General features: G+C 66.7%; 83 protein-coding genes, 1 pseudogene and 1 riboswitch. Of the genes and pseudogenes, 35 read left to right on the top strand and 49 right to left on the bottom strand.

Translation table 11 applies throughout. The annotated features are described in order from the left end of the window. A partial coding sequence (locus A9Z05_RS37865) for a FadR/GntR family transcriptional regulator (protein ID WP_256122039.1) occupies nucleotides 1-283 on the bottom strand: 283 nt, incomplete at its 3' end. 145 nt (nucleotides 284-428) lie between these two features. Between A9Z05_RS37865 and dgoD the strand changes: the two genes are divergently transcribed. Beyond that, nucleotides 429-1577: a galactonate dehydratase gene (gene dgoD / locus A9Z05_RS20135; protein WP_069619627.1), complete on the top strand. Its 1149-nt coding sequence runs from the start codon at nucleotides 429-431 to the stop codon at nucleotides 1575-1577. Nucleotides 1578-1710: 133 nt separating this feature from the next. Here the strand turns inward: dgoD and A9Z05_RS20130 are convergent, their stop codons facing one another. After that, complete coding sequence (locus A9Z05_RS20130; RefSeq protein WP_069619626.1) at nucleotides 1711-2643, bottom strand: CopD family protein; 933 nt, start codon at nucleotides 2641-2643, stop codon at nucleotides 1711-1713. A gap of 390 nt (nucleotides 2644-3033) precedes the next feature. Here A9Z05_RS20130 and A9Z05_RS20125 point away from each other — a divergent pair, with 390 nt between their 5' ends. The 3 genes from A9Z05_RS20125 to A9Z05_RS20115 all read left to right on the top strand — a co-directional run bounded on the left by A9Z05_RS20125 (nucleotide 3034) and on the right by A9Z05_RS20115 (nucleotide 6693). Beyond that, nucleotides 3034-3798 (top strand): c-type cytochrome, encoded by a 765-nt coding sequence (locus A9Z05_RS20125; RefSeq protein WP_050014600.1) that lies wholly within the window; start codon nucleotides 3034-3036, stop codon nucleotides 3796-3798. 19 nt (nucleotides 3799-3817) lie between these two features. Then, nucleotides 3818-5116, top strand: a complete 1299-nt coding sequence (locus tag A9Z05_RS20120; RefSeq protein WP_006477897.1) for a cytochrome c — start codon at nucleotides 3818-3820, stop codon at nucleotides 5114-5116. A gap of 137 nt (nucleotides 5117-5253) precedes the next feature. Continuing rightward, a complete protein-coding gene (locus tag A9Z05_RS20115; RefSeq protein WP_069619625.1) occupies nucleotides 5254-6693 on the top strand; it encodes a DEAD/DEAH box helicase in 1440 nt (479 codons plus the stop codon). Here the strand turns inward: A9Z05_RS20115 and A9Z05_RS20110 are convergent. The 3 genes from A9Z05_RS20110 to A9Z05_RS20100 form a co-directional block, all read right to left on the bottom strand. After that, a complete protein-coding gene (locus A9Z05_RS20110) occupies nucleotides 6687-7193 on the bottom strand; it encodes a hypothetical protein (RefSeq protein ID WP_069619624.1) in 507 nt (168 codons plus the stop codon). The genes A9Z05_RS20115 and A9Z05_RS20110 overlap by 7 nt on opposite strands. A gap of 70 nt (nucleotides 7194-7263) precedes the next feature. Next, nucleotides 7264-8091: a ferritin-like domain-containing protein gene (locus A9Z05_RS20105; protein ID WP_011546143.1), complete on the bottom strand. Its 828-nt coding sequence runs from the start codon at nucleotides 8089-8091 to the stop codon at nucleotides 7264-7266. Nucleotides 8092-8417: 326 nt separating this feature from the next. Continuing rightward, nucleotides 8418-10058, bottom strand: a complete 1641-nt coding sequence (locus tag A9Z05_RS20100) for a gamma-glutamyltransferase family protein (protein WP_069619623.1) — start codon at nucleotides 10056-10058, stop codon at nucleotides 8418-8420. A gap of 211 nt (nucleotides 10059-10269) precedes the next feature. On the opposite strand from A9Z05_RS20100, the gene A9Z05_RS20095 reads away from it, so the two are divergent. Then, nucleotides 10270-11049 (top strand): DeoR/GlpR family DNA-binding transcription regulator, encoded by a 780-nt coding sequence (locus A9Z05_RS20095; protein WP_069619622.1) that lies wholly within the window; start codon nucleotides 10270-10272, stop codon nucleotides 11047-11049. A 300-nt stretch (nucleotides 11050-11349) separates the two neighbouring features. Beyond that, complete coding sequence (locus A9Z05_RS20090) at nucleotides 11350-11547, top strand: hypothetical protein (protein ID WP_050014609.1); 198 nt, start codon at nucleotides 11350-11352, stop codon at nucleotides 11545-11547. A gap of 94 nt (nucleotides 11548-11641) precedes the next feature. Here the strand turns inward: A9Z05_RS20090 and A9Z05_RS20085 are convergent, their stop codons facing one another. Continuing rightward, entirely contained in the window at nucleotides 11642-12010 is a 369-nt protein-coding gene (locus tag A9Z05_RS20085; protein ID WP_069619621.1) for a hypothetical protein, read from the bottom strand. Nucleotides 12011-12172: 162 nt separating this feature from the next. Here A9Z05_RS20085 and glpD point away from each other — a divergent pair, with 162 nt between their 5' ends. From glpD to A9Z05_RS20060, 4 genes are all read left to right on the top strand, one after another. Beyond that, the gene (gene glpD / locus A9Z05_RS20080; protein WP_069619620.1) at nucleotides 12173-13696 is read left to right on the top strand and encodes a glycerol-3-phosphate dehydrogenase; all 1524 of its coding nucleotides are present in this window, start codon (nucleotides 12173-12175) and stop codon (nucleotides 13694-13696) included. A 111-nt stretch (nucleotides 13697-13807) separates the two neighbouring features. Beyond that, nucleotides 13808-15310 carry a glycerol kinase GlpK gene (gene glpK / locus A9Z05_RS20075; RefSeq protein ID WP_011546147.1) on the top strand — a complete coding sequence of 501 codons (1503 nt, stop codon included), beginning with the start codon at nucleotides 13808-13810 and terminating at the stop codon, nucleotides 15308-15310. Nucleotides 15311-15390: 80 nt separating this feature from the next. Next, a complete protein-coding gene (locus A9Z05_RS20070; protein ID WP_050014615.1) occupies nucleotides 15391-16107 on the top strand; it encodes an MIP/aquaporin family protein in 717 nt (238 codons plus the stop codon). 283 nt (nucleotides 16108-16390) lie between these two features. Further along, nucleotides 16391-17077 (top strand): HAD family phosphatase, encoded by a 687-nt coding sequence (locus tag A9Z05_RS20060; protein ID WP_069619618.1) that lies wholly within the window; start codon nucleotides 16391-16393, stop codon nucleotides 17075-17077. A 71-nt stretch (nucleotides 17078-17148) separates the two neighbouring features. Here A9Z05_RS20060 and ribB read toward each other — a convergent pair whose 3' ends face one another. The 3 genes from ribB to A9Z05_RS20045 all read right to left on the bottom strand — a co-directional run bounded on the left by ribB (nucleotide 17149) and on the right by A9Z05_RS20045 (nucleotide 20386). Then, the gene (gene ribB / locus A9Z05_RS20055; protein ID WP_006489272.1) at nucleotides 17149-17859 is read right to left on the bottom strand and encodes a 3,4-dihydroxy-2-butanone-4-phosphate synthase; all 711 of its coding nucleotides are present in this window, start codon (nucleotides 17857-17859) and stop codon (nucleotides 17149-17151) included. A gap of 118 nt (nucleotides 17860-17977) precedes the next feature. Beyond that, nucleotides 17978-18126, bottom strand: a riboswitch (FMN riboswitch). A gap of 178 nt (nucleotides 18127-18304) precedes the next feature. After that, nucleotides 18305-18991 carry a helix-turn-helix domain-containing protein gene (locus tag A9Z05_RS20050; protein ID WP_069619617.1) on the bottom strand — a complete coding sequence of 229 codons (687 nt, stop codon included), beginning with the start codon at nucleotides 18989-18991 and terminating at the stop codon, nucleotides 18305-18307. Between the two features lie 219 nt (nucleotides 18992-19210). Further along, entirely contained in the window at nucleotides 19211-20386 is a 1176-nt protein-coding gene (locus A9Z05_RS20045; protein WP_069619616.1) for an MFS transporter, read from the bottom strand. 147 nt (nucleotides 20387-20533) lie between these two features. On the opposite strand from A9Z05_RS20045, the gene A9Z05_RS20040 reads away from it, so the two are divergent. From A9Z05_RS20040 to lnt, 8 genes are all read left to right on the top strand, one after another. Beyond that, the gene (locus A9Z05_RS20040; protein ID WP_069619615.1) at nucleotides 20534-21466 is read left to right on the top strand and encodes a LysR family transcriptional regulator; all 933 of its coding nucleotides are present in this window, start codon (nucleotides 20534-20536) and stop codon (nucleotides 21464-21466) included. Nucleotides 21467-21679: 213 nt separating this feature from the next. Continuing rightward, entirely contained in the window at nucleotides 21680-23053 is a 1374-nt protein-coding gene (gene miaB / locus A9Z05_RS20035; protein ID WP_069619614.1) for a tRNA (N6-isopentenyl adenosine(37)-C2)-methylthiotransferase MiaB, read from the top strand. 33 nt (nucleotides 23054-23086) lie between these two features. Further along, nucleotides 23087-24133: a PhoH family protein gene (locus tag A9Z05_RS20030; protein ID WP_050014641.1), complete on the top strand. Its 1047-nt coding sequence runs from the start codon at nucleotides 23087-23089 to the stop codon at nucleotides 24131-24133. A gap of 152 nt (nucleotides 24134-24285) precedes the next feature. Beyond that, nucleotides 24286-25062, top strand: a complete 777-nt coding sequence (ybeY, locus tag A9Z05_RS20025) for an rRNA maturation RNase YbeY (RefSeq protein ID WP_069619613.1) — start codon at nucleotides 24286-24288, stop codon at nucleotides 25060-25062. A gap of 12 nt (nucleotides 25063-25074) precedes the next feature. Next, nucleotides 25075-25707, top strand: a complete 633-nt coding sequence (locus A9Z05_RS20020) for a gamma-glutamylcyclotransferase (RefSeq protein WP_069619612.1) — start codon at nucleotides 25075-25077, stop codon at nucleotides 25705-25707. A gap of 70 nt (nucleotides 25708-25777) precedes the next feature. Then, entirely contained in the window at nucleotides 25778-25927 is a 150-nt protein-coding gene (locus A9Z05_RS36990) for a hypothetical protein (RefSeq protein WP_176730229.1), read from the top strand. A gap of 293 nt (nucleotides 25928-26220) precedes the next feature. After that, nucleotides 26221-27108: an HlyC/CorC family transporter gene (locus tag A9Z05_RS20015; RefSeq protein ID WP_021160150.1), complete on the top strand. Its 888-nt coding sequence runs from the start codon at nucleotides 26221-26223 to the stop codon at nucleotides 27106-27108. Between the two features lie 52 nt (nucleotides 27109-27160). After that, complete coding sequence (gene lnt, locus A9Z05_RS20010; protein ID WP_069619611.1) at nucleotides 27161-28864, top strand: apolipoprotein N-acyltransferase; 1704 nt, start codon at nucleotides 27161-27163, stop codon at nucleotides 28862-28864. Between the two features lie 57 nt (nucleotides 28865-28921). Here lnt and A9Z05_RS20005 read toward each other — a convergent pair whose 3' ends face one another. Further along, a complete protein-coding gene (locus A9Z05_RS20005) occupies nucleotides 28922-30586 on the bottom strand; it encodes a tetratricopeptide repeat protein (protein WP_069619630.1) in 1665 nt (554 codons plus the stop codon). Nucleotides 30587-30905: 319 nt separating this feature from the next. Here A9Z05_RS20005 and glyQ point away from each other — a divergent pair, with 319 nt between their 5' ends. The 5 genes from glyQ to A9Z05_RS19980 are packed head-to-tail and all read left to right on the top strand — an operon-like array spanning nucleotide 30906 to nucleotide 36347. Beyond that, entirely contained in the window at nucleotides 30906-31910 is a 1005-nt protein-coding gene (gene glyQ / locus A9Z05_RS20000; RefSeq protein WP_006488593.1) for a glycine--tRNA ligase subunit alpha, read from the top strand. Between the two features lie 22 nt (nucleotides 31911-31932). Beyond that, nucleotides 31933-34032, top strand: a complete 2100-nt coding sequence (glyS, locus tag A9Z05_RS19995; protein WP_069619610.1) for a glycine--tRNA ligase subunit beta — start codon at nucleotides 31933-31935, stop codon at nucleotides 34030-34032. A 10-nt stretch (nucleotides 34033-34042) separates the two neighbouring features. Then, nucleotides 34043-34606 (top strand): D-glycero-beta-D-manno-heptose 1,7-bisphosphate 7-phosphatase, encoded by a 564-nt coding sequence (gmhB, locus tag A9Z05_RS19990; protein ID WP_069619609.1) that lies wholly within the window; start codon nucleotides 34043-34045, stop codon nucleotides 34604-34606. Between the two features lie 43 nt (nucleotides 34607-34649). Continuing rightward, nucleotides 34650-35414, top strand: a complete 765-nt coding sequence (locus tag A9Z05_RS19985; RefSeq protein WP_069619608.1) for a 1-acyl-sn-glycerol-3-phosphate acyltransferase — start codon at nucleotides 34650-34652, stop codon at nucleotides 35412-35414. Between the two features lie 45 nt (nucleotides 35415-35459). Continuing rightward, nucleotides 35460-36347 carry a M48 family metallopeptidase gene (locus A9Z05_RS19980; RefSeq protein WP_069619607.1) on the top strand — a complete coding sequence of 296 codons (888 nt, stop codon included), beginning with the start codon at nucleotides 35460-35462 and terminating at the stop codon, nucleotides 36345-36347. 108 nt (nucleotides 36348-36455) lie between these two features. Here the strand turns inward: A9Z05_RS19980 and gloA are convergent, their stop codons facing one another. Further along, nucleotides 36456-36839, bottom strand: a complete 384-nt coding sequence (gene gloA, locus A9Z05_RS19975) for a lactoylglutathione lyase (protein WP_069619606.1) — start codon at nucleotides 36837-36839, stop codon at nucleotides 36456-36458. A gap of 541 nt (nucleotides 36840-37380) precedes the next feature. On the opposite strand from gloA, the gene A9Z05_RS35005 reads away from it, so the two are divergent. Next, entirely contained in the window at nucleotides 37381-37701 is a 321-nt protein-coding gene (locus A9Z05_RS35005) for a DUF1493 family protein (RefSeq protein WP_084044346.1), read from the top strand. Here A9Z05_RS35005 and rsmA read toward each other — a convergent pair. The 4 genes from rsmA to A9Z05_RS19955 are packed head-to-tail and all read right to left on the bottom strand — an operon-like array spanning nucleotide 37698 to nucleotide 43337. Beyond that, the gene (gene rsmA, locus A9Z05_RS19970) at nucleotides 37698-38519 is read right to left on the bottom strand and encodes a 16S rRNA (adenine(1518)-N(6)/adenine(1519)-N(6))-dimethyltransferase RsmA (RefSeq protein ID WP_069619605.1); all 822 of its coding nucleotides are present in this window, start codon (nucleotides 38517-38519) and stop codon (nucleotides 37698-37700) included. The two genes, A9Z05_RS35005 and rsmA, sit on opposite strands and share 4 nt — an antisense overlap. Nucleotides 38520-38565: 46 nt before the next feature. Next, nucleotides 38566-39555: a 4-hydroxythreonine-4-phosphate dehydrogenase PdxA gene (gene pdxA / locus A9Z05_RS19965; protein WP_069619604.1), complete on the bottom strand. Its 990-nt coding sequence runs from the start codon at nucleotides 39553-39555 to the stop codon at nucleotides 38566-38568. Nucleotides 39556-39566: 11 nt separating this feature from the next. Continuing rightward, a complete protein-coding gene (locus A9Z05_RS19960; RefSeq protein WP_050014667.1) occupies nucleotides 39567-40925 on the bottom strand; it encodes a peptidylprolyl isomerase in 1359 nt (452 codons plus the stop codon). 51 nt (nucleotides 40926-40976) lie between these two features. After that, nucleotides 40977-43337: an LPS-assembly protein LptD gene (locus A9Z05_RS19955; protein ID WP_069619603.1), complete on the bottom strand. Its 2361-nt coding sequence runs from the start codon at nucleotides 43335-43337 to the stop codon at nucleotides 40977-40979. A gap of 223 nt (nucleotides 43338-43560) precedes the next feature. Here A9Z05_RS19955 and A9Z05_RS19950 point away from each other — a divergent pair, with 223 nt between their 5' ends. Both A9Z05_RS19950 and murU read left to right on the top strand, forming a co-directional pair. Then, on the top strand, nucleotides 43561-44610 hold the full coding sequence (locus tag A9Z05_RS19950; protein ID WP_069619602.1) for an aminoglycoside phosphotransferase family protein: 1050 nt from the start codon (nucleotides 43561-43563) through the stop codon (nucleotides 44608-44610). Between the two features lie 22 nt (nucleotides 44611-44632). Continuing rightward, nucleotides 44633-45355, top strand: a complete 723-nt coding sequence (murU, locus tag A9Z05_RS19945) for an N-acetylmuramate alpha-1-phosphate uridylyltransferase MurU (protein WP_069619601.1) — start codon at nucleotides 44633-44635, stop codon at nucleotides 45353-45355. 217 nt (nucleotides 45356-45572) lie between these two features. On the opposite strand, the gene A9Z05_RS19940 is transcribed toward murU, so the two are convergent. Next, nucleotides 45573-47444 carry an ABC transporter ATP-binding protein/permease gene (locus tag A9Z05_RS19940; protein ID WP_069619600.1) on the bottom strand — a complete coding sequence of 624 codons (1872 nt, stop codon included), beginning with the start codon at nucleotides 47442-47444 and terminating at the stop codon, nucleotides 45573-45575. Between the two features lie 173 nt (nucleotides 47445-47617). Between A9Z05_RS19940 and A9Z05_RS19935 the strand changes: the two genes are divergently transcribed. Further along, nucleotides 47618-48013: an acyl-CoA thioesterase gene (locus A9Z05_RS19935; protein WP_006485741.1), complete on the top strand. Its 396-nt coding sequence runs from the start codon at nucleotides 47618-47620 to the stop codon at nucleotides 48011-48013. Between the two features lie 39 nt (nucleotides 48014-48052). On the opposite strand, the gene A9Z05_RS19930 is transcribed toward A9Z05_RS19935, so the two are convergent. Beyond that, nucleotides 48053-48535 carry a nitrate reductase associated protein gene (locus A9Z05_RS19930; RefSeq protein ID WP_069619599.1) on the bottom strand — a complete coding sequence of 161 codons (483 nt, stop codon included), beginning with the start codon at nucleotides 48533-48535 and terminating at the stop codon, nucleotides 48053-48055. Nucleotides 48536-48654: 119 nt separating this feature from the next. Here A9Z05_RS19930 and fdhD point away from each other — a divergent pair, with 119 nt between their 5' ends. Then, nucleotides 48655-49479 (top strand): formate dehydrogenase accessory sulfurtransferase FdhD, encoded by an 825-nt coding sequence (fdhD, locus tag A9Z05_RS19925; RefSeq protein ID WP_069619629.1) that lies wholly within the window; start codon nucleotides 48655-48657, stop codon nucleotides 49477-49479. A gap of 51 nt (nucleotides 49480-49530) precedes the next feature. On the opposite strand, the gene A9Z05_RS19920 is transcribed toward fdhD, so the two are convergent. The 27 genes from A9Z05_RS19920 to A9Z05_RS19790 all read right to left on the bottom strand — a co-directional run bounded on the left by A9Z05_RS19920 (nucleotide 49531) and on the right by A9Z05_RS19790 (nucleotide 83847). Continuing rightward, nucleotides 49531-50298 carry an enoyl-CoA hydratase gene (locus tag A9Z05_RS19920; RefSeq protein WP_069619598.1) on the bottom strand — a complete coding sequence of 256 codons (768 nt, stop codon included), beginning with the start codon at nucleotides 50296-50298 and terminating at the stop codon, nucleotides 49531-49533. A gap of 91 nt (nucleotides 50299-50389) precedes the next feature. Then, entirely contained in the window at nucleotides 50390-51589 is a 1200-nt protein-coding gene (locus A9Z05_RS19915) for an acetyl-CoA C-acyltransferase (protein ID WP_006477849.1), read from the bottom strand. A 22-nt stretch (nucleotides 51590-51611) separates the two neighbouring features. Next, nucleotides 51612-54047, bottom strand: coding sequence for a 3-hydroxyacyl-CoA dehydrogenase/enoyl-CoA hydratase family protein (locus tag A9Z05_RS19910; RefSeq protein ID WP_069619597.1), 2436 nt, complete (start codon nucleotides 54045-54047; stop codon nucleotides 51612-51614). 118 nt (nucleotides 54048-54165) lie between these two features. Then, the gene (locus A9Z05_RS19905; RefSeq protein WP_069619596.1) at nucleotides 54166-55953 is read right to left on the bottom strand and encodes an acyl-CoA dehydrogenase C-terminal domain-containing protein; all 1788 of its coding nucleotides are present in this window, start codon (nucleotides 55951-55953) and stop codon (nucleotides 54166-54168) included. A 56-nt stretch (nucleotides 55954-56009) separates the two neighbouring features. After that, nucleotides 56010-56609 (bottom strand): TetR/AcrR family transcriptional regulator, encoded by a 600-nt coding sequence (locus tag A9Z05_RS19900; RefSeq protein WP_006477846.1) that lies wholly within the window; start codon nucleotides 56607-56609, stop codon nucleotides 56010-56012. Nucleotides 56610-56809: 200 nt separating this feature from the next. Then, nucleotides 56810-58084 (bottom strand): cardiolipin synthase ClsB, encoded by a 1275-nt coding sequence (clsB, locus tag A9Z05_RS19895; protein WP_069619595.1) that lies wholly within the window; start codon nucleotides 58082-58084, stop codon nucleotides 56810-56812. Then, complete coding sequence (gene nudB / locus A9Z05_RS19890) at nucleotides 58081-58575, bottom strand: dihydroneopterin triphosphate diphosphatase (RefSeq protein WP_069619594.1); 495 nt, start codon at nucleotides 58573-58575, stop codon at nucleotides 58081-58083. The genes clsB and nudB overlap by 4 nt, the downstream gene beginning before the upstream one ends. Before the next feature lie 159 nt (nucleotides 58576-58734). After that, nucleotides 58735-60537 carry an aspartate--tRNA ligase gene (gene aspS, locus A9Z05_RS19885; RefSeq protein WP_006477843.1) on the bottom strand — a complete coding sequence of 601 codons (1803 nt, stop codon included), beginning with the start codon at nucleotides 60535-60537 and terminating at the stop codon, nucleotides 58735-58737. Nucleotides 60538-60604: 67 nt separating this feature from the next. Beyond that, on the bottom strand, nucleotides 60605-61255 hold the full coding sequence (locus A9Z05_RS19880) for a DUF502 domain-containing protein (protein WP_006477842.1): 651 nt from the start codon (nucleotides 61253-61255) through the stop codon (nucleotides 60605-60607). A 61-nt stretch (nucleotides 61256-61316) separates the two neighbouring features. Further along, entirely contained in the window at nucleotides 61317-61670 is a 354-nt protein-coding gene (locus tag A9Z05_RS19875; RefSeq protein WP_069619593.1) for an FmdB family zinc ribbon protein, read from the bottom strand. Between the two features lie 96 nt (nucleotides 61671-61766). Further along, entirely contained in the window at nucleotides 61767-62393 is a 627-nt protein-coding gene (locus A9Z05_RS19870) for a methyltransferase domain-containing protein (RefSeq protein WP_069619592.1), read from the bottom strand. Between the two features lie 17 nt (nucleotides 62394-62410). Next, on the bottom strand, nucleotides 62411-63988 hold the full coding sequence (gene ubiB, locus A9Z05_RS19865) for a ubiquinone biosynthesis regulatory protein kinase UbiB (protein ID WP_050014696.1): 1578 nt from the start codon (nucleotides 63986-63988) through the stop codon (nucleotides 62411-62413). Between the two features lie 12 nt (nucleotides 63989-64000). Next, on the bottom strand, nucleotides 64001-64627 hold the full coding sequence (locus tag A9Z05_RS19860) for an SCP2 domain-containing protein (RefSeq protein WP_006487883.1): 627 nt from the start codon (nucleotides 64625-64627) through the stop codon (nucleotides 64001-64003). Nucleotides 64628-64790: 163 nt separating this feature from the next. Beyond that, the gene (locus A9Z05_RS19855; RefSeq protein ID WP_069619591.1) at nucleotides 64791-65825 is read right to left on the bottom strand and encodes a Tim44 domain-containing protein; all 1035 of its coding nucleotides are present in this window, start codon (nucleotides 65823-65825) and stop codon (nucleotides 64791-64793) included. Nucleotides 65826-65866: 41 nt separating this feature from the next. Next, the gene (gene ubiE / locus A9Z05_RS19850) at nucleotides 65867-66598 is read right to left on the bottom strand and encodes a bifunctional demethylmenaquinone methyltransferase/2-methoxy-6-polyprenyl-1,4-benzoquinol methylase UbiE (RefSeq protein WP_006477837.1); all 732 of its coding nucleotides are present in this window, start codon (nucleotides 66596-66598) and stop codon (nucleotides 65867-65869) included. A gap of 52 nt (nucleotides 66599-66650) precedes the next feature. Beyond that, complete coding sequence (locus tag A9Z05_RS19845; protein ID WP_069619590.1) at nucleotides 66651-67064, bottom strand: gamma-butyrobetaine hydroxylase-like domain-containing protein; 414 nt, start codon at nucleotides 67062-67064, stop codon at nucleotides 66651-66653. Beyond that, the gene (locus A9Z05_RS19840; protein ID WP_011546191.1) at nucleotides 67061-67504 is read right to left on the bottom strand and encodes an HIT family protein; all 444 of its coding nucleotides are present in this window, start codon (nucleotides 67502-67504) and stop codon (nucleotides 67061-67063) included. Before A9Z05_RS19840 ends, A9Z05_RS19845 begins: the two co-directional genes overlap by 4 nt. An 85-nt stretch (nucleotides 67505-67589) precedes the next feature. Further along, entirely contained in the window at nucleotides 67590-71615 is a 4026-nt protein-coding gene (locus tag A9Z05_RS19835) for a DUF3683 domain-containing protein (protein WP_069619589.1), read from the bottom strand. 81 nt (nucleotides 71616-71696) lie between these two features. Continuing rightward, nucleotides 71697-71945, bottom strand: coding sequence for a hypothetical protein (locus A9Z05_RS19830; RefSeq protein ID WP_069619588.1), 249 nt, complete (start codon nucleotides 71943-71945; stop codon nucleotides 71697-71699). 12 nt (nucleotides 71946-71957) lie between these two features. Next, the gene (locus A9Z05_RS19825) at nucleotides 71958-72734 is read right to left on the bottom strand and encodes a LuxR C-terminal-related transcriptional regulator (protein WP_256122037.1); all 777 of its coding nucleotides are present in this window, start codon (nucleotides 72732-72734) and stop codon (nucleotides 71958-71960) included. Nucleotides 72735-73761: 1027 nt separating this feature from the next. Continuing rightward, nucleotides 73762-75093 (bottom strand): MATE family efflux transporter, encoded by a 1332-nt coding sequence (locus tag A9Z05_RS19820; protein WP_256122036.1) that lies wholly within the window; start codon nucleotides 75091-75093, stop codon nucleotides 73762-73764. Between the two features lie 41 nt (nucleotides 75094-75134). Then, complete coding sequence (locus A9Z05_RS19815) at nucleotides 75135-76223, bottom strand: cysteine synthase family protein (protein ID WP_256122035.1); 1089 nt, start codon at nucleotides 76221-76223, stop codon at nucleotides 75135-75137. Further along, entirely contained in the window at nucleotides 76175-77560 is a 1386-nt protein-coding gene (locus tag A9Z05_RS19810) for an alanine racemase (RefSeq protein WP_069619585.1), read from the bottom strand. Before A9Z05_RS19810 ends, A9Z05_RS19815 begins: the two co-directional genes overlap by 49 nt. Then, on the bottom strand, nucleotides 77554-78708 hold the full coding sequence (locus A9Z05_RS19805; protein ID WP_256122034.1) for an ornithine cyclodeaminase family protein: 1155 nt from the start codon (nucleotides 78706-78708) through the stop codon (nucleotides 77554-77556). Before A9Z05_RS19805 ends, A9Z05_RS19810 begins: the two co-directional genes overlap by 7 nt. Before the next feature lie 1073 nt (nucleotides 78709-79781). Next, nucleotides 79782-80324 (bottom strand): hypothetical protein, encoded by a 543-nt coding sequence (locus A9Z05_RS19800; protein ID WP_069619583.1) that lies wholly within the window; start codon nucleotides 80322-80324, stop codon nucleotides 79782-79784. A gap of 372 nt (nucleotides 80325-80696) precedes the next feature. Then, entirely contained in the window at nucleotides 80697-82682 is a 1986-nt protein-coding gene (locus A9Z05_RS19795) for a gamma-glutamyltransferase family protein (protein ID WP_069619582.1), read from the bottom strand. A 208-nt stretch (nucleotides 82683-82890) separates the two neighbouring features. Further along, on the bottom strand, nucleotides 82891-83847 hold the full coding sequence (locus A9Z05_RS19790) for a LysR family transcriptional regulator (RefSeq protein WP_069619581.1): 957 nt from the start codon (nucleotides 83845-83847) through the stop codon (nucleotides 82891-82893). A 101-nt stretch (nucleotides 83848-83948) separates the two neighbouring features. On the opposite strand from A9Z05_RS19790, the gene A9Z05_RS19785 reads away from it, so the two are divergent. From A9Z05_RS19785 to A9Z05_RS19770, 4 genes and pseudogenes are all read left to right on the top strand, one after another. After that, nucleotides 83949-85073, top strand: a complete 1125-nt coding sequence (locus A9Z05_RS19785; RefSeq protein ID WP_069619580.1) for an aryl-sulfate sulfotransferase — start codon at nucleotides 83949-83951, stop codon at nucleotides 85071-85073. A gap of 58 nt (nucleotides 85074-85131) precedes the next feature. Then, nucleotides 85132-86487: a uracil-xanthine permease family protein gene (locus A9Z05_RS19780; protein ID WP_069619579.1), complete on the top strand. Its 1356-nt coding sequence runs from the start codon at nucleotides 85132-85134 to the stop codon at nucleotides 86485-86487. Nucleotides 86488-86538: 51 nt separating this feature from the next. Beyond that, nucleotides 86539-86720, top strand: a pseudogene (locus tag A9Z05_RS19775) (DUF2165 family protein); the annotation flags it as partial. Nucleotides 86721-86805: 85 nt separating this feature from the next. Further along, the gene (locus A9Z05_RS19770; protein ID WP_069619578.1) at nucleotides 86806-87741 is read left to right on the top strand and encodes a tyrosine-type recombinase/integrase; all 936 of its coding nucleotides are present in this window, start codon (nucleotides 86806-86808) and stop codon (nucleotides 87739-87741) included. Between the two features lie 38 nt (nucleotides 87742-87779). Here A9Z05_RS19770 and A9Z05_RS19765 read toward each other — a convergent pair whose 3' ends face one another. From A9Z05_RS19765 to A9Z05_RS19755, 3 genes are all read right to left on the bottom strand, one after another. After that, nucleotides 87780-88259 (bottom strand): RES family NAD+ phosphorylase, encoded by a 480-nt coding sequence (locus A9Z05_RS19765; protein ID WP_069619577.1) that lies wholly within the window; start codon nucleotides 88257-88259, stop codon nucleotides 87780-87782. Continuing rightward, entirely contained in the window at nucleotides 88256-88711 is a 456-nt protein-coding gene (locus A9Z05_RS19760) for an antitoxin Xre/MbcA/ParS toxin-binding domain-containing protein (RefSeq protein WP_050018210.1), read from the bottom strand. The genes A9Z05_RS19765 and A9Z05_RS19760 overlap by 4 nt, the downstream gene beginning before the upstream one ends. Nucleotides 88712-89010: 299 nt before the next feature. Continuing rightward, on the bottom strand, nucleotides 89011-89652 hold the full coding sequence (locus A9Z05_RS19755) for an HD domain-containing protein (RefSeq protein ID WP_069619576.1): 642 nt from the start codon (nucleotides 89650-89652) through the stop codon (nucleotides 89011-89013). Between the two features lie 173 nt (nucleotides 89653-89825). Between A9Z05_RS19755 and A9Z05_RS19750 the strand changes: the two genes are divergently transcribed. After that, entirely contained in the window at nucleotides 89826-90791 is a 966-nt protein-coding gene (locus A9Z05_RS19750) for a GlxA family transcriptional regulator (RefSeq protein ID WP_069619575.1), read from the top strand. A 126-nt stretch (nucleotides 90792-90917) separates the two neighbouring features. Here A9Z05_RS19750 and A9Z05_RS36295 read toward each other — a convergent pair whose 3' ends face one another. Continuing rightward, nucleotides 90918-91097, bottom strand: a complete 180-nt coding sequence (locus tag A9Z05_RS36295; protein WP_124505065.1) for a hypothetical protein — start codon at nucleotides 91095-91097, stop codon at nucleotides 90918-90920. Between A9Z05_RS36295 and A9Z05_RS19745 the strand changes: the two genes are divergently transcribed. Together A9Z05_RS19745 and A9Z05_RS19740 are read left to right on the top strand one after the other, a co-directional pair. After that, nucleotides 91084-91395 carry a DUF4148 domain-containing protein gene (locus A9Z05_RS19745; protein ID WP_069619574.1) on the top strand — a complete coding sequence of 104 codons (312 nt, stop codon included), beginning with the start codon at nucleotides 91084-91086 and terminating at the stop codon, nucleotides 91393-91395. The genes A9Z05_RS36295 and A9Z05_RS19745 overlap by 14 nt on opposite strands. Before the next feature lie 276 nt (nucleotides 91396-91671). Next, complete coding sequence (locus A9Z05_RS19740; RefSeq protein ID WP_069619573.1) at nucleotides 91672-92385, top strand: dienelactone hydrolase family protein; 714 nt, start codon at nucleotides 91672-91674, stop codon at nucleotides 92383-92385. A gap of 136 nt (nucleotides 92386-92521) precedes the next feature. On the opposite strand, the gene A9Z05_RS19735 is transcribed toward A9Z05_RS19740, so the two are convergent. Further along, nucleotides 92522-93187 (bottom strand): efflux transporter outer membrane subunit (locus A9Z05_RS19735; protein WP_141723445.1); only part of this gene is annotated, 666 nt, incomplete at its 5' end.

The following is a 93187-nucleotide window of genomic DNA, read 5'->3' as shown; positions in this document are numbered from 1 at the left end:
ACGCGAGCGGCGGCGCGACCCGCGCATACCAGTCGAGCAGGTCGGCATCGAGCAGGTTCCACGCACGGCGCGGCCGCACGCGCGTGCCGACCTTCGGCCGCGATTCGACCAGCCCCTTCGACGTCAGCGTGCGCAGCGCCTCGCGCATCACCGTGCGGCTCACGCCGTACATCTCCATCAGGTCGGGTTCCCTCGGCAGCAGCGATTCGGGCGGATAGTCGCCGCGCAGGATCGCCGTCGCGAGCCGGAAGGCCGTCTGTCCATGCAGGTCGCGTTGAATGATCGTTCTCCGTCGGGCGGCTGCCCACTATCTGCACATTAATGCTATTAATACTATTTTTTGTTCGACTACGCTAGGATAACCGCGAAAGCACGGATCGTGCGCCGCGCCCGCGCGGGCGCGCCGGTCAATCATGGAGACACGCGTCATGAAAATCACCCGCCTCGAAACGTTCGTCGTCCCGCCCCGGTGGCTGTTCCTCAAGATCGAAACCGACGAGGGCATCATCGGCTGGGGCGAGCCGGTCGTCGAAGGCCGCGCGCACACGGTCGAGGCCGCCGTGCACGAACTGGCCGACTATCTCGTCGGCCGCGACCCGCTCTTGATCGAGGATCACTGGCAGGTGATGTACCGCGCCGGCTTCTACCGCGGCGGCCCGATCATGATGAGCGCGATCGCGGGCGTCGACCAGGCGCTGTGGGACATCAAGGGCAAGCATCACGGCGTGCCCGTGCATGCGCTGCTCGGCGGCCAGGTGCGCGATCGCATCAAGGTGTATTCGTGGATCGGCGGCGATCGGCCGAGCGACGTCGCGAACAACGCACGCGCGGTGGTCGAACGCGGCTTCAAGGCCGTGAAGATGAACGGCTCCGAGGAGCTGCAGATCGTCGACACCTACGACAAGGTCGAGCAGGTGATCGCGAACGTCGCGGCGGTGCGCGATGCGGTCGGCCCGCACGTCGGGATCGGCGTCGACTTCCACGGCCGCGTGCACAAGCCGATGGCGAAGGTGCTCGCGAAGGAACTCGATCCGTACAAGCTGATGTTCATCGAGGAACCGGTGCTGTCGGAGAATGCCGAGGCGCTGCGCGACATCGTCAACCAGACCAACGCACCGATCGCGCTCGGCGAGCGGCTCTACTCCCGCTGGGACTTCAAGCACATCCTCGCGGGCGGCTACGTCGACATCATCCAGCCGGACGCATCGCACGCCGGCGGCATCACCGAGTGCCGCAAGATCGCGACGCTCGCGGAAAGCTACGACGTCGCGCTCGCGCTGCATTGCCCGCTCGGGCCGATCGCGCTCGCCGCGTGCCTGCAGCTCGACGCGGTCAGCTACAACGCGTTCATCCAGGAACAGAGCCTCGGCATCCATTACAACCAGGGCAACGACCTGCTCGACTATCTGCGCAATCCCGAGGTGTTCCGCTACGAGGACGGCTTCGTCGCGATCCCGCAAGGCCCGGGGCTCGGCATCGACGTGAACGAGGAGAAGGTGCGCGAGATGGCGAAGACCGGCCATCGCTGGCGCAACCCGGTGTGGCGCCACGCGGACGGCAGCGTCGCCGAGTGGTGATGAACGCTTGAGATAAGAAAGATGTGTGGCGCGGCGCGCGCCGCGCAGTGCGTTCGACACGGCCGCCCCGACACGGCGGCCGTTCTTGCATCCGTACCACGCATGCGGCGCCCCGCCCTGCGCCGTTCGGCCGTCAGCCGAGCGCCGCGAACCCCGGCACGCTGAACGACAGCACGGCCGCCGCGACGAACACGCCAATCATCGTCATCCCTTCGAGATGCAGGATGTTGCGGAACGTGTACGCGTCCTCGGTCGACGCGGTGCGGCGCAGGCGCGGCAGCGCCGAGAAGCGGTTGAGCCCGCCGAGCACGAGCGCGAGCGCGACGAGCAGCAGCTTCAGCAGCAACACGCGCCCCCACGTGCTGCCGTCGAGCGGCGCGAGCGAGCCGCCGAGCCCGCGGATCGCGTTGAGCACGCCGGTGCCGAGCACGAAGACGACCGCGACGATCGACGTGCGCGACAGGTGCTGGCCGATGCGGATCAATGCGCCGCGCGCGACCGACGTCCCGAGCGCCGGCAGCACCGCGAGCCCGCCCGCGAGCACGAGGCCGCCCCACACGGCGGTGGCCAGCAGGTGCAGCGTCTGCACGCCGACCGCCGCGGACAGCACGCCGCTATCGGCCGCATGGCCGAGCGACGCCTTGCCGGCCGCGACCACGATCACGGCGAGCCACAGCACCGCATGCGCGACCGGGCCGTCCGGCTTCGCGAGCGCGACGATCGCGAGCAGCACCGCGCCGGCGAACGCGACGCTCCACGCGAATCCCGTATGCGTCTGCATCAGCATGACGGGAATCGCGGCGAACGCGCCGCCGAGCCCCGCGCCGCTCATCGCCGCGGCTTCGTAGACGAGCCAGCCGAGATCGGCGAGCACGAGCGCCAGCGCCGCCGCGACGAGCGAATGTTGCGCGCGCAGCCATGCGGGGTGCGACGGCGCGATGACCGGCCGCGCGCCGTCCTTGCCGAGCCACGCCTTGAACAGCGCCGAGCCGACCGCCATCGCGAACGCCGCATCCATCAGCGCCGCGAGCGCGACCTGACCGATCCACAAGCTGTCGAACTTCATCGCGCACGCCCTCCCGCAAGCGGCAGGCCGGCAGTGCGGCGGCAACGGGGCGGACGGCGGGACGGACAGCGGGAGGCAGGCAACGGCACGGTAGAAAACGTCATCGATGAATCCGGAAACGGGAGAAACGACTGGACCTGCGGCGGAGGCGGCGCCGCGCGACCCGCGAGTGTACGGTCTTCGATGGGGAAAACGCACGCCGGTTCACATGACGCCGGCGCAATGCGCGTCAAATTGTCGCAAGTCGCAAACGGACAGGAACCGATGTCCTTTTGCCAAATAGCCGTCATTACCCATCGATGATAGAATGCCGCGTCGCAGCAGCCCGGCTGTCCTGCCGTCCATGCGCCGAGCCGATCGTAGCCCGGACAAGGTCCCCGACGAATAAACATGGAGTCTCGTGTGTCTTCAAGACGCCTCTTCCGTCCGCTGCTCGCCGTTCTGATGATCGGCGGCGCGGGCCTTATGAGCGCTGCCCAAGCGCAGACCAAGCCCACGGAGCAAGCGCACGCCCAGCAGGCGCCGCTCAAGGCACCCGATACCATGGCCGAGCGCGTGCGCGGCTGTACCGCATGCCACGGCGTCCACGGCCAGGGCACGGACAACGACTACTTCCCGCGTCTTGCCGGCAAGCCGGCCGAGTACCTGTACAACCAGCTCGTCAACTTCCGCGACGGCCGGCGCAAGTACCCGCCGATGAACTATCTGCTGACGTACCTGAACGACGATTACCTGAAGGAAATCGCCGAGCACTTCTCGGCCGAACGTCCGCCGTACCCGACGCCGGCGAAGCCGACGCTGCCGGCCGCGACGCTCGCACGCGGCAAGCAGCTCGTCACGCAAGGCGACCCGTCGCGCAAGCTGCCGGCCTGCGTGGCCTGCCACGGCGCAGGGCTGACCGGCATGCAGCCGGCGATCCCGGGCCTCGTCGGCCTGCACGCCGATTACCTGAGCGCGCAGCTCGGCGCATGGCGCTCGGGCAACCGCCACGCGAAGGCGCCCGATTGCATGCACGACATCGCCGCGAAGCTTTCCGACGAAGACGTGACGGCCGTGACCGCGTGGCTCGCCGCGCAACCGGCGCCCGCCAACCCCGTGCCGGCCCCGGCGCGTTCGATGAAGACTCCGCTCGCCTGCGGCAGCGAACCGCAATAAGGCAAGGGAGACAGACACAATGAAACGCAAGTCCCTGTTTGCACTCTCGGCCGTCGCGATCGTCGCGGCTGCCGCCCTCGTGCCGGTCCTGTGGCCGGGCAACGACACGCTGCACGGCGCTGCCGCCGTCGCGGCCACGCCGGCCGACCAGGCCGCGCTGATCAAGAAGGGCGAATACCTCGCGCGCGTCGGCGACTGTATCGCGTGCCACACCGTGCGCGGCGGCAAGTCGTTCGCGGGCGGCCTGCCGATGGCGACGCCGTTCGGCACGATGTACACGCCGAACATCACGCCCGACGACCAGAACGGTATCGGCAAGTGGACGTCGGACGACTTCTACCGTGCAATGCACACGGGTCGCTCGAAGGACGGCAGCCTGCTGTACCCGGGTTTCCCGTTCGCGAGCTACACGAAGGTCACGCGCGCCGATTCGGACGCGATCTACGCGTACCTGCGTTCGGTCCCGCCGGTGTCGGTGCCGAGCCGTCCGCACGAACTGAAGTTCCCGTTCAACAACCGCAACCTGCTGATCGGCTGGCGCACGCTGTTCTTCAAGGAAGGCGAATACAAGCCGGATCCGACGAAGTCGGTCGAATGGAACCGCGGCGCGTATCTCGTCGAAGGCCTCGGCCACTGCTCGATGTGCCACACGTCGATCAACATGATGGGCGGCCCGGTGAGCTCGTCGGCGTTCGCCGGCGGCCTGATCCCGCTGCAGAACTGGTATGCGCCGTCGCTGACGAACGACAAGGAACTCGGCCTCGGCGACTGGCACGTGCAGGAGCTGTCCGACCTGCTGCAAGCCGGCGTGTCGCAGAAGGGTGCGGTATTCGGCCCGATGGCGGACGTGGTCCACAACAGCCTGCAGTACATGACCGACGAAGATACGCGCGCGATGTCGACGTACCTGAAGTCGATCCCGCAGAAGGCTGAAGCGCCGAAGAACATGCAGTACGAGCCGTCGAAGCAGTTCGGCAACGCGCTGTTCGACCAGGGCAAGAAGATCTACGCGGACAACTGCGCGACCTGCCACGCCGAGACCGGCGCGGGCAAGCCGCCGGCCTATCCGCCGCTCGCGGGCAACCACTCGATCATGATGGAATCGGCCGTCAACCCGATCCGCATGGTGCTGAATGGCGGCTATCCGCCGAGCACGTTCAAGAATCCGCGTCCGTACGGGATGCCGCCGTTCGCGCAGTCGCTGTCGAACCAGGAAGTCGCGGCGGTCGTCACGTATATCCGGATGTCTTGGGGTAACAACGGTACGCCGATCTCGCCGCAACAGGTGAGCGATCTGCGTTCCGCGCCGCTCGACTAAGAAGCGGCTCACACAAACGGGGCGCGGCTGCGGGAAACCGCGGCCGCGCCCTTTTGCTTTTTGGCTGTTTTGCGATGCAGGTTTGACGCGCGGGCCGCGCGACGCATCGCCGATCATAAAACTCAAGAGTGGTATCTATGTCTTTCGAATCTCTCGGCCTGGCCGAACCGCTGGTCAAGGCGGTCAACGAGCTCGGCTACACGTCGCCGACCCCGATCCAGCAGCAGGCGATCCCGGCCGTCCTCGGCGGCGGCGACCTGCTCGCCGGCGCGCAAACCGGCACCGGCAAGACCGCCGGCTTCACGCTGCCGATCCTGCAACGCCTGCACACGTTCTACGCGGAGCACCGTGGCGCGAAGCGCGCGGTCCGCGCGCTGATCCTCACGCCGACGCGCGAACTCGCCGCCCAGGTCGAGGAAAGCGTGCGCGCGTACAGCAAGTACCTGAAGCTGCGTTCGACCGTGATGTTCGGCGGCGTCAGCATCAATCCGCAGATTGATGCGCTCAAGCGCGGCGTCGACATCGTCGTCGCGACGCCGGGGCGCCTGCTCGACCACATGCAGCAGAAGACCATCGACCTGTCGGATCTCGACATCCTCGTGCTCGACGAAGCCGACCGGATGCTCGACATGGGGTTCATCCACGACATCAAGCGCGTGCTCGCGAAGCTGCCGCCGCAGCGCCAGAACCTGCTGTTCTCGGCCACTTTCTCCGATGAAATCAAGGCGCTCGCCGACAGCCTGCTCGACTCGCCCGCGCTGATCGAGGTCGCCCGCCGCAACACGACCGCCGAGAGCGTCGCGCAGAAGATCCACCCGGTCGACCGCGACCGCAAGCGCGAGCTGCTCACGCACCTGATCCGCGAACACAACTGGTTCCAGGTGCTGGTGTTCACGCGCACCAAGCACGGCGCGAACCGGCTCGCCGAGCAGTTGACGAAGGACGGCATCAGCGCGATGGCGATCCACGGCAACAAGAGCCAGTCGGCGCGTACGCGCGCGCTGGCCGAGTTCAAGAACAGCACGCTGCAGGTGCTCGTCGCGACCGATATCGCCGCGCGCGGGATCGACATCGACCAGTTGCCGCACGTCGTCAACTTCGACCTGCCGAACGTGCCCGAGGATTACGTGCACCGGATCGGCCGCACGGGCCGCGCCGGCGCGACCGGCGAAGCCGTGTCGCTCGTGTGCGTCGACGAGAAGCAGTTGCTGCGCGACATCGAGCGGCTGATCAAGCGCGAGATCCCGCAGGAAGTGATCGCGGGCTTCGAACCCGATCCGAACGCGAAACCGGAGCCGATCCAGCAGCGCCGCGGCCAGCAGCAACCGCGCGGCGGCGGCAATCGCCAGCCGCGTGCCGGCGGCTCAGGCCAGCCTGCCGCGAAACGCGACGGCAACGCACAACCGAAGGCGACGCAGCAGAAGGCCGCGAAGCCGCGCACGCAAGGCGGCGCCGGTGCCGGTGGCAATGGCGGCGGACGTCCGGCAGGCGGCGGCAACGGCGCCCGCCCGGCAAGCGGCAACGCCGCGCATCCGAACCGCAACCGTTCGTCGCGCAGCGGCCAGCGCGGTCACTGAAGCCGCGCGGCCGCGCGCCGCAGGTGCTCGATCTGGCGTTGCCAGCGTGCGAGCACCGCGGCGCGCTCCCCTTCCAGCGTGAACGTGACGCCTGTCGCGAGACGCGCATAGCCGACCCGCTGCGCATCGCCGTGCGCGATCGTCGCAGCGAATCCGGCCAGTCCGCCGACATCCCCTTCGAGCGGCATCATCTCCAGTTGCGCCTGAAAGAACGCACCGTCCGCGACGAGCGTCAACGCGGCCATACGCCGTTGCGCGATCGCGCGCGCCGCCCGCGACTGCGGCCAGAGCGCGATCAGCAGCGTGCGCGCATCGTGCGCATAGATCTCGCCGACGCCGAGCAGCGTCGTGCGCAGCTGGCCATCGTCGGTCGCGACGATCAGCGACGCGGCGATGTCCGCGTGACGCTCGAGCGCGGTGCCGTCGAACAGCGACACGACGGCGGACGGCCACGCGTCGAACGTCCATTGTTCGAGTGCGTGGCGATGGGTATCGGTCATGATGGCGTGGCCCGGCTGCGGATCGGATGAGGAAGTGCCAGCATACGCGCGACGGGCCGCGCCGCGGCGATCAGCGCAGGAAAACGTGCCGCGTGATCTTCGTGAGCGGATAGTGGACGCCCGGCTGGATCTTCGCGGGCAGGTCGAGCGGCTTGAGCAGCATCTTCACGCACATGTCGGCCGACAGGTTACGGCGGACCAGCGAATTGATGCGCGCGGCGCGCTCGCGGTTGTACTGGCTGTCGCCGACGCGGTCCGGATAGCGGATCGCGAACACGTGGCGCAGCGCGATCTCGGAATCCTCGTTCTTGATTTCCATCACGCGGCGCGCGAGCGCACCGAGCACCGCGAGCCGGCCGTTGCCTTCGACCTGGTTGTACTTCTTGAAGAACTTGAAGAAGTGCTTGTAGTGACGCACTTCGTCCGTGCGGATGTTGTCGGTGATTTCCTTCAGCACCGGCTCGTCCGAGCATTCGTTGATCGCGCGATAGAGCGTGGCCGTGCCCGTCTCGACGACGCAGCGCGCGACCATTTCGAGCGCGCGGGTTTTTTCGAACGCCTCGACCGAACAGGTCTTCGAATACTCGGCGAAGAAATTCGCGAAGGCCGTATCCCAGTCGAACTCGGGCCACACGTGCGCGATGTACGCCTTCAGTGCGCGGCCGTGCTGCAATTCTTCGGGCTCCCATGCATTGTTGAGCCATGCGGAGACTTCCGGATCGTCATTGAAGAATTCGCTCAGATTGCTCGTATAGAGATCCGAGCCGCTCTCGATGAACGACGACGCGCACAGCAGCAGCAGCAGATCCTCGTTCGCGGCGGCACGCTGGCGATCGATCCGGTTCAGGTCGATGTCCTCGATACGCCACGGCATCACATGCGTCGTTTTGGTGTCCATGGTAGTGCGCTCCCAGTCGTCGCGCGGAGGCCGGCCCATGCTTGGGGCACAGGCGCCAGCCGATCCGCAGGCGGCGTTTTACTTGCGTTTATAGTGAGTCGGTCCGGCCGAACCATCCTGGCATCTTAGCCGGACTTTGAAGTTCGTGCTCCAGAGCACTGACCATACCCGACGAGCGCAGTTCCACGGCGTCTGTTGCCGTTCGTTAGACGAGTCCTTCAAACCGCTTGCGCGCGTTCGATGGTATGCGGCGCGCCAAACGAAACGGGCGGCCGCCGGGCCGCCCGTGATGGGGAAAAACTGCAGCGCGAGCTGGAAGCGATCCGTCAGAAACCGGCCGCGAGCCCGTCGCGCCGGCTGTCGCTCGCGGCCACGTAGCCGCGCTCCGGATCGTCGGGATCGAGGCGCCACACGAACTGCCCCGAACCGAAATCCATGTAAGGATCGTCGATCGACTGGATCGTATGGCCGCGGGCGGCCAGCGCGTCGACCGTCGCGCGGTTCATCGTCGCCTCGACGTCGAGCGTGAAGTCGCGGTTGACCTTCCAGCGCGGCGCGCAACACGCGGCCTGCGGCTGCTGGCCATAGCCGAGCATCCGCACGATGGTCTGCAGGTGGCCCTGCGGCTGCATGTCGCCGCCCATCACGCCGAAGCTCATCACGGCCTCGGTGCGGCCGTCGGCCTCCTCGGTGACGAACGCCGGGATGATCGTGTGGAACGGCCGCTTGCCGCCCGCGACGACGTTCGGCGAAGCCGGGTCCATCGAGAAGCCGTGCCCGCGGTTCTGCAGCGCAATGCCGGTGCCGGGCACGACGAGCCCCGAGCCGAAGCCCATGTAGTTCGACTGGATGAAGCTCACCATCATCCCGCGCTCGTCGGCCGCCGACAGGTAGATCGTGCCGCCCGAACGCGGACGGCCGGCGGCGAAGTGCGTCGCACGCGCGCGATCGATCAGCTTCGCGCGTTCGGCGAGATACGCATCGTCGAGCATCTGTTCGGGCGTGACGTCCATCGCGCGCGGATCGGCGACGTAGCGATAGACGTCCGCGAACGCGAGTTTCATCGCCTCGATCTGCAGATGCTGCGAATCGACCGAGTCGACCGGCCACTCGGTCACGCCCGCATGCTCGGCGATGCCGAGCGCGATCAGCGCGGCAATGCCCTGCCCGTTCGGCGGGATCTCGTGAATCGTGTGACGGCCGAAACGCTTGCCGATCGGCTCGACCCATTCCGGCCGGTACGCGCGCAGGTCGGCTTCGGTCAGCGCGCCGCCGCCTTCGCGCGCGAACGCGGCGATACGCTCGGCGAGCGCGCCTTCGTAGAACGCCCGCGCGCCGTCCTTCGCGAGCGTGCGCAGCGTCTGCGCATGACCGGGCAGGCACACGCGTTCGCCGACGAGCGGCGCGCGGCCAAGCGGCATGAAGGTGTCCGCGAAACCGGGCAGCCCCTGCAGTTCGGGGACGGCCGCCGCCCACTTGTGCGCGACGATCGGCGGCACCGAATAGCCGCGCTCCGCGATCTCGATCGCCGGCTCGAGCAGGTCCGCGAACGGCAGCGAACCGAACTTCGCGTGCAGCGCTTCCCAGCCCGCGATCACGCCCGGCACGGTAACGGTGTCCCAGCCGCGCGTCGGCTTGTTCGCGATGCCGCGCGCATCCTCGCCGTGGCGCTTGCGGAAGTAGTCGACGTTCCATGCGGCCGGCGCGACGCCCGATGCGTTGAGCCCCGACAGTCGCTCGCCATCCCAGACGAGCGCGAACGCATCGCCGCCGAGCCCGCACGACACGGGCTCGACGACCGTGATCGCGGCGGCCGCGGCCAGCGCCGCGTCGACCGCGTTGCCGCCCTTCCACAGCATCCGCAGCCCGGCCTGCGCGGCAAGCGGGTGCGACGTCGACACGACATTGCGCGCGAACACCGGAATACGGGTCGACGGATACGGGTTGTGCCAGTTGAAGCCACTCATCGAGACCACCTCGTCGAAAGCTGAATGAACGGGCCCGCGCGAGCGGGCAATCCGCCATTCCAGCGCGATCGGCGCGATCGCACAAATTCATTTGTCACATGAATCCATGTAGTTTCCGCATGAATCGTGCGCGCCGATGTCCGGCAGGCCGGCCGAACGCCGTTGCCGCCCTTACAATACCCGCTCCGTCTCACGACACGACCATCGAGCCATGACCCGAGATCCCCGCCTCACCCTCAACGCGCGCCAGCAGGAATTGCTCGAATGGGTGCAGCGCGACGGCTTCGTGACCGTCGACGATCTCGCCGCGCACTTCGCGGTCACGCCGCAGACGATCCGCCGCGACGTGAACTGGCTCGCCGACCTGAACCTGCTGCGCCGCTACCATGGTGGCGCGAGCTTGCCGACCAGCTCGGAGAACGTGTCGTACACCGCGCGCCAGCGGATGTTCCACGACGAGAAGCGGCGCATCGCGGCGCTCGCGGCGTCGCACATCCCCGACCAGGCGTCGCTGTTCATCAACCTCGGCACGACGACCGAGGAAGTCGCGCGCGCGCTGAACCGCCATCACGGGCTGCACGTGATCACGAACAACCTGAACGTCGCGTCGATGATGAGCGGCTATCCCGACTGCGAGGTGCTGATCACGGGCGGCATCGTGCGGCCGTGGGACAAGGGCATCGTCGGCGAGCTCGCGATCGACTTCATCCGGCAGTTCAAGGTCGACTACGCGATCATCGGCACGTCGGCGATCGAGGCCGACGGCACGCTGCGCGATTTCGACACGCGCGAGGTGCGCGTCGCCGAGGCGATCATGCAGCATGCGCGCACGGTCTACCTCGTCACCGATCATTCGAAGGTCGGCCGCCCGGCGCTCGTGCGCCAGGGCCATCTGAGCCAGGTGCACGCGCTCTTCACCGACAAGCCGCTGCCGCCCGAGATGGACGACACGGTGGCCGCCGCCGGCACCCAGGTGTACGTCGCGGAATGACGGTCGCGATGCTGCACCGCACCTGAAACTTCAAGTGAAATCAAGAAGTTGGCGCCGCGCACGAACCGCTTGTGGCATGCGCTTCTGTCAAACGGAAAATTAACGGGGCACGATTTGTCGTTGCGTGCGGGCTCGACTAGACTCCAGTTCCCCGGCCCGTTCGCCGATCCGCCTGTGCCAGGGCGGTGCGAATTGCAGGGCCGGCGAATACAGCTTTCCCCCCAAGCCATACCCCCGCGGGTATCGCGCGTCGGCGTATGCGCCGGCCGCGCGGGCAGTCCGATTGCCATGGAGAGAACGATGCTGAGTCCGCATGAATTCGCCACGCTCTTGCTTGTGAAGGACGCGCCTGATCAGCGCGACATGGATCGGGATGAACTGGACATCCTGCTCGAACAACAGCTCGTCCGCCTGGAAGGGCTCGGCTCGGGGCGCAGATACTGCGTGACCGAGACCGGCGACGCCACGCTGCGATCCGTCAAGTACCGCTATTCGTAAGCCCCGCTGTTCCCGACCTTGACCTGATCGCGCGGCCGGCATCCGGCCGCGCGATCGTTCCCGCCTCCCGCCTGCCCGTTCGCCGCCGCCGGCTTCAACCGCCGCGCAGCGTCGGATCGACCGCCGCCCGCCAGCTGATGGCCTGTGCGCGTGCGTCGTTGAAATACGCGATCCAGCCCGCGCGTGCCGCCGCGTCAGGCGCCACATAGTGGGTCGAAAGTTCGTTTACGAACGCACAATAGTTTGCTTCGGTCAGCCCGCGATAGCGTTTCGCGACGTACGCGTCGTACAGCGTCGAATAGACCGGCTGCGCGTCCGCGCCCCAGTCGCGCGCGGCGCCGCCGCACGACGTCTGCAGGTCGACGAACGACGGCGCGCGCCAATTGCCGGCGAGCGGCGGCGTACCCGCGCCGCACCCCGCCAGAAGGATGGCGCACACGCCGGCCCACATCCCAATACGCATGATTCACCTCGCGAAACGGTCGATTTCGCCAGTATCGTCCGGGATCGTGTCGCGCGCTACTGGCCCCGCTTTTTCGAACTTTACTTTTTCGATTTCGTTCGTTAAATTTCGAATTCGAACATTTCATGTTCGCCTCATTTCAACAGACGATAAGGACAGCAGGTGACCCAACCGAATCGCTACGATCTGCTCGTCGTCGGCGGCGGCATCAACGGCGCGGGGATCGCGCGCGACGCGGCCGGCCGCGGCCTGTCGGTCATGCTCTGCGAGCAGGACGACCTCGCGTCGCACACGTCGTCGTCCAGCACGAAGCTGATTCACGGCGGCCTGCGTTATCTCGAGTACAACGAGTTCGGACTGGTGCGCAAGGCGCTGCAGGAGCGCGAGACGCTGCTGCGCGCGGCGCCGCACATCATGTGGCCGCTGCGCTTCGTGATGCCGCACATGCCGAACCTGCGCCCGGCCTGGCTGATCCGCATCGGCCTGTTCCTCTACGATCACCTCGCGAAACGCGAACTGCTGCCCGGCTCGCGCGGCATCGACATGCGCCGCCATGCGGCCGGCGCGCCGCTGATCGACTCGATCAAGCGCGGCTTCGTGTATTCCGACGGCTGGGTCGACGATGCCCGCCTCGTCGTGCTGAACGCGATGGATGCGAAGGAGCGCGGCGCCGAGATCCTCACCCGCACGAAACTCGTTTCCGCCGAACGCCGCGGCGACGAATGGGAGGCGCGGCTGCAGCACGCCGACGGTTCGATCCGCGTCGTGCATGCGCGCGCGATCGCGAACGCGGCCGGCCCATGGGTCGGCGACGTGCTGCACGGCGCGCTCGGCCGCGGCGCGCATCACAGCGTGCGGCTCGTGAAGGGCAGCCACATCATCACGCGCCGGCTGTTCGATCACGATCACGCGTACATCTTCCAGAACCCGGACAAGCGGATCATCTTCGCGATTCCGTACGAGCACGACTTCACGCTGATCGGCACAACCGACGTCGAATACACGAACGATCCCGCGAAGGTCGCGATCGATCGCGACGAGACGCAATATCTGTGCGATTCGATCAACCGCTACTTCAAGCGCAAGATCTCGGCTGCCGACGTGCACTGGACCTATTCGGGCGTGCGCCCGCTGCTGGAAGACGAGAACGCGGCGAATGCGTCGGCCGTCACGCGCGACTATCGCCTCGAACTCGACGACGGCGTGGGCGCCCCGCTGCTGTCGGTGTTCGGCGGCAAGATCACGACGTTCCGCAAGCTCGCGGAAGAAGCCGGCGACATGCTGTGCCGCGCGCTCGGCCGCGAAGCGAAGACCTGGACGGCCGGCGTCGCGCTGCCGGGAGGCGATATCGCCGATGCGAAGTTCGACGTGTTCGCCGGCGCGTTCGCGAAACGCCATCCGTGGTTGCCCGCCGCACTCGCACGCCGCTATGCGCGCGCGTACGGCACGCGTGCGGAGCGCGTGGTCGACGGCGCGAAGTCGCTCGCCGACCTCGGCGCCGAAATCGCACCGGGCATCCACGACGCCGAACTGCGCTACCTGCGCGACGCCGAATGGGCGACCTGCGCGCAGGACGTGCTGTGGCGCCGCTCGAAGCTCGGCCTGCACGTCGCGCCCGGTACGCTCGACGCCGTGACCGCCGCGGTCGACGCGTGGTTCGCCGCCGCGCATGCACCGCACGCCTGACCCGAATGCACATTGCAGTTGCCGTTGCCTGACCGACGTTGATTCACCGACGCGCCGCCCACATGCGGCGCGCATCACAACTAAGCCAATCCACGGATGGAGATGAGAGACATGCAGGACCAGTACATCCTCGCGCTTGACCAGGGCACCACGAGTTCCCGCGCGATGCTGTTCGATCGCCAGGGCAATATCGTATCGATCGCCCAGAAGGAATTCGAACAGATCTACCCGCAACCCGGCTGGGTCGAGCACGACCCGCAGGAAATCTGGTCGACGCAAGCCGGCGTCGCCGCGGAAGCCGTCACGCGCACGGGACTGAACGGCACGTCGATCGCCGCGATCGGCATCACGAACCAGCGCGAGACGACGATCGTCTGGGATCGCGAGACGGGCCAGCCCGTCTACAACGCGATCGTCTGGCAGGACCGCCGCACGGCCGACTTCTGCGACTCGCTGAAGAAGCAAGGGCTCGAAGCGAAGGTGCGCGCGAAGACCGGCCTGCCCATCGACTCGTACTTCTCCGCGACGAAGATCCGCTGGATCCTCGACAACGTGCCGGGCGCGCGCGACAAGGCGCGCCAGGGCAAGCTCGCGTTCGGCACCGTCGACAGCTGGCTCGTATGGAACTTCACGAAGCACGAACTGCACGTGACCGACGTGACGAACGCGTCGCGCACGATGCTGTTCAACATCCATACGCGCGAGTGGGACAGCGAGCTGCTCGAACTGCTCGACATCCCGCGCAGCATGTTGCCGGAAGTGAAGGCGTCGTCGGAGATCTACGGCCACACGAAGACCACCGTGTTCGCGTCGAAGATTCCGCTCGCGGGTATCGCCGGCGACCAGCACGCGGCGCTGTTCGGCCAGATGTGCACGACGTCGGGCATGGTGAAGAACACCTACGGCACCGGCTGCTTCCTGATGATGAACACCGGCGACAAGCCGATCGAGTCGAAGAACAACCTCGTCACGACGATCGCGTGGCAGATCGGCGACGACGTGCAGTACGCGCTGGAAGGCAGCATCTTCATCGCGGGTGCGGTCGTGCAGTGGCTGCGCGACGGCGTCGGCCTCATCAAGACGGCCGCCGAGATCGAAGCGCTCGCCGCGAGCGTGCCGCATACCGACGGCGTCTACCTCGTGCCCGCGTTCGCCGGCCTCGGCGCGCCGCACTGGAACGCGCGGGCGCGCGGCTCGGTGTTCGGCGTCACCCGCGGCACGAGCGCCGCGCACCTCGCGCGCGCGGCGCTCGATGCGATCGCGTACCAGTCGCTCGACGTGCTGGCCGCGATGGAAGCCGATTCGGGCATCAGCATCGGCGAGCTGCGGGTGGACGGCGGCGCGAGCGCGAACGACCTGCTGATGCAGTTCCAGGCCGACCTGCTCGGCGTCGACGCGGTGCGTCCGCAGATCACCGAGACGACCGCGCTCGGCGCGGCCTATCTCGCGGGCCTCGCGATCGGCTACTGGAAGAATCTCGACGAAGTGCGCGACCAGTGGCAGCTCGATCGCCGCTTCGCACCGTCGATGCCGAAGGAGCAGGTCGAGCAGCGCATGGCCGGCTGGCAGCGTGCGGTGCGCGCCGCGAAGGCATGGGCCGACGACACCCAGTAATCCAAATAAAGCCAAACGAAATACAACAACACCGGCGGACCGCGCAGCGCGCGAGTCCGCCGTGACTTCGAGAGACAATCATGTCACCTTATATTGCAGAATTCATCGGCACCGCGATCCTCGTGCTGCTCGGCAACGGCGCGGTCGCAAACGTGCTGCTTGCAAAGACCAAGGGCAAAGGCGCGGACCTGATCGTGATCGTGATGGGCTGGGCGATGGCGGTATTCGTCGCGGTCTACGTGACCGCGTCGTTCAGCGGCGCGCACCTGAATCCGATCGTCACGATCAGTCTCGCGCTCGCGGGCAAGTTCGCGTGGTCGAAAGTCGGCGGCTACGTGCTCGCGCAGATGCTCGGCGGGATGGCGGGCGCGTTGCTCGTATGGCTCGCGTATCGCCAGCACTTCGCGAAGGAAGCCGATGCGGACCTGAAGCTCGCGGTGTTCTGCACGGCGCCGGCGATCCGCAGCACCACGCACAACGTGCTGACCGAAGCGATCTGCACGTTCGTGCTGATTCTCGGCGTGCTGTACCTCGCGTCGCCGCAGGTCGGCCTCGGCGCACTCGACGCGCTGCCCGTCGGCCTGCTGGTGCTCGGCATCGGCATCTCGCTCGGCGGCCCGACCGGCTATGCGATGAGCCCCGCGCGCGACCTGTCGCCGCGCATCATGCATGCGCTGCTGCCGATTCCGGGCAAGCGCGACAGCGACTGGCGCTATGCGTGGGTGCCGGTGATCGGCCCGCTGCTCGGCGGCGCCGCGGCAGCCGGCCTGTATCTGCGCCTGCACGCGATGGCCTGATCGCGGTGCGAACGAAGCGCGCGGCGTTCGCTGTCGCGCGCTTCACTCCCCTCTTTTTTCTGTCGGCCGTCACGAGCCGCGGCCCGGGCGCGCCGCCGGCCGACTACATTCGCCATGCGGGCGGCATCGCGACGGACGTGCCGGAGCCGTTCTTGCCCGAACGCTCCCGGCACGCGTATGCGCCGCATCGGGCACATTTACCGCCGCGTCGCGGGGCCTGCGCGTGAAAGCACGTATGATGGCGAATCGATCGGCGTCGCCGATATCCCGCGTTTTCCTCACCATGCTCGATCACCTTATCTGCGACTGCGACGGCGTGCTCGTCGACAGCGAAGTCATCGCCGACCGCGTGCTGCTCGACACGCTGTCCGCCACGTTCCCGAACCTCGATTTCGAAGCCGCCGCGAAGTCGGCATTCGGCCAGCAGACGTCGCGTTTCCTCACCGGCATCGAAGCCCGCTTCGGGATCGAAATGCCCGCCAACTTCATCGAGACCATCGAGCACAACATCGAAGTCGCGCTCGCGCAATCGCTCGCGCCGATCAGCGGCGTGCGCGACGCGCTGCTGAAGGTCACGCTGCCGGCCGCCGTCGTGTCGAACAGCCGGCTCGTGCGCGTGCGCAGCTCGCTGAAGCGGGCGTCGCTCACCGAGATCTTCGGCGAGCGGGTGTTCAGTTCCGAACAGGTCGCGCGGCCGAAGCCCTACCCCGACGTCTATCTGCACGCGGCGCAAACACTCGGTGTCGCGCCGGCGCGCTGCGTCGTCGTCGAGGACAGCATCTCGGGGTTGAATGCCGCGCGGGCGGCCGGGATGAAGACAATCGCGTTCGTCGGCGCGAGCCACATCCCCGACAACTACGCGGACGCGCTGCGCGCGATGGGCATCACGCGGATCATGCGCAGGATGGACGAACTGCCGGCGCTCGTCGAAGCCGGCATGCGCGGCGAATTCGGCGACGTGCAGTCCTGATCGTCATGCGAGCCGGATCGGGTCGATCCGGCCGCGCCACGGACGCGCGAACGCGCCCGCCTTTCCTTCGCTCAGGCCGGCTCGCAGCAGCGCTCACGCGCCGCCGCCAGCGCCTCGCGAAACTCGACGAGTTCCGCGATCGTCAGCATCGGCAGCCCGTGCCGTTGCGCGAAGCGCTCGACATCGTCGCCGCGCGTCATCGTGCCGTCCGGATTCATCAGCTCGCACAGCACGCCGGCCGGCTTCAGGCCCGCGAGGATCGACAGGTCGACCGTGCCTTCGGTGTGACCGCGGCGCGCGAGCACGCCGCCCGGTTGCGCACGCAACGGAAACACGTGGCCCGGGCGCACGATGTCGTGCGGCTTCGCGCCGTCGGCGATCGCCGCGCGGATCGTCGTCACGCGATCGGCCGCCGACACGCCGGTATGCACGCCTTCGCGCGCCTCGATCGACACGGTGAACGCGGTGCCGTTGCGGCTTTCGTTGGTCTGCACCATCGGCGGCAGTTCGAGCGCGCGCACCGTGTCGTCGGTGAGGCACAGGCACACGATGCCGCTGCACTCGCGAATCAGCAGCGCCATCGTCTCGGGCGTGATGCGCTCGGCGGCAACGATCAGGTCGGCTTCGTTCTCGCGGTCGTGGTCGTCCTGCAGCACGACCGCGCGGCCCGCGCGCATCGCGTCGAGCGCGGCGGCGATGCGCGGCGGCACCGGTTCGGAATCCAGCAACGGGAGATCGGCAAAGGCGTCGGCAGGCGCCGACGAAACGGACATCAAGGACATGTGAAACGCTCCTCGCAAATACGATTTGGGCGAAAAACGTTTCAGGGCATTGCAAACAGACAGAACGACAACCCGCTTCGCATGCAGCGCGAAGCGGCCCTGACGGACATGACTATCTGCACATCTTCTCTCATCCGGACTATGACCGTCGGCTCTGGCATTTGACCAGATCTGCTGACCCCGCGCGGATGCGCGGGCGCTCGCGGGCTCGCCGGCTTACGCCAGCCTACCGCCGGTGGGGAATTTCGCCCCGCCCTGAAGACGCACTGATTGCCGGGCGGGAACACCCCGTGACCGGCGGGCCAAGCATACATCAGCCGCACACGACGCGCAGCGTAAAACCTTACTGACGACCCCGTCTAACGGCATCGTCCGAACGGCCGGCGGACGAACCCACGATCCCGCGAAAAGCGCGGATCGCAGCCGCGCCGCGCAGCCTGCGCGATCAGTTGACGGCCGCGTGCGTCGCGTCGGGCACGAGCCAGCGCGGCGGCACTTCGGGGCTCACCGTCACGCGGAACGCACGCGCTTCGCTGTCGCCCGGGTTGCGCAGGCTGTACGGCTGGTCGGCGTCGAACACGATCGCGTCGCCGGTCGCGAGCAACTGGCGGCGGTCGTGCACGCTCACTTCGAGCGTGCCTTCGCTGACGACGAGGTTGACCGTCGTGCCGGGCGCGCGGCGCGCGCCGGGCTCGGTATGCAGCGGCGCGATCCGCAGCTCGTGGAATTCGGCCGCGGCCGGCTCGCCTTCCGGATACAGCGCACGCGCCGAGAAGCGGCCGTTCGAGCTGACGACGCGCGACGCGCGCTCGGCCGCCAGATGCTCGAAACCGTTCACCGCATGGCGCCGCAGGAACGCGGCGACCGATACCTTCAGCGCCGCGGCGATCTTGCAGAGCACCTTGATCGACGGCACGCTGCGCGCGGATTCGATCTGCGCGAGCATCGCGCGCGACACGCCGGACAGCCGCGCGAGCGCGTCGAGCGACAGTTGCCGCTCGGCGCGCAAGCGCGCGAGGTTCACGCCGACGACCTGCTCGAGGACGTCGAGCGACGCGGCGCCGCGTCCGTCGGCGGCATTGCCGGACTCGAAGGAAGACACGTCGCGCACGAGCGCCAGGGATGAAGACATAGCATTGCCTCCGGGCCGCTGCGCGGCCCTGCGTAGGGGGTAAGCCGGAATCGGAATCGGGTTGCGCCGGTCATTGGCGCGTATCGAGACGCTATCACCCGGCCTGATACGGGCAAACGAAGTTATCTTCACACCGTTATCAGCATCGCGGAGGAATACGTTTCTCGCGAACCTTTTCCCGCCGCTATGGCGTCGCCGCGCAGGGCGCCGTGGGGACGCTCACTGCGCCGCCGGCGCCGCGCCGCGCGCCGGGCCGCGCGCATCGAGCCGCATGGCGAGCCACGTGACGACCAGCGCCGCGAACGTCACCGCGACCGCGACCCACGGCAGCGCATCGAGCGCGAAGCCGTGTTCCAGCGCGACGCCACCGAGCCACGCACCGCCCGCATTGCCGACGTTGAACGCGCCGATGTTCAGCGTCGACGCGAGATGCGGCGCGCTCGCGGCTTTCTCGACCACGCGCGCCTGCAGCGGCGGCACCGTCGCGAATGCGGCGATCCCCCAGACGAACACGGTGACCGCGACCGCGACCGGCAGGTGGCTCGTCTTCGCGAACACGGCCATCACGGCCATCAGCGCGACGAGGATCGCGATCAGCGACGGCATCAGCGCGCGGTCGGCCAGCTTGCCGCCGATCGTATTGCCGATCGTCAGGCCCGCGCCGAACAGCACGAGGATCAGCGCGACCGCGCGCGGCGAGTAGCCCGACACGGTCTCGAGAATCGGCGCGATGTACGTGAACACGACGAACACGCCGCCGAAGCCGAGCACGGTCATCAGCAACGCGAGCCACACCTGCGGCTCCTTCAGCACGCGCACTTCGTGGCCGAGGCCGACCGGCCCGCTGTCGTGGCGGTTCGGCACCAGCGCGGCCACGCCGCCGAGCGCGAGCACGCCGAGCGCGGCGACGATCCAGAACGATGCGCGCCAGCCGAGCAGTTGGCCGACGAACGTGCCGAACGGCACGCCGAGCACGTTCGACAGCGTGAGCCCCGTGAACATCAGCGCGATCGCGCTCGCGCGCTTGTCGGCCGGCACGAGCGACGCGGCGACCACCGCGCCGATGCCGAAGAACGAGCCGTGCGCGAACGACGTGACGACGCGCGCGACCATCAGCATCGCGTAGCCGGACGCCGTCGCGCACAGCACGTTGCCGACGATGAAGATCGCCATCAGCAACTGCAGCGCGGCCTTGCGCGGCATGCGGCTCGTCAGCACCGCGAGCAGCGGCGCGCCGACCGCGACGCCGAGCGCGTAGCCGGTGACGAGCAGGCCGGCCGACGGCAGCGACACGGCGAGGTCGTGCGCGACTTCGGGCAGCAGGCCCATGATGATGAATTCGGTGGTACCGATGGCGAAGGCGCTGATCGCGAGCGCCAGTAACGGAATGGGCATGACGTTCTCCGGAAGGCGGCGGCTGCGGCGCCCGGTCGGTGCCGCACCGCACAAGAAAGCGGGATGTGCGCGCATTGTCCCGAAGACGCCTATATTTGATAATTGGCGTGGCATTTGAACCATTTTCAAATATTTCTGGAAAATCGCATGGACCGACTGGGCGACATCCGGCTGTTCGTCGAGGCGGCCGAGCTGGGCAGCCTGTCCGCCGCCGGGCGCAAGCTGAACCTCACGCCGGCCGCCGCGAGCGCGCGGCTCGCGAAGCTCGAGGCGAAGATCGCGACGCGGCTGTTCGAGCGCTCGACGCGGCAGTTGCGGCTCACCGACGAAGGCAAGCTGTACCTGAACTGCTGCCGCCAGGCGCTGCAGGCGCTCGACGACGCGGATGCGATGCTGCAGGAAGGCCGCAACGTCGTGAGCGGCAAGGTGCGGCTGTCGTCGACGTCCGATTTCGGCCGCCACCAGTTGCTCGACTGGCTCCACGAATTCACGACGCTGCATCCGGGCGTCACGTTCTCGCTGACGGCGTCGGATTCATCGTCGAACCTGTGGCAGGACGAGATCGACCTCGCGATCCGCTTCGCCGCGCCGCCCGACGGCGCGCTGATCGCCCGCCGGCTCGCGACCAACCGGCGCGTGCTGTGCGCGGCGCCGTCGTTCATCGAACGCCATGGCGTGCCGGCCGACCCGCATGATCTGGCCCGCTTTCCTTGCAACGTGATCACGATCGCGTCCGGTCCGATGAACACCTGGCATTTCACGCGCGGCGACGAAGTGCAGATCCATACGGTGCCGGTGTCGACCGCGTTCGAGACCAACGACGGCGGCCTCACGCGCGAATGGACGCTGCGCGGCCACGGCATTGCGCTGAAGTCGCTGTGGGACATCGCCGACGACGTCCGCGCGGGCCGGCTGCGCGTGCTGCTGCCCGACTGGCGGCACCAGGACGCGCCGCTGCACGCGATCTATCACAGCAAGCGCTACATGGCGCCGCGCGTACGCGTGCTGCTCGACTTTCTCGCCGAACGCTTCGCGCGCGAGGAAGCCGCGCTCGACGACCTGCTGAACGCATGCCGCTGACGGCCGGCCCGCCACGCTACCGGGGTCGGAACGCGAAAACCGGCGTCGCGCGCCCGCAACCGGCCGCCCGTCCGTCGTGGCGTGAAAAGCTATAATGGAAGGCTTTCCCGACGGCCTTTCCTGTCCGATGCGCGCGTTCGCGTGCCGCGCACGGCCGTCCCGATTCACCCTTGACGACGCCCCCAGGTCAACCACTGCGAACGGCGAATCCCCATGACCAAGAAAGTTTACGTAAAGACCTTCGGCTGCCAGATGAACGAGTACGACTCGGACAAGATGGTAGACGTGCTCAATGCGGCCGAAGGCCTCGAAAAGACCGACACGCCGGAAGACGCGGACATCATCCTGTTCAACACGTGCTCCGTGCGCGAGAAGGCGCAGGAGAAGGTGTTCTCCGATCTCGGCCGCGTGCGCGAGCTGAAGGACGCGAAGCCCGGCCTGCTGATCGGCGTCGGCGGCTGCGTCGCGAGCCAGGAAGGCGCGTCGATCGTGTCGCGCGCGCCGTACGTCGACCTCGTGTTCGGCCCGCAAACGCTGCACCGCCTGCCGCAGATGATCGACGCGCGCCGCGCGAGCGGCCGCGCGCAGGTCGACATCACGTTCCCCGAAATCGAGAAGTTCGACCACCTGCCGCCCGCGCGCGTCGAGGGGCCGAGCGCGTTCGTGTCGATCATGGAAGGCTGCTCGAAATACTGCAGCTACTGCGTCGTGCCGTACACGCGCGGCGATGAAGTATCGCGCCCGCTCGACGACGTGCTGACCGAAGTGGCCGGCCTCGCCGACCAGGGCGTGCGCGAAGTCACGCTGCTCGGCCAGAACGTGAACGCCTACCGAGGCGCGCTCGCGGCCGGTTCGACCGACATCGCCGATTTCGCGACGCTGATCGAATACGTCGCCGACATCCCCGGCATCGAGCGGATCCGCTACACGACGTCGCACCCGAAGGAATTCACGCAGCGCCTGATCGACACGTACGCGAAGGTGCCGAAGCTCGTGAGCCACCTGCACCTGCCGGTCCAGCACGGCTCCGACCGCATCCTGATGGCGATGAAGCGCGGCTACACGGTGCTCGAATACAAGTCGGTGATCCGCAAGCTGCGCGCGATCCGCCCGGACCTGTCGCTGTCGACCGACATGATCGTCGGCTTCCCCGGCGAGACCGACGAGGATTTCGACAAGATGATGGCGCTCGTGCACGAGATGAGCTACGACACCAGCTTCTCGTTCATCTACAGCCCGCGCCCCGGCACGCCGGCCGCGAACCTCGCCGACGACACGCCGCGCGAAGTGAAGCTCAAACGCCTGCAACATCTGCAGGCGACGATCGAGGAGAACGTCGCGCGCATCAGCCAGTCGATGGTCGGGAAGGTCGAGCGGATCCTCGTCGAGGGCCCGTCGCGCAAGGACCCGAACGAGCTCGCGGGCCGCACCGAGAACAACCGTGTGGTGAATTTCCCGGCGCCGCTCGCGTCGCACCCGCGCCTGATCGGCCAGATGATCGACGTGAAGATCAACCATGCGTACCCGCACTCGCTGCGCGGCGAGCTCGTGCTCGTCAGCGACGACGCGAGCGCGGCCACCCACTGACCGACCGCCGCCCGACAGGAGCCCGACGCTACTTTGAAGACCGTCCAAGCACTGGAATTCACCGCCCCGCGCGACGACAACGCGCGCCTCGCCAACCTCTGCGGTCCGCTCGACGAAAACCTGCGGCAGATCGAACAGGCGCTCGACGTCACGCTCGCGCGGCGCGGCCACCGGATCACGATCCGCGGGCGCGGCGCCAAGCTCGCGCTCGCCGCGCTCGAAAACTTCTACAACCGCGCGCGCGATCCGCTGTCGGTCGACGACATCCAGCTCGCGCTGGTCGAAGTGCGCCACACGGCCGGCAACGGCCGCCAGGACACGCTCGACGTGCGTTTTCGCGGCGACCCCGACCATCCGTTCGACGAGCCCGTCGCGCAGCTCGACGCCAGCGAACCGGAGGAAGAGCCGGGGCCGAAGCTCTACACGCGGCGCGCCGACCTGCGCGGCCGCACGCCCGCGCAGCGCGAATACCTGAAGCAGATCCTGCAGCACGACGTGACGTTCGGCATCGGGCCGGCCGGCACCGGCAAGACCTACCTCGCGGTCGCGTGCGCGGTCGACGCGCTCGAACGCGACCAGGTCAAGCGGATCGTTCTGACGCGCCCGGCCGTCGAGGCCGGCGAGCGGCTTGGCTTCCTGCCGGGCGATCTCGCGCAGAAGGTCGACCCGTACCTGCGCCCGCTGTACGACGCGCTGTACGACCTGCTCGGCTTCGACAAGACGGCCAAGATGTTCGAGCGCCAGATGATCGAGATCGCACCGCTCGCGTACATGCGCGGCCGCACGCTGAACCACGCGTTCATCATCCTCGACGAGGCGCAGAACACGACGCCCGAGCAGATGAAGATGTTCCTCACGCGGATCGGCTTCGGCTCGAAGGCCGTCGTGACCGGCGACACGAGTCAGGTCGACCTGCCGCGCGGCCACAAGAGCGGCCTCGTCGAGGCGCAGCAGGTGCTCGGCGGCGTACGCGGCATCGCGCTCACGCGCTTCACGAGCGCGGACGTCGTGCGCCATCCGCTCGTCGCGCGCATCGTCGAGGCGTACGACGAGTTCCACGCGCAGCATCAGGACGGCTGAGCGGCGCGGCCGCCCGCGCGCTCCCCCGGCCTGCCGGCCCGGCCCGCCAGACGGCGCGCCGGGCTTTTTTTCGCCCGCGCACGGCCGGTCCGAATTCGGGCGCGATCGGCCGTTTGGTGTATCCTCAACGCGTCCCAATCGCCGCACGCGTCATGAAATCCTCCCGTTCCCGCAAGTCCGGCCGCGCCCCGTCCGCCGCGTCCGAATCCCCCCGCCTTTCGCTGTTCGACGCGAAGGGCAAAGCCCGGACCGTCAACGCGCAAGGGCTGCGGATCGACTTCCCGGACGGCCGCAGCCTGATGTTCGACCTGTCGGGCAGCTCGGGCGACGCGGCCGTCGCGATCGTCGCGCAGCACAACGATCCGGCGATGCGCGCGAAGCTCGCGCTGCAGCCCGAGCACTACGACAGCGTGACGCTGCACGTCGGCGCCGAGTTCGCGCCGCGCGAGGACGATCCCGAAGACGAGCCGCGCGCGCTGGAATTCGACCTGTCCGTGCAGTACGGCGACGAGATCACGAGCGACGTGCGCAAGACGCTGCCGAAGCGCAAGCTGATCGCCGAATGGATCGAGCCGGCGCTGTTCGCGAGCGCGCAGCTCACCGTGCGCTTCGTCGGCGAGAACGAAGGCCGTACGCTGAACGCCGGCTACCGCCACAAGGACTATCCGACCAACGTGCTGACCTTCGCGTACGACCCGGCGCCCGACGGCACCGTGATCGGCGACCTCGTGCTGTGCTGCCCGGTGGTCGAGAAGGAAGCGCACGAGCAGGGCAAGCCGCTCGCGGCCCATTACGCGCACCTGCTGGTGCACGGCGCGCTGCACGCGCAGGGCTACGACCACGAGACGAGCGACGAGGACGCGGCCGAAATGGAAGCGCTCGAGGTCGACATTCTCGCGAAACTGGGTTTCCCGAACCCGTACCAGTAAGCCGTCCGCCCGATGCGCAACGCCGCGATGCTGCCGCCCGCCTACCCGCCGTCGATCGGCGAAGGACGCCTGCTGACGGAAGACGAGCTCGCGGCGTCGCTCGCGCAGACGATGCGCGACTGGGACGGCCGGCAGGATCTCTGGCTGTTCGGCTATGGCTCGCTGATCTGGAACCCCGGGCTGCCGACCGTCGCCGCCGTGCGCGGCAAGGTGCACGGCTACCATCGCGGGCTCTACCTGTGGTCGCGCGTGAATCGCGGCACCCCCGAACGGCCGGGCCTCGTGCTCGCGCTCGATCGCGGCGGCTCGTGCTCGGGCATCGCATTCCGGCTCTCCGGCCCGACCGCGCAGCCGCATCTCGAGACGTTGTGGAAGCGCGAAATGCCGATGGGCTCGTACCGGCCCGCGTGGCTGCCGTGCTCGCTCGAGACCGGCGAACGCGTGAACGCGCTCGCGTTCGTGATGCGCCGCGACGCACCGACCTATACGGGCAAGCTGACCGACCCCGTCGTCAAGGAAGTGTTCCGCTGCGCGGCCGGCCGCTACGGCACGACGCTCGACTACGTGAGCCGCACGGTCGATGCGCTGCGCGCGAGCGGCATCCCCGACCGCGCGCTCGAAGGGTTGCTCGCGCGATGCCGGTGATCCGGCACGACGCGCGGGCTGCCGCCATGCGACTCCGCGCCACCCGCGCATCCGCACGAGGACACACCCGATGAAACCGTCACGCCGGTCGCGTTGCAGGATCGCCGCACTGCTCGTCGTCGCGAGCGTCGCGCTGTCCGGCTGCGGAATACTCGGCTGCGGCGGCGCCGCGACCAACGGCGCGGCCGCCGGCGGCTGCTCGGCCGGCATGCGGTTCTGAGCGGCGCGCGACGCGTGCGCCCGCCTGCGGCGGAATGCCGCCGTCGCCGGCCGTTTCCCGTGTCCGGCCGCGGCGCCCTGCCCGCCGCCATTTTTTTGCCGCCGCGCCCCGCCGGCGCTTTCTGCGATAGGATGGACCCGACGACGACGCGCCCGGCGCGGCCGTCCGCGAGCGGGGCCCGCGCGAGCCGCCCACCCTGGCCGTACGGCCGGGTGACACGGTCGCGTCGTGCCCTTGGTGTATCCTTGCCTACTCCGTGACCGCGCGCCCCGGCATGACCCGGGCGCACCACCATGAACGATTCGTATCCCAGTCGTAAGCCAACCGACAAACCGCAAGAAAAGCGCTCGCTGCTCGAGCGCCTGACCGACTTCATCTCGCCCGAGCCCGAATCCCGCGGCGAGCTGCTGGAAATCCTCCAGGACGCCCACGAACGCAACCTGATCGACGCCGATTCGCTGTCGATGATCGAAGGCGTGTTCCAGGTCTCCGATCTGTGCGCGCGCGACATCATGGTGCCGCGCGCGCAGATGGACGCGATCAACATCGCCGACAAGCCCGAGGATTTCATCCCGTTCGTCCTCGAAAAGGCGCACTCGCGCTACCCCGTATACGAGGAGAACCGCGACAACGTGATCGGCGTGCTGCTCGCGAAGGATCTGCTGCGCTTCTATGCCGAGGAGGAGTTCGACGTGCGCGGGATGCTGCGCCCGGCCGTGTTCATTCCGGAATCGAAGCGCCTGAACGTGCTGCTGCACGACTTCCGCGTGAACCGCAACCACCTGGCGATCGTCGTCGACGAATACGGCGGCGTCGCGGGCCTGATCACGATCGAGGACGTGCTCGAACAGATCGTCGGCGACATCGAGGACGAATACGACTTCGACGAGGAAGCCGGCAACATCATCTCGGGGCCGGACGGCCGCTACCGCGTACGCGCGCTCACCGAGATCGAGCAGTTCAACGAGACGTTCGGCACCGATTTCCCCGACGACGAAGTCGACACGATCGGCGGCCTGATCACCCATCATTTCGGACGCGTGCCGCACCGCGGCGAGAAGCTGCAACTCGGCAACCTCGTGTTCGAAATCCAGCGCGGCGATGCGCGCCAGGTTCATGTGCTGCTGGTGCGCCGCAACCCGCTCGCCAGCCGTCGCGCCGAAACCTCGCACGAAGACTGACCGTTCCGCGCCAGCCGCGCCTCCTTCAACCGCTCGCCCTCTTCCGCTTCACATGGACGATCCGATTCCGTCCCGCCCGGCTGGCGGCCTTCTCGCGCCGGCGCCCGGCCGCGCGCTGCCGCGCTGGCACTATCCGGCCGCGCTGCTCGCCGGCGCGGCCAATACGCTCAGCTTCGCGCCCACGCCGCATGGCGGCTGGCTGCAGCTCGTCGTATTCGTCTGGTTTTTCGCGCAGCTGACGCGCACGTCGAGCTGGCGCGGCGCCGCGCTCACCGGCGGCGCGTTCGGCTTCGGCAACTTCATCAGCGGCGTCTGGTGGCTCTACATCAGCATGCACGTGTACGGCGAGATGGCCGCGCCGCTCGCGGGCGGCGCGCTCGTGCTGTTCGCGCTGTACCTGTCGCTGTACCCGGCGTTCTCGGCCGGGCTGTGGTCGTTCTGCGCCGGTCATGCGTGGCACCGCCGCGAGCCCGACCCGCGGCCGTTCTCGCCGACCTGGCACGGCGCGTTCGCGTTCGCGAGCGCATGGGCGCTCGGCGAATGGCTGCGCGGCACCGTGTTCACCGGCTTTCCGTGGCTCGGCAGCGGCTACCCGCAGGTCGATGGCCCGTTCGCGGGCTTTGCGCCGGTGGTCGGCGTGTACGGGATCGCGTGGGTGCTCGCGCTGTTCGCCGCACTCGTCGTGCAGGCGCTCGCCGCCGCGCGGCCGTCGCCGGTGCGTGACGGCGACGCCGGCGCATCGAGCGGCGACGCTCGCGTGCGCATCGCCGCGCCGGCCGGCATCGCCGTCGCGCTCGTCGCGGCCGGCGTCGGGCTGTCGCAGGTCACGTGGACCGTGCCCGCGAACGCGCCGCTCACCGTGCGACTGCTGCAGGGCAACGTGAAGCAGGACATCAAGTTCGAGCAGGAAGGCATCGACGCGGCGATCAAGATGTACCAGCAGATGATCGTCGAGAAGCCGGCCGACCTGATCGTCACGCCCGAGACCGCGATCGCGGTGATGATCCAGGAATTGCCCGAGCCGTTCGCCGTCGCGATCCGCAAGTTCAGCGACACGACCGGCTCGGCCGTGCTGTTCGGCGCGGTCGGCGCGTCGGTGACCGAGGACGGCCGCTACGTCGACTACACGAACAGCCTGTACGGCGTGACGCCGAATTCGCGCGACATCTATCACTACGACAAGCATCACCTCGTGCCCTTCGGCGAATTCATTCCGTGGGGCTTCCGGTGGTTCGTCAACCTGATGAAGATGCCGCTCGGCGACTTCGCGCGCGGCGCGCCGGTGCAGAAGCCGTTCCTCGTGCACAACCAGCCGGTGATGGCCGATATCTGCTACGAGGATTTGTTCGGCGAGGAAATCGCCGCGACGATCCGCGACAATCCGCAGCCGCCCGGCGTGCTCGTCAACGTGACGAACCTCGCGTGGTTCGGTGACACGATCGCGCTCGACCAGCACCTGCAGATCGCGCGGATGCGCTCGCTCGAAACGGGCCGGCCGATGCTGCGTTCGACCAATACGGGGATGACGGCCGCGATCGACGCACGCGGCCGCGTGCTCGGTCAGTTGAAGCCGTTCACGATCGGCTCGCTCGACGTGCGGATCGAAGGCACGAGCGGCTTCACGCCGTACGTGACGAGCGGCAACAACATCGTGCTCGCGGTGTCGTTCGTGCTGCTCGCGTTCGGCTTCACGTTCGGGCCCGGGCTGCGTCGGCGCAACGGCCGGAAGCAGCCCGGCGGCGGCGAAGCGGAATGATGCAGCGGACCGCCGCCGCCGCGCGCGGCGGCCAGTGACCGCGAACCGGCCGGCCGCTCAGGCCTGCCGGGCCGGCCGCTCCGATCGAGCCGATGGTTCCGGCTGCGCGGCGAGGGCCCGCAGGTCGCGGCCCACTTCCTCCATCACCGGCGCCCATGCGCCGAACGTCGGCTGCCGGTACAACGTCGCGGTCGGATACCACGGGCTGTCCCGGCGATCGAGCAGCCATGGCCAGTGCGGATTCACGTCGAGCAGCACCCAGGTGCGCGCGCCGAGCGCGCCGGCCAGATGCGCGACCGACGTGCACACGGTGATCACGAGATCAAGCGCGCCGATGAATGCGGCCGTATCGTCGAAGCGCTTCAATTCGTCCGTGTAGTCTTCGATCGCGAAACCAGCCGCACGCGCGGCGGCGACATCCGCGTCCGCCCCCGGCTGCAGCGAATAAAACGTGACGCCGTCGATCCCGCGAAACGCGTTCGCGTAGCGCTCGAGCCCGACGCGCCGGAACGGGTTGCGCTGGTGGCCCGCGCTGCCCGTCCACACGAGCCCCACCTTCAGCCGGCCGTCGCCCGCCAGCCGTGCGCGCCATGCGTCGCATGCGGCCGGCTCGGCCCGCAGGTACGGCACCGACGCGGCGAGCGTCGACGCCTCCATGCCGAGCATCAGCGGCAGGCCGATCAGCGGCACTTCGTAATCGAATGCCGGCAGCGCATCGACGCCGCCGCCCGCGCCGAACACGTCCGCGTGCGCGCCGAGGCTGCGCTGCATCAGCGTGCCGAGCGCCGGAAACGTATTCCACGCGAGCCGGCCGCCCTCGCGATGCACGCGTTCGGCGAGCGGCGCGACGAAGCGGCAGAACTGCAGCACGTCGCCGAGCCCCTGCTCGCCCCATACCAGCAGCGTCTTGCCGGCGAGCGGCTCGCCCTGCCAGCGCGGACCCGGCAGCGCCGGCCGGCGGCCGCGCAGCTCGCCCGCGCCGTCCCAGCGCGCCTCATGGCCGCGCCAGCCCGCCGCGTAGTTGCCGCGCACGAGCTGGATGATCGCGAGATTGAAGCGGAACGACGCGTCGTCGGGCGCCAGCTCGCATGCACGCGCCGCATGGCGTTCGGCGTCGTCCCAGCGCTGCGCCTCCTTCATCGCCATTGCGACGTTGTTCATCGCGAGCGCGTTGTCGGGCGCGAGGTCCGCGAGCCGCGCGGCGCACGCGAGCGCGCCGTCGAGGTCGTGCGTCGCGATCCGCGCGACGACGAGGTTGATCCATGCCTGCACGTCCCGCGGATCGTGCTTCACGGCCGCGTCGAGCAGCGCGATTTCCTCCGCGCGACTCGCGCCCGACAAGCGCAGCGCGATCGCGAGGTTGTTGCGCAGCGACGGCCAGCCTGCATCGATCGCGAGCGCCGCGCGGTACGGCGCAACCGCCTCCGCGTGACGGCCGGCCATCTGCAGCGCGTAGCCGTGGTTGAAGTGGGTGGCCGCGCCCGGCTGCGCGCGCGCCGCGCATTCGGCGAGCGCAATCGCGTCGTCCGTGCGCTGCCGCGCGACGAGCGTGGCCGTGAGCTGCGCGATTGCCGGCGCATCGACCGCATGCAGATGGGCGGCGGCGGCAAGCCACAGTTGGTGTGCGGCGTGCTCGCCGCGCGTCCGCGCGTCGGCGGCCTGCCCGAGCAGCCCGAGGAACGGCGGAAGCAGCGGAATCAGGATGTCGGTCGGTTCGTCCATGCAGTAAGCGTCGGCAAGCGGTGACGCGGCACGCATCGCGCGCCGCAATACGCGCATCTTACCGCCCGCGCGAAGCGCCGCGGCATGCGCGTCGCGGCGGCCCCGCACGCGGCTGCGCGGCGCATGCGGGCCATGGGTGCGCGGGCCGCCGGAAACGGGCCGGCGGTGCCCGCATCCGCCTTCCGGCCGCATCCGGTCGCCGATCCGGTAAAATTACGCGTTTCAGCACACTAACAAGCCGCGCCGCCGCGCGAGCCGACCCTCCGGGCCCGCCCGGAGCGCCGTCCGCAACGGAGCGCCAGCGCCACGAAGGCTCTTCATGCTTACGTTTCAGCAAATCATCCTGACGCTGCAGTCCTACTGGGACAAGCAGGGTTGCGCCCTGCTCCAGCCCATCGACATGGAAGTCGGCGCGGGCACGTCGCACGTCCACACGTTCCTGCGCGCGGTCGGCCCCGAGCCGTGGCGCGCCGCGTACGTGCAGCCGTCGCGCCGCCCGAAGGACGGCCGCTACGGCGAAAACCCGAACCGCCTGCAGCATTACTACCAGTACCAGGTCGTGCTCAAGCCGGCGCCGGAAAACATCCTCGACCTGTACCTCGGCTCGCTCGAGGCGCTCGGCTTCGACCTGAAGCAGAACGACGTGCGCTTCGTCGAGGACGACTGGGAAAACCCGACGCTCGGCGCGTGGGGTCTCGGCTGGGAAGTGTGGCTGAACGGGATGGAAGTCACGCAGTTCACGTATTTCCAGGAAGTCGGCGGCCTCGAATGCAAGCCGGTGCTCGGCGAGATCACGTACGGCCTCGAGCGCCTCGCGATGTACCTGCAGAAGGTCGAGAACGTGTACGACCTCGTGTGGACCGAGTGGGAAGAGCAAGGCCCGAACGGCCCCGAGCTGCGCCGCCTGTCGTATGGCGACGTGTACCACCAGAACGAGGTCGAGCAGTCGACCTACAACTTCGAGCACGCGAACGTCGACCTGCTGTTCACGTTCTTCAACAGCTACGAAGCGGAAGCGAAGAAGATGATCGACGCGCAGCTCGCGCTGCCCGCGTACGAGCTCGTGCTGAAGGCCGGCCACACGTTCAACCTGCTCGACGCGCGCGGCGCGATCTCGGTCACCGAGCGGGCGGCGTACATCGGCCGCATCCGCGCGCTGTCGCGTCTCGTCGCGCAGGCTTACTACGACTCGCGCGAGAAGCTCGGCTTCCCGATGCTCGGCAACCCGCCGGGCGTGCCGGGCCTCACCACCGACGCCCAGGACGCCGCGCAGCCGGCATGGGCGCCGCCGCTCAAGGTCGAACGCAAGATCGATCAGGTCTGACGAGACGAGATTCAATCCAACCATGACGCACAATCATCCCGCCCCCCTGCTCGTCGAACTGCTGACCGAAGAGCTGCCGCCGAAGGCCCTCGCGCGCCTCGGCGACGCATTCGCCGAAGGTGTCGCACAACGCCTCGCCGCGCGCGACCTCGTCGAAGGCGAACTCGTGTTCGAGCGCTACGCGACGCCGCGCCGCCTCGCGGTCGTCGTGCAGAACGTGCGCGCCGTCGCACCCGACAAACAGGTCCGCGAAAAGGTCCTGCCCGTGTCGGTCGCGCTCGACGCCGAAGGCAAGCCGACGGCGCCGCTCGCGAAGAAGCTCGCGGCGCTCGGCCACCCGAACGCGTCGATCGCGGATCTCGAGCGCGCGCAGGACGGCAAGGCCGAAGCATTCTTCATCAACTACTCGGCGGCCGGCGCCACGCTCGCCGACGGCCTGCAGGCCGCGCTCGACGAAGCGCTCGCGAAGCTGCCGATCCCGAAATTCATGACGTATCAGCGCCCGGACGGCTCGGACGTGAAGTTCGTGCGCCCGGTGCATCGCCTGACGGTGTTGCACGACGACCGCGTCGTGCCCGTCACCGCGTTCGGCGTCGATGCCGGCGATACGACGCTCGGCCACCGCTTCCTGTCCGACGGCCTCGTCGCGATCCAGCATGCGCATGCATACGCGGACACGCTGCGCGACAAGGGACGCGTGATCGCCCACTTCGCCGATCGCCGCGAAACGATCCGCACGCAACTGAACGAACATGCGAACGGCGACACGGTCGTGATGCCCGAATCGCTGCTCGACGAAGTCACGTCGCTGGTCGAATGGCCGGTCGTCTACCCGTGCCGCTTCGAGGACGAATTCCTGCAGGTGCCGCAGGAATGCCTGATCCTCACGATGCAGACGAACCAGAAGTATTTCGCGCTGACCGACGTCGCCGGCAAGCTGCGCTCGCGCTTCCTGATCGTGTCGAACATCGAGACGAAGACGCCGGGCGAGATCATCGAAGGCAACGAGCGCGTCGTGCGCCCGCGCCTCGCCGATGCGAAGTTCTTCTTCGAGCAGGACAAGAAGAAGCCGCTCGCCGAGCGCGTGCCGCAACTCGCGAACGTCGTCTATCACAACAAGCTCGGCTCGGCGCTCGCGCGCGTCGAGCGCCTCGAGGCGCTGGCCGGCGAGATCGCCCCGGCGATCGGCGCCGATACCGCGCACGCGAAGCGCGCCGCGCGTCTCGCGAAGGCCGACCTGCTGACCGACATGGTCGGCGAGTTCCCGGAGCTGCAGGGCACGATGGGCACGTACTACGCGCGCCACGACGGCGAAGCCGACGACGTCGCGCTCGCGTGCGCCGAGCACTACCAGCCGCGCTTCTCCGGCGACGCGCTGCCGACCACGCCGGTGTCGACCGCCGTCGCGCTCGCCGACAAGCTCGAAACGATCGTCGGCATCTGGGGCATCGGCCTCGCGCCGACCGGCGAGAAGGATCCGTTCGCGCTGCGCCGTCACGCGCTCGGCGTGCTGCGCCTGCTGCTCGAGAAGCAACTGCCGCTCGATCTCGTATCGCTGCTGCGCACGGCCCACGCACGCTTTGACGGCGTGCCGGGCGTCGCCGAATCCACCGACGCGATCTTCGCGTTCTTCATGGATCGCCTGCGCGGGCTGCTGCGTGAGCGCGGCTATTCGGCCGGCGAAATCGACGCGGTGCTGAGCCTGAACCCGACGCGCATCGACGATCTCGTCGCGCGCCTGGACGCGGTGCGCGAATTCACGCGCCTCGCGGAAGCGGAAGCGCTCGCGGCCGCGAACAAGCGGATCTCGAACATCCTGAAGAAATCGGAAGGCGGCGCGAACGGCGCGGTGCAGCCGACGCTGCTCGTCGAGGCGGCCGAGAAGGCGCTGCACGAACAGCTCGCGGCCGTCACGCCGCACGTGCAGTCGCAGCTCGAGGCGCGTGCGTACACGGGCGCGCTGTCGGCGCTCGCCGCGCTGCGCGCGCCGGTCGACACGTTCTTCAACGACGTGATGGTCAACGCGGAAGATCCGGCGCTGCGCGCGAACCGTCTCGCGCTGCTGTTCGCGCTGCACCAGCAGATGAACTGCGTCGCCGACATCTCGAAGCTCGCCGCATAAGGGCCGCACGATGCCGACCAGCCCCAACCGAAAGCTCGTCGTCCTCGACCGGGACGGCGTGATCAACGTCGATTCGGATGCGTTCATCAAGACGCCCGACGAATGGATCGCGCTGCCCGGCAGCTTCGAGGCGATCGCCCGGCTCAACCACGCGGGCTATCGCGTGGTCGTCTCGACCAACCAGTCCGGCATCGGTCGCGGGCTGTTCGACATGGCCGCGCTCAACGAGATGCACCTGAAAATGCATCGCGCGGCGGCCGCGGTCGGCGCGCGCATCGACGCGGTGTTCTTCTGCCCGCACACGGCGGAGGATCACTGCGACTGCCGCAAGCCGAAACCCGGCATGATGCAGATGATCGCCGAGCGCTTCGAGATCGATCCCGATCACACGCCGGTCGTCGGCGATTCGCTGCGCGACCTGCAGGCCGGTGTCGCGGTCGGCTTCCAGCCGCACCTCGTGCTGACCGGCAAGGGCAAGAAAACGCTCGCCGCGGGCAATCTGCCGGATGGCACGAAGGTCCATGACGACCTGCGCGCGTTCGCGCTCGACTTTCTTTCACACGAACACGAGTGATGCGGCTGCCGCGCGCATCCTCCCCAACACCAGACTCACGCCGATGCGCTTCGTCCGCTCCCTGCTGCTGCTGATCTACTTCATCGTGTACACGGTGCCGTACGCCACCGCGTGCTTCATCGCGTTCCCGTTCATGCGCCCCGACGCGCGCTACTGGATGGCGGCCGGCTGGTGCAAGTCGACGCTGTGGGTCGTGCGCTGGCTGAACGGCATCCGTTACCGGATCGAAGGGATGGAGAACCTGCCCGACGGCCCGGCCGTGCTGCTGTCGAAGCACCAGTCCGCGTGGGAGACGCTCGCGTTTCCGGCGCTGATGCCGAAGCCGCTGTGCTACGTGTTCAAGCGCGAGCTGCTGTACGTGCCGTTCTTCGGCTGGGCGCTCGGGCTGCTGCACATGGTCAACATCAACCGCAAGGAAGGCAAGAACGCGTTCAATTCGGTGATCCGCCAGGGCAAGAAGCGCCTGTCGGAAGGCGCATGGATGATCATGTTCCCCGAAGGCACGCGCACGCCGGTCGGCAAGCAGGGCAAGTACAAGACGGGTGGCGCGCGCTTCGCGATCGAAACCGGCACGCCGGTCGTGCCGATCGCGCACAATGCAGGTCGTGTGTGGCCGCGCAACTCGTTCACGAAATTCCCGGGCGTCGTCACGGTGTCGATCGGCAAGCCGATCGCGAGCGAAGGGCTGACGCCCGATGCATTGAACTCGCAGGTCGAAGCATGGATCGAAGCGGAAATGCGCCGCATCGATCCCGATGCGTATCGTCAGACGGGCAACGCCGGCACCCGCGATGCCGCACGCGCCTGACGCCCCGGATTGCAGCCGTTGCGTACGACAAAAAGAAGCGAACTGATGAAACAGCGTCCGCGGCCACGGCCTGCCGTCGTGGCCCTCGATCATCGCCAGATGGATCTGCCGCTCTTCGACGGGCCGGCCGCCACGCCGTCGGCGCCTGCCGCCCCGCCGGCGCCGCCCGACGCCCTCCCCGCCGCGCCGCTCGACCCGGGCCCGGCGCCCGATCGCTCCCGCGTGCGCACGTTCGCGCTCGACAGCCGCGTGCTCGAATACCGGCTGAAGCGCTCGGCGCGCCGCACGATCGGCTTCACGATCGACGGCAGCGGGCTGTCCATCACCGCACCGCGCTGGGTCACGCTCGCCGACATCGAAGCGGCGATCGCCGAGAAACAACGCTGGATCTTCGCGAAGCTCGCGGAGTGGAAGACGCGCACCGAGCAGCGCGCGCTGCCGCAGATCGACTGGCGCGACGGCGCGCAGCTGCCGTATCTCGGCAAGACGGTGACGATCGCACTCGGCGCGGGCGCCGTCGCCTTCGACGCCGATGCGCTGCGGTTGTCGCTGCCGCTGCCCGTGCAGGCCGACATGCAGCAGATCAAGGATCGCGTGCAGGGCTGGCTGCAGGGCGAAGCGAAACGCATCTTCGGCGAACGCCTCGTCGTCTATGCGGAAAAGCTCGGCGTCACGTATTCGATGTATGCGCTGTCGTCGGCCGCGACGCGCTGGGGCAGTTGTTCGAGCGACGGCAAGATCCGCCTGAACTGGCGGCTGATCCATTTCCCGATGTCGATCATCGACTACGTCGTCGCGCACGAGCTGTCGCACCTGCGCGAGATGAACCACAGCCCGGCCTTCTGGCAGACCGTCGAATCGATCTTCCCCGAGTTCCGCGAAGCGCGGCACACGCTCAAGCATCACCCGCCCGAGTTGCTGCCGTCGCTTTGACGCGCACGGCTCCGCCATCAACGAAAAAGGGCGATGCGAGGTCACTCGCACCGCCCTTTTTCGCTGCCGCGGCGCACGCCGCACGCCGCAGCCCGGTTCATCCGGCGCTTACTTCTTCTGGATGAACTCGATCTTGTAGCCGTCCGGATCCTCGACGAACGCGATCACGGTCGTGCCGTGCTTCATCGGGCCTGCCTCGCGCGTGACCTTGCCGCCTTGCGCCTTGATCTTCTCGCAGGCCTCGTACGCATCGTCGACCGCCACGGCCAGATGGCCGAAGCCGTTGCCGAGATCGTAGGACGGCGTCTCCCAGTTGTGGGTCAGCTCGATCACGGTGCCCGTGCTCTCGTCTTCGTAGCCGACGAACGCGAGCGTGAACTTGCCTTCCGGATAATCCTCGCGACGCAGCAGCTTCATGCCGAGCAATTCGGTGTAGAACTTGATCGAGCGGTCGAGATCGCCGACTCGCAGCATCGTATGCAGCAAACGCATGTGTTGTACTCCTGTGGGGGACTTTCCAGAACCGGAAATTCTACCGGAGTCGCGGAAAATCCGCTGGCCGCGAGCCTCCGCGAGACGCGATAGCCTTTTTGCCGCATGGATGACGCGACAACTATCGGCTCACGTGGGAAATAAGGAAAATACGAGGATTAACGGGAAATATGCGGCACCGACGCAGACAAAAACGTATCGCATCAGCGATGCCATTCAGATAAATTCGTTAATACCGAGATATTTAAATATTTCAAAATAAATCAGATTTCCATCCTCAAAAGCAATACGCCACTCTTGCAATCTCATTTCATTTCCATGCCACCATGCAAAGCACATATACATATGGGATACACAACAACCTCACACCTTCAGAGCTGCTCTTTTGATCGCGATCGATAAAAACGACGGATGAGTTGAAAGTTAGCAATGCCATCGACATGGCAATGATCGAATCCAAAACGGTTATAGAATACAACGGACGAGTAAAACGTGAGGATGGACTGTAATGGACGATGCGTGACCCCAACTTCAGCAATTCATACGGGAAGTACGCGCCGCCGGAGTATTCGCGCTGGACGAGGAATTAACTCGCGATATGGGCCTGCATCATGATCTCGATTGGGAACCACCCAGAATCGTGAGCGTCATGCAGACGTGGGCTGAACGATTTCACGTCGACCTCAGCGACTTCAATATCGCCTACTACGTTCCATCCGCGAGTGTGCGAAAGCGTGACGTAGTGCTGGCTGCGTTGAAGTCGCCGTTCAGCGCAAAGGCGCGAGAATCGCTAGGAGGGCGATCGCTCACACTGGGGATGTTGGAAGAAGCAATGAAGCGGGGGCGATGGGAACGGCGTTAACGACGCACCGCCGCCAGCGCCTGCGCCACACCGACATATTCGGCCACGCTCACATCCTCCGCACGGCGCGCGAGATCGAAGCCGAGCGCGTCGAAATCGATCGTCTCGCGGTAGTCGCCGAGCGTATTGCGCAGCATCTTGCGGCGCTGCGAGAACGCGGCGGTGACGATTTCGCCGAGCAGCGCCGGATCGACGTCCGGCAGTTCGTGCGGCTCGTACGGAATCATCCGGACGATCGCCGAATCGACCTTCGGCGGCGGCTGGAACGATTCCGGCGGCACGTCGAGCATCTTTTCCATCACGTAGCGGTATTGCAGCATCACCGACAGCCGCGAAAACGCCTTCGTGCCCGGCTCCGCGACCATCCGCTCGACGACCTCGTTCTGCAGCATGAAATGCTGGTCGATCACCGCATCGGCGAACGTCATCAGGTGAAACAGCAGCGGGCTGGAGATGTTGTACGGCAGGTTGCCGACGATCCGCAGCGACGGCTTGTCGCCGGGCATCGCGAGCGAACCGAAGTCGAACGCGAGCGCGTCGCCCGCGTGCAGCTTCAGCAGCGCGCCGAAGCGTTGCTGCAAGCGCCCGATCAGATCGCGGTCGAGCTCGACCGCGTGCAGCGGCGACTCCGGCGTCGCGAGCCGCTCGATCAGCGGCCCGGTCAGCGCGCCGAGCCCGGGGCCGATCTCGACCATCCGCTGGCCGCGCGCGGGGCCGATCGTCGCGACGATCGAGTCGATCACGCCGTGATCGACGAGGAAGTTCTGCCCGAAGCGCTTGCGCGCGAAATGGCCTTGGTGCTGTCTGCTGTTCGACATCGACTGAGTAAAACGAAAAATACGACGAATGGGGTAACCGGCAGCGTCAGGCTGCGCGGCGATGGCGCGCCATCGTGACGGCCGTATCGAGCGCGGCGATCATGCTGCCCGGATCCGCGCGGCCCGTGCCGGCCAGATCGAGCGCGGTGCCATGATCGACCGACGTGCGGATGATCGGCAGCCCGAGCGTCACGTTGATGCCCTCGCCGAACGTCGCGTACTTCAGCACGGGCAGACCCTGGTCATGGAACATCGCGAGCACGCAATCGGCATCGGCCAGATGGCGCGGCTGGAACAGCGTGTCGGCCGGATAGGGCCCGCGCGCGTCGATGTGTTGCGCGTTCGCGCGGGCCAGCGCCGGCGAGATCACGTCGATCTCCTCGCGACCGAGATAACCGTTCTCGCCCGCGTGCGGGTTCAGGCCCGTCACGAGGATGCGCGGCGCGGCGAGACCGAAATCGCGCCGCAGGTCGCGGTCGATGATCGCGAGCGTCTCGACGAGCCCGTCGATCGTCAGCGCGGCCGATACGTCCTTCAGCGGCAGGTGCGTGGTCGCGAGCGCGACGCGCAGCGGCCGGTGGCCGGTGCCGGCCAGCATCATCACGACGCGCGGCGTACGCGTGCGTTCTGCCAGGTATTCGGTATGACCGGTGAACGGCACGCCCGCATCGTTGATCGTGCTCTTCTGCAGCGGCGCGGTGACGATCGCGTCGTACCGGCCGGCCAGCGCGCCGTCGATCGCCGCGTCGAGCAGCCCGAGCACGTAGCGGCCGTTCGCCGCGTCCAGCTTGCCCGCCTGCGCGGGCGCCGCCAGCGCGTGATGCGCGACCGACACCTGCGCGCCGCCGGCCAGCGTGTCCGCATCGACGCCGACCGCCGCCGCTCGCGCGTCGAGCAACGCGGCATCGCCGAGCACGGTGAAATGCGCGTCGGGCCAGCGCTGCGCGGCGTCACGCAGCGCCTGCACGGTCAGCTCCGGGCCGACCCCCGCGGGTTCGCCGGTCGTGATCGCGATCTGCAGCGCGCGCGTGCTCATCCGAGGCTCGCTCAGTTCGCCGGGCCGACGCCGCCGATCTTGTACTGCACGTACGACGAATCGCGCAGCTCGCGCAGCCAGTCGGCATACGCCTGCTCGGCCTTGCGCTGGCCGATCGCCTGACGGGCGATGTCCATCTGCTGCTGCACCGACCCTTCCGCCTCGCGGCGGTTCAGCACCTGGATCAGGTGATAGCCGTATTCGGTACGAATCGGCTGGCTGATCTGGCCGTCCTGCAGGTTGTTCATCGCGCGCTCGAATTCCGGCACGGTCTCGCCCGGGCTGATCCAGCCGAGATCGCCGCCCTGCGACGCGGAACCGTCCTGCGAGTAGGTGCGCGCGAACTTCGCGAAATCGCCGCCGGCCTCGACCTGCTTGCGGATGTCGGCCAGTTGCTGGCGCGCCTGGCCTTCCGACTTGCCTTCGCCGACGCGCAGCAGGATGTGGCGCACGTGCGTCTGGACGATCTTCGGCGCCGCGGCGCTCGCGCCCTGGCTCTGGCGGCGATCGACGAGGCGCACGATCTCGAAGCCGTCCGGCACGCGGATCAGCGTCGGGTTGACCTCGCCCGGGCGCAGCTTCGACGCGGCGTCGACGACGTCGGGCGGCAGCGCGCTCGGCGCCTTGAAGCCGAGATCGCCGCCCTTCTTCGCGTCGTTCGCTTCGGAGTTGTTCTTCGCGAGGCGCTCGAAATCGGCGCCGGACTTCGCCTGCTGCAGCAGCGCTTCGGCCTTCTTCTGCGCGGCTTCGATGTCGGCCTGCGGCGCGTTGGTGGGCGCCTTGATGAAGATGTGCTGGAAGCGCAGGTCCTGCTGCTGCGAGGCGTTCGGCCCGCGCTGGCTCGCGATGTAGTTCGCGACCTCGGCGTCCGACACCGTGATCTTGCCGTCGACCTCGCGCTCGCGCAGCTTCGACAGCATCAGCTCGGTGCGCGCGTCGCTCGTGAAGATGCTCCAGGGCACGCCCTGCGCCTCGAGGCGCGCGCGGTACTGGTCGAGCGTCATCCCGTTCGCCTGCGCGAGACGCTGCAGCGTGGCCTGCACGGTCGCGTCGTCGATGCGGATCCCGTCGTCCTTGGCCTTCTGCACCTGGATACGTTCGAGCACCATCTGGTTCAGCACCTGCGCGCGCAACTGGTCGGCCGGCGGCACCGGTGCGTTCTGCTGCTGCAGGCGGCGTGCGATCAGGCCGGCGCGCTGGTCGAGTTCGCGGCCCGTGATCACGTCGTTGTTGACCACGGCGACGACTTCGTCGGCGAGCTGCGCACCTTGCGAACCGAGTGCCTGCGCCGCGGCCGGCGCGGCGGCGAGCAGCGCGGCGGACGCGGCGAGGCTGGACACGACTGCCGCGAAACGAAGGGTTTTCTTCATTGCCACTGAAACTCCATTGAAATCGTGCTGACCGGTGCAGACATGCCGGCGTTACTCGTAGTTGCTGAAGCGGGACATCGGCGGCGGCGGCGGCGGCAACGGCGTGTAGCCCGGCACCCCGGCGCGGAATGCGGACACGAGGCCGTTGTCGATGGTCGACAAGCCCTTGAGCGTCAGCTGCATCATGAAGCGCGTCGACGAGTTCTGCTGTCCCGACGAATTGATGCCGTTCGCGGCCCGCTGCACCCCGACCCCGAGCGCCCAGCAATCCGCGTCGTATTGTAAGCCGACCAGACCGTCGACCACGCGGTCCCCGGCGAAGTCGTAGTTGAACCGACCGATCGCATACAGACGGCGCGTGAGCGGCCACTGCGCGGACACCAGGAACTGGTTGATCGGCTGGTTGTCGAGCGTGGTGTTCACGCGCGTATAGCGGTAGCCGACGTTGATCACGCGGCGCTCGCCCGGGCTGTAGCCGAAACCGATGCTCGACTTCACGAGCTGGTTGTTGTTCTGGTTGTACTGGAACGCCGTTTCCGACATGAAGCCCGAGCCGAGCTTCAGCGCGGCGCCGACGATCAGGTCCGAGTGGCGCGCCAGCACGGCGCTCTGCCCGGGGTTCAGCGTGACGCGCTGATCGGCGAAGTAGTACTGCTGCGCGATCACGAAGCGCGCGCGCTCGTCGCCGGTGCGCGGATCGATGAAGCGCGAGGTCAGCCCGGCCGTGATCCGGTTCGCATCGGCGATCCGGTCGTTACCGACGAACGTGTTCGGCTGGTAGATCTCCGCGAGGCCGAAGTCCGATTCCGCGGTGTCGAACAGCGGTGCGTTCGACTGATCGCGATACGGCGTGTACACGTAGTACAGGCGCGGCTCGAGGGTCTGGATGAAGTCCTGGCCGAACAGGCGCACCGAACGGTCGAAGATCAGGCCCGAATCGAAGCTCACGGTCGGGATCGACTCGGTGAAGCGCTTCGGGCTGTTCGGCGTGGCGGACGATAGGTAGTTCAGGTCGTACGACGCCAGGTGGTACTGGACCTTCGGCACCGCGAAGTAGCCGGGGCCGTACACGCCGTACGAGATGTACGGGTTGAAGACGATCCGGTCGCCCTGGGTCGCATCGGCGGTCGTGATGCGGAACCGCGAATAATCGGCTTCCGCGCCGAAGTCGAAGCCGCCGACGTTGTACTTCGTGTACTTCACGTTCAACTGCGGCTCGCGGCTGTACGGCGCGATCGACGGCGGCAGCGTCTGCCAGTGCTGGTAGCGCGCGAGCACCGACCACGGACCGTTGTTGTACGTGAGGCCGGCCTCCTGCTGGTACAGCGTCTGCGTGCCGTTGATGAACTGGTTCGCCGACCCGAGGTCTTCCGGATACGTGTTGTCCGAGACCTTGTTGAAGTAGACGTAGCCGCCGAAGCCGCCGCCGAAGTTCTGCTGGTGCTGCCAGTAGATCGCGTAGCGGTTGCGATGCGCGAGCCGGTCATCCGGCAGGTAATTGGCCGTAAACGTGCCCGAATACGACGGCGATAGATAGCGGAACGTCGCTTCGGTCATCACGCCGCGCCGCGAGATGATGCGCGGCGTGAGCGTCAGGTCGCGGTTCGGCGCGATGTTGAAGTAGTACGGCAGCGACAGCTCGAAGCCGTTGTTCGAGTTCACCGAGAACGTCGGCGGCAGCAGGCCGCTGCGCCGCTCGCCCGACAGCGGGAACGTCATCCACGGGCTCGCGAAGATCGGCACGCCCTGGAAGAACAGCACGCCGTTGCGCGCGGTGCCCTCGTCGGCGCCCGTATCGAAGTCGAAGCGGCTGCCCTTGATGTACCACGCGGGGTTCGTCGAGCACTGGCACGCGGTGTACGTGCCGTTGACGAACACCGAGCGCTCGTTGTCGACCATGTCGACGCGCTCCGCGCTGCCCGACCCGCCCGTCACGTTGAAGTGATACTTCGGCGCGGTCATGAAGCCCTGGTTCGCCTCGATCTTCAGGTGCGCCTCGGGGCCGGCGAACGACGTGCCGCCATTGACCACCTTGACCTGGCCGTACGCATCGGCCATGTCGGTATCCTGATCGTAGTGGATCGCGTCGGCCTTCACGACGGCGTCGCCGCGCCGCAGCTCGGCCGAACCCTTCGCGGCGAGATCCTGCTCGGCGGTGCCGCTCGTATGGTCGGCGATCACGAAGGCGGCCGGCTTCGCACCGTCCTTCAGCGGATGATCCTCGAGCTGGGGCGCGAGACGCAGATCCCACGGAGAGTCGAGCGGCTGCGGCTGCGCAGCCGCGCCCGACAGCTGCGCGTACGACACGGCCGGCACGAGGCCGGGCACGGCCAGGAGCGCGAGCGCGAGCCGCCGTTTGCGCGGCGCCCCGTCACCGGGGAAAACATTCGGGAATAGCGGTTTGGGCGGCATCTATCGTTTGGCGAATCGCCCCTTGTCAACCGCGCCTGCACGGCACCTTCGCGCGCGGCGAGCCGCGCCGTCGAGCCGCGACTGCGGCTCTTCGCAAACCGGGGAGGCGATCGGGCGGACGGCGCGACAGGCGGCGGGCCTGCACGGCGGAAGCTGACGCGGGGCGCGTCAAAAAAGTCGTGGGGTATTATATGGCAAGACGTTCCCCCCTCCGCCGAGTTTCATGACGCCCCCATCCGCCGCATCCCAGCCCGACGCCCGCCTCGACGCGCTCACCGCGTGGCTGAACCCGCTCGCCGAGCGCTACGCCCTCGATCTGTCGACCCTCGCGCCCGCGTCGTCGGACGCCAGTTTCCGCCGCTATTTCCGGGTCGCGTCGGCCACGAGCCCCGGCGGCACGCTGATCGCGGTCGATGCGCCGCCGCCCGAGAAGTGCCGCGAGTTCGTCCAGGTCGCGCAGCTGCTCGCCGCGGCCGGCGACCACGTGCCGGACGTGCTGGCCCACGATTTCGACGCGGGCTTCATGCTCGTGACCGACCTCGGCCGCACGTCCTACATCTCGGTGCTCGATCCGGCCGATCCGGTCGCGGCCCGCCCGCTGATGCGCGCGGCGCTCGACGCGCTGATCCGCTTCCAGCTCACGTCGAAGCCCGACGTGCTGCCGCCGTTCGACGAGGCGTTCCTGCGCCGCGAAATGGAGCTGCTGCCCGAATGGTTCGTCGGCCGCCATCTCGGCAAGCCCGTCACCGACGCGATGCGCGGCACGCTCGACCGCACGTTCGCGCTGCTGGTCGCGAGCGCGCACGCGCAGCCGCAAGGCTTCATGCTGCGCGATTTCATGCCGCGCAACCTGATGGTCTGCGAGCCGAACCCGGGCGTGCTCGACTTCCAGGACGCCGTCTACGGGCCGCTGACGTACGACGTCGTGTCGCTGCTGCGCGACGCATTCATCAGCTGGGACGAAGAGTTCGAGCTCGACTGCTTCGCGTACTACTGGGAAAAGGCGAAGAAGGCCGGCCTGCCGGTCGACCCGGATTTCGGCGAGTTCTACCGCCAGCTCGAATGGATGGGACTGCAGCGCCACATCAAGATCCTCGGCCTGTTCGCGCGCATCAACTACCGCGACGGCAAGCCTCACTACCTGAACGACCTGCCGCGCTTCCTCGCGTATGCACGCAAGGTCGCGCTGCGCTATCGCCCGCTCGTACCGTTCGCGAAGCTGCTCGACGAGCTCGAGGGCAACGCGCCGGCCGACGTCGGCTATACGTTCTGACCGTCCTCGCACCCAGTCGACCATGAGCACACCCCTGACCACGGCGATGATCTTCGCCGCCGGACGCGGCGAACGGATGCGTCCGCTGACCGACACCTGCCCGAAGCCGCTGCTCGAAGCCGGCGGCAAGCCGCTGATCGTGTGGCAGATCGAGGCGCTCGCGCGCGCGGGCATCGACACGATCGTGATCAACCACGCGTGGCTCGGCGAGCAGATCGAGGCCGCGCTCGGCGACGGTTCGCGCTGGGGCGTGCGACTCGCGTATTCGGCCGAGGGCGACGCGCTGGAAACCGCCGGCGGCATCGCGCAGGCGCTGCCGCTCATCGAGCGCGACGGGCAGCCGACGGTGTTCGCGGCGGTCAGCGGCGACGTGTACTGCGCGTTCGACTACCGGACGCTCGCGCCGCGCGCCGCCCGGATGGCCGGGCTCGACACGCCGGCGATGCACCTCGTGATGGTGCCGAACCCGCCGTTCCATCCGGCCGGCGACTTCGCGCTCGGCGACGACGGCCGTCTCGCGCTCGACGGCGCCGCGCGCTTCACGTTCGGCAACATCGGCCTGTACGACACGCGGATGTTCCGCGACCTCGCGCCCGGCACGCGGCGCGCGCTGACGCCGTACTATCGCGCGGCGATCGAAGCCGGCCGCGCGAGCGGCGAACTGTACGAAGGGATCTGGGAGAACGTCGGTACGCCCGCGCAGCTCGGCGAACTCGACGCACGGCTGCGCGCCGCCGCGGGCTGATCGTTGCGCGGCCGAGCGCCGGTTCGTCGGGTGGCCGGCGCGGTGCGCCGATGGCCTGCCGGCCGATGAATGCCCGGCCGAGCCGGGATCACGTGCCGCGAACGTCCGCCGGTTCACCCGACGGTGACGCCGCCACGCCGCCCGTCGCCGAGCGGGCAGCCGAACGGACGGGCAACCATCCGCTCCCGCCGCGCGCCGCGTTGCGCGACACCCGTGCTCACGCGGCCTCGGCCTCTTCGCCGCCCGCCGCCGCGCGCTGCTGCTGCAGCGCCCACATCTGCGCATACAGCCCGTCCGCGCGCACGAGTTCGTCGTGCGTGCCGCGCTCGACGATCCGCCCGTGGTCCATCACGAGGATCTGCTGCGCATGCACGACCGTCGACAGCCGGTGCGCGATCACGAGCGTCGTGCGATGCCGCGCGATCTGATCCAGCTCGTGCTGGATCGCGCGTTCCGAGCGGGAATCGAGCGCCGACGTCGCTTCGTCGAACAGCAGCACCGGCGGATCCTTCAGCAGCGTGCGCGCGATCGCGACGCGCTGCTTCTCGCCGCCCGACAGCTTCAGCCCGCGCTCGCCCACCGGCGTGTCATAGCCCTTCGGCAACCCTTCGATGAAATCGTGGATGTGCGCGGCGCGCGCGGCCGCGACCACCTCGTCGCGGGTCGCCGTCGGCCGGCCGTACGCGATGTTGTAGTAGATCGAGTCGTTGAACAGCACGGTGTCCTGCGGCACGATCCCGATCGACGCGCGCAGCGATTCCTGCGTGACGTCGCGAATGTCCTGCCCGTCGATCCGGATCGCGCCGCCCGCCTGCCGGTCGAGATCGTAGAAGCGGAACAGCAGCCGCGACAGCGTCGATTTCCCCGAACCGCTGTGACCGACCACCGCGGTCGTCGTGCCGGCATCGATCGTAAACGTCACGTCGTGCAGGATCTGCCGCGACGGCTCGTACGCGAAGTTCACGTGCTCGAAGCGCACCTGCGCGCCGGCCACCGCGAGCGGCGGCGCATCGGGCCGGTCGGCCACTTCCTTCGGCGCCGACAGCAGCCCGAACATCCGGTCCATGTCGGTCAGGCTCTGCTTCAGCTCGCGATAGACGACGCCGAGGAAGTTCAGCGGAATGTAGAGCTGCAGCATGAACGTATTGATCAACACGAGATCGCCGAGCGTCAGCTTGCCCGCGAGCACGCCCTGCGTCGCGCGCCACAGGATGAACACGAGCCCCGTGCCGATGATCGCCTGCTGGCCGAAGTTCAGCACCGACAGCGAGTTCTGCGAGCGGATCGCGGCCTTCCGGTAGCGCTTCAGGTTCTCGTCGTAGCGCTGCGCCTCCCACGCCTCGTTGCCGAAGTACTTCACCGTCTCGTAGTTGATCAGCGAGTCGATCGCGCGCGAATTCGCGCGCGAATCGAGCTCGTTCATCGTGCGGCGGAAGTGCGTGCGCCAGTTGGTGACCTTCACGGTGAACACGATGTACGTGACCAGCGCCGCGAACGTCACGTACGCGTAGTAGGCCTCGTACTTGACCACGAAGAAGCCGAGCACGAGCCCGACCTCGACGAGCGTCGGCAGGATGCTGTACAGCGAGTACGAAATCAGTTGCTGGATGCCGCGCGTGCCGCGCTCGATGTCGCGCGACATGCCGCCCGTCTGCCGCTCGAGATGGAAGCGCAGCGACAGCCCGTGCAGATGCCGGAACACCTGCAGCGCGAGCTGGCGCACCGCGCTCTCGGTGACCTTCGAGAACAGGATTTCGCGCAATTCGGTAAAGAGCGACGTCGACAGCCGCACGAGCGCATACGCGACGACCAGCAGCCCGACGCCGCCCGCGAGCACGATCCCGGCCGACTGCTCGGCGCGGCCGAGCGCGGTAAGCTGCTGCACGGCGGACAGGTGATCGACGATGCGCTTCATCACGACCGGCACGCCGAGGTTCGCGACCTTCGCGCCGATCAGGCAGCCGAGCGCGAGCGCGACGCGCCATTTGTAGGTGGTCAGGTACGGCAGCAGCGACCGGATGGTCTGCCAGTCGTTGCGAGGCCCGGTCGAAGCCGGCGCGGGCTCGCCGGAAGCGGGAAATCGGCGCATGGGGAAAGGTCCTGCGGCGATGCCGGGCGCGCGTATCGGCGGCCGGCTCGCGCGCTTTCTCGTACAATTTGCGAACGTTGTATTGTCGCAGAAGCCGCTTCGCGCCGCTGCCGGCGGACTCGCCGGCCAGCGTGCGCGCGGCGGCTCGTTTATTACAGGATGAAAGCCCCGCCATGACCGATTCGACCCTCGAACTCCCGCAGAAGCAGCCCGCGCTGCGCGTCGTCCCGCAACCGCACGACGCGAACGTTCACGGCGACGTGTTCGGCGGCTGGATCATGTCGCAGGTCGACATCGCCGGCTCGATTCCCGCGAGCCAGCGCGCGAACGGCCGCGTCGCGACGGTCGCGGTCAATTCGTTCGTGTTCAAGCAGCCGGTATTCGTCGGCGATCTGCTGAGCTTCTACGCCACCATCATGCGCACCGGCAACACGTCGATCACGGTCGACGTCGAGGTGTACGCGCAGCGCATGCGCCTGATGGGCGAAGTCGTGAAAGTCACCGAAGCGACGCTCACCTACGTCGCGACCGGCCCGGACCGCAAGCCGCGGCAACTGCCGCCGCTCTGACGGCGGGCAAGCGCCGGGCCGCCGCGCGGCATGCGGCCGTCAGTGCGTGGCCGTCAGCCCGAATTCCCGCATCGCGGGCACGAAATCGTGATTCAGCGTCGGTTTGCGCGACAGCTTGACCAGCACGTAGCGCTGGAACGGCGCGAGCCGCTGCCACTGCGCGAGCGCGGGCGCCGGCAGCCCGGCCAGCGCGCTCTGCCGCACCAGCGACTCCGGCACCGTGTCGACGGCGCGCCAGGCCGGCTGCTCGTCGGGCTGGAACCATGAAGGCTCCAGATCGGCGTGCGTGCGCAGCATTTCGAACAGCGCGTGATCGAAGTTGGGCTCGATCGCGGTGTCGTCGTCGGCCGGAAAGCGCGCGAGCAGCTTGCGGTCCTCGAGCGGCAGCAGTTGCCACTGTTCGAGCGAAATCCGCAGGCCGAAGCGATCGAGATTGAAACGCACGATCATCGGGATGTACGTGAAGTTTTCCGACGAATCGTGTTCGAAGTTGAAGAGCAACGGAGCGTCGCTGAGTCCCATGGTCGTTACCTGACGTGGCGGATGCCGGCGCGGCCGGCTTGCCTGGGGTATTTTAGAACCTCTGCGCGCGGGCGGCGGCACGATCGTCGCCGGCCGTACCTCGAATCAACGGAGTGCTCGTGAATCCGACCCAATCAGATGAACCGCGCGGCGCGATCGAGCTGCCCGTGAGCCGCACGCGCGGCGGCGCGGTCGAAACCGCGCACGACTTCGTCGGCCAGGAATGGCCGGTCGCACTCGTCTTCAACGGCATCTCGCATGCGGTGATGATGTGCACGCCATGCGACCTCGAAGCGTTCGCGGTCGGCTTCGCGATCTCGGAAGGGATCGTCGCGCGCGGCAGCGACATCAAGGACATCGAGGTGATCCTGCACGCCGACGCGCCGCTGCCGCATGCGGAAGTCCATCTGGAAGTCGTCCAGCAGGCGTTCGCCGCGCTGAAGGACCGGCGCCGCGCGCTCGCGGGGCGCACGGGCTGCGGCGTCTGCGGCATCGAAAGCATCGACCTGCTCGACCTCGCGCCCGAACGCGTGCCCGACACCGGTTTTCTCGCGCGCCTCGCACCCGACGCGCTGGCGCGCGCCGCGCATGCGCTGCCGGCGCATCAGGCGCTCACGAAACTGACCGGCGGGCTGCATGCGGCCGCGTGGTGCGATGCAACAGGCGCGATCCGCACGGCATTCGAGGACGTCGGGCGCCACAACGCGCTCGACAAGCTGATCGGCTCGCTCGTGCTGGCGCGCGCCGATACCACCGACGGCTTCGTGTTCCTGTCGAGCCGCGCGAGCTACGAGCTCGTGCGCAAGGCCGCGCGGGTCGGCATCCCGCTGGTCGCGACCATTTCCGCGCCGTCGTCGCTCGCGATCGAAATCGCGAAGGCGGCCGGCTTGCGGCTCGTCAGCTTCTGCCGCGAAACCGGCCACGTCGACTACGGCACGGCCTGATCGCGATCGGGCCCGCGCACCGGCAATCCACCGCCGGCGCGGCCTGCGCCGTCAGTCGAACTGACGGAAATCCGGCTTGCGCTTCTCGAAGAACGCCGTCATCGCCTCGCGCGCTTCCGGCGCGCGCAGCATCGCCGAGAAGTGGCGCGCTTCCTCGGCCATCCGCGCGGGCGTCGCCACGCCGCCCGTATCCTTGAGCAGCGCCTTCGTCACACGCAGCGATGCCGCCGGCAGCGCCGCCAGCTTCGCCGCCTGCTTCGCCGCGAACGCGTCGAGCTCGGCCGCCGGCAGCACGCGGTTGACGATGCCGATCCGGTGCGCTTCCAGCGCGTCGAACGCCTCGCCCAGCAGCAGCTTCTCGGCGGCGACCTGATGACCTGCCAGCTGCGGCAGCAGTGCGCTCGACGCGGCTTCCGGGCACAGCCCGAGCTGCACGAACGGCAGCGAGAACGTCGCGGTGTCGGCCGCATAGACCAGATCGCAGTGCAGCAGCATCGTCACGCCGACGCCCACCGCAATGCCGGGCACCGCCGCCACGACCGGCTTGCTCGCGCTGCTGATCCGCGCCAGAAACTGGAAGACCGATGCGGTGTCGTCCTGCGGCGGCGACTTCAGGAAATCCTCGAGATCGTTGCCCGAGCTGAAATTGCCGTCGCTGCCGCGCAGCAGGATCACGCGCGTCGCCTTGTCTTCCTGCGCGTCGGCGAGCGCATCGGCCATCGTCTGGTACATCGCCGCCGTCAGCGCATTCTTCTTCGCCGGGCGCGCGATCGTGATCGTCATCACGCCGTCGGCGCGTTCCACTTGAATGTCGGCCACAACCGTCTCCTTTGACTGTCTCTACCGGAATGAAAAAACGGTGCGCGAGCTCGTGGCCCGCGCACCGTCGTCGCTTTTCGTCGCGTCCCGCTTACAGGCGTTCGATGATGCCCGCGGCGCCCATGCCGGTGCCGACGCACATCGTGACCATCCCGTACTTCAGGTTGCGGCGGCGCAGGCCGTGCACGACGGTCGCCGCGCGGATCGCGCCGGTCGCGCCGAGCGGGTGGCCCAGTGCGATCGCGCCGCCCATCGGGTTGACCTTGGACGGATCGAGGCCGAGATCGCGCATCACCGCCAGCGATTGTGCGGCGAACGCTTCGTTCAGCTCGATCCAGTCGAGATCGTCCTGCTTCAGGCCGGCGGCCTTCAGCGCGGCCGGAATCGCTTCCTTCGGGCCGATCCCCATGATTTCCGGCGGCACGCCGCGCACCGCGAAGCTCACGAAGCGCGCGAGCGGCGTCAGGTTGAATTCCTTCAGCACCTTCTCCGACACGACGAGCAGCGCGCCCGCGCCGTCGGACGTCTGCGAGCTGTTGCCGGCCGTGACCGAGCCCTTGTTCGCGAACACCGTGCGCAGCTTCGCGAGGCCTTCGAGCGACGTATCCGCGCGCGGACCTTCGTCGAGCTTGATCTCGCGCGTCTTCACGTCGACTTCGCCGGTCGCGAGGTTCGGGAAACGCTCGGTGATCGTGTACGCAGCGATTTCGTCGCCGAATTCGCCGGCCTGCTGCGCGGCGAGCGCCTTGCGGTGCGATTCGACCGAGAACGCGTCCTGGTCGTCGCGGCTCACCTTCCACTGCTCGGCGACGCGCTCGGCCGTCAGCCCCATCCCGTACGCAATGCCGAAGTCTTCGCTGCGATCGAAGATGTGCGGCGACATCGACGGCTTGTTGCCCATCATCGGCACCATGCTCATCGATTCGCAGCCGCCCGCGAAGATCGCGTCCGATTCGCCGACGCGGATGCGGTCGGCCGCCATCGCGAGCGCGGTGATGCCCGACGCGCAGAAACGGTTGACCGTCACGCCGCCGACCGTCTGCGGCAGGCCCGCGAGCAGCGCGCCCATGCGCGCGACGTTCAGGCCCTGCTCGGCTTCCGGAATCGCGCAGCCGATGATCGCGTCCTCGATCACCTTCGTGTCGAGACCCGGCACCTGCGCGACCGCCGACTTGATCGCGTGAACCAGCAGCTCGTCGGGGCGCGTGTTCTTGAAGACACCGCGCGGGGCCTTGCCGATCGGGGTGCGGCTGGCGGCGACGATGTATGCGTCTTGCAATTGTTTGCTCATTTCAGACTCCTTGTCTGCTCGCTCAGTTACGCACCGGCTTGCCGGTCTGCAACATGCCCATGATCCGTTCCTGCGTCTTCTGCGTGCCGAGCAGCTCGACGAACGCGCGGCGCTCCAGCGCCAGCAGCCATTCTTCGTCGACGAGGCTGCCGGCTTCGACGTCGCCGCCGCACACGGCTTCGGCGATGCGGCTTGCGATCAGGTAGTCGTGGTCGCTGATGAAGCGGCCGTCACGCATGTTGACGAGCGATGCCTTGATCGTCGCGATCGCCGAGCGGCCCGCGACCGGCACGTCCTTCGCGCGCAGCGGCGCGCGGTAGCCGGTATCGGCCAGCGCACGCGCTTCCTTCTTCGCGGTGTCGAGCAGTTCGAACACGTTGAAGACGATCGTGTCGGACGGCTTCACGTAGCCCATCGCACGTGCGTCGTGCGCGGACGCCGACACCTTCGCCATCGCCGCGTTCTCGAACGACTTCGTGACGAACTTCAGGATGTCGGTGGTCGCGTTCGCGGCCGTCGCGGCGTCCGCCGCACGCAGCGCCGCTTCCTTCAGGCCGCCGCCGGCCGGCACGAGGCCGACGCCCACTTCGACGAGACCGATGTAGCTCTCGACGTGCACGACACGCTTCGCGCTGTGCAGCATCAGCTCGCACCCGCCGCCGAGCGCGATGCCCGACACGGCCGCGACGACCGGCACGTTCGCGTACTTCACGCGCAGCATGCCTTCCTGGAACTTCTTCACGAACGGCTCGATGCCCTTCGCGCCGCCCATCATGAACGCGGGCATCGCCTCTTCGAGGTTCGCGCCGGCCGAGAACGGGCCGCCCGGCGTGCCGAGCTTCAGCGACGTCGGCTGCCAGATCACCACGCCCTTGTAGTCCTTCTCCGCGAGTTCGATCGCCTGCACGAGGCCGTCGATCACGCTCGGTCCGATCGTGTTCATCTTCGACTTGAACGACACGATCACGACGTCGTCTTCACCGGCACGATCGTCGACCCACGCACGCACCGCGTCGGTCTCGAACAGCGTCTTGCCGTACGTCTTCGGATCGGCGCCGGTTTCGCCGATGAGCGGCGCGCGGAACACCTGCTTGCCGTACACGGCCAGGTCCGAACGCGGCACGAAGCGCTTCGATGCCGGCGCCCACGAGCCTTCGGCCGTGTGCACGCCGCCCTTCTCGGCGACCGGGCCTTCGAGCACCCACGACGGCAGCGGCACGTTCGCGAGCGCCTTGCCGGCCGCGATGTCTTCCTGCACCCACTCGGCGACCTGCTTCCAGCCGGCGGCCTGCCAGCCTTCGAACGGGCCTTCGTTCCAGCCGAAACCCCAGCGGATCGCGAGGTCCACGTCGCGCGCGTTGTCGGCGATCGACTCCAGATGCACGCCGATGTAGTGGAACACGTCGCGGAAAATCGACCACAGGAACTGCGCGTGCGGATGATCCGTCTCGCGCAGCAGCTTCAGGCGTTCTGCCGGCGGGCGCTTCAGGATGCGACCGACCGTTTCGTCCGCCTTCGCACCGGAATCGACGTAGGCGCCCGTCTTCGCGTCGAGCACCTTGATCGCCTTGCCTTCCTTCTTGTAGAACCCGCCGCCCGTCTTCTGGCCGAGCGCGCCCTGCTTCACCAGTTCGGCCAGCACGGCGGGCGTCTGGTAGACCGGGAAGAACGGATCGTCGGCGAGGTTGTCCTGCATCGTCTTGATCACGTGCGCCATCGTGTCGAGGCCGACCACGTCCGCGGTGCGGAACGTCGCCGACTTCGCGCGGCCGAGGCGGCTGCCCGTCAGGTCGTCGACTTCGTCGAAGCGCAGGCCGAACTTCGCGGCCTCGGTGATCACCGCGAGGATCGAGAAGATGCCGACGCGGTTCGCGATGAAGTTCGGCGTGTCCTTCGCGCGCACGACGCCCTTGCCGACGACGCTCGTCAAGAAGGTTTCAAGCTGGTCGAGGATTTCGGCACGCGTATGCGCGGTCGGGATCAGCTCGACGAGGTGCATGTAGCGCGGCGGGTTGAAGAAGTGCACGCCGCAGAAGCGCGACTTCAGCTCGTCCGAGAATCCTTCGGACAGCTTCGTGATCGACAGCCCCGACGTGTTGGTCGCGAAGATCGCGTGCGAAGCGATGTGCGGTGCGACCTTCTTGTACAGGTCGTGCTTCCAGTCCATCCGCTCGGCGATCGCCTCGATCACGACGTCGCATTCGGCGAGCTTCGCGATGTCGTCTTCGTAGTTCGCCGCTTCGAGGTACTTCGCATCGTCCTTCACGCCGAACGGCGCGGGCGACAGCTTCTTCAGGTTCTCGATCGCCTTCAGCGCGATCGCGTTTTTCGGGCCTTCCTTGGCCGGCAGGTCGAACAGCAGCACCGGCACGCGCGCGTTGACGAGGTGCGCGGCGATCTGCGCGCCCATCACGCCGGCGCCCAGCACGGCGACCTTGCGAATCAGGAAATTGCTCACGGGATGTCTCCGGATAGTGTCGTGCAGCGCGGAATGTGAGGGCTGCACGGCGAAGTGAGTACCAGGAACCGTTGCGTTCGGGCGGCGCGGCGCGCGGCGCGCACCGCCCGGTCTCGCGTCAGAACAGCGATTCGTCGACTTCCATCAGCGTCTTCGAACCGGCGCGCGCGGCGCGGATCGTCGATGCCGTTTCGGGCAGCAGACGCGCGAAGTAGAAGCGGGCGGTGGCGAGCTTCGACTTGTAGAAAGGATCGCCCGACGCTTCCTTGTCGAGTGCGAGGCGCGCCATGCGCGCCCAGAAGTACGAGAACACCAGATGGCCGACGGTGCGCAGGTACGGCACGGCGGCAGCGCCGACTTCGTCCGGGTTCTGCATTGCCTTCATGCCGATTTCCATCGTCAGCTTCTGCACCTTTTCACCGATGTCGGCGAGCGGGTTGATGAACTCGGCCATTTCGGGCTTCACGCCTTCGGCTTCCGCGAATTCGGTCACGAGCTTGCCGAACTTCTTCAGCTTCGCGCCCATGTCGCCGAGCACCTTGCGGCCCAGCAGGTCCAGCGACTGGATCGAGTTCGTGCCTTCGTAGATCATGTTGATCCGTGCGTCGCGCACGTACTGCTCCATGCCCCACTCGGAGATGAAGCCGTGGCCGCCGTAGATCTGCATCGCGTGGTTCGTGCACTCGAACGCGTTGTCGGTCAGGAACGCCTTGATGATCGGCGTGAGCAGCGCGACGAGGTCGGCCGCTTCCTTGCGCACGGCTTCGTCGGCGTGCGACAGTTCCTTGTCGATCTGCAGCGCGGACCAGTACGTGAATGCACGCGCGCCTTCCGCGTAAGCCTTCTGCGTGAGCAGCATGCGGCGCACGTCCGGGTGCACGATGATCGGGTCGGCCGGCTTGTCCGGTGCCTTCGGGCCCGTCAGCGAGCGCATCTGCAGGCGCTCCTTCGCGTACGTCAGCGAGTTCTGGTACGCGACTTCCGTGAGGCCGAGGCCCTGCATGCCGACGCCGAGGCGCGCGGCATTCATCATCACGAACATCGCGTTCAAGCCCTTGTTCGGCTCGCCGACCATCCAGCCCTTCGCGCCGTCGAGGTTCATCACGCACGTCGAGTTGCCGTGGATGCCCATCTTGTGCTCGATCGAGCCGCACTTGATGCCGTTGCGCTCGCCCGGCTCGCCCGACGCGTCCGGAATGAACTTCGGCACGATGAACAGCGAGATCCCCTTCGTGCCCTGCGGCGCGTCCGGCAGGCGCGCGAGCACGAGGTGGACGATGTTCTTCGACATGTCGTGCTCACCGCTCGAGATGAAGATCTTCGTGCCGCTGATCGAGTACGAGCCGTCGCCGTTCGGTTCGGCCTTGGTGCGCAGGATGCCGAGGTCGGTGCCGCAGTGCGGCTCGGTCAGGCACATCGTGCCCGTCCATTCGCCCGACACGAGCTTCGGCAGGTATTGCTGCTGCAGTTCCGGCGCGCCGTGCGCGTGCAGGCATTCATACGCGCCGTGCGACAGGCCCGGATACATCGTCCATGCCTGGTTCGCCGAGTTCAGCATTTCGTAGAGCGCGTTGTTCACGAACGCGGGCAGGCCCTGGCCGCCGTAGTCCGGATCGCAGCCGAGCGCCGGCCAGCCGGCCTCGACGTACTGCTGGTAGGCTTCCTTGAAGCCGGTCGGTGTCTTCACGACGCCGTCGCCTTCATACGTGCAGCCTTCGCGGTCACCGACCTGGTTCAGCGGGAACAGTACCTCGGAGCAGAACTTGCCCGCTTCCTCGAGGACCTGGTTGATCGTGTCGGCGTCGAGGTCCGCATGCTTGGGCATTTGCTTGACTTCGGCTTCGACGTTCAGAAGCTCGTGCAACACGAATTGCATGTCGCGCAGCGGCGCGGCGTACTGTCCCATGACTCTCTCCAAAGGTGGGCAACGGCTCGAGCTCGTGGCGGGCGGGTCACGCGCCGCTAACGGCTCTCGCTCTGATACGAAACAATCGTCTTTTCCAGCGCGGCCCACGTGAGGCGCACGGCGTCCGGAGAATGCAGGAAGCGTGCGTCGTGATGCAGGCCGAGCGTGAAGCTGTACAACTCGAAGAGCATCAGTTCCGGATCCGTATCCGCGCGCAGATGCCCTTCTTCCATCGCCTGCGAAATGGCGCGCAGCAACGCGGCACGCCAGGCGGTCACGCTCGCGATCAACTGCTCGCGCACGGGGCTGTCCGGCCGGTCGTCGTACTCCACTGCGCCGCTGATGTAGATGCACCCGGTCGTCACCTCCTGGATGCGCTTCTCGATCCAGCGCGCCAGCATCGCCCGAAGACGCGGCAGACCGCGCGACTCGCGCAGGCTCGGAAAGAACACCTCGTTTTCGAAACGATGGTGGTACTCGCGGACGACCTCGACCTGCAGGTCTTCGCGCGATCCGAAGTGCGCGAACACGCCGCTCTTGCTCATCTGCATGCGCTCGGCCAGCAGGCCGATCGTCAGCCCCTCCAGCCCGTCACGGCTGGCGAGGTCCAAAGCAGCTTCGAGTATCGCGGCACGCGTCTGTTCGCCTTTTCGCATAGCTATTTCTGTAACCGTTCGGGGGTTCGAATAAAATCGAACGGCCGTACTATTATTGAGTGCAGCCGCTCGCGAAACAAGGAAATTATTAGAAACCGGTGTCTAACCGAGCCGCTATTTTGCGCGATTCCGGCGGGACCGGAGCGGCTTTTCCGCACGAACGTGCGGACAGATTTTTTGAAGCGAATACTTAGTCTGCGTCAGTCGTAACCGCCGACCGTCAGCGCCTTCATCACGAGGCGGTACGTGTTGTACGCAAGCCAGTTCAGCAGCCGCTCGACGCGCGGGCGCGCCGCGTAGTGCGCGGCGTCGATCTCCCGGCCTTCGGCGAACGCGGTGGCGATCGCGTCGCGCAACTGGTTCGTCACTGCATCGTAGCGCACCAGCACGACGTTCGCTTCATTGTTCAGCATCAGGCTCAGCGCGTCCAGATTCGACGAACCGACCGTCGCCCAGTTGTCGTCGATCACGGCGACCTTGCCGTGCAGGATCGTCTTGTCATATTCGGCGACGCGCACGCCCGCGCGCAACAGCGAGTGATACAGGAACGGTACGGCCGTATCGAGCGCCGTGAACTCCTTGCGGCCGATCAGCACCTGCACGTCCACGCCGCGCCGTGCCGCCCCCGTCAGCGCGCGGCGGAGCTTGCGGCCCGGCATGAAATACGGATTCGCGAGCAGGATCCGCTGGCGCGCCTGGCCGATCGCCGCGAGATAGGCCTTCTCGATCGCGCGGCGGTTCACGACGTTGTCGCGCGCGACGAATGCAACGCTCGGCTCGGTCACGACCCGCAGCGCGCCGGCCTTGATCCATCGGTGGCTGCGCATCCAGCGCCGGAACATCTCCGGGAACGCTTCGCCGCCATGCAGCCCGGCCGCGTACTGCGCATACGGCTTGTGGCCGAACCGGATCCGGTGCCACTGCAGCTCGAACGCGGCGCGCACGTCGGACACCGCCGGCCCCGCCATCTCGACCGCGAAATCCCAGCGCGGGAACGGCAGCGTCGCGCTGCCCTGCGTGTAGTCGTCGACGATGTTGATGCCGCCGCAGAACGCGACCGCGTGATCGATCACCGCGAGCTTGCGGTGCGTGCGCGAGAAGCCGAAGCGGCCGAACAGGAAGCGGTTGTAGATGCAGTGCTCGACGCCGGCCCCTGCCCATGTGTCGAACAGCGGCAGGCGGGCGGTGCCGATGCCGTCGGTGATCACGCGCACGCGCACGCCGCGCTGCGTCGCGCGGATCAGCGCGTCCGACACCGGGCGGCCGGCCGCATCGTCGCAGAAGATGTAGGTTTCGAGCATCACCTGCTCGCGCGCCGCATCGATCCGTTCGATCAGCGCCTGGAAGAATTCCGCGCCGGTTTCGCACAGCCGCACGGTATTGCCGGCCGTAAACGCGAGCCGCGACGCGGAGCCGCGCTCCTGCAGGAACATCTGCCGCAATTGCGCGAAGCGCTTGCGGGTCTCCGCATTCATGCGGACGAGCCGTGCGGCGCACGCGCGAGGGCCACGCGCGCGGGCAATTGCAGGATCGCCTCGGCGTTCGATGGCGAGAAGCAGCGCGCGGCCGCCTCGCGGAACGGCAGCCAAGCATGGTCGACGTGCTCGCGCGGCGACAGCGTCACGTCGACGCGATGCGGCACGCACAGGCCGAACCAGTGCTCGACGTTGCGCGTGACGCCCGGCGCATAGCGGTGCAGGTATTGCGGATAGATCGTGTATTCGATCCGGTGATGCCAGTCGACGAGCGCGGTGGCCGGCACGGCCGGCGTGCCGACCGCGATGCCGGTTTCCTCGGCCACCTCGCGCGCGGCGGTGAGCGCGAGCGGCTCGTCGAGCGCGTCCTTCGAGCCGGTGACCGATTGCCAGAAATCGGGCTGGTCGGCACGCTTGATCACGAGCACATCGAGATCGGGCGTGTAGATCACGACGAGAACGGATTCGGGGATTTTCGGCGGCTTCGTCATCTTTGTTTCATGCGGCGCAGGGCCGTGCGCGGGGCCTGTGCCCGAACGTGCGGCAAGTGCTGCGACTGTACCGCAAAAAATGAAAAAGGCGCATCGCTGCGCCTTTTTCATGGGCGTCGTGTGGGCGTGACCGCGCGCACACGACCTGCGAGAAGCGCGTTACGCCTTCGGCTGCTCCGGCTGACGCAGACGGATGTGCAGCTCGCGCAGCTGACGTTCGTCGACCGGGCTCGGCGCCTGCGTGAGCAGATCCTGCGCGCGCTGCGTCTTCGGGAACGCGATCACGTCGCGGATCGAATCGGCGCCGGCCATCATCGTGACGATGCGGTCGAGACCGAATGCGATACCGCCGTGCGGCGGCGCGCCGTACTGCAGCGCGTCCAGCAGGAAGCCGAACTTCAGTTGCGCCTCTTCCGCGCCGATCTTCAGCGCGCGGAACACCTTGCTCTGCACTTCCTCGCGGTGGATACGCACCGAGCCGCCGCCGATTTCCCAGCCGTTCAGCACCATGTCGTACGCCTTCGCGAGGCAGCGGCCCGGGTCGGTCTCGAGGTACTCGAGGTGCTCGTCCTTCGGGCTCGTGAACGGATGGTGCGCGGCGACGTAGCGCGCGTCTTCGTCGTCGTATTCGAACATCGGGAAGTCGACGACCCACAGCGGCTTCCAGCCGGCCTGGACGAGGCCGTTCGCCTTGCCGAATTCCGAATGGCCGATCTTCAGGCGCAGCGCGCCGAGGCTGTCGTTGACGACCTTCGCGCGATCGGCCGCGAAGAAGATGATGTCGCCGTCTTCAGCGCCGGTGCGCTCGAGGATCGCCGCGATCGATGCGTCGTGCAGGTTCTTCACGATCGGGCTTTGCAGGCCGTCGCGGCCCTTCGCCTTCTCGTTGACCTTGATCCAGGCGAGGCCCTTCGCGCCGTAGATGCGCACGAATTCCGTGTAGCCGTCGATGTCGCCGCGCGACAGCTCGCCGCCCTTCGGCACGCGCAGCGCCGCGACCCGGCCGTCCTTCGCGTTGGCCGGCGTGCTGAACACCTTGAAATCGACGTCCTTCATCGCGTCGGTCAGCTCGGTGAATTCGAGCTGCACGCGCAGGTCCGGCTTGTCCGAACCGAAACGCGCCATCGCTTCCGAGTACGGCATCACCGGGAATTTCGCGTCGAGTTCGACGTCGATCGTCGTCTTGAAGATGTGACGGATCATGTCTTCGAACAGGTCGCGGATTTCCTGCTCGCCGAGGAACGACGTTTCGCAGTCGATCTGCGTGAATTCCGGCTGACGGTCGGCGCGCAGATCCTCGTCGCGGAAGCACTTGGTGATCTGGTAGTAACGGTCGAAGTTCGCGACCATCAGCAGCTGCTTGAACAGCTGCGGCGACTGCGGCAGCGCGAAGAACTGGCCCGCGTTCACGCGCGACGGCACGAGGTAGTCGCGCGCGCCTTCCGGCGTGCTCTTCGTCAGCATCGGCGTTTCGATGTCGATGAAGCCCTGCTCGTCGAGATACTTGCGCGCCTCGATCGCGACGCGGTAGCGCAGGCGCAGGTTGTGCTGCATCTGCGGGCGGCGCAGGTCGAGCACGCGGTGCGTGAGGCGCGTCGTTTCCGACAGGTTGTCGTCGTCGAGCTGGAACGGCGGCGTGACCGACGCGTTCAGCACGTTCAGTTCGTGGCACAGCACTTCGATCTTGCCGCTCTTCAGGCCGGCGTTGACCGTGCCTTCCGGACGGTTGCGCACGAGGCCCTTGATCTGCACGCAGAACTCGTTGCGCACGCCTTCGGCGGTCGCGAACATTTCCGCGCGATCCGGGTCGCACACCACCTGCACGAGGCCTTCACGATCGCGCAGGTCGATGAAGATCACACCGCCGTGATCGCGGCGGCGCTGCACCCAGCCGCACAGCGACACGGTTTGGCCCAGCAGGTGTTCGGTCACGAGACCGCAGTATTCAGTACGCATCGACATGATGTTTGCTTTCGTTCGGTTTGATCAACGGGCGCCGCAACGCGCGGCCCGGGCGATGATTCTTTACTTACAGCGGCGGCTCGACGGGACGGCGGGCGGGCGCCGGAGCCGGCGCCGAAGGCGCCACGACGCCCATCGAGACGATGTACTTGAGCGCGGCATCGACCGACATGTCGAGTTCGATGACTTCACTCTTCGGCAGCATCAGGAAGAAGCCCGACGTCGGGTTCGGCGTCGTGGGCACGTACACGCTCACGTACTCTTCCGTCAGATGGTTGACCACGTCGCCGCCGGGCGTGCCGGTCAGAAACGCGATCGTATACGAGCCGCGGCGCGGGTATTCGATCAGCAGCGCCTTGCGGAACGCATTGCCGCTGCTCGACAGCAGCGTGTCCGACACCTGCTTGACGCTCGTGTAGATCGGCCCGACGACCGGGATGTGACGCACGACCGCGTTCCACCACGTGACGAGCTTCTGGCCGATGAAGTTCTGCGTGGCCAGCCCGACGACGAAGATGAACGCGAGCGTCAGCACCGCGCCGATCCCCGGCAGATGGAAGCCGAGCATCCGCTCGGGCTGCCACGATTCGGGCAGCAGGAGCAGCGTCTGGTCCATCGTGCCGATGATGAGGCCGAGCACCCACAGCGTGATCGCGAGCGGGACGAGAACCAGCAAGCCGGTCAGGAACACCGTTTTCAGGGTCGTCTTTTTCATCATCTGCCGTCAATGAACCGCGCCGGAAGCGCGGGTTGGTCGCGACCCGGCCGGGCCGCGACGGTCAACTGCCGGCGGCGGGCGTCGCGGCCGGAGCCGGCGCGGCGCTCGTCGCCGTGGTGCTGCCCGAACTGCTCGCCGCAGCCGGCGCGGCCGCGGTGGTTGCGGCTTCCGTCGCGGGCGCCGCCGGCGCCGCGTCGCCCGACGCCGTCGCCGGTGCGCTGGCGCCGCCCGAGCCGCCGCGGAAATCGGTGACATACCACCCCGAGCCCTTCAGCTGGAAACCGGCGGCGGTCACCTGTTTGCGAAAAGCATCCTTCCCGCATTCAGGGCATTGCGACAGCGGCGCGTCGCTCATCTTCTGGAGCACGTCCTTCGCGAAACCGCACGCTTCGCATCGATAGGCGTAGATCGGCATGATATTTTTTCCCGCAGAAACTGGAAACGGCTTGCAAAACCTTGAATTATAGCCGAAACCCCGGCGCGCTCCGGCAACGGCCGCGACGCCCGCGCATCAGCGGCGACGCCACGTGAGCCAGCGCTCGTGCCCGTCGAACACGGCCAGCGAATCGGTCACGGGCAAATCCTCGACCAGCTCGAAGTGCGGCGCGAGCAGCGCGTCGAGTTCCGCCCGCTCGATTCCGAACGGCGGCCCCTTCGGCTTCGCCACCACGAAGAAATAGCCGGCCAGCAATCCGCCCGGGGGCAGCAGCTCGGCCATCCGCGCCACATAGCCCGCACGCAGGCTCGGCGGCAACGCGCACAGGAACGCACGCTCGTACACCCACTGCACGTCGAACGGCGGCCGGTACGTGAAGAAATCGGCCTGCTCGACGACGTCCGCGTGCGCGCCGAGCTGCGCCTTCGCCGCGGCGACCGCCTGCGCGGCGAAATCGATCGCACGCACCGGCCAGCCGGCCTGCGCGAGCCAGCCGGCCTCCTGCGCACTGCCGCAGCCGGGAATCAGCACCGCACACGAATCGCGCCGCTGCGCGAATGCGCGAAACCCGTCCGGCACGCCGCCGAATTCCCACGGCGTCACGCCGCGTGCGAAACGCTCGTCCCAGAACGATGCGCTGCCGGGGTCGCGCGTCGCGAAATCGGCGGCGCCCGGCACGGACGGTTGTTTCGGTTCGGACATCGTGCGGCTCCTTTCGATCAAGCGCCGTACGCGAGCGCGAGCAGCACGCGCGCGACGAGCGCCCCGACGCCGACGGCCAGGCCGAAGATCAGCAACGCCTGCAGCAGCCGGTTCGTCCGTTTCTGCTCGACGAGGACCTGACGCATCAGCTCCTCGCTCGCGGCACGCGGCGCGTCGTGGCGCGCGGCCATCGCATGGTGGATGAGGCGCGGTAGTTGCGGCAGCGTCTTGCTCCACTGCGGCGCCTCGACCTTGAACCGCTCGTACCAGCCGCGCAGGCCGATCTGCTCGGTCATCCAGCGCTCGAGATACGGCTTCGCGGTCTTCCACAGGTCGAGTTCGGGGTCGAGCGAACGGCCGAGCCCCTCGACGTTCAGCATCGTCTTCTGCAGCAGCACGAGCTGCGGCTGGATCTCGACATTGAAGCGGCGCGACGTCGAGAACAGACGCATCAGCACCTGGCCGAGCGAAATGTCCTTCAGCGCGCGATCGAAATACGGCTCGCACACCGCGCGGATCGCGCTTTCGAGTTCCTCGACGCGCGTCTCCGGCGGCACCCAGCCCGATTCGAGGTGCAGCGTCGCGACGCGGTGGTAGTCGCGCTTGAAGAACGCGAGGAAGTTCTGCGCGAGGTAGTTCTTGTCGAAATCGGACAGCGCGCCGACGATCCCGAAATCGAGCGCGATATATCGGCCGAACGTGTTCGGGTCGAGGCTCACCTGGATGTTGCCGGGGTGCATGTCCGCATGGAAGAAACCGTCGCGGAACACCTGCGTGAAGAAGATCTCGACGCCTTCGCGCGCGAGCTTCTTGATGTCGACGCCGGCCGAGCGCAGCGTCTCGACCTGGCTGATCGGCACGCCGGTCATGCGCTCCATCACGAGCACCTGCGACGTCGAGAAATCCCAGAACATCTCGGGCACGAGCAGCAGGTCGAGGCCCGCGAAGTTGCGGCGCAGCTGGCTGCCGTTCGCGGCCTCGCGCATCAGGTCGAGCTCGTCGTGCAGGTACTTGTCGAATTCGGCGACGACCTCGCGCGGCTTCAGGCGCCGGCCGTCGGCCCACATGCGCTCGGTCCACGTCGCGATGTCGCGCATCAGCGCGAGGTCGGAATCGATCACCGGCAGCATGTTCGGCCGCAGCACCTTGACGGCGACCGCCTTGCCCGCGTGCACGCCCTGCTTCAGCTTCGCGAAATGCACCTGCGCGATCGATGCGCTCGCGATCGGCTCGCGCTCGAATTCGTCGAACAGTTCGTCGACCGGCGCGCCGAGCGACTTCTCGATGATCGCGATCGCGACGGCCGAATCGAACGGCGGCACCTGGTCCTGCAGCTTCGCGAGTTCGTTCGCGAAATCGACCGACAGCAGGTCGCGGCGCGTCGACAGCACCTGGCCGAACTTCACGAAGATCGGGCCGAGGCTTTCGAGCGCGTGGCGCAGCCGCACGGCGGGCGGATCGGAGTAGCGGCGGCCGATCGTCGTGATCCGCAGCAGCAGCTTCACGCGCCGGTCGTCGATCCGGGACAGCATCACTTCGTCGAGACCAAAGCGGATGACGGTGTAGACAATCTTGATGAAACGGAAAATGCGCATGCCCTGCGGCCCTCAGTGCGCGCCGCGCGGGCCGGAACCCGTGCGCGCGCCGATTTTTTGTTCGAGTCGCTCGACCCGCTTTTCGACCCGCGCGAGCGCATCGCGTGCGCGCGCCAGTTCGGCGTCGAAGCCGCCGAGCGACGCGCGCCGGACGACTTGCGGGTTCTCGTCGAGCCAGTATTCGGCGACGGAGTCGAGCACGTTGCGGCCGGTGCGGCGCGCGCGCGCGCCGGCGTCGCGCACGACCGTCGCGATCCGGTACGCCGCCGCGTCGCCGACCAGCTTCGCGAGATCTTCTTCCGGTTCCCAGCGCAGATGCTCGGCCAGCTTAGCGATCTGCGTCGCGAATTCCGCGTCGCCCTCGATCTTCACGTGCTTCATCACGGCCGCCTGGCCGCCCTGCAGGAACGCGGCGACCGTATCGCCGGCAAGCGCGATCGACACGTCGACCTGTTGCGCATCGTGCGCGTCGACAGCCGACAGATAGCCGTCGGGCTGCACCAGCAGCGTGAGCGTGACGGGAGGCACGTCGATCCGGGCAGTCTTGCCCGCGTAGGGAATCAGGCGGTCGCGCGCCCACGATTCGCGCGCGAGCAGGTGATTGACGGCAGCAGCAAAAGGCTTGGCGGCAAAGGTCATCGGGCTGGGAAAGAAAAACCCGCGCAGGCCGGGCGCCCACGCGGGTTTCTATTGTAACGTCGGATCGATGGCGGACCGTGCCTGACCGTACACGCGGGCGGCAAGCGGTCGCAGGGCGGCGGCCGTCGCCCGGGTGACCGGCGGCACGGGCCGCCGGCCACGCTCAATGCGTGTTGATCTGCTGGATACCCGCGAGCAGCCAGCCCTGACTGCCCGACTTCGACAGGTTCCAGACCTCGTCGAACGGCGCAGCCGACGTATTCGCCGCTTCGCGGATCAGGCCGTGGAAGCGCACGCTCGCCGACTGCTCGATGCCGCGATCCTCGATCGCGACCAGTTCCGCGTCGAGCTGCACGACGTCGGTCTGGTTCGCGTCGTTGCCTCGGGAATCGAGGTCGATCTTGATCTCGGCGAACATTTCGGGCGTCGTGAACTCGCGGATGTCGGCCAGGTTGCCCTGATCCCACGCCGCCTGCAGGCGCACGAAGTAGACCTTCGCGCTGCGCAGGAACGCTTCGGTGTCGAAGCCGGCCGGCACCTGGAGCGGCGCAGCCGCCATCGCGCCTGCCGCGCCGGCGGCCGCCGCGCCGCCGCCGAACACGCCCTGCGCTTCGTTCGCATAGCTGCTGCCGCTGCCCGCGTAGTTACCGCCGGTGTTGCCCTGCTGGAACGACGGGCTTTGCGAATAGCCGCCCGAGGACGACGACGCGCCGCCGACCGAATACGCCGGCTCCTGCGGGCGACGGCGGTTCATGAACTTGCGGACCAGCCAGATGCCGACCATCGCGAGCAACGCGATCACGATGACGTTCGCCATCATGCTCGCGAAGGCGCCGCCGAGACCGAAGTGCGACAGCAGCGCCGCGATGCCGAGACCGGCCGCGAGACCGGCGATCGGCCCGAGCCAGCGCGAGCGGTTGGGCTGCGCGGCCGGCGTGGGCGCGGCCGGGTTCGTACGCTGCGCCTGCGACGGTGCGGCCTGCTGCATCGGCTGCTGCGCGGGCGGCGTGGCCTGGCGCTGCGTGACGGTGGAGCTCTGGCGGCCGATGCTGCGCCCGCCACCCATGCGCTTCGCTTCGGCGTCGAGCGATGCGAACGTGCCGGCCGTGAGCAGGCCGACCATCAGCAGCGTGCCGACCCGTCGAGCCCACGGCTTCGACGGCTTGCTACGGTTGAACAACGAACGCGATTCAGACATCAGCTTCTCCGAATGTAAGACGAATGTAGGGAAAGAACCCCTTAGTACTTGGTCCCTAGGTGTAAAGCTACCACGCCACCTGACAAATTGTAATATTTGACGGCATCGAGGCCCGCTTGTTCCATCATCGTCTTCAGCGTGTCCTGATCGGGGTGCATCCGAATAGATTCAGCAAGATACCGATAACTTTCAGCATCTTTCGCGAACTTGTCGCCAAGCCACGGTAATACTTTGAAAGAATACAGGTCGTACGCTTTTTTCAGCGGATCCCAGACTTTCGAGAATTCCAGCACCATCACGCGGCCGCCGGGCTTCGTCACGCGACGCATTTCGGCGAGCGCGGCATCCTTGTGCGTCATGTTGCGCAACCCGAATGCGACCGTGACCACGTCGAAGTAGTTGTCCGGAAACGGGATTTTCTCGGCATCGCACAGCAGCGACGGCGTCACGACGCCCTTGTCGAGCAGGCGGTCACGGCCGACGCGCAGCATCGATTCGTTGATGTCGGTATGCCAGACCTCGCCCGTCGGCCCGGCCGCCTTCGCGAACGACTTGGTGAGGTCGCCGGTGCCGGCCGCGATGTCGAGCACCTTGAAGCCGGGACGCACGTTCGCCTGCGCGATCGTGAACGCCTTCCACGCGCGGTGCATGCCCGCCGACATCAGGTCGTTCATCAGATCGTAGTTGCTCGCGACCGAATGAAACACGCCCGCCACTTTCTTCGCTTTTTCGTTTTCCTCGACGCTTTCGAAGCCGAAGTGGGTTTTGCTCATCGCGTTGATCCTCAGTAAATGGCAAGACGGCGCCGAGCGGGCGCCGTCGATTTCAGTGGCAGTGGCCGTGCGGCGCTGGGGCCGCCTGCATCGGGGCGTCGCGCTCGATGCCCGCCGCCTTCAGTTTGTCGAAATAATCGCGCCACAGCGCGTCCTGCTGCGTCGCCAGCTCGTACAGCAGGTCCCACGAGTAGATGCCGGTCGAATGGCCGTCGGAGAACGTCGGCTGCAGCGCGTAGTTGCCGACGCCTTCGAGCGCGGTGATCGTCACTTCGCGCTTGCCGGTCTGCAACGTCTCCTGGCCGGGCCCGTGGCCGCGCACCTCGGCCGACGGCGAATAGACGCGCATCAGCTCGAACGGAATCCGGAAGTTCTCGCCGTTCGGGTACTGCAATTCGAGCACGCGCGACACCGCGTGCACGACGACGCCGGACGGAATCGGCGTCGTGGAAGTCAAACCGCTCATGCTTGCCTCGAATCGGTCATGCGTTGAATTTCCTCGCGCACCGCATTGTGCAGCAGCGAGGCCTGCGCCGCGCGCGAGCGCAGCAGCGCCTCGGACACGCTGCGCTGGCGCGGCGCCCACACGGGCTGCGGGAAATGGGCATCGTTGGAAAAGCGCGGAATCACGTGCCAGTGCACGTGCGGCACCATGTTGCCGAGGCTCGCGAGATTCACCTTGTTCGGTTGCATCACGCGGCGCACGGCCCGCTCGACCGCGTAGACCACGCGCATCAAATGTGCCCGCTCGGGCTCGCCGAGATCGGAGAACTCGGCCACGTGCGCACCCCAGATCACCCGGCAGAAACCCGGGTAGTCGTGCTCGCCCGTGGCCAGCACGACGCGCAGCGCATCGTCCTGCCAGAGCACCTCGCCGCCGTCTTCACGGCAAAACACGCATTCCATCGTCGCTCCCATGTGGACGGACGCCGGCACGGCTGCGCCGGCGCCCGCTCAGTCCCGGCCCGGTCGGGCGGTCGTCATGCCCGCATTAGACCAGCACGCGCTCGATCCCGCCATGGTTGGCCCGTGCGACATAATCGGCCATCCAGTTCTCGCCGAGCACCTGACGCGCGATCTCGACCACGATGTAGTCGGCCTCCAGGTTCGCGTCCTCGTTGTAGCGCGACAGCCCCTGCAGGCACGACGGGCAGCTCGTCAGGATCTTCACGTCCGGGCCGTTCGCTCCCGCGGCCGCCGGCGCCGCCGCATCGCCCGCCACCACCGGAATCGCACGCAGCTTCGCCGCCCCCTTGCGGATCTCCTCCTCCTTGCGGAAGCGCACCTGCGTCGACACGTCCGGCCGCGTGACCGCCAGCGTGCCCGACTCGCCGCAGCAGCGATCGTTCTTCTCGATCCTGTAGCCGTCTTTCTCCGCGCCCATCAGCTCGTTGACCAGCTTCACCGGGTCGATCGTCTTGATCGGCGTATGGCACGGGTCGTGATACATGTAGCGCGTGCCCGTCACCCCGTCGAGCTTCATCCCCTTCTCGAGCAGGAACTCGTGGATGTCGATGATCCGGCAGCCCGGGAAGATCTTGTCGAATTCGTACCCCGCGAGCTGGTCGTAGCAGGTGCCGCACGACACCACCACCGTCTTGATGTCCAGGTAGTTCAGCGTGTTCGCGACCCGGTGGAACAGCACGCGGTTGTCCGTCACGATCTTCTCGGCCTTGTCGTACTGCCCCGAGCCGCGCTGCGGATAGCCGCAGCACAGGTAGCCCGGCGGCAGCACCGTCTGCACGCCCGCCTCCCACAGCATCGCCTGCGTCGCCAGCCCCACCTGCGAGAACAGCCGCTCCGAGCCGCAGCCCGGGAAGTAGAACACCGCTTCCGAATCGACCGTCGTCGACTTCGGGTTGCGGATGATCGGCACGATCTTGTTGTCCTCGATGTCCAGCAGCGCCCGCGCCGTCTTCTTCGGCAGGTTGCCCGGCATCTTCTTGTTCACGAAGTGGATCACCTGCTCGACCGCCGGCGGCTTGCCCGTCGTCGCCGGCGGGTGCTGCGTCTGCTTCGTCACGACCTTCTTCAGCATGTCGTTCGCGAAGCGCTGCACCTTGTAGCCCACGCCCATCATCACGCCGCGCGCGAGGTTGATCGTCTGCGGATTGGTCGCGTTCAGGAAGAACATCCCCGCCGCATTGCCGGCGTTGAACTTCTTCTTGCCCATCTTGCGCAACAGGTTGCGCATGTTCATCGTCACGTCGCCGAAGTCGATCTTCACCGGGCACGGCGTCGCGCACTTGTGGCACACCGTGCAGTGGTCGGCCACGTCGTTGAACTCGTCCCAGTGCTTGATCGACACGCCGCGGCGCGTCTGCTCCTCGTACAGGAACGCCTCGACCAGCAGCGACGTCGCCAGGATCTTGTTGCGCGGGCTGTACAGCAGGTTCGCGCGCGGCACGTGCGTCGCGCACACCGGCTTGCACTTGCCGCAGCGCAGGCAGTCCTTCACCGAATCGGCGATCGCGCCGATGTCGGACTGCTGCATGATCAGCGATTCGTAGCCCATCAGCCCGAAGCTCGGCGTGTACGCGTTGCGCAGATCGGCGCCGTCGAGCAGCTTGCCCTTGTTGAAGCGGCCGTTCGGGTCCACGCGCTGCTTGTACGCACGGAATTCGGCGATCTCGTCCTCGGTCAGGAATTCGAGCTTCGTGATGCCGATCCCGTGTTCGCCGGAAATCACGCCGTCGAGCGAGCGCGCCAGCGTCATGATGCGGGCCACCGACGCGTGCGCGTCCTGCAGCATCTCGTAGTTGTCGGAGTTGACCGGGATGTTCGTATGGACGTTCCCGTCGCCCGCGTGCATATGCAGCGCGACGAACACGCGCCCGCGCAGCACGCGCTTGTGGATCGCCTGCGCTTCGTCGAGGATCGGCTTGAACGCGCCGCCGTTGAAGATCGCGCGCAGCTCCGCGCGGATCTCCTGCTTCCACGAAATCCGCACCGTGCGGTCCTGCGTGATGTGGAACACGGTCGCGCCCGGCTGCTCGTCCGCGCGATCGGCGAACTTCTCCGCAAGCGCCTCGTAGCCGAGCTGCACCAGGTAGTGCTGCGCCTCGCGCAGCGGCTGGTCGAGCCGGTCGCGCACGAATTCCCAGCGTGCCCGCACGCGCTTGAGCAGCTCCAGCGCCTGCTGCACGCGGTCTTCCAGCAGTTCGGCGCTCGGGATCTCGTTCGCGTCGTCGGTCTTGCCGAGCGGCAGGTTGCCGCCCTTGAAGAACGCCTCGAGCGCGTCGACCAGCTGCAGCTTGTTCTTCAGCGACAGCTCGATGTTGATCCGCTCGATGCCGTCGGTGTACTCGCCCATCCGGTTCAGCGGGATCACCACGTCCTCGTTGATCTTGAACGCGTTCGTGTGCTTCGCGATCGCCGCCGTGCGGCTGCGGTCGAGCCAGAAGCGCTTGCGCGCCTCCGCGCTGACCGCGACGAAGCCTTCGCCGCTCTTGCCGTTCGCCATCCGGATCACCTCGGACGTCGCATGCGCGACCGCATCCGCATCGTCGCCGACGATGTCGCCGATCAGCACCATCTTCGGGAAGGCATTGCGCTTGCTCTTGGTCGCGTAGCCGACCGCGCGCAGGTAGCGCTCGTCGAGATGCTCGAGGCCCGCGAGGATCGCGCCGCCCTGCTTCGACGTCTCGAACAGGTAGTCCTTGATCTCGACGATGCTCGGGATCGCCTCGCGCGCCTGGCCGAAGAATTCGAGGCACACGGTGCGCGTGTGCGCGGGCATCTTGTGCAGCACCCAGCGCGCGGACGTGATAAGCCCGTCGCAGCCTTCCTTCTGCACGCCCGGCAGGCCGGCGAGGAACTTGTCGGTCACGTCCTTGCCGAGCCCTTCCTTGCGGAACCGGCGGCCCTCGATCTCGAGCATCTCCGTCTTGAGCAGCTTCTCGCCGGGCGCGTACGCGCCGTCGAACCACTTCAGCTCGAAGCGCGCGACCGCGATGTCGTGGATCTTGCCCTGGTTGTGCTCGTGGCGCGTGACTTCGAGCCAGTTGCCGTCCGGGTCGACCATTCGCCACCATGCGAGGTTGTCCAGCGCGGTGCCCCACAGCACGGCCTTCTTGCCACCGGCGTTCATCGCGACGTTGCCGCCGATGCACGACGCGTCGAGCGAAGTCGGATCGACCGCGAACACATAGCCGGCCGCTTCGGCCGCCTCGGTGACGCGGCGCGTGACGACGCCCGCGCCGGAGAAGATCGTCGGCACCTTGTGCGCGACGCCCGGCAGCTCGGTCAGCTCGACCGCGCCGAGCTGTTCGAGCTTCTCGGTGTTGATCACCGCGGAGAACGGCGTGAGCGGCACCGCGCCGCCCGTGTAGCCGGTGCCGCCGCCGCGCGGGATCACGGTCAGGCCGAGCTCGAAGCACGCCTTGATCAGCGCGGCGATCTCGGCTTCGGTGTCCGGCGTCAGCACGACGAACGGATATTCGACGCGCCAGTCGGTCGCATCCGTCACGTGCGACACGCGCGACAGCCCGTCGAAGCGGATGTTGTCCTTCTGCGTGCAGCGGCCGAGCGCCTTGGTCGCGCGGCGGCGCAGCTCGGCCATCTTGTCGAATTCGTCGGCGAATTCGTTGACCGCGCGCTGCGCGGCGCTCTCGAGCATCTCGACGCGCGATGCGCGTTCGCGGCCGGCGTCGTCGTACCATCCGCTCACACTCACCCGACGGCGTCTTGCAATTTCGGACAGCCGATCATGCATCGTGGCGATCAGGAACCGGCGACGCCTTCGGTTATCAAGCAGGTCGTCCTGCAGGTATGGGTTGCGGCGCACGATCCAGATGTCGCCGAGCACTTCGCAGAGCATCCGCGCCGAGCGGCCTGTGCGGCGCTCGGCGCGCAGTTCGTCGAGCACCGCCCACGCCGCCTCGCCGAGCAGGCGGATCACGATCTCTCGATCGGAAAACGACGTGTAGTTATACGGAATATTGCGCGACGGCTCATGTAATCCTGCTATTGCCCGAACACACTCTAACAATTGTACGGTTGGTAGTCGGGCATTCATTGGCGTTTATGGAATGAATGATGAAGCGATCGAGAACCACGCTCGGGAAAGCGGAATCGTATTCGGCAACCGGCAGGGAAACTAAACGGAAACGACTGTCCGGATCAAATCGAATGCGCCTTTCAGCATCATCGCCGTGGCGATACCGACCAACGGAGGCGCAAGCACGCCGGTCACGCACAGCAAGACACGGCCCGGGACCGGCAAACCCGGTCGCTTCCATGCGATATAAAGTGCTGCCGGCGGCAGAAAGAGAATCGACAAAATATAGGCTTTGTACGTAAACCCATGACGTGCGACAAATGCCTTGACCTTTTCCTTGAAAGACATTCCCGAACTCTCCTAGATCAATCCCAGACGGCTAACCTTCGCCACCGCTTGCGCTCTATTCGACACACGCAGCTTTTCATAGACGTTCGTCAGATGAAACTTGACCGTTCTTTCCGACATGGAAAGTATCCGGCCGATTTCCCAGGCAGTCTTGCCTTCGACTACCCATTTGATTACATCGGATTCCTTTCTCGTGAACTGAATCCTGTTCGAGCTTTCGCAAGCATCCGGCTGGAGACCGGCTGCGCACAGGTCCACGCCCTCCCGGTTCTGCCGCGCAATCTTCTGGGTCAACGCTGCATGCAAATGCATGGCGATGAGACTGACGAGCAACGCCGAATGCAACGTCATGTCTTCGCACTTCAGTTGCAGCACAGTCCGAATGGCCGTCGAATCACCGGGTGGAGCGCCGATGCAAGCGACCATACCCCGCCCCCGCATGTACGACGCGACATCGTTGACCTGCGCATCGCGTTGTGGCACTTCCCCGTCGAGATCGCGCCAGCGGAACGTATGATCCTGACGATCGGACAATGCGAAGCAACTCAGATATCGATCGATATCGATTCCGGGACCAAACAGAGTCACGCCTCGCCGGATTCCGGCGTCGCTCGCAGCCCCATAGCGATATATCAGCCCGTGAGAAGCCGGATCGCCGCTGCCGCCGTGCAAAATCAAACACTTGTCGAACGGAATCACGCGTCCGATTTTTTCCGCGAGTTGATCGATCCCCTCGGTCAAACCGTTGGGACGAAGAATCTCGCCAATGATGCGAGAAAAGGTCTCCAATTTTCCGGGCCCTTATGAAAAGACAAGATTCGTATTCGTTGACATGCTCTGGCATCCGAATATCTGCCAAAGCTTCAAGGCCTTACCGGACGGGCAATCCAACGCTGCTTGTTTTCTACGTGCGAACACTGCGACAGTATCTGATGGCAACGTCTAGGCAGCCATCGTTCGCGAACCATGTTTTGATAACCAGTACTCACGAGGAATGCAAACCAATTACACAAGACCATTAACATCTGAATTATTTACTTTGCCAATGGCTGAAACAGTTCACTATACGGGCCACCTGTCTAGATTCCGCTCTCTAAACTTGAAGTTGCGCAAGTATATCGGAGGACAGAAGACAGCAACATTACTTTTCGAAAAAAATATGTAATGAACCTTTCTTTGATATTACAGCAGGAAATTGCGATTTAATTGCACTAAAACGATTCGATTTTGCAGAATATTTCAACAATCGGCCAAAGTGCGGCATCTTGTCACAACTAAGATCGCGGAACAGCATAAAACTTTACAAATAGACCGACGTGAATTTCACGCCCTCGTATAATGCGACAAATTATTTACATTGCTCGCATGTACGCCAATCAATTACCGTTTCGATAATTCAGTAAATGCGGCCAGTCAAATCATGCTTTCCAGATGCAGTTATATCTGTCGCGCTCTTGCGACCATCGATCGGCCGAATTAGGAAAATTTACTGACGACGCAACTTTCCGCCGACGCATCTTGTCGGCATACGATTAGCGCAGTCATGAGCGATGACCGTCACGGCTTGTGCATTCCCAAGAGCGGAATACGCCGTATGAGGCGGTCACAACCACCATGTCGCGTACCGGGTACGGTAGCGGATAAAGACAAGTCGCCGTCTATCAACGACAACATGTGCGGGCAGTCGGGAATCCGGCCGGCATTCCGCCTCTGGCGAGACGAGCGGGCGTGCCGCGTTCGATGCAATGCCGGCCGGTATTTCGGGAATTCCGGTGCCGGGTTGGCACCGGTGTGCGCGTTGGAAACTTCGTCGCGTTCACGAACGTCCGTCTTGCGTCCGTTTCGTCATCGCGCGAAGGTGGCCCTCGAATTTGTGCAGCAACATCGACGCCGTGGCCGCAAGCCCGATGGCGAGTCCGCTCCAGATGCCGTAGATGCCGTATCCCAGCAGCACACCGGCCGCCCAGGCGACCGGCAGACCGATTAACCAGTATCCGACGATCGATATCCGAAACGAACTCGTTACGTCACCGAGGCCCCGCAAAATGCCGACGCCGATGTTCTGGCTGCAATCGAAGATCTGCAGCAGCGCCGCGATCGTCAGCAGCCCACCGGCGAGGCGCAGAACTTCGGCACTCGCGGCCGCGCCGTTGTCGAGAAATGGCGCAAGCACGCGGGTGGGCGCAATGAGATACGGCAGCGCAACGACCAGCATCGTCACGACACCTAGCGCGAGCCCCGTATAGCCGAGTCGGCGCGCACCGCGATAGTCGCGCTGCGCACACGCATGGCTGATGCTGATCGACGACGCGTGAGACAAACCGACCGAAATCATGAACACGATGTAGATCACCTGATTCACGATCGTCTGTGCGGCCAGCGCATCGGCGCCGAGCGTCCCGATCACGAGCGTGAGGACGGTGAAGAACGCAGCCTCCGATCCATAGGTTGCCGCGATCGGCAAACCCATCCGCCACGTCCGCGCCAACGTATCGGCATCGGCGCGCCAGGCGGCAAGCGACAAGTGTTCGGACAGTTCCGGCCGGCGCCTTGCGATCGTCAGAAACGCGATGAAGGAAAGCAGGTACACGCCACTGGTTGCGCACGCAATACCGACCAGGCCGAGCTTCGGAAATCCGAACCGGCCGAACATCAACGCGTAGTCGAGCGCCGCGTTGACGACGATCGATACGATCGTGATCGCCAATAGCGGCCCAGGCTTGCGGAGTCCGACGGTATATTGTCGAAGCACCTGAAACCACAGACACGGCAACATGCCGGGTGCGGCCGCCGCAAGATAGAACGATGCTTGGCGTGCGACGCCCGGATCCTGACCGAGCCAGACAAGCGGCATTTCGATACACAGCATCATCAATGCAAACGCCAGTGCCGCGAGCGTCGACAGCGCAAAGCCGGAGCGCACCAGCCGCATGATTTCCGCATGCGCGTGTTGACCGTTCGCGAACGCGACGAGGTTGCCCGTTCCCGTCACCAGCCCGGTTCCCATCGTCCGGAACTGGTTGAAGATCGTCAGCGCGAGCCCCCCGGCGGCGATTTCGCGCGGGCCAAGCATCCCCATCATGACGATGTCGGTGGTTGTCAGCGCCACCTGGGCGAGCTGCGTAAGGATGAGGGGAGCGGCAAGCACGCCGATTTGCGTGGCATCGAGCCAGACTTGTCGATGAAGTTTCATGCGGCGCGGGAAAATATCGATTCGAGTTCCCGAGCAATCGACTCGTCGAGCAGGTTTCGCGCTCGCATCCAGTCGTCGTCGAACACCGTGTCGAGATATTTTTCCCCGCCGTCACAGACCAGGACCACGAGCGTCGCCCCCGCCGGCAGCGAATCGAACATCTTCAACGCGTGCCAGATGACGCTGCCCGCCGAGCCGCCGACGAGCAGCGACTTCTTGCGTGCGATATAGCGTGCCGTATTGAAGGCGGCCGCGTCCGTCACCTTGTAGCCTTCGTCGAGCAACGCATAGTCGACCAACGCGCCGATCTCGGCGCCAGGCGGCGTTCCGGTGCCGGACTGATAGTACGATCCGCCTTCGCCGCCGAAGACGATCGAGCCGACCGGCTCGACACCAATGACACGCGGCGCCGGGCCTGTCGCGAGCAGTTCTCGTGCAGTGCCGAACAGCGAGCCTCCGGTGCCGACCGAACCCACCAGGAAGTCGATTCGGTCGCCAAGCACGTCGCGCAGTTCATGTGCCAGCCCACGATAGCCGTTACCGTTCGCGGGATTGTTGTGCTGCTCCGTCCAGATGCCGTCCGGATCGTCCGCTGCCATGCGCTTGGCCAGCGCGTCGCGATCCGCCGTCGCGATCGCGTCGCCGTCGCTCACGCAGACGAGCTTTGCGCCGAACGCTTGCATCGCCCGCAGCTTGTCTTTCGACGCGTGACTGTCCACGATCGCGGTAAACCGATAGCCGCGCTCGGCCGACAACAGCGCCAGCCCCATGCCCGTATTGCCGGACGTCGATTCGATCACGTGTCCGGCCGGCCGCAGACTGCCGTCCTGTTCGGCTTCGTCGAGCATCTGCCTTGCCATCCGGATCTTGGCGCTGCCGGTCGGATTCGTCGATTCGAGTTTAAGCAGGATGCGCGCGCCGTTGGCGCCGCGAATCAATTCGAACAACGGCGTGCGGCCGACAAGATCCGATACCTTCGACACGATCGCAGGCACGGTGATCGTGGCTTGCTCACCCATAAAACGCACATTCATGGTCAGGCTCCCGAAAGCTGGAAGAAGCGATCGACGCGCCAGCGTGGCCACGCGCCGTCAAGTGTCAAGACAAGCTTGGGGGGAAGCGGCAGCTCGTGAAATGAAGATTCGTTCGAATCCATCTGATAGCCGGCCGTGTTCGGGTAGATCAGCAGATCGCCGGGTTCCGGGCGCCGCCCGAATACGATCTTGCGCCAGGTCAGCATGTCCGAGTCGAGGCAACTCGCCCCGCCGACGCAGGCGCGATAAGGCATGCCCGTGCGCGGCGATCGCGACGGCTCGCGCACGACGCTCAGCAGTTCCGGATCGGGCAGGAATTCACTGGCGAACCATTGCTCCGACACGCTGAAGCTCGTGCCATTGACGGTCGTGATGCCATAGTCGCCGCAGTCCTTCAAGCCTTGCACGGCAAACACCGTAAACCCTGCCTGATCCAGCAGCGAACGCCCCGGTTCCAGCATGATCGTCAGACCGTGCTCGCGAAGTAGTTCGGCGAGCGATGCGGAGGACGCCGCATCAGGGGTACCAGCCAGAATCGCGTCGAGCATCTGCGCGCCGCTGCAGGCCGAGTGATACGGATAGAATCCGTCGAATACCTTGTTTGCGTGGTAATCGTCCGCCCGGTGCGCCAGCTGGAATGCGCGCCAGTCGCGCTCGCTGGCGTACGACATCGCGAAGCCGCCACCGATATTGATCGTGGTCGGCGCAAGACCGAGGTCACGCGCAGCCAGGCACGCGCGCATCGCCGTCGCGGCCTGATTGCAGCGCTCCGTCGCGCTGTAACCGGACAGATGGAACGAGAACCCTTCAAGGACGAGCGACGCCTGCATCGCGGCACAGGTCGATAGCGCAACGCGAAGTGCGTCGGCACTCAAACCGAATCGGCTATCGTTGCGTGCCGCCGGCGCCATCCGCAACAGAATGCGTGCAACCCGCTTCGCCTGTGCCGAGATCGCGATCAGCCGATCGAGTTCGTCCTCGCTGTCGATGGCGATCAACGCATCGTGCAAAACCGCGAGCCGCAGCAGCGCGCTCGACTTCGACGGGCCGGATACACCGATATCGGTTCCGCACACGCCCGCGGCCAACGCTTCCGAGAACTCGCCCGTGCTCGCGACGTCGACGCCGATCCCGGATGCTGCCGCCGCATGCGCGAAGCATCGCGCCTTGTTCGCTTTCTTCGCGTAGTAAATGCGCCCGGACACTTGGCGATCGTCCAGTACGCGCTGAAATTCGGCGACATTGCGCGCGAAGCGCTCGGGAAACAAGAAATGAACGGGTGCGTCGAAGCCATGGACAAGATCGTGGATCATCGCTTGATGTTCGTCCACGAAATCCCGCAGTAGCGGATCCCACAACGCCGGCAACCGGAGCATATCCGTCACCATAGTTCGACTTCCCGGCCGAGCCCTTTCGTCAGCGCGGCATCGGCCAGCACGCGCCCCAGCGCGATGTCGGTCACGATCATGCCGCTGTTGAACGCGTAAACGATATCGGCATCGTTGCGCCGCGCAGGCTTCCGGCCAAGCAGTATGTCCGGCAACTCGGCATCGACGGCAGGCAGTTTTCCGGCTTCGTCCACGAGATCGGCACCGGTTACTTGCATTTGGGCCTCGCTCGTCGCGATGCGGTAATCGGCGCCATGCAGCGCGTCAGCGTGAATTCCGTAGCCGACCAGAAGCGCGAGCGCGCCCGGCTTCAGCGCCGCGTGTCGCACGGTCTCCGACACACCGGCGCCGGCCACCCCGAGTACGATGTCCGCTTCATTCGCGGAGGCGACGAGACCCTTCGATACTTCGATGTCACGGCCCGGATGAAAGCGCTTCAACGTCTTGCGGACGGCGTCGATTCCCGACTCATAGTGGCCGTGTACGATCACGCGCTCGATGTCCGGCAACGCGGTCAGCAGGAACGGCGCCGCCATCCGCCCCTGCGTCCCCGTGCCGACGACGAGCGCCGTTCGAGCCCGCGGCGCAGCCGCACGTGCGAGCAGAGCCGACACCGCCGGCGTGCGCAGCGACCCGACAAGGCTGCCGTCCATCAGTGCGACAGGCATGCCGGTTTCGTCGTCGAACAGCAACAACGTCGTGTAGTACTTCTGCAGTTCGCGGTTATGTTCCGGATCGAACTTATACGACGTCTTGAAACCGACCGTTCTGCGTCCACCATCTCGACCCAGCATCGAGTACGCGACCGAATGCTTGTCCGCTGGTTGACTCATCAGCTTGCGCGGATTGTCGGATTCGCCGGTACCGAGGCCAAGGTATGCCCGTTCGACAGCGTCGAGCACCATCGACGGGTCGTAGTCGAGTTCATCGATCGTGCGCTTGCCAAGCACAAGGAGTCTCGAGGGTTGCGTCGCGAGCCGCGGTCGAACGTCCGCGTCGGGTTCAGCGCCATCTGCCATCGTGGATATCATCGTATTCACTTGTGTCTCACCGGATTTCACGTATCGAACGGGCCTGCCACATACGTCGTGCAGGTTGACTTGAACATTGACGTGCCGCGACCGGCACCGACGCGCCAGATCGCACATTCTTGTTCGGCGGAGCTGCCTCTGCGAATCGCGCGCTCGACATGAAGGCGGATGCGCCGGGAGGCTGGCAACACGTTCAATTAATGCGGGTGCTTCATGTCCTGCAGCGTATTGATCATGGAATATTTCCTTCCGAAATGCGGATCATGCGGCAAAAGACGGGATCGGCCATCATTTCGTTTTTCATTACATACGGCTCAGTAATTTTGCAATCCGAATCAAATTGATTAACAAAAGCCACATTAATACCAGCGAGAATCACAAGATGACTCGCAATTGATGCCGATCAGATAATCAGCATTTCGATAACGAAAATACCCGTGTTCCGCCCGAGATTTACCAGGCACGGGCTGACGAGTTCAGCAATTTCGACGGGATTCCCTCACGTCGGCATGGCTGCTTGGCAGGCGGCATTCATGCGCGACAACGCGCGCGCATGATGAAGCGCAGCGAACCGTGTCCCGACCATTTGAGCATTCCGTCAGCGTCGATGGTCACGACCGGTAGAGAAAATACAAATCGCTCGTATTTATAAACCAGCTTCCACTTTCCTTGCAAATACTTTATTTCATCATTTCAAATGCATTTACGACGACCGCCATTGAATCGTGAAAGTGAAATTTGAGGCCGGTAGCCGCTCGATGGCAGCATCGAGAATCAAGCTCGGCTCGTTGCTCGAAAATACCGCCTGAGCGATACGCTGGTTGAGGAAGAAAAAGTGTCCCGCATCGGGGGGCCGCCGAAACGTTCGGGGGAGATGTCGTGACGGTGTCGGGCTCTACGCAGTCGGCGGTTTGGGGAACCGCCTGCGGTCGCCATGCGTTCCATCCGCGCTGCCTTCGAGTCGCCAGCTTGCCCCTGCGGCCCGACAATCGTCTCTTTTTGGCGTCAAGTTCAGTCGACCCGACGCTCATTATTCTTCGCGGTCCGAATCAATATCGATACATTCATTTTCCCGCGTTTCGACATGAGGCGTCGACATGAGGCGCCGCGCACGACGTATCGCGCTCCTCAATAGAAAAACCCGGCCCGCATCGAAGCGGGTCGGGCCGTGACGGGATGCGTGCTGCTTGTTACAGCGCGCCGCCTTGCGTCGACGCCGAGCCCTTCACGCCGACCGACGCGCCACCCTGCACCGAATTCGTCGCGCCTTCGAGCGCTTCGCCGGCCTTCGCCTTCGCGCCGCCCGCGACGTCGCCTGCGGTCGACACCGCGCCGTGGGCATGGCTCTTCGCCGAGGCGGCGACGTGCTTCACGTGCGACTTCGTCGCGTGCACGGCCGATGCCGCCGCATCCTTCGTCGCGCCGGCCGCCGAACCGACCGCCTGCGTCGCGCCACCCACCGCCGCCCCGGCTGCCGAACCCACGCCGCCGACCGTCTGGCCGACGCCGTTCAGCGCGCCGCCGACGGCATTGCCCGCGCCCGAACCCGAGCCTGCCGCATTCGCGCCGGCACCAGCCTGCACGCCCACGCCGCCGCCGAGCAGCGGCGTCTGGACCTGCGCGCCGACGCCTGCGGAACCCTGGGCGCCGGTCTGGGCCGTCTGTGCAAATGCAGCCGACGTCGCCATCGCCGTCAGAGCAGCACCCAGCAGAATCGTACGGATCTTGTTCATGGTCATTCTCCCCAAAGACGTTGTTGCTGCGGACCGCGTGCTTGCGGCTTGCCGCATGCCTCGCCGCGACATGCGGCAGGTGGAGCTAATGTAGCGGCGCCGGCGAGCAAAACGACTGAATTGCGGGGACTGTTACTTCCGTTGCAAATGCTGACGATTGACTCACACTGTTTGACAATCGGAGGTTTGCGGCGGGTGGCCACTGTATTTGACGACTGACGGGTGCAGCTTGGGCCGGCAGGCGCGCTTCATGCCGGCCGCTTCCATCTGCATTCCGAAGGATGCGATTTGCGCGGCCGTCGATGCGGCCTCGTCATGATGCACAGCCCCGGCCGCCAGCAAGCGGACCGGGGCCGTTCGCATTCCGCCCGGTTACGGCCGGAACGTATCGCCGAGCACGACGCCTTCGCGACGCGGATCGGTGCCGCCCTGCAACGCCGGCGACTGGCCGACCGTCACGCGCATCACCGTGTTGACGCCGCTCGCCTGCGCGGACGTCGACACCTTGTGCCCGAGCGCGAGCAGCCCCGTGATCAGCGGATCGTTCGCACCGTTGTTCGCCGTGTTGACGTTCGGATGCTCGCCGCCGATCGTGGTCGTCGGGCTGTTGCTCGCGCCGAAGTCGACGAGGCCCGCCGACTGCTGCGCGTCGAGCCCCCAGTCGAGCGCGCCGATCAGCGTCTTGACCACGTATTGCGGAATCGTGCCGCCGCCCGGCGAACCGGTCGCCATCACGAAGTCGCCGCGCGAGCCGTCGGTGGCCTGCCCGAACACGATCGTCGGCGCCATCGAGCTGCGCGGCCGCTTGCTCGGCTGCAGGCGGTTCGCCACCGGATTGCCGGACGCGTCGAGCGGGTTCGCGGAAAAGTCGGTCAGCTGGTTGTTCAGCAGGAAGCCGTTGGTCATGTGAAACGAGCCCATGCTCGACTCGACCGTCGTCGTCGCGCTCAGCACGTTGCCGTCGCCGTCCACGATCGTGAACTGATTCGTGCCGTGCTCGATCAGCGTCGTGTCGACGCCGAGCGGCACCGCACCGAGATTGCCGGGCTGCGCGGTGCCCATGCTTTTGGTCGTGTCGATCAGCGACGCGCGCGATTTCAGGTACGGTTTGTTCAGCAGCGTGTCCCACGTGCCGCCCGGCAGCGGCACGAAATCGGTATCGGCCACGTACTTGTCGCGGTCGGCATACGCGAGCCGCTCGGCCTCGGTGACGAGGTGGACACCCGCGACGGTCGGCTTGCCGCCCTCGAGATCGATCGCCGTCGGCTTCAACGACTTCAAGTCGTAATTCTCTAGAATGCCGAGCGCGGATGCGACCGCGATGCCGCCCGACGACGGCGGCGGCATCCCGCAGACCCAGTAGCTGCGATAGGTCGTGCACACCGGTTCGCGGCGCTTCGCCTGATACGCGGCCAGATCGGCGACGGTCGTCTTGCCCGGCGTGAGCGTCGAGCCGTCCGCGCCCTTCGTCACCGCGATCTTCGCGACGATGTCCTGCGCGATCTGCCCCGTGTACAGCGCATTCGCGCCCGACTGCGCCATCAGCGACAGCGTGCGCGCGTAGGCCGGATTCTTCAGTACGGTGCCGAGCGGTTTCGGCGAACCGTCGGCGTTCAGGAAATACGCGGCGGCTTCGGGGTCGCGCTTCAGGTTCGCGGCATTCGCCGCGATCGCGTCGGCCAGCCGGCCGCCGATCGGAAAACCGTTGGTCGCGAGCGTGATCGCGTCGCCGAACAGGCTCTGCCACGGCAAGCGGCCATGATCCTGTTGCAGTGCCTCGACGAGCCGCGGCACGCCGATCGTGCCGATCGAGCGGCCGCTCGCGCGCGCGTTCGGCAGCGGCGCCGAATGATCGGTGGCGTCATCGACATAGCGCAGATAGTTCTCCGTCGCGGCGGCCGGCGCGGTTTCTCGGCCGTCGTACGCCTGCAGCGTCTTGCCTCGCGCGTCGTAGTAGAGCAGCACGCCGCCCGACCCGAGGCCCGTCGCCTCCGGCACCGTCAGGCCCAGCACGGCCTGCACGGCGACCGCCGCGTCGGCCGCTGTGCCGCCCTTCTTCAGCACCGCGCAACCGGCTGCGCTCGCGTACGCGTTCGACGTGGCCACCAGGTACCTTTTCGCATAGACGGACTTCATCCCGGTGCGATAGCCCGACGACGCTTCCGGCAGCGACGGGTCGCCCGGCTGGTTCGAGCCCACCACGACCGTCACGCCGCTGTTGTCGACCGCGAGACAACTCGTATCGGTGGAAGGTGCGGTCGTGCGGCCCGCCTCGTTCTCGACGTCGCCGCCGCATGCGGTCAACAACGCAGCCGCGAGCAACGCGGACGCATACGGAAAAATCGCTGTTCTGTTCATTGTCTGCCAATGTGCGGGTCGTTGCGATGGGCATCCTGTCGCCCGCGCCCCTCGGTGCGCGGGCGACCCGTTCGATAGTCCCATGAACGGAATTTTTTTCGCAATCAGGAAATGACGTCGTGCAACCGGACGTTGTGTACGCAACGTCACCGAACCGGCATGCGGTTTTATCTGCCGCATTGCAGCGCATGGGCGTATCGTGACGTCGTTACCTTGTCGCCCGGCGACGCGTGCCGGCCGCCCGGCCGCCGCGCGCGAAACCGTGCTCCATCGCGTCGATCGCCTCGGAAAAGAATGCGAGAAACATCGTCATCGCGACCGTCGCGCTCGTGTCCGCCCGCTGGTAGATGCAACTGAACGAGCGCGCGCCCGCATCGGCCAGCGGCGTCCACGCGAGCCGGCCGGCGGCTACGTCGTCCGCGACGTTTTCCGCGATCAGGAAGCCGATGCCAGCGCCTTCGGCCACGAGACGCCGCACCATCGACACCGAGCCGGTTTCGACCAGCGGCCGCACGCTGCGCGGCTGCCGAGCATCGATCTGGTCGAACATCGCGCGCAGCTCCGTGTCGGGCGTCATCAGGATCAGCGGATGCGCGAAGCAGTCGCGCATCCGCACCTTGCCGCCCGTCGACGTGAGCGGATGGCCGGGCGCCGTGACGACACCCAGCGGCTGCGCGAACGCGCGCACCTCGACGACGCCCGCCGCGGTACGCCGGCGCAGCGCGTAACCGATGTCGACCTCGCCCGTCTCGACCCAGCGCACGATGCGCTCGCCGTTTCCGCAGCGCACGCTGTACGTGACGCCGGGATAGTGCTGCATCGCCGCGAGGATCGCGTCGGGCACGAGCTTTTCCGCCGTCGAGGCGGGCACCGCGAGATTCACGTGCCCGCGCCGCAGCGCGCGCAGGTCCTCGACCTGCGTCAGCGCGTTGTCGAAATCGCGCTGGCCGCGCCGCACGGCCGCGATCACGATCTCGCCGGCGAGCGTCAGCTGCATGCCGCGCGGCAGCCGGTCGAACAGCGGCACGCCCACCTGCTCCTCGAGATTGCGGATCTGCTGGTGCACTGCCGCGGCGGTCAGGTGCAGCGCATCCGCCGCCTTGCGAATCGAGCCGCGCCGCGCGACTTCGTCGAAACAGCGGAATGTCTGCGATATCGAACGCATGATGATCCGTTAGATTTTTCCGAACAGGCCGTCAAGAATAATCCGATTTTACCGACCGGGCGAATCGTCTAGATTCCGCTGCATCCCCGTATCCGATTCGAATGGAGACCGCAGTGACGACCGTCGACCAGATTACCCAGCGCCGCCGCGGCGTCGGCCTCATTGCCCACGATCCCGCGTTGTCCGCGGGCGGCTATACGCTCATCGCGCCGCAGACCGGCGACGGCAACGTCTATCTCGTCGGCATCGACGGCGCAGTCGTCCACCAGTGGAAGATGCCCGTGCGCCCGGGCCGCCACGCGGTCATCCTCGCGAACGGCAACCTCGGCTACAACGGCAATCATCCGCACTCCGAATCACGCTACGCACCATGGTCGATGTGGCACGGCGGCGACTTCTACGAGGTCACGCCGCAAGGCGACACCGTGTGGCGCTACGAGGATCCCGCGCATCACCACGACGCGCAGTGGCTGCCGAACGGCAACCTGCTGTACGCCGCGTGCGAGCCGGTCGACGCGGCGTTCGCGCGGCGCGTGCCGGGCGGCACCGCGCATGGCGACGACGAGGTGATGTTCGCGGACGTGATCCGCGAAGTGAACCGCGCCGGCCGGATTGTCTGGGAATGGCACGCACGCGACCATCTGCGGCCCGAGGATTTTCCGATCGCGGCAGGCTTCGGCCGCTATCACTGGCCGCTCGTCAACGGCCTCGCGGTCGATGCGAACGGCCGCGTGCTGATGAGCCTGCGCACGACGTCGGGCATCATCGGCGTGCACCGCGCAACCGGCCGCGTCGACCTGCACATCGGGCCCGGCGTCGTGTCGCACCAGCATGCGCCGGCACCGCTTCCGAACGGCAACATCCTCGCGTTCGACAACGGCAATTTCCGCCATGGCGCGCACGTCGCGTTCTCGCGCGTCGTGGAAATCGATCCGGCGACGCAGCGCGTCGTGTGGTCGTATGCGGACGACGTCGTGAACCTGTTCTACACGCCGTTCATGGGCAACGCGCAGCGCTTGCCGAACGGCAACACGCACATCACCGAATCGTCGACGGGCCGGCTGTTCGAAGTGACGCCGGCCGGCGAGGTCGTCTGGGAATACGTGATCCCGTGGTTCGCCGAATACCCGGACGAAGCGGCGCGCAAGACCGGCCCCGGACAGCTGAACAGCGTGTTCCAGACGTTCCGCTACAGCGCCGCGCAATTGCCGTGGCTACGGACCTGAGCTTTCGTTCACCGCCGGTTTCCGGCCATCGTCGCCGTTCGTTTCCGAGGAGTCTGCCGTGTCGCACGATCCGATCTCCGCACCCGTCGATGCCCGCCTCCCCGCGTGGCAGCTCGCGCTGTTCGGGCTGCAGCACGTGCTGTCGATGGCCGCATCGCCGATCACGGCCGTCTTCCTGATCGCGAAGGTGCTCGTGTTGCCGGCCGACCTGACGGTTCAGTTGATCGGCGCGACGTTCTTCGCGTGCGGCATCGGCACGCTGCTGCAATCGCTCGGCGCCGGCCCGATCGGCGCGCGCATGCCGTTCGTGATGGTGCCCGGCGGCGCACCGACGATGCTGTTCGCCGGCATCGCCGCGCAATCGGGCCTGCCGACCGCGGCCGGCGCGGCGCTGCTCGCCAGCGCGTTCTACTGGGTGCTGCTGCCCGTCTTCACGCGCTGCCTGCGGCTCTTTCCGCGCATCGTCGTCGGCGCGATGCTGTTGCTCGTGTCGATCAACCTGATCCGGATCTACGCGACGATCGTCGTCGGCCAGCCCGGTTCGGCCGACTTCGCGCAGCCGCGCGCGCTCGGTCTCGCACTCGCGACGATCGTCGCCACCGTCGTCGTCGCGGGCGCATTCCGCGGCACGGCCGGGCGCCTCGCGGTGCTGATCGGGCTGACGGCCGGCGCGACGCTCGGCTGGTCGCTCGGCGCGATGCCCGCGCTCGCCGACGTGTGGCACGGGCCGCTGTTCACGCATCCGGTGTGGCTCCCGTTCGGGATGCCGCGTTTCGACGTGCTGGCTGCGCTGCCGCTGCTGATTTTCACCGCGATCTCGATGGCGGAGGCCACCGCGCAGACGGTCGCCGTCGGCGAAACGTGCGGCAAGCCGATTTCGCTCCGGCGCGACGTGCCGAAGACGATACGCGGCGACGCGCTCGCCTCGCTGGCCGGCGCGCTGTTCGGCACGCCGTTGATCGTGACCAGCGCCGAGAACATCGGCGTCGTGCAGACGACCGGCGTACGCTCGCGCTACGTGACGGCCGCCGCCGGCGCAATGCTGATCGTCATCGCGCTGTTCGCGCCGCTTGCGCGGCTCGCGTACGCGATCCCGGCCGCCGTGGTCGGCGGCACCGCGCTGGTCGTGTTCGCGATGATCGGCGTGATGGGCATCCGGCTGCTCGCGAGCATCGACCTGCACGCGCGCGCGAACCAGTACACGCTCGCAGCCGCACTGGTCGTCGGCCTCGCGCCGATCCTGGTGCCGAACCTGTATCGTCATTTCGGCGCGCCCGTGCAGATCGTGCTCGGCAACGGCATGGCGGCCGGCACGCTCGCGGCGATCGCGACGCAACTGGCGTTCGCCGCGCTCGCACGGCTGGGCGGGCAAGCACATGCGAGCGCGGCTGCGGCGCCTTCGCGCGACGCGTAACCGCAGCCGCACGTGCACGCTGCCCGCGCTTGACGACGCCTGCGGTCGTGACTGACGCGCGGTTTCCTCACGTGGCAGGCCGCCTTCATGTCGGTCGGCGGCGAACGGTTCGGATATGGATGTCGAAGCGATGGAACGGCGTGCCGCCCGTGTTCCGCTTCTTCATCACGCTGCTGCGCGTGCTCGTCCACCTGACGATGAACGACGACGGCGTCGACGACATGCGTGCCGCGCCCCGACGCACCTGCTTCGTCGCGTGCCGGCCGACCGGCCGTCGGGACGATTGCCGGCGTCACCGTGTCCGGCTATAAAACGGGGATGGACACGAATCGCTGGATTCACGACCCCGTCGGCGCGTTTCGCGCCTGGCAGGAAACCGCCGCGACCGGCGCCGGCCGCCGGCCGTTCGCGCCGCGTTCGATCGTCCAGCACGTCGCGATGTTCGAGCGATTCCTGCGTCACCTGAGCGCACGGCACGTGTCGCTCGCGACGTTCGGGCCCGACCACGTTGCGGCCTTCCTCGCGGAACTCGACCGTACTTGCGCGCCCGGCACGTCGACGCGCGTGCGCTATGCGAAGCTGATCGACCGGCTCGGCCGGCATCTGGTCGACGCCGGTGTGCGGACGAGTCATCCAGCCGGCCGATCGACACACGATCTCGCCTGGCCGGACGGCGAGCCCGAGCCGTGCTACCTGCCGCCCGATGCCGACGCGGCGCTGCAGCGCCATGTGCAGCCTCTGGCGAATGACACGCCCGCCGACTGCCGGAATCGCGCGATCGTCGCGCTACTGCTCGCGAGCGGCATCACGTCGGCCGAGATTCGCGCAACGACAGGCGACGCACTCGATCTCGACGCGCGGCCAGCGGTGTTGTCGGTGCCGCGCAATCGCGCGCGGCCGGCGCGCCGGATCGCGCTCGCCGCATTCGCGGTGGCGCCGCTCGCCGCATGGCGTGGGCGCTCGACCGACGTGCCGCCTTCGACGCGGCTGTTTCCCGCGCCACGCGGGGGCGCAATGAACGACATGTTCCTGCTGCTCGTGGTGCGCGATGCGCTGAACGCGATCGGCTTTCACGCAGCGGACATGAGCCCGCGCGTGCTGCGCAATACGTATGCGCGCCGCCAGTTGCTCGCCGGCCATGCGCATGCCGATGTCACGGCGATGCTCGGTCTCGCCAGCCTGCGAACGGTCACGCGCATTCGGCAAACGCTGCCGCCCGATGCAGCCGCGGATCGCGCTGCCCGCGAGCGGTGATCGCGCGCCGCCGGCGCGAACCGCGTTCCTCCGGTGCGCTATTCGCCCGGCTTCGGCTGGACCAGCCGGAGAATCCGCGTGTCGTACGGGGATTGCATCACTTCCGCGATGCGGATGTCGGACGCGGCCGGATGCAGCGGGTTCAACAGGAAGTTATGGGCGTGCGGCACGACGACGCTCGGCACACGCAGCAGCGCGCTCGGCTGCGTGTCCAGCCACTCGGTACCCGCGCTACGGGTCCAGTCGACGTTCGTGCGCCAGTCGTCCGGCGCATCGCCTTCCGCGATTTCGGCGACGTCCACCGAATCGGGCGCCTCGATACGCAGCAATTGATATCCGCTCGGCAATTGGCCGACGGTGGCGATTTCGAAATGAACCAGCGTCTCGAGCAGCGCGAGCGCCGGATGCTCGGCGAGATACACGACGGGCTGCCCGGCGAAATGCCAGCGCCCGCCGGCCCGCAACCCGCCGATGCCTTTCAGATCGGCGTAATTGCTGATCCGCCACAGCGTCGTCAAGCGAAGTACCCCTCGTCGATCTGCGTGAGGGCCTCTTCGACGAGCCGCGCACCATGCTCGGTGCTCGCCATGTCGAGCGACGTGCGGCCGCCGAAGCGCTGGAGCCCGTTGCGCAGCCACGCCATCGCCTTGTCCTGATCGCCGAACGTGGCCGCCGCCTGCGCGACGATGCGCGCGAGACGGATCGCCTTGTCCGACTCTTCCGGCGACAGGCGTTCGTGCGCCTGCCGACGATGACTCAACGTGCGGCGCGGAATGATGAAGGCCAGCTCGTCCGATTTCAGCCCGCGCTCCGACAACCGGTCGATCACCGACACGTCGACGCGCGCGCTCGCCAGCTCGGCCAGGTCGGCGCCCGAGCGGACGCGGATCGCCAGCAGCTGCTCGAGAATCGTGAATTCGGCCTGACGCGGGTGCGCGACGCCTGAAGGATGAAAAGCGATGGTGCTCATGACCTCTCCGGCAATTTGCCCCACCATTATAGGCGTTTTGCCGGCGAGATACGGACTGTTGAGCGGCGGGCTTTACCCATTGGGCTGACAGACCGGTATTCGAGGTGCGCGAATCGGAGATTCGCCTCCGGTGAGGGGGTACAAAAATTCAGTATATAAAATCCTGTTCGCTATGACCTGAAGTTGTCACGTAACAATTTTCCAACGGTAATACGCAAGTCAAGGAAATCGCCTCTTTTCCCCTCCTGTACGCCGGGTAGACGATCACCGGCGGCTGATGCGCAGCCGATCGTCCAGGGTCAGCCGGCCCATGCGGACGACCGGATCACGCTGCAGAAGTTGCCCGCATGGAAATGCGGATCCTTGTCCGCGAGCACGTCGGCCTTCACGTTGCCGAACGTCGTGCCGGGCTTGTGCTTGATGCCGTCGTAGAACGCCTGAATGATGTCTTCCTTGAAATGCGGCGTGCGCGGATGCGCGCGCACGACCGCTTCCCGCTCGATGTCGCTGTATTCCGGGTAAGCGAGGCCCAGTACGTCCATCTCGACGCCCGCCGTGACCAGCGCGACGACCGGATGCATGTGCTGCGGAATGCCGGGCGTGGTATGCAGTGCGATCGAGGTCCATACGACATCGATGTCCTGTTGCGAGATCCCCTTCGCCTTCAGAAAATCGCGGGCGGCATTGGCACCGTCCACTTCGAAGCGCTCGCATGCGCTGCTGTGCCGGTGCGTCAATCCCATGTCATGGAACATGCAGCCGCAATAGAGCAGCTCGGGGTCGTACTCGAGCCCGCGGCGTCGGCCTGCCAGTGCCGCGAAATAGAACACGCGACTCGAGTGATGGAACAGCAGTTCGGATTCGGTATCGCGCACGAGTTCGGTGATCTCGCGCGTCAGTCGAGTATCGGGAAGGGTGATGCCGGCAACGTTCACAGTCATGATCGACCTCCATGGAAGACACGCTCGATTCTCCGGGGTCCGACAGGTGTCTCAAATAGGCTGGTTACGACGAATCCTGCCATTTCGCGCGACGAACGGACACAGTGCCGGCACGGTGAAGAAAGCGCCCCTATACTGCTGCGCATCACGTTCGATACGACACGCAACCGATCATGCCGAAGGTCGTGGGTATTTTTGCCGTTCCGGGCGTTCAGCTGCTCGATGTCTCCGCACCGCTCGACGTGTTCGCGCAAGCGAACGTCGAATGCGGGAAGCCGTACTATGCGTCGCGGGTCATCGCGAGCGGGGCCGGTGCGATCCGCAGCTCGTCCGGCGCACGGTTGCTGCCCGACTGGATCGCCCCCGACATCCCCGAGCGCATCGACACGCTGCTGGTCGCCGGCGCGCCGAACGCCTGCCAAATCGCGCTGCGCACCGACGTCCTCGCGTGGTTGCGCGCGGCGGCGGTGCAGAGCCGACGCTACGGGTCGATCTGCACCGGGGCATTCATCCTCGCCGCCACGGGCCTGCTGAAAGGACGTCACCTCACCACGCACTGGGCCGCCGCCGATGCACTCGGCGAAGCCTATCCGTCGCTCGTCGTGGACGCCGACGCGCTGTACGTGCGCGACGGCAAGCTGCGCACCGGCGCGGGCGTCACGGCCGGGCTCGATCTCGCGCTCGCGCTGGTCGAGGAAGATCTCGGCCGCGAGATCGCGCGGCGCGTCGCCGCGCAACTGGTGATGTTTTTCAAGCGTCCGGGCGGGCAGCTCCAGTTCAGCCGCAAGGGCGAAGCCCGCCCCGCCGGACGTTCGGTGCTGCAGGAAGTCCAGCGCTGGGTCGCGGCCCATCCGGAACTCGAACATTCGGTGGCCGAGATGGCCAAGCATGCCGGCATGAGCCCACGCCATTTCGCGCGGCTGTTCCGCGCGGAAGTCGGCATGACGCCGGCCGCGTGGGTCGAAGCGACCCGCATCTCTGCCGCCCGCCAGTTGCTCGAGAACGGCCATGACACCCCGAAGCAGGTCGCCGCGAAATGCGGCTTCGCAAACGTCGATACGCTCAGGCGGGCGTTCACCCGGCATGTCGGCATCACGCCGGCCGAATATCGGAAACGGCAGACGACCCTGGCTGCGTGAGAGGGAACGCGCGGCGCCGAATGAGTGACGCCGACGGCCTCGCGAAAATACTTCGGAATACGATTCAATGGTTCGACCCGCTCGTTCCGCGTCGATCGCCCCCATCGCGCCTTCCCCTCCTCCGGCTCACCGGCAATCATCAGATGAAATTGCGCGCTGCGCGAATCGTTTACCCAGTTGCAATAATGATTCGCTGCAATGCGTATTTCCGACCGGTAACGCGATCGTTACGATGCAATCGACCGCTGAACGCAACGAGCGAAGCGCGAAATCAACAGAACCGGAGGTCACCATGAAGTCGTTCATCACTGCTGTCGTCGCCGCAACCGCATTGTCCGCGTCGTACGGCGCATTCGCGCAATCGAATCCGTCGGGCCAGCTTACGCGTGCCCAGGTGCGTGCGGAACTCGTCCAGCTCGAACAGGCCGGCTACAAGCCCGAAGTCTCCGATCAGTATTACCCGCGTGCGCTGCAAGCCGCACAGGCCCGCGTGACGAACGCCGATGAGGCCGGCTACGGCGCGCAAGCAGCCGCCGGCGCGCGTGCCGGCCGCGCGGTCGCAGTCAAGCAGGAAGGCCGCAACTCGATCTACTTCGGTCAGTAAACCGGAATACGCCAGCGTATTTCCGGCGTATTCCGGATACGCCCGTCGTAGACGCGACACCCCGCTCCCGTTCATCGGGGCGGGGTGTTCGTTTTCCGGTTGTCCGCTCCTTTCGTTGCTCGCGTGCCGCGCGGCGTCGTTCACGCAAGCGTCCGGTGTTTGCGCATAGAATGGCCGCGTGGTCGGCGTCGGCCAGCACGAACGCGGGCGGCATCACGACGCCCGCTGGCCGGCCCGATGTCGCACTCGGCGCATTTTTCGAAAAGGAGCGGTTTCATGTCTCAAACATCCGGTTCCACGATCACGTTTCGCCGCCCGGACGGCCAGGAACTGCAGGGCTATCTCGCCACGCCGGCACGGACCGAAGGCGCGCCCGCGGTCGTCGTCATCCAGGAATGGTGGGGGCTGAACGACCAGATTCGCGGCGTCGCGGATCGTCTCGCGCGCTGCGGCTACTTCGCGCTCGTGCCCGACCTGTATCGCGGCAAGTCGACGGTCGAGGAGGAAGAAGCGCACCACCTGATGACCGGCCTCGATTTCGGCGACGCCGCGTCGCAGGACATTCCCGGCGCGGTCGCCTACCTGAAGACGCTGGCGCCGCGGGTCGCGGTGACGGGCTACTGCATGGGCGGCGCCCTCACGCTGCTGTCGCTGCAGTACGCCGACGCGGACGCCGGCGTCACGTGGTATGGCCTGCCGCCGCTCGACTACATCGATCCGGCCAAGCTCAAGGTGCCGCTGATGGGTCACTGGGCGACGCAGGATGCGTTCTTCACGATCGACCAGGTCGACGCACTGGAAAAGAAGCTGACCGATGCGAAGGTCGGCTTCGAATTCCATCGCTATCTCGCGCACCATGCGTTTGCGAACGAAACGGCCGTCGGCCCCGGCCGCATCGCCGGCACGCAGTTCGATCCGGTGTGGTCGGAAACGGCGTGGGACCGCACGCTCACGTTCTTCGGCCGAACGCTCTGGACGAAGCACGCGTAACGGAATGCCGCGTCCCGCGCGGCGACGGTACAAAGGAAAACGCCACGGACTTGCGTCCGTGGCGTTTTCGTTTTCACCTCCCTTCGGTTCAGTGGACAGGCGCGGCCTGCCGCTTCGCTTCGGCCATGCGTCGTGCTTACCCGTTCGTTGCCGTCTGGTAGTCGACCGGTGCATCCGGCGCGCGCGGCGCTTCGCCCGCGCGCTGGATCCAGCCGCCGCCGAGCGCGCGGTACAAGTCGACCAGGTTCGTCCAGCGCGCCAGGCGCGCGCTGATCAGCGACTGCTGTGCGGAGTACAGATCCGTCTGCGCGGTCAGCACCGACAGGTAGCTGTCCACACCGTTCTTGTAACGCAGGTCGGACAGATCGAAGCGACGCTGCTGCGCGTGCTCGTTGCGCTCCAGCGCCGCGATCTGCTGATCGTACGTGCCGCGTGCGGCAAGCCCGTCCGACACTTCGCGGAACGCCGACTGGATCGCCTTCTCGTAGTTCGCGATCTCGATGCGCTTCTGCACGTTCGCGAGATCCAGGTTCGCGATGTTCTGCCCGCCCTCGAAGATCGGCAGTGCGATGTTCGGCGCGAACGACCACGCCGCCGTGCCGGCCTTGAACAGGCCGCCCAGCGTCGGGCTCGCGGTGCCGAACGCGGCTGTCAGCGAGATCTTCGGGAAGAATGCCGCACGCGCCGCGCCGATGTTCGCGTTCGCGGCCAGCAGCGTCTGCTCGGCCTGCATCACGTCCGGACGACGCGTGAGCAAGTCCGACGGCAGGCCAGCCGGCACGTCCGTCAGCAGGTTCTGCGC

Source organism: Burkholderia sp. A2 (assembly GCF_001729305.1).
Lineage (GTDB): Bacteria > Pseudomonadota > Gammaproteobacteria > Burkholderiales > Burkholderiaceae > Burkholderia > Burkholderia sola.
The sequence above is the reverse complement of the archived record's forward strand: the minus strand, read 5'-3'. Positions and strand labels throughout refer to the sequence as shown.

Excerpts from the sequence above, each read along its gene's own strand:
- dgoD (WP_069619627.1), top strand. The coding sequence starts at position 429 with ATGAAAATCACCCGCCTCGAAACGTTCGTCGTCCCGCCCCGGTGGCTG.
- A9Z05_RS20130 (WP_069619626.1), bottom strand. The coding sequence starts at position 2,643 with ATGAAGTTCGACAGCTTGTGGATCGGTCAGGTCGCGCTCGCGGCGCTG.
- A9Z05_RS20125 (WP_050014600.1), top strand. The coding sequence starts at position 3,034 with ATGGAGTCTCGTGTGTCTTCAAGACGCCTCTTCCGTCCGCTGCTCGCC.
- A9Z05_RS20120 (WP_006477897.1), top strand. The coding sequence starts at position 3,818 with ATGAAACGCAAGTCCCTGTTTGCACTCTCGGCCGTCGCGATCGTCGCG.
- A9Z05_RS20115 (WP_069619625.1), top strand. The coding sequence starts at position 5,254 with ATGTCTTTCGAATCTCTCGGCCTGGCCGAACCGCTGGTCAAGGCGGTC.
- A9Z05_RS20110 (WP_069619624.1), bottom strand. The coding sequence starts at position 7,193 with ATGACCGATACCCATCGCCACGCACTCGAACAATGGACGTTCGACGCG.
- A9Z05_RS20105 (WP_011546143.1), bottom strand. The coding sequence starts at position 8,091 with ATGGACACCAAAACGACGCATGTGATGCCGTGGCGTATCGAGGACATC.
- A9Z05_RS20100 (WP_069619623.1), bottom strand. The coding sequence starts at position 10,058 with ATGAGTGGCTTCAACTGGCACAACCCGTATCCGTCGACCCGTATTCCG.
- A9Z05_RS20095 (WP_069619622.1), top strand. The coding sequence starts at position 10,270 with ATGACCCGAGATCCCCGCCTCACCCTCAACGCGCGCCAGCAGGAATTG.
- A9Z05_RS20090 (WP_050014609.1), top strand. The coding sequence starts at position 11,350 with ATGCTGAGTCCGCATGAATTCGCCACGCTCTTGCTTGTGAAGGACGCG.
- A9Z05_RS20085 (WP_069619621.1), bottom strand. The coding sequence starts at position 12,010 with ATGCGTATTGGGATGTGGGCCGGCGTGTGCGCCATCCTTCTGGCGGGG.
- glpK (WP_011546147.1), top strand. The coding sequence starts at position 13,808 with ATGCAGGACCAGTACATCCTCGCGCTTGACCAGGGCACCACGAGTTCC.
- A9Z05_RS20070 (WP_050014615.1), top strand. The coding sequence starts at position 15,391 with ATGTCACCTTATATTGCAGAATTCATCGGCACCGCGATCCTCGTGCTG.
- A9Z05_RS20060 (WP_069619618.1), top strand. The coding sequence starts at position 16,391 with ATGCTCGATCACCTTATCTGCGACTGCGACGGCGTGCTCGTCGACAGC.
- ribB (WP_006489272.1), bottom strand. The coding sequence starts at position 17,859 with ATGTCCTTGATGTCCGTTTCGTCGGCGCCTGCCGACGCCTTTGCCGAT.
- A9Z05_RS20050 (WP_069619617.1), bottom strand. The coding sequence starts at position 18,991 with ATGTCTTCATCCCTGGCGCTCGTGCGCGACGTGTCTTCCTTCGAGTCC.
- A9Z05_RS20045 (WP_069619616.1), bottom strand. The coding sequence starts at position 20,386 with ATGCCCATTCCGTTACTGGCGCTCGCGATCAGCGCCTTCGCCATCGGT.
- A9Z05_RS20040 (WP_069619615.1), top strand. The coding sequence starts at position 20,534 with ATGGACCGACTGGGCGACATCCGGCTGTTCGTCGAGGCGGCCGAGCTG.
- miaB (WP_069619614.1), top strand. The coding sequence starts at position 21,680 with ATGACCAAGAAAGTTTACGTAAAGACCTTCGGCTGCCAGATGAACGAG.
- ybeY (WP_069619613.1), top strand. The coding sequence starts at position 24,286 with ATGAAATCCTCCCGTTCCCGCAAGTCCGGCCGCGCCCCGTCCGCCGCG.
- A9Z05_RS20020 (WP_069619612.1), top strand. The coding sequence starts at position 25,075 with ATGCGCAACGCCGCGATGCTGCCGCCCGCCTACCCGCCGTCGATCGGC.
- A9Z05_RS36990 (WP_176730229.1), top strand. The coding sequence starts at position 25,778 with ATGAAACCGTCACGCCGGTCGCGTTGCAGGATCGCCGCACTGCTCGTC.
- A9Z05_RS20015 (WP_021160150.1), top strand. The coding sequence starts at position 26,221 with ATGAACGATTCGTATCCCAGTCGTAAGCCAACCGACAAACCGCAAGAA.
- lnt (WP_069619611.1), top strand. The coding sequence starts at position 27,161 with ATGGACGATCCGATTCCGTCCCGCCCGGCTGGCGGCCTTCTCGCGCCG.
- A9Z05_RS20005 (WP_069619630.1), bottom strand. The coding sequence starts at position 30,586 with ATGGACGAACCGACCGACATCCTGATTCCGCTGCTTCCGCCGTTCCTC.
- glyQ (WP_006488593.1), top strand. The coding sequence starts at position 30,906 with ATGCTTACGTTTCAGCAAATCATCCTGACGCTGCAGTCCTACTGGGAC.
- glyS (WP_069619610.1), top strand. The coding sequence starts at position 31,933 with ATGACGCACAATCATCCCGCCCCCCTGCTCGTCGAACTGCTGACCGAA.
- gmhB (WP_069619609.1), top strand. The coding sequence starts at position 34,043 with ATGCCGACCAGCCCCAACCGAAAGCTCGTCGTCCTCGACCGGGACGGC.
- A9Z05_RS19985 (WP_069619608.1), top strand. The coding sequence starts at position 34,650 with ATGCGCTTCGTCCGCTCCCTGCTGCTGCTGATCTACTTCATCGTGTAC.
- A9Z05_RS19980 (WP_069619607.1), top strand. The coding sequence starts at position 35,460 with ATGAAACAGCGTCCGCGGCCACGGCCTGCCGTCGTGGCCCTCGATCAT.
- gloA (WP_069619606.1), bottom strand. The coding sequence starts at position 36,839 with ATGCGTTTGCTGCATACGATGCTGCGAGTCGGCGATCTCGACCGCTCG.
- rsmA (WP_069619605.1), bottom strand. The coding sequence starts at position 38,519 with ATGTCGAACAGCAGACAGCACCAAGGCCATTTCGCGCGCAAGCGCTTC.
- pdxA (WP_069619604.1), bottom strand. The coding sequence starts at position 39,555 with ATGAGCACGCGCGCGCTGCAGATCGCGATCACGACCGGCGAACCCGCG.
- A9Z05_RS19960 (WP_050014667.1), bottom strand. The coding sequence starts at position 40,925 with ATGAAGAAAACCCTTCGTTTCGCGGCAGTCGTGTCCAGCCTCGCCGCG.
- A9Z05_RS19955 (WP_069619603.1), bottom strand. The coding sequence starts at position 43,337 with ATGCCGCCCAAACCGCTATTCCCGAATGTTTTCCCCGGTGACGGGGCG.
- A9Z05_RS19950 (WP_069619602.1), top strand. The coding sequence starts at position 43,561 with ATGACGCCCCCATCCGCCGCATCCCAGCCCGACGCCCGCCTCGACGCG.
- murU (WP_069619601.1), top strand. The coding sequence starts at position 44,633 with ATGAGCACACCCCTGACCACGGCGATGATCTTCGCCGCCGGACGCGGC.
- A9Z05_RS19940 (WP_069619600.1), bottom strand. The coding sequence starts at position 47,444 with ATGCGCCGATTTCCCGCTTCCGGCGAGCCCGCGCCGGCTTCGACCGGG.
- A9Z05_RS19935 (WP_006485741.1), top strand. The coding sequence starts at position 47,618 with ATGACCGATTCGACCCTCGAACTCCCGCAGAAGCAGCCCGCGCTGCGC.
- A9Z05_RS19930 (WP_069619599.1), bottom strand. The coding sequence starts at position 48,535 with ATGGGACTCAGCGACGCTCCGTTGCTCTTCAACTTCGAACACGATTCG.
- A9Z05_RS19915 (WP_006477849.1), bottom strand. The coding sequence starts at position 51,589 with ATGAGCAAACAATTGCAAGACGCATACATCGTCGCCGCCAGCCGCACC.
- A9Z05_RS19905 (WP_069619596.1), bottom strand. The coding sequence starts at position 55,953 with ATGGGACAGTACGCCGCGCCGCTGCGCGACATGCAATTCGTGTTGCAC.
- A9Z05_RS19900 (WP_006477846.1), bottom strand. The coding sequence starts at position 56,609 with ATGCGAAAAGGCGAACAGACGCGTGCCGCGATACTCGAAGCTGCTTTG.
- clsB (WP_069619595.1), bottom strand. The coding sequence starts at position 58,084 with ATGAATGCGGAGACCCGCAAGCGCTTCGCGCAATTGCGGCAGATGTTC.
- nudB (WP_069619594.1), bottom strand. The coding sequence starts at position 58,575 with ATGACGAAGCCGCCGAAAATCCCCGAATCCGTTCTCGTCGTGATCTAC.
- aspS (WP_006477843.1), bottom strand. The coding sequence starts at position 60,537 with ATGTCGATGCGTACTGAATACTGCGGTCTCGTGACCGAACACCTGCTG.
- A9Z05_RS19880 (WP_006477842.1), bottom strand. The coding sequence starts at position 61,255 with ATGATGAAAAAGACGACCCTGAAAACGGTGTTCCTGACCGGCTTGCTG.
- A9Z05_RS19875 (WP_069619593.1), bottom strand. The coding sequence starts at position 61,670 with ATGCCGATCTACGCCTATCGATGCGAAGCGTGCGGTTTCGCGAAGGAC.
- A9Z05_RS19870 (WP_069619592.1), bottom strand. The coding sequence starts at position 62,393 with ATGTCCGAACCGAAACAACCGTCCGTGCCGGGCGCCGCCGATTTCGCG.
- ubiB (WP_050014696.1), bottom strand. The coding sequence starts at position 63,988 with ATGCGCATTTTCCGTTTCATCAAGATTGTCTACACCGTCATCCGCTTT.
- A9Z05_RS19860 (WP_006487883.1), bottom strand. The coding sequence starts at position 64,627 with ATGACCTTTGCCGCCAAGCCTTTTGCTGCTGCCGTCAATCACCTGCTC.
- A9Z05_RS19855 (WP_069619591.1), bottom strand. The coding sequence starts at position 65,825 with ATGTCTGAATCGCGTTCGTTGTTCAACCGTAGCAAGCCGTCGAAGCCG.
- ubiE (WP_006477837.1), bottom strand. The coding sequence starts at position 66,598 with ATGAGCAAAACCCACTTCGGCTTCGAAAGCGTCGAGGAAAACGAAAAA.
- A9Z05_RS19845 (WP_069619590.1), bottom strand. The coding sequence starts at position 67,064 with ATGAGCGGTTTGACTTCCACGACGCCGATTCCGTCCGGCGTCGTCGTG.
- A9Z05_RS19840 (WP_011546191.1), bottom strand. The coding sequence starts at position 67,504 with ATGGAATGCGTGTTTTGCCGTGAAGACGGCGGCGAGGTGCTCTGGCAG.
- A9Z05_RS19835 (WP_069619589.1), bottom strand. The coding sequence starts at position 71,615 with ATGAATGCCCGACTACCAACCGTACAATTGTTAGAGTGTGTTCGGGCA.
- A9Z05_RS19830 (WP_069619588.1), bottom strand. The coding sequence starts at position 71,945 with ATGTCTTTCAAGGAAAAGGTCAAGGCATTTGTCGCACGTCATGGGTTT.
- A9Z05_RS19810 (WP_069619585.1), bottom strand. The coding sequence starts at position 77,560 with ATGGTGACGGATATGCTCCGGTTGCCGGCGTTGTGGGATCCGCTACTG.
- A9Z05_RS19805 (WP_256122034.1), bottom strand. The coding sequence starts at position 78,708 with ATGTGCGATCTGGCGCGTCGGTGCCGGTCGCGGCACGTCAATGTTCAA.
- A9Z05_RS19800 (WP_069619583.1), bottom strand. The coding sequence starts at position 80,324 with ATGAACAAGATCCGTACGATTCTGCTGGGTGCTGCTCTGACGGCGATG.
- A9Z05_RS19795 (WP_069619582.1), bottom strand. The coding sequence starts at position 82,682 with ATGAACAGAACAGCGATTTTTCCGTATGCGTCCGCGTTGCTCGCGGCT.
- A9Z05_RS19790 (WP_069619581.1), bottom strand. The coding sequence starts at position 83,847 with ATGCGTTCGATATCGCAGACATTCCGCTGTTTCGACGAAGTCGCGCGG.
- A9Z05_RS19785 (WP_069619580.1), top strand. The coding sequence starts at position 83,949 with ATGGAGACCGCAGTGACGACCGTCGACCAGATTACCCAGCGCCGCCGC.
- A9Z05_RS19770 (WP_069619578.1), top strand. The coding sequence starts at position 86,806 with ATGGACACGAATCGCTGGATTCACGACCCCGTCGGCGCGTTTCGCGCC.
- A9Z05_RS19760 (WP_050018210.1), bottom strand. The coding sequence starts at position 88,711 with ATGAGCACCATCGCTTTTCATCCTTCAGGCGTCGCGCACCCGCGTCAG.
- A9Z05_RS19755 (WP_069619576.1), bottom strand. The coding sequence starts at position 89,652 with ATGACTGTGAACGTTGCCGGCATCACCCTTCCCGATACTCGACTGACG.
- A9Z05_RS19750 (WP_069619575.1), top strand. The coding sequence starts at position 89,826 with ATGCCGAAGGTCGTGGGTATTTTTGCCGTTCCGGGCGTTCAGCTGCTC.
- A9Z05_RS19745 (WP_069619574.1), top strand. The coding sequence starts at position 91,084 with ATGAAGTCGTTCATCACTGCTGTCGTCGCCGCAACCGCATTGTCCGCG.
- A9Z05_RS36295 (WP_124505065.1), bottom strand. The coding sequence starts at position 91,097 with ATGAACGACTTCATGGTGACCTCCGGTTCTGTTGATTTCGCGCTTCGC.
- A9Z05_RS19740 (WP_069619573.1), top strand. The coding sequence starts at position 91,672 with ATGTCTCAAACATCCGGTTCCACGATCACGTTTCGCCGCCCGGACGGC.